Source organism: Pseudoduganella sp., assembly GCF_041914865.1.
Lineage (GTDB): Bacteria > Pseudomonadota > Gammaproteobacteria > Burkholderiales > Burkholderiaceae_D > Rugamonas.
The window spans coordinates 1-96,006 of record NZ_JAYSCO010000014.1; the positions used below are offsets into that span (position 1 = coordinate 1).

General features: G+C 65.2%; 96 protein-coding genes and 1 riboswitch. Of the genes, 51 read left to right on the forward strand and 45 right to left on the reverse strand.

Annotation, left to right across the window (positions count from 1 at the left end; translation table 11 throughout):
• The 9 genes from nuoL to ACE3TQ_RS09035 all read left to right on the forward strand — a co-directional run.
• Positions 1 to 1,512, forward strand: a 1,512-nt coding sequence (gene nuoL, locus ACE3TQ_RS08995; RefSeq protein ID WP_374581761.1) for an NADH-quinone oxidoreductase subunit L, incomplete at its 5' end; no start/stop codon positions are given.
• A 24-nt stretch (positions 1,513 to 1,536) separates the two neighbouring features.
• Positions 1,537 to 3,048, forward strand: coding sequence for an NADH-quinone oxidoreductase subunit M (locus ACE3TQ_RS09000; protein ID WP_374581762.1), 1,512 nt, complete (start codon positions 1,537 to 1,539; stop codon positions 3,046 to 3,048).
• A gap of 22 nt (positions 3,049 to 3,070) precedes the next feature.
• On the forward strand, positions 3,071 to 4,555 hold the full coding sequence (nuoN, locus tag ACE3TQ_RS09005) for an NADH-quinone oxidoreductase subunit NuoN (RefSeq protein WP_374581763.1): 1,485 nt from the start codon (positions 3,071 to 3,073) through the stop codon (positions 4,553 to 4,555).
• An 11-nt stretch (positions 4,556 to 4,566) separates the two neighbouring features.
• Positions 4,567 to 4,869, forward strand: a complete 303-nt coding sequence (locus ACE3TQ_RS09010) for a DUF2818 family protein (RefSeq protein ID WP_374581764.1) — start codon at positions 4,567 to 4,569, stop codon at positions 4,867 to 4,869.
• A 200-nt stretch (positions 4,870 to 5,069) separates the two neighbouring features.
• Positions 5,070 to 5,627 carry an NUDIX domain-containing protein gene (locus ACE3TQ_RS09015; protein WP_374581765.1) on the forward strand — a complete coding sequence of 186 codons (558 nt, stop codon included), beginning with the start codon at positions 5,070 to 5,072 and terminating at the stop codon, positions 5,625 to 5,627.
• Positions 5,628 to 5,631: 4 nt separating this feature from the next.
• The gene (locus ACE3TQ_RS09020; protein ID WP_374581766.1) at positions 5,632 to 6,339 is read left to right on the forward strand and encodes a hypothetical protein; all 708 of its coding nucleotides are present in this window, start codon (positions 5,632 to 5,634) and stop codon (positions 6,337 to 6,339) included.
• Positions 6,336 to 7,019 carry a 2-C-methyl-D-erythritol 4-phosphate cytidylyltransferase gene (ispD, locus tag ACE3TQ_RS09025; RefSeq protein ID WP_374581767.1) on the forward strand — a complete coding sequence of 228 codons (684 nt, stop codon included), beginning with the start codon at positions 6,336 to 6,338 and terminating at the stop codon, positions 7,017 to 7,019. The genes ACE3TQ_RS09020 and ispD overlap by 4 nt, the downstream gene beginning before the upstream one ends.
• A complete protein-coding gene (gene ispF, locus ACE3TQ_RS09030) occupies positions 7,016 to 7,513 on the forward strand; it encodes a 2-C-methyl-D-erythritol 2,4-cyclodiphosphate synthase (RefSeq protein WP_374581768.1) in 498 nt (165 codons plus the stop codon). The genes ispD and ispF overlap by 4 nt, the downstream gene beginning before the upstream one ends.
• Positions 7,514 to 7,516: 3 nt before the next feature.
• Positions 7,517 to 8,482: a cupin-like domain-containing protein gene (locus ACE3TQ_RS09035; RefSeq protein ID WP_374581769.1), complete on the forward strand. Its 966-nt coding sequence runs from the start codon at positions 7,517 to 7,519 to the stop codon at positions 8,480 to 8,482.
• An 18-nt stretch (positions 8,483 to 8,500) separates the two neighbouring features.
• On the opposite strand, the gene ACE3TQ_RS09040 is transcribed toward ACE3TQ_RS09035, so the two are convergent.
• Together ACE3TQ_RS09040 and ACE3TQ_RS09045 are read right to left on the reverse strand one after the other, a co-directional pair.
• On the reverse strand, positions 8,501 to 8,761 hold the full coding sequence (locus ACE3TQ_RS09040; RefSeq protein ID WP_374581870.1) for a hypothetical protein: 261 nt from the start codon (positions 8,759 to 8,761) through the stop codon (positions 8,501 to 8,503).
• Positions 8,697 to 8,969 carry a BrnT family toxin gene (locus tag ACE3TQ_RS09045; RefSeq protein ID WP_374581770.1) on the reverse strand — a complete coding sequence of 91 codons (273 nt, stop codon included), beginning with the start codon at positions 8,967 to 8,969 and terminating at the stop codon, positions 8,697 to 8,699. The genes ACE3TQ_RS09040 and ACE3TQ_RS09045 overlap by 65 nt, the downstream gene beginning before the upstream one ends.
• Positions 8,970 to 9,078: 109 nt before the next feature.
• Here ACE3TQ_RS09045 and ACE3TQ_RS09050 point away from each other — a divergent pair, with 109 nt between their 5' ends.
• From ACE3TQ_RS09050 to ACE3TQ_RS09070, 5 genes are all read left to right on the forward strand, one after another.
• Positions 9,079 to 9,381 (forward strand): hypothetical protein, encoded by a 303-nt coding sequence (locus ACE3TQ_RS09050; protein WP_374581771.1) that lies wholly within the window; start codon positions 9,079 to 9,081, stop codon positions 9,379 to 9,381.
• 9 nt (positions 9,382 to 9,390) lie between these two features.
• Positions 9,391 to 10,272, forward strand: a complete 882-nt coding sequence (locus tag ACE3TQ_RS09055) for a hypothetical protein (RefSeq protein WP_374581772.1) — start codon at positions 9,391 to 9,393, stop codon at positions 10,270 to 10,272.
• Positions 10,273 to 10,286: 14 nt separating this feature from the next.
• Positions 10,287 to 10,697, forward strand: coding sequence for a VOC family protein (locus tag ACE3TQ_RS09060; RefSeq protein WP_374581773.1), 411 nt, complete (start codon positions 10,287 to 10,289; stop codon positions 10,695 to 10,697).
• A gap of 30 nt (positions 10,698 to 10,727) precedes the next feature.
• Entirely contained in the window at positions 10,728 to 11,156 is a 429-nt protein-coding gene (locus ACE3TQ_RS09065) for a hypothetical protein (RefSeq protein ID WP_374581774.1), read from the forward strand.
• A gap of 645 nt (positions 11,157 to 11,801) precedes the next feature.
• The gene (locus ACE3TQ_RS09070) at positions 11,802 to 12,551 is read left to right on the forward strand and encodes a hypothetical protein (RefSeq protein ID WP_374581775.1); all 750 of its coding nucleotides are present in this window, start codon (positions 11,802 to 11,804) and stop codon (positions 12,549 to 12,551) included.
• A 12-nt stretch (positions 12,552 to 12,563) separates the two neighbouring features.
• Here the strand turns inward: ACE3TQ_RS09070 and ACE3TQ_RS09075 are convergent, their stop codons facing one another.
• The 5 genes from ACE3TQ_RS09075 to ACE3TQ_RS09095 all read right to left on the reverse strand — a co-directional run bounded on the left by ACE3TQ_RS09075 (position 12,564) and on the right by ACE3TQ_RS09095 (position 17,256).
• Positions 12,564 to 13,232, reverse strand: coding sequence for a flagellar brake protein (locus tag ACE3TQ_RS09075; protein WP_374581776.1), 669 nt, complete (start codon positions 13,230 to 13,232; stop codon positions 12,564 to 12,566).
• Positions 13,233 to 13,423: 191 nt separating this feature from the next.
• The gene (locus ACE3TQ_RS09080) at positions 13,424 to 14,398 is read right to left on the reverse strand and encodes an FHA domain-containing protein (RefSeq protein WP_374581777.1); all 975 of its coding nucleotides are present in this window, start codon (positions 14,396 to 14,398) and stop codon (positions 13,424 to 13,426) included.
• Positions 14,395 to 15,717, reverse strand: coding sequence for a serine protease (locus ACE3TQ_RS09085; protein WP_374581778.1), 1,323 nt, complete (start codon positions 15,715 to 15,717; stop codon positions 14,395 to 14,397). Before ACE3TQ_RS09085 ends, ACE3TQ_RS09080 begins: the two co-directional genes overlap by 4 nt.
• Before the next feature lie 33 nt (positions 15,718 to 15,750).
• A complete protein-coding gene (ribA, locus tag ACE3TQ_RS09090; RefSeq protein ID WP_374581779.1) occupies positions 15,751 to 16,404 on the reverse strand; it encodes a GTP cyclohydrolase II in 654 nt (217 codons plus the stop codon).
• 156 nt (positions 16,405 to 16,560) lie between these two features.
• Positions 16,561 to 17,256, reverse strand: a complete 696-nt coding sequence (locus tag ACE3TQ_RS09095; RefSeq protein ID WP_374581780.1) for a pirin family protein — start codon at positions 17,254 to 17,256, stop codon at positions 16,561 to 16,563.
• Positions 17,257 to 17,361: 105 nt separating this feature from the next.
• Here ACE3TQ_RS09095 and ACE3TQ_RS09100 point away from each other — a divergent pair, with 105 nt between their 5' ends.
• The 3 genes from ACE3TQ_RS09100 to ACE3TQ_RS09110 all read left to right on the forward strand — a co-directional run bounded on the left by ACE3TQ_RS09100 (position 17,362) and on the right by ACE3TQ_RS09110 (position 21,491).
• Complete coding sequence (locus ACE3TQ_RS09100; protein WP_374581781.1) at positions 17,362 to 18,306, forward strand: LysR substrate-binding domain-containing protein; 945 nt, start codon at positions 17,362 to 17,364, stop codon at positions 18,304 to 18,306.
• A 73-nt stretch (positions 18,307 to 18,379) separates the two neighbouring features.
• A complete protein-coding gene (locus ACE3TQ_RS09105) occupies positions 18,380 to 19,336 on the forward strand; it encodes an EAL and HDOD domain-containing protein (RefSeq protein ID WP_374581782.1) in 957 nt (318 codons plus the stop codon).
• Complete coding sequence (locus ACE3TQ_RS09110) at positions 19,329 to 21,491, forward strand: putative bifunctional diguanylate cyclase/phosphodiesterase (protein WP_374581783.1); 2,163 nt, start codon at positions 19,329 to 19,331, stop codon at positions 21,489 to 21,491. The genes ACE3TQ_RS09105 and ACE3TQ_RS09110 overlap by 8 nt, the downstream gene beginning before the upstream one ends.
• A 119-nt stretch (positions 21,492 to 21,610) precedes the next feature.
• On the opposite strand, the gene ACE3TQ_RS09115 is transcribed toward ACE3TQ_RS09110, so the two are convergent.
• Positions 21,611 to 21,988, reverse strand: coding sequence for a KGG domain-containing protein (locus ACE3TQ_RS09115; RefSeq protein WP_374581784.1), 378 nt, complete (start codon positions 21,986 to 21,988; stop codon positions 21,611 to 21,613).
• 126 nt (positions 21,989 to 22,114) lie between these two features.
• Here ACE3TQ_RS09115 and ACE3TQ_RS09120 point away from each other — a divergent pair, with 126 nt between their 5' ends.
• The 3 genes from ACE3TQ_RS09120 to ACE3TQ_RS09130 are packed head-to-tail and all read left to right on the forward strand — an operon-like array spanning position 22,115 to position 23,318.
• Positions 22,115 to 22,540 (forward strand): DUF1810 domain-containing protein, encoded by a 426-nt coding sequence (locus ACE3TQ_RS09120; RefSeq protein ID WP_374581785.1) that lies wholly within the window; start codon positions 22,115 to 22,117, stop codon positions 22,538 to 22,540.
• Positions 22,537 to 22,917, forward strand: a complete 381-nt coding sequence (locus ACE3TQ_RS09125; protein WP_374581788.1) for a glutaredoxin — start codon at positions 22,537 to 22,539, stop codon at positions 22,915 to 22,917. Before ACE3TQ_RS09120 ends, ACE3TQ_RS09125 begins: the two co-directional genes overlap by 4 nt.
• Positions 22,917 to 23,318, forward strand: a complete 402-nt coding sequence (locus ACE3TQ_RS09130) for a PPC domain-containing DNA-binding protein (RefSeq protein ID WP_374581867.1) — start codon at positions 22,917 to 22,919, stop codon at positions 23,316 to 23,318. Before ACE3TQ_RS09125 ends, ACE3TQ_RS09130 begins: the two co-directional genes overlap by 1 nt.
• Here the strand turns inward: ACE3TQ_RS09130 and ACE3TQ_RS09135 are convergent.
• The 4 genes from ACE3TQ_RS09135 to dgt are packed head-to-tail and all read right to left on the reverse strand — an operon-like array spanning position 23,275 to position 26,952.
• The gene (locus ACE3TQ_RS09135; RefSeq protein ID WP_374581789.1) at positions 23,275 to 24,564 is read right to left on the reverse strand and encodes a dipeptidase; all 1,290 of its coding nucleotides are present in this window, start codon (positions 24,562 to 24,564) and stop codon (positions 23,275 to 23,277) included. The two genes, ACE3TQ_RS09130 and ACE3TQ_RS09135, sit on opposite strands and share 44 nt — an antisense overlap.
• Positions 24,561 to 24,785: a DUF3820 family protein gene (locus ACE3TQ_RS09140; RefSeq protein WP_374581791.1), complete on the reverse strand. Its 225-nt coding sequence runs from the start codon at positions 24,783 to 24,785 to the stop codon at positions 24,561 to 24,563. The genes ACE3TQ_RS09135 and ACE3TQ_RS09140 overlap by 4 nt, the downstream gene beginning before the upstream one ends.
• Before the next feature lie 8 nt (positions 24,786 to 24,793).
• Positions 24,794 to 25,732 (reverse strand): GyrI-like domain-containing protein, encoded by a 939-nt coding sequence (locus ACE3TQ_RS09145; protein WP_374581792.1) that lies wholly within the window; start codon positions 25,730 to 25,732, stop codon positions 24,794 to 24,796.
• Positions 25,729 to 26,952, reverse strand: coding sequence for a dGTP triphosphohydrolase (gene dgt, locus ACE3TQ_RS09150; protein WP_374581793.1), 1,224 nt, complete (start codon positions 26,950 to 26,952; stop codon positions 25,729 to 25,731). The genes ACE3TQ_RS09145 and dgt overlap by 4 nt, the downstream gene beginning before the upstream one ends.
• Before the next feature lie 54 nt (positions 26,953 to 27,006).
• Here dgt and ACE3TQ_RS09155 point away from each other — a divergent pair, with 54 nt between their 5' ends.
• The 5 genes from ACE3TQ_RS09155 to ACE3TQ_RS09175 are packed head-to-tail and all read left to right on the forward strand — an operon-like array spanning position 27,007 to position 36,723.
• Positions 27,007 to 28,476: a sodium:solute symporter gene (locus tag ACE3TQ_RS09155; RefSeq protein WP_374581794.1), complete on the forward strand. Its 1,470-nt coding sequence runs from the start codon at positions 27,007 to 27,009 to the stop codon at positions 28,474 to 28,476.
• A gap of 26 nt (positions 28,477 to 28,502) precedes the next feature.
• Complete coding sequence (gene sppA, locus ACE3TQ_RS09160) at positions 28,503 to 30,377, forward strand: signal peptide peptidase SppA (protein ID WP_374581795.1); 1,875 nt, start codon at positions 28,503 to 28,505, stop codon at positions 30,375 to 30,377.
• Positions 30,378 to 30,433: 56 nt separating this feature from the next.
• Positions 30,434 to 32,989, forward strand: a complete 2,556-nt coding sequence (locus ACE3TQ_RS09165) for a chemotaxis protein CheB (RefSeq protein WP_374581796.1) — start codon at positions 30,434 to 30,436, stop codon at positions 32,987 to 32,989.
• The gene (locus tag ACE3TQ_RS09170) at positions 32,989 to 34,533 is read left to right on the forward strand and encodes a PAS domain S-box protein (protein WP_374581797.1); all 1,545 of its coding nucleotides are present in this window, start codon (positions 32,989 to 32,991) and stop codon (positions 34,531 to 34,533) included. Before ACE3TQ_RS09165 ends, ACE3TQ_RS09170 begins: the two co-directional genes overlap by 1 nt.
• A 57-nt stretch (positions 34,534 to 34,590) precedes the next feature.
• Positions 34,591 to 36,723, forward strand: a complete 2,133-nt coding sequence (locus ACE3TQ_RS09175) for a S46 family peptidase (RefSeq protein ID WP_374581799.1) — start codon at positions 34,591 to 34,593, stop codon at positions 36,721 to 36,723.
• A gap of 276 nt (positions 36,724 to 36,999) precedes the next feature.
• Here the strand turns inward: ACE3TQ_RS09175 and ACE3TQ_RS09180 are convergent, their stop codons facing one another.
• Entirely contained in the window at positions 37,000 to 38,955 is a 1,956-nt protein-coding gene (locus ACE3TQ_RS09180; RefSeq protein WP_374581800.1) for an alpha/beta hydrolase family protein, read from the reverse strand.
• A 118-nt stretch (positions 38,956 to 39,073) separates the two neighbouring features.
• Between ACE3TQ_RS09180 and pnuC the strand changes: the two genes are divergently transcribed.
• Genes pnuC through ACE3TQ_RS09195 form a run of 3 tightly spaced genes read left to right on the forward strand, consistent with a single transcriptional unit; the run spans position 39,074 to position 40,883 of the window.
• Positions 39,074 to 39,688 (forward strand): nicotinamide riboside transporter PnuC, encoded by a 615-nt coding sequence (gene pnuC / locus ACE3TQ_RS09185; protein ID WP_374581801.1) that lies wholly within the window; start codon positions 39,074 to 39,076, stop codon positions 39,686 to 39,688.
• Entirely contained in the window at positions 39,685 to 40,200 is a 516-nt protein-coding gene (locus ACE3TQ_RS09190; protein ID WP_374581802.1) for an AAA family ATPase, read from the forward strand. The genes pnuC and ACE3TQ_RS09190 overlap by 4 nt, the downstream gene beginning before the upstream one ends.
• 5 nt (positions 40,201 to 40,205) lie before the next feature.
• Entirely contained in the window at positions 40,206 to 40,883 is a 678-nt protein-coding gene (locus ACE3TQ_RS09195; RefSeq protein WP_374581803.1) for a hypothetical protein, read from the forward strand.
• A 48-nt stretch (positions 40,884 to 40,931) separates the two neighbouring features.
• Here ACE3TQ_RS09195 and ACE3TQ_RS09200 read toward each other — a convergent pair whose 3' ends face one another.
• Both ACE3TQ_RS09200 and ACE3TQ_RS09205 read right to left on the reverse strand, forming a co-directional pair.
• Positions 40,932 to 43,016: a TonB-dependent siderophore receptor gene (locus tag ACE3TQ_RS09200; protein WP_374581804.1), complete on the reverse strand. Its 2,085-nt coding sequence runs from the start codon at positions 43,014 to 43,016 to the stop codon at positions 40,932 to 40,934.
• Positions 43,017 to 43,078: 62 nt separating this feature from the next.
• Positions 43,079 to 43,177, reverse strand: a riboswitch (TPP riboswitch).
• 7 nt (positions 43,178 to 43,184) lie between these two features.
• Positions 43,185 to 44,348 (reverse strand): iron-containing alcohol dehydrogenase, encoded by a 1,164-nt coding sequence (locus ACE3TQ_RS09205; RefSeq protein WP_374581805.1) that lies wholly within the window; start codon positions 44,346 to 44,348, stop codon positions 43,185 to 43,187.
• 125 nt (positions 44,349 to 44,473) lie between these two features.
• Here ACE3TQ_RS09205 and ACE3TQ_RS09210 point away from each other — a divergent pair, with 125 nt between their 5' ends.
• From ACE3TQ_RS09210 to ACE3TQ_RS09220, 3 genes are read left to right on the forward strand one after another with little or no spacing between them, the layout of a single operon-like run.
• On the forward strand, positions 44,474 to 44,773 hold the full coding sequence (locus ACE3TQ_RS09210) for a ferritin (RefSeq protein ID WP_374581806.1): 300 nt from the start codon (positions 44,474 to 44,476) through the stop codon (positions 44,771 to 44,773).
• Positions 44,774 to 44,813: 40 nt separating this feature from the next.
• On the forward strand, positions 44,814 to 45,272 hold the full coding sequence (locus ACE3TQ_RS09215; protein ID WP_374581807.1) for an immunity 26/phosphotriesterase HocA family protein: 459 nt from the start codon (positions 44,814 to 44,816) through the stop codon (positions 45,270 to 45,272).
• An 8-nt stretch (positions 45,273 to 45,280) separates the two neighbouring features.
• The gene (locus tag ACE3TQ_RS09220) at positions 45,281 to 45,694 is read left to right on the forward strand and encodes a GFA family protein (protein WP_374581808.1); all 414 of its coding nucleotides are present in this window, start codon (positions 45,281 to 45,283) and stop codon (positions 45,692 to 45,694) included.
• 128 nt (positions 45,695 to 45,822) lie between these two features.
• Here the strand turns inward: ACE3TQ_RS09220 and ACE3TQ_RS09225 are convergent, their stop codons facing one another.
• Positions 45,823 to 47,079 (reverse strand): RNA polymerase sigma factor, encoded by a 1,257-nt coding sequence (locus tag ACE3TQ_RS09225; protein WP_374581809.1) that lies wholly within the window; start codon positions 47,077 to 47,079, stop codon positions 45,823 to 45,825.
• A gap of 53 nt (positions 47,080 to 47,132) precedes the next feature.
• Here ACE3TQ_RS09225 and ACE3TQ_RS09230 point away from each other — a divergent pair, with 53 nt between their 5' ends.
• Entirely contained in the window at positions 47,133 to 48,125 is a 993-nt protein-coding gene (locus tag ACE3TQ_RS09230) for a LacI family DNA-binding transcriptional regulator (protein ID WP_374581810.1), read from the forward strand.
• Here ACE3TQ_RS09230 and ACE3TQ_RS09235 read toward each other — a convergent pair.
• From ACE3TQ_RS09235 to ompR, 6 genes are all read right to left on the reverse strand, one after another.
• Positions 48,122 to 48,805 carry a YciI family protein gene (locus ACE3TQ_RS09235; protein WP_374581811.1) on the reverse strand — a complete coding sequence of 228 codons (684 nt, stop codon included), beginning with the start codon at positions 48,803 to 48,805 and terminating at the stop codon, positions 48,122 to 48,124. The genes ACE3TQ_RS09230 and ACE3TQ_RS09235 overlap by 4 nt on opposite strands.
• Positions 48,806 to 48,825: 20 nt before the next feature.
• Positions 48,826 to 49,251 (reverse strand): YciI family protein, encoded by a 426-nt coding sequence (locus tag ACE3TQ_RS09240; RefSeq protein ID WP_374581812.1) that lies wholly within the window; start codon positions 49,249 to 49,251, stop codon positions 48,826 to 48,828.
• 20 nt (positions 49,252 to 49,271) lie between these two features.
• On the reverse strand, positions 49,272 to 49,745 hold the full coding sequence (locus tag ACE3TQ_RS09245) for a VOC family protein (RefSeq protein WP_374581813.1): 474 nt from the start codon (positions 49,743 to 49,745) through the stop codon (positions 49,272 to 49,274).
• A gap of 90 nt (positions 49,746 to 49,835) precedes the next feature.
• The gene (locus tag ACE3TQ_RS09250) at positions 49,836 to 50,804 is read right to left on the reverse strand and encodes a cysteine synthase A (protein WP_374581814.1); all 969 of its coding nucleotides are present in this window, start codon (positions 50,802 to 50,804) and stop codon (positions 49,836 to 49,838) included.
• Positions 50,805 to 50,996: 192 nt separating this feature from the next.
• Positions 50,997 to 52,343 (reverse strand): ATP-binding protein, encoded by a 1,347-nt coding sequence (locus tag ACE3TQ_RS09255; RefSeq protein ID WP_374581815.1) that lies wholly within the window; start codon positions 52,341 to 52,343, stop codon positions 50,997 to 50,999.
• 13 nt (positions 52,344 to 52,356) lie between these two features.
• The gene (gene ompR, locus ACE3TQ_RS09260; protein ID WP_374581816.1) at positions 52,357 to 53,121 is read right to left on the reverse strand and encodes a two-component system response regulator OmpR; all 765 of its coding nucleotides are present in this window, start codon (positions 53,119 to 53,121) and stop codon (positions 52,357 to 52,359) included.
• Between the two features lie 185 nt (positions 53,122 to 53,306).
• Between ompR and ACE3TQ_RS09265 the strand changes: the two genes are divergently transcribed.
• The 3 genes from ACE3TQ_RS09265 (at position 53,307) to ACE3TQ_RS09275 (ending at position 57,584) form a co-directional block, all read left to right on the forward strand.
• Complete coding sequence (locus tag ACE3TQ_RS09265; protein WP_374581817.1) at positions 53,307 to 53,654, forward strand: hypothetical protein; 348 nt, start codon at positions 53,307 to 53,309, stop codon at positions 53,652 to 53,654.
• A 137-nt stretch (positions 53,655 to 53,791) separates the two neighbouring features.
• Positions 53,792 to 55,684, forward strand: a complete 1,893-nt coding sequence (locus ACE3TQ_RS09270) for a flagellar assembly protein A (RefSeq protein WP_374581818.1) — start codon at positions 53,792 to 53,794, stop codon at positions 55,682 to 55,684.
• 37 nt (positions 55,685 to 55,721) lie between these two features.
• Complete coding sequence (locus ACE3TQ_RS09275) at positions 55,722 to 57,584, forward strand: flagellar assembly protein A (RefSeq protein ID WP_374581819.1); 1,863 nt, start codon at positions 55,722 to 55,724, stop codon at positions 57,582 to 57,584.
• A gap of 94 nt (positions 57,585 to 57,678) precedes the next feature.
• On the opposite strand, the gene ACE3TQ_RS09280 is transcribed toward ACE3TQ_RS09275, so the two are convergent.
• Positions 57,679 to 58,713: an HDOD domain-containing protein gene (locus ACE3TQ_RS09280; protein WP_374581821.1), complete on the reverse strand. Its 1,035-nt coding sequence runs from the start codon at positions 58,711 to 58,713 to the stop codon at positions 57,679 to 57,681.
• A gap of 148 nt (positions 58,714 to 58,861) precedes the next feature.
• Here ACE3TQ_RS09280 and ACE3TQ_RS09285 point away from each other — a divergent pair, with 148 nt between their 5' ends.
• The gene (locus ACE3TQ_RS09285; RefSeq protein WP_374581823.1) at positions 58,862 to 59,332 is read left to right on the forward strand and encodes a chemotaxis protein CheW; all 471 of its coding nucleotides are present in this window, start codon (positions 58,862 to 58,864) and stop codon (positions 59,330 to 59,332) included.
• On the opposite strand, the gene ACE3TQ_RS09290 is transcribed toward ACE3TQ_RS09285, so the two are convergent.
• From ACE3TQ_RS09290 to ACE3TQ_RS09305, 4 genes are all read right to left on the reverse strand, one after another.
• Positions 59,302 to 61,275, reverse strand: a complete 1,974-nt coding sequence (locus ACE3TQ_RS09290; protein ID WP_374581824.1) for an ATP-binding cassette domain-containing protein — start codon at positions 61,273 to 61,275, stop codon at positions 59,302 to 59,304. The genes ACE3TQ_RS09285 and ACE3TQ_RS09290 overlap by 31 nt on opposite strands.
• A 116-nt stretch (positions 61,276 to 61,391) precedes the next feature.
• Positions 61,392 to 62,282 carry a 50S ribosomal protein L3 N(5)-glutamine methyltransferase gene (prmB, locus tag ACE3TQ_RS09295; protein ID WP_374581826.1) on the reverse strand — a complete coding sequence of 297 codons (891 nt, stop codon included), beginning with the start codon at positions 62,280 to 62,282 and terminating at the stop codon, positions 61,392 to 61,394.
• A 10-nt stretch (positions 62,283 to 62,292) separates the two neighbouring features.
• Positions 62,293 to 63,426 carry a succinyl-diaminopimelate desuccinylase gene (gene dapE / locus ACE3TQ_RS09300; protein WP_374581827.1) on the reverse strand — a complete coding sequence of 378 codons (1,134 nt, stop codon included), beginning with the start codon at positions 63,424 to 63,426 and terminating at the stop codon, positions 62,293 to 62,295.
• Positions 63,423 to 63,776, reverse strand: a complete 354-nt coding sequence (locus tag ACE3TQ_RS09305) for an ArsC family reductase (protein WP_374581828.1) — start codon at positions 63,774 to 63,776, stop codon at positions 63,423 to 63,425. The genes dapE and ACE3TQ_RS09305 overlap by 4 nt, the downstream gene beginning before the upstream one ends.
• Positions 63,777 to 63,970: 194 nt before the next feature.
• On the opposite strand from ACE3TQ_RS09305, the gene ACE3TQ_RS09310 reads away from it, so the two are divergent.
• Positions 63,971 to 65,101, forward strand: a complete 1,131-nt coding sequence (locus ACE3TQ_RS09310; protein WP_374581829.1) for a M10 family metallopeptidase — start codon at positions 63,971 to 63,973, stop codon at positions 65,099 to 65,101.
• Between the two features lie 6 nt (positions 65,102 to 65,107).
• Here ACE3TQ_RS09310 and ACE3TQ_RS09315 read toward each other — a convergent pair whose 3' ends face one another.
• From ACE3TQ_RS09315 to dapC, 8 genes are all read right to left on the reverse strand, one after another.
• Complete coding sequence (locus ACE3TQ_RS09315) at positions 65,108 to 65,560, reverse strand: acyl-CoA thioesterase (RefSeq protein ID WP_374581830.1); 453 nt, start codon at positions 65,558 to 65,560, stop codon at positions 65,108 to 65,110.
• Complete coding sequence (locus ACE3TQ_RS09320) at positions 65,557 to 66,060, reverse strand: hypothetical protein (protein WP_374581831.1); 504 nt, start codon at positions 66,058 to 66,060, stop codon at positions 65,557 to 65,559. Before ACE3TQ_RS09320 ends, ACE3TQ_RS09315 begins: the two co-directional genes overlap by 4 nt.
• A 5-nt stretch (positions 66,061 to 66,065) precedes the next feature.
• Positions 66,066 to 67,637 (reverse strand): helicase HerA-like C-terminal domain-containing protein, encoded by a 1,572-nt coding sequence (locus ACE3TQ_RS09325; protein WP_374581832.1) that lies wholly within the window; start codon positions 67,635 to 67,637, stop codon positions 66,066 to 66,068.
• 77 nt (positions 67,638 to 67,714) lie between these two features.
• Positions 67,715 to 68,083 carry a hypothetical protein gene (locus tag ACE3TQ_RS09330; protein ID WP_374581833.1) on the reverse strand — a complete coding sequence of 123 codons (369 nt, stop codon included), beginning with the start codon at positions 68,081 to 68,083 and terminating at the stop codon, positions 67,715 to 67,717.
• Entirely contained in the window at positions 68,080 to 68,439 is a 360-nt protein-coding gene (locus ACE3TQ_RS09335) for a hypothetical protein (RefSeq protein WP_374581834.1), read from the reverse strand. The genes ACE3TQ_RS09330 and ACE3TQ_RS09335 overlap by 4 nt, the downstream gene beginning before the upstream one ends.
• Positions 68,440 to 68,505: 66 nt before the next feature.
• Positions 68,506 to 69,645 carry a PilT/PilU family type 4a pilus ATPase gene (locus tag ACE3TQ_RS09340; RefSeq protein ID WP_374581835.1) on the reverse strand — a complete coding sequence of 380 codons (1,140 nt, stop codon included), beginning with the start codon at positions 69,643 to 69,645 and terminating at the stop codon, positions 68,506 to 68,508.
• A gap of 119 nt (positions 69,646 to 69,764) precedes the next feature.
• On the reverse strand, positions 69,765 to 70,586 hold the full coding sequence (dapD, locus tag ACE3TQ_RS09345) for a 2,3,4,5-tetrahydropyridine-2,6-dicarboxylate N-succinyltransferase (RefSeq protein ID WP_374581836.1): 822 nt from the start codon (positions 70,584 to 70,586) through the stop codon (positions 69,765 to 69,767).
• The gene (gene dapC, locus ACE3TQ_RS09350) at positions 70,583 to 71,800 is read right to left on the reverse strand and encodes a succinyldiaminopimelate transaminase (RefSeq protein WP_374581837.1); all 1,218 of its coding nucleotides are present in this window, start codon (positions 71,798 to 71,800) and stop codon (positions 70,583 to 70,585) included. The genes dapD and dapC overlap by 4 nt, the downstream gene beginning before the upstream one ends.
• 91 nt (positions 71,801 to 71,891) lie before the next feature.
• On the opposite strand from dapC, the gene ACE3TQ_RS09355 reads away from it, so the two are divergent.
• The gene (locus ACE3TQ_RS09355; protein WP_374581838.1) at positions 71,892 to 73,712 is read left to right on the forward strand and encodes a DUF4153 domain-containing protein; all 1,821 of its coding nucleotides are present in this window, start codon (positions 71,892 to 71,894) and stop codon (positions 73,710 to 73,712) included.
• Here the strand turns inward: ACE3TQ_RS09355 and ACE3TQ_RS09360 are convergent.
• The 3 genes from ACE3TQ_RS09360 to ACE3TQ_RS09370 are packed head-to-tail and all read right to left on the reverse strand — an operon-like array spanning position 73,709 to position 75,770.
• The gene (locus tag ACE3TQ_RS09360) at positions 73,709 to 74,425 is read right to left on the reverse strand and encodes a Mut7-C RNAse domain-containing protein (protein WP_374581840.1); all 717 of its coding nucleotides are present in this window, start codon (positions 74,423 to 74,425) and stop codon (positions 73,709 to 73,711) included. The genes ACE3TQ_RS09355 and ACE3TQ_RS09360 overlap by 4 nt on opposite strands.
• A gap of 6 nt (positions 74,426 to 74,431) precedes the next feature.
• On the reverse strand, positions 74,432 to 75,358 hold the full coding sequence (locus ACE3TQ_RS09365) for an alpha/beta hydrolase (protein WP_374581841.1): 927 nt from the start codon (positions 75,356 to 75,358) through the stop codon (positions 74,432 to 74,434).
• 22 nt (positions 75,359 to 75,380) lie between these two features.
• On the reverse strand, positions 75,381 to 75,770 hold the full coding sequence (locus ACE3TQ_RS09370; protein ID WP_374581842.1) for a MerR family transcriptional regulator: 390 nt from the start codon (positions 75,768 to 75,770) through the stop codon (positions 75,381 to 75,383).
• 58 nt (positions 75,771 to 75,828) lie between these two features.
• On the opposite strand from ACE3TQ_RS09370, the gene ACE3TQ_RS09375 reads away from it, so the two are divergent.
• Complete coding sequence (locus ACE3TQ_RS09375; protein ID WP_374581843.1) at positions 75,829 to 76,272, forward strand: hypothetical protein; 444 nt, start codon at positions 75,829 to 75,831, stop codon at positions 76,270 to 76,272.
• A complete protein-coding gene (locus ACE3TQ_RS09380) occupies positions 76,235 to 76,624 on the forward strand; it encodes a VOC family protein (protein ID WP_374581844.1) in 390 nt (129 codons plus the stop codon). Before ACE3TQ_RS09375 ends, ACE3TQ_RS09380 begins: the two co-directional genes overlap by 38 nt.
• On the opposite strand, the gene ACE3TQ_RS09385 is transcribed toward ACE3TQ_RS09380, so the two are convergent.
• Positions 76,625 to 77,587: a dipeptidase gene (locus ACE3TQ_RS09385; protein ID WP_374581846.1), complete on the reverse strand. Its 963-nt coding sequence runs from the start codon at positions 77,585 to 77,587 to the stop codon at positions 76,625 to 76,627.
• Positions 77,588 to 77,681: 94 nt separating this feature from the next.
• Here ACE3TQ_RS09385 and ACE3TQ_RS09390 point away from each other — a divergent pair, with 94 nt between their 5' ends.
• Positions 77,682 to 78,941, forward strand: a complete 1,260-nt coding sequence (locus tag ACE3TQ_RS09390; RefSeq protein ID WP_374581847.1) for a DEAD/DEAH box helicase — start codon at positions 77,682 to 77,684, stop codon at positions 78,939 to 78,941.
• A gap of 6 nt (positions 78,942 to 78,947) precedes the next feature.
• On the opposite strand, the gene ACE3TQ_RS09395 is transcribed toward ACE3TQ_RS09390, so the two are convergent.
• The 3 genes from ACE3TQ_RS09395 to ACE3TQ_RS09405 are packed head-to-tail and all read right to left on the reverse strand — an operon-like array spanning position 78,948 to position 81,362.
• Complete coding sequence (locus tag ACE3TQ_RS09395; RefSeq protein ID WP_374581848.1) at positions 78,948 to 79,628, reverse strand: hypothetical protein; 681 nt, start codon at positions 79,626 to 79,628, stop codon at positions 78,948 to 78,950.
• Complete coding sequence (locus ACE3TQ_RS09400) at positions 79,625 to 80,587, reverse strand: MlaD family protein (RefSeq protein WP_374581849.1); 963 nt, start codon at positions 80,585 to 80,587, stop codon at positions 79,625 to 79,627. The genes ACE3TQ_RS09395 and ACE3TQ_RS09400 overlap by 4 nt, the downstream gene beginning before the upstream one ends.
• Before the next feature lie 4 nt (positions 80,588 to 80,591).
• Positions 80,592 to 81,362, reverse strand: a complete 771-nt coding sequence (locus tag ACE3TQ_RS09405; RefSeq protein WP_374581850.1) for an ABC transporter permease — start codon at positions 81,360 to 81,362, stop codon at positions 80,592 to 80,594.
• A gap of 49 nt (positions 81,363 to 81,411) precedes the next feature.
• Here ACE3TQ_RS09405 and ACE3TQ_RS09410 point away from each other — a divergent pair, with 49 nt between their 5' ends.
• Together ACE3TQ_RS09410 and ACE3TQ_RS09415 are read left to right on the forward strand one after the other, a co-directional pair.
• Entirely contained in the window at positions 81,412 to 84,312 is a 2,901-nt protein-coding gene (locus ACE3TQ_RS09410; RefSeq protein ID WP_374581851.1) for an insulinase family protein, read from the forward strand.
• 15 nt (positions 84,313 to 84,327) lie between these two features.
• Positions 84,328 to 85,230, forward strand: a complete 903-nt coding sequence (locus tag ACE3TQ_RS09415) for a sulfurtransferase (protein ID WP_374581852.1) — start codon at positions 84,328 to 84,330, stop codon at positions 85,228 to 85,230.
• Here ACE3TQ_RS09415 and ACE3TQ_RS09420 read toward each other — a convergent pair.
• Together ACE3TQ_RS09420 and ACE3TQ_RS09425 are read right to left on the reverse strand one after the other, a co-directional pair.
• Positions 85,193 to 85,507 carry a cytochrome c5 family protein gene (locus ACE3TQ_RS09420; protein ID WP_374581853.1) on the reverse strand — a complete coding sequence of 105 codons (315 nt, stop codon included), beginning with the start codon at positions 85,505 to 85,507 and terminating at the stop codon, positions 85,193 to 85,195. The genes ACE3TQ_RS09415 and ACE3TQ_RS09420 overlap by 38 nt on opposite strands.
• A gap of 2 nt (positions 85,508 to 85,509) precedes the next feature.
• The gene (locus ACE3TQ_RS09425) at positions 85,510 to 86,166 is read right to left on the reverse strand and encodes a hydrolase (protein WP_374581868.1); all 657 of its coding nucleotides are present in this window, start codon (positions 86,164 to 86,166) and stop codon (positions 85,510 to 85,512) included.
• A 153-nt stretch (positions 86,167 to 86,319) separates the two neighbouring features.
• Here ACE3TQ_RS09425 and ACE3TQ_RS09430 point away from each other — a divergent pair, with 153 nt between their 5' ends.
• Genes ACE3TQ_RS09430 through ACE3TQ_RS09450 form a run of 5 tightly spaced genes read left to right on the forward strand, consistent with a single transcriptional unit; the run spans position 86,320 to position 89,949 of the window.
• Positions 86,320 to 87,207, forward strand: coding sequence for a LysR substrate-binding domain-containing protein (locus ACE3TQ_RS09430; protein ID WP_374581855.1), 888 nt, complete (start codon positions 86,320 to 86,322; stop codon positions 87,205 to 87,207).
• A 12-nt stretch (positions 87,208 to 87,219) separates the two neighbouring features.
• Entirely contained in the window at positions 87,220 to 88,581 is a 1,362-nt protein-coding gene (locus ACE3TQ_RS09435; protein WP_374581857.1) for a cytochrome P450, read from the forward strand.
• Positions 88,582 to 88,619: 38 nt separating this feature from the next.
• Positions 88,620 to 89,147: an SRPBCC family protein gene (locus ACE3TQ_RS09440; protein WP_374581858.1), complete on the forward strand. Its 528-nt coding sequence runs from the start codon at positions 88,620 to 88,622 to the stop codon at positions 89,145 to 89,147.
• Positions 89,144 to 89,482, forward strand: coding sequence for a hypothetical protein (locus ACE3TQ_RS09445; protein WP_374581860.1), 339 nt, complete (start codon positions 89,144 to 89,146; stop codon positions 89,480 to 89,482). The genes ACE3TQ_RS09440 and ACE3TQ_RS09445 overlap by 4 nt, the downstream gene beginning before the upstream one ends.
• 44 nt (positions 89,483 to 89,526) lie before the next feature.
• Positions 89,527 to 89,949 (forward strand): hypothetical protein, encoded by a 423-nt coding sequence (locus ACE3TQ_RS09450; RefSeq protein ID WP_374581861.1) that lies wholly within the window; start codon positions 89,527 to 89,529, stop codon positions 89,947 to 89,949.
• Here the strand turns inward: ACE3TQ_RS09450 and ACE3TQ_RS09455 are convergent.
• On the reverse strand, positions 89,946 to 91,049 hold the full coding sequence (locus tag ACE3TQ_RS09455; protein WP_374581862.1) for an AraC family transcriptional regulator: 1,104 nt from the start codon (positions 91,047 to 91,049) through the stop codon (positions 89,946 to 89,948). The two genes, ACE3TQ_RS09450 and ACE3TQ_RS09455, sit on opposite strands and share 4 nt — an antisense overlap.
• 68 nt (positions 91,050 to 91,117) lie before the next feature.
• On the opposite strand from ACE3TQ_RS09455, the gene ACE3TQ_RS09460 reads away from it, so the two are divergent.
• The 3 genes from ACE3TQ_RS09460 to ACE3TQ_RS09470 are packed head-to-tail and all read left to right on the forward strand — an operon-like array spanning position 91,118 to position 95,975.
• Entirely contained in the window at positions 91,118 to 92,725 is a 1,608-nt protein-coding gene (locus tag ACE3TQ_RS09460; protein WP_374581863.1) for an FAD-binding oxidoreductase, read from the forward strand.
• Positions 92,722 to 94,416, forward strand: coding sequence for a glycerol-3-phosphate dehydrogenase/oxidase (locus ACE3TQ_RS09465; protein WP_374581864.1), 1,695 nt, complete (start codon positions 92,722 to 92,724; stop codon positions 94,414 to 94,416). Before ACE3TQ_RS09460 ends, ACE3TQ_RS09465 begins: the two co-directional genes overlap by 4 nt.
• On the forward strand, positions 94,413 to 95,975 hold the full coding sequence (locus tag ACE3TQ_RS09470; protein ID WP_374581866.1) for an FGGY-family carbohydrate kinase: 1,563 nt from the start codon (positions 94,413 to 94,415) through the stop codon (positions 95,973 to 95,975). Before ACE3TQ_RS09465 ends, ACE3TQ_RS09470 begins: the two co-directional genes overlap by 4 nt.
• Positions 95,976 to 96,006: the final 31 nt, after the last annotated feature.

Genomic DNA, 96,006 nt, shown 5'->3' on the forward strand with positions numbered 1-96,006 from the left:
TTCCTGGTCAACCGTGTGGGCGACTTCGGCTTCATCCTGGGCATCGGCCTGATCCTGGCCTACACCGGCTCCATGGACTACCAGGAAGTGTTCGCCAAGAAGGAAGCGCTGATCAACGGCGTGCTGCCGGGCACCGACTGGGCCATCATCTCCGTGGCCTGTATCTGCCTGTTCATCGGCGCCATGGGCAAGTCGGCGCAGTTCCCGCTGCACGTCTGGCTGCCTGACTCGATGGAAGGCCCGACCCCGATCTCGGCACTGATCCACGCGGCGACCATGGTTACCGCCGGCATCTTCATGGTGACCCGCATGTCGCCGCTGTTCGAAATGTCGGACGCCGCGCTGTCGGTGATCCTGGTGGTCGGCTCGATCACCGCGCTGTTCATGGGCTTCATGGGCATCATCCAGAACGACATCAAGCGCGTGGTGGCTTACTCCACCCTGTCGCAGCTGGGCTACATGACCGTGGCGCTGGGCGCCTCGGCCTACTCGGTGGCCGTGTTCCACCTGATGACCCACGCCTTCTTCAAAGCGCTGCTGTTCCTCGGCGCCGGCGCCGTCATCATGGCGATGCACCACGACCAGGACATCCGCAATATGGGCGGCCTGAAGAAGTACCTGAAAGTGATCTGGATTACCTCGCTGCTGGGCTCCCTGGCGCTGATCGGTACCCCGTTCTTCTCCGGCTTCTACTCGAAAGACATGATCATCGAAGCAGTGCATGCCACCACCATTCCTGGTGCCGGCTTCGCTAACTTCGCTGTGCTGGCAGGCGTGTTCGTGACCGCGTTCTACTCCTTCCGCATGTACTTCATCGTATTCCACGGCCCGGAAAACTTCGGCAAGGAACACCACCACGAGCACGATTCGCACCACGCGGATGAAGGCGAAGAGGACGACCACGGCCACCACGGCCTGGCTCCGGGCGAGAAGCCGCATTCGCCAGGCCTGGTGGTGACCCTGCCGCTGATCCTGCTGGCCATCCCGTCCGTGCTGATCGGCGCGATCGCGATCAAGCCAATGCTGTTCGGCGACTTCTTCAAGGACGTGATCTACGTCGGCGAGAACCATGGCGCGATGGAAGCGCTGCGCCACCACTTCCACGACTGGCTGGGCATGGCGCTGCACTCGGTGCAGACCGCTCCGTTCTGGCTGGCGCTGTCCGGCGTGGCTGCGGCCTACTACTGCTATATGGTCAACCCGAAGGTGCCTGCCGCCTTCTACAAGGCCCTGAAGCCGCTGCACACCCTGCTGGACAACAAGTACTACATGGATAAGTTCAACGAGGCTGTCTTTGCCCGCGGCGCGCGCCTGCTGGGCGAGGGCCTGTGGGCGGCGGGCGACCGCGCCATCATCGACGGCCTGTTCGTGAACGGCTCGGCGAAGGTGGTGGGCTGGTTCTCCAGCATCACCCGCGTGCTGCAGACCGGTTACATCTATCACTACGCCTTCGTGATGATCCTCGGTATCCTGGGCTTCCTGGTGTACTTCCTGCCGTTTTGGCACGCTTAACAGCTGACGCAAAAGAGATAACAAATGCAGTCAACGATTAATACTCTACCTCCTTACCTCAGCCTCTCGATCTGGCTGCCGATCATCTTCGGCCTGATCGTGCTGGCCATCGGCCGCGACACGCGCGCCGGCCTGGTACGCGTGCTGTCGCTGGTCGGCGCCATCGTTTCGCTGGTGCCCACCATCCCGCTGTTCACGCAGTTCGACAAAGCGGCGCACGGCATGCAGTTCGTGGAAAAAGCGCCGTGGATCGAGCGCTTCAACATCTTCTACTCGCTGGGCGTCGACGGCCTGTCGATGTGGTTCATCCCGCTGACGGCCTTCATCACCATCATCGTGGTGATCTCGGCGTGGGAAGTGATCACCGAGCGCGTGGCGCAGTACATGGGCGCGTTCCTGATCCTGTCGGGCCTGATGATCGGCGTGTTCGCCGCCATGGACGGCCTGCTGTTCTACTTCTTCTTTGAAGCGACCCTGATCCCGATGTACATCATCATCGGCGTGTGGGGCGGCCAGAACCGCATTTACGCAGCGTTCAAGTTCTTCCTGTACACCTTCTTCGGCTCGCTGCTGACGCTGGTCGCTATCATCTACCTGTACAACAAGTCCGGTAGCTTCGATATCCTGGCCTGGCACAAGCTGCCGCTGTCGATGACCGAGCAGGGCCTGATCTTCTTCGCCTTCTTCATGGCCTTCGCCGTGAAGGTGCCGATGTTCCCGGTCCACACCTGGCTGCCGGACGTGCACGTGGAAGCGCCGACCGGCGGTTCCGCCGTGCTGGCCGCGATCATGCTGAAGCTGGGCGCCTACGGCTTCCTGCGCTTCTCGCTGCCGATCGCGCCTGACGCGTCGCGCGAGTACGCCTGGATCATCATCGGCCTGTCGCTGACCGCCGTGATCTACATCGGCCTGGTGGCCCTGGTGCAGAAAGACATGAAGAAACTGGTGGCGTATTCGTCCATCGCGCACATGGGCTTCGTGACCCTGGGCTTCTTCATGTTCAACGAGATGGCAGTGCAGGGCGGTATCGTGCAGATGGTGTCGCACGGCTTCATCTCCGGCGCCATGTTCCTGTGCATCGGCGTGCTGTACGACCGCATGCACTCGCGCCAGATCGCCGACTACGGTGGCGTCGTGAACAAGATGCCTAAGTTTGCCGCACTGTTCATCCTGTTCTCCATGGCTAACTGCGGCCTGCCAGCCACCTCCGGCTTCGTGGGCGAGTTCATGGTGATCCTGGGCGCCGTGCAGTTCAACTTCGTGACCGGTATCGCGGCGGCGACCGCCCTGATCTTCGGCGCGGCTTACTCCCTGTGGATGGCCAAGCGCGTGATCTTCGGCGCCGTCACCAACCCGCACGTGGAAGAACTGACCGACGTTAACAACCGCGAGTTCCTGATGCTGGGCATCCTGGCAATCGCCGTGCTGTACATGGGCCTGTACCCGGCTCCGTTCACCGACGTGATGCAAGTCTCCGTGGCCGACCTGCTGGCGCATGTCGCCCAGAGCAAGCTGCCAGCCGTTGTGGCCCCTTGATAGCAGATAGGACCAAGTTTTCATGAATACCTCTAACCTGATCCCGCTCTACGCAGAAGTCTTTCTGCTGATCGCCGCTTCGGCGATCCTGCTGATCGACATGTTCCTGGACCAGAGCAAACGTGCGATCACTTACACGCTGACGCTGGCGGCCCTGGTGGGCGCGGCCTTCTTCAGCTTCGCCGACTACAGCGCCGGCAGCACGGTGTACGCGTTCTCGAACATGTTCATCAACGACCCGATGGGCAACCTGCTCAAGCTGTTCTCCTACCTGACCATGGGCATGACCCTGGTGTATGCGCGCCAGTATTCGACTGACCGCGGCATGCTGGGCGGTAACCTGGGCGGCGAGTTCTACGTCCTGGCGCTGTTCTCCATGCTGGGCCAGATGGTGATGATCTCGGCCAACAACTTCCTGACCATCTACCTGGGCCTGGAACTGATGTCGCTGTCGCTGTACGCCCTGGTGGCCCTGCGCCGCGACGACGCGAAAGCGACCGAAGCTGCGATGAAGTACTTCATCCTGGGCGCGCTGGCATCGGGCTTCCTGCTGTACGGTATGTCCATGCTGTACGGCGCCACCGGCTCGCTGGAAATCGGCGAAATCGCCAAGAAGATCGGCTCCGGCACCGTTGACCGTTCGATCCTGACCTTCGGCCTGGTGTTCGTGGTGGCCGGCCTGGCCTTCAAGCTGGGCGCCGTGCCGTTCCACATGTGGGTACCGGACGTCTACCAGGGTTCGCCAACCGGCGTGACCCTGCTGCTGGGCGGCGCACCGAAGCTGGCGACCTTCGCCATCTGCGTGCGCCTGCTGGTGGAAGGCATGCTGCCGCTGGCGTTCGACTGGCAGAACATGCTGATGATCCTGGCCGTGCTGTCGCTGGCCATCGGCAACCTGACCGCGATCGCGCAGACCAACCTGAAGCGCATGCTGGCTTACTCCACCATCGCGCAGATGGGATTCGTGCTGCTTGGCCTGCTGGCCGGCGTGGTGGGCCAGTCGCAAGCCAATGGCAATGCCGCCTACTCGGCTGCCATGTACTACTCGATCACCTACGTGCTGACCACCGTCGGTACCTTCGGCCTGATCATGGTCCTGGCGCGCCAGGGCTTCGAGGCGGAAGAGATCAACGACTTCAAAGGCCTGTCCAAGCGCAGCCCGCTGTACGCCGCGCTGATGTCGGTGCTGCTGTTCTCGCTGGCCGGCGTGCCGCCGATGATGGGCTTCGCCGCCAAGTTCGCGGTGCTGCAAGCCGTGCTGCAAACCGGCGCCGTGTGGCTGACCGTGTTCGCCGTGATGTTCTCGCTGGTGGGCGCGTTCTACTACATCCGCATCGTGAAGGTCATGTGGTTCGACGAGCCGACCGACACCGCACCGCTGGCAGTCAACACCGACAAGGGCATTGTCCTGGCGCTGAACGGCCTGGCCGTTGTGGCATTGGGCATGATGCCGGACTCGCTGCTGCACGCCTGCTACCAGGCGATCGAAAAGACCCTGGCTTCCTGATCGCCTGATCGATGGACGTCAACGCATCATCCTGGCTGGTCATCCTGCTTGCAGTGGTGGCCGCCAACCTGCCTTTCCTGAACGAGAAGGTATTTGCCCTGGTTCCGCTGAAAGCCGCCAAGAAGCCATTCCTGGTGCGCATCGCGGAACTGGCGGTGCTGTATGTCGTCGTTGGCGGCATCGGCGTCGCCCTCGAATCCCGCATCGGCACCGCGTTTCCACAGAACTGGGAGTTCTACTGGGTCGCGGCGTTCGCCTTCCTGGTGTTTGCATTCCCTGGCTTCGTGGTACGCTACCTGCGTAAACACCACTAAAACCCGGTAGGGCGGGGTCTGACCCGCAGGGACTAGGCGTCCCCGTCATACCCCCAACGGTTTCGCAGCCGGTGGTCTTGGGTTGTGCGCTGTTGACCTTCTCAAAAAGTCAAAAGCCTTCACCCAACACCCCCGGCTCCGACCGGCCTGGGGTCTGACCCTTGGGTCAGACCCCGCCTTACCGGGTTTAAAAAAGAGACATGGACAAACACCTAAAAGAAACCCGAATAGACGGCGAACTCGCCTACGACGGCGGCTTCCTGAAAGTCCACCGCGACACGGTAGCCCTGCCGGACGGCAAGCACACCAAGCGCGAATACATCAAGCACCCCGGCGCCGTGGTCATCATCCCCGTGCTGGACGACGGCAAAGTCCTGCTGGAGCGCCAATACCGCTACCCCAACGACCGCGTGTTCATTGAACTCCCGGCCGGCAAGATCGACCCCGGTGAAGACCCGCTGGCCTGTGCCATCCGCGAGCTGGAAGAAGAAACCGGCTACACCGGCACCGACTGGCAATTCGTCGCCACCATCCACAACGCCATTGCCTACTCGGACGAGCACCTGGACATCTACCTGGCGCGCGGCCTGAGCGCCGGTGAAGTCAAGCTGGACGACGGCGAATTCATCGAAACCTTCACCGCCACGGTCGACGAAATGCTGGACTGGGTGCGCCATGGCCAGATCACCGACGTGAAAACCGTGATCGGCGCCTTCTGGCTCGACAAGCTGCGCGCCGGCGACTGGAAGCTGGACTGAGGCCATGAACGGCTTGCGTCTCCTGTTGCTGGTCCTCGCCATCGGCGCGGGCCAGGCGCAGGCAGCGCAGGCCAAGCGCACGCCGTTCCAGATCCGCTGCGAAGACACGATCAGCAAGACGGTCTCGGTGCTGTCGGCGCGGCAGAACGGCTATACGGTGAACACCCAGCTGTCGTACAAGCAGCTGTCGGCCATGAAAACCGACAAGATGCCGTCCAACGGTTTCGTGCTGGGCCTGACCCGCACCGAGTCGCGCGTGCAGATCGGCCTCGATGGCCCTATGCTGAGCGACCCGGCAAGCGGCTACGAATGCGTGGCGCCGCAGATCCGGGTGCAGCTGACCTATGCGCCGGTGCGCATCTATGTCGGCAACGAGTTCCCGCCCGGCAGCTGCGGCTACGCGGAAATCCTGTCGCATGAGCTGCGCCACATGAACGCCTATATGGACCACCTGCCCAAGGTCGAAGCCGTGGTGCGCGCGGCCCTGGCGCGGCGTTTCGAAGCCAAGCCGCTGTATGCCCCGGCCGGCACCGCGCGTTCGGCGCTGGCGCATGAAATCGACAGCGGCTGGATGCCGTATATCAAGGCCGAAATGGCCAAGGTGGAGCTGCAGCAGACGGCGATCGACTCGCCGGCCGAATACGCGCGGCTGAGCAAAGCCTGCAACGGCGAGATACAGAATATTTTAAGGAAGTCACGTAGCAAAAAATGAAGCGCTATTTCGCACTTATCCCAGCCGCCGGCGTCGGCGCGCGCATGGCGGCGGCCAGCCCCAAGCAGTACCTGCCGCTGAACGGCGTCCCCATGCTGCAGCACACGCTGGAGGCCTTCCGCCGCAGTGAGCTGATCGCCCACACCTACGTTGTGGTCAGCGCCGGCGACGGCTATATCGATTCGGTGACGCCGGAGCGCGGCGTGACCGTGCTGCGCTGCGGCGGCGCCACGCGCATGGACTCCATCCTGAACGGCTTGCGCGCCATGCGCGCAGACGTTGGCGACGACGATATGGTGCTGGTGCACGACGCCGCGCGCCCGGGCCTGACGCCGGCCCTGGTCGCGAAGCTGATTGCGGCGGTGGGCGAGCACGAAGGCGGCGGCCTGCTTGCGCTGCCGGTGGTGGACACGGTAAAGTCCACGCGCTCCGGCGCGGTGCAAACCACCCCGCGCGACGGCCTGTGGCTGGCGCAGACGCCGCAGATGTTTTCCTACGCGCTGCTGCTGCGCGCACTGGCGCTGGCGCCGGACCCGAACGCGATCACCGATGACGCCAGCGCGGTCGAGATGCTGGGCTTCTCGCCCAAACTGGTGGAAGGCCATCCGCGCAACCTGAAGGTGACGCTGCCGACCGATATCGCCATCGCAGAAATGTATTTAGGACAGGATTCAAAATGACGCAACTCCCATTCCGTATCGGCCAGGGCTACGACTCGCACCGCCTGGTGGAAGGCCGCAAGCTGATCCTCGGCGGGGTCGAGATCGCGCACGAGCGCGGCCTGCTGGGGCACTCGGATGCCGATGCGCTGCTGCATGCGATCACCGACGCCATCCTCGGCGCGGCGGCGCTGGGCGATATCGGCAAGCATTTCCCCGATACCGCTGAAGAATTCCGCGGCGCCGACTCGCGCGTGCTGCTGCGCGAAGCGGCCAAGCGCGTGCGCGCCACCGGCTACGATATCGGCAACGTCGACTGCACCATCATCGCCCAGCGGCCGAAGATGGCGCCGCACATCGCCAGCATGGCCGCCAACATCGCGGCCGACCTGGGCGTGCCGGTCGGCCACGTGAACGTGAAAGCCAAGACCAACGAGAAGCTCGGCTACCTGGGGCGCGAAGAAGGCATCAATGCCGAAGCCGTAGCGCTGCTGGTGCTGCGCCAGGGGGCGTAAGCCATGGCACTTCATCCGGCACCGGACGAGTTGCGGCACGCCGCCGGGTCTGAGGCCACCTCCGCAGCCACCGTTCCGGGAGCTGGCAAGCCTGGCGCGTCGCGCTTGCCGCCGCTGGAGGCCTCGCGCCTTGTGCCACCCGGTGGCGCCGAGGCGCTGGCTGCGAAGGCGGAGGCGCGTGCCCGGCGTGATGCCCAGGTGCGCGGCGTGGCCTCGATGGAGGAAATGCGCGCCGCGATCCGCGCCGCCAGCCGTACGCTGCCGGCGATCGATGCGGTGCCGCGCGTGCGCCCCATGAGCGCGACGGCCTTCCGTGCCCGTGCCAAGGAAGGTTTGCCGTTCCTGGTGCCCGGCGCCGTCGCGCGCTGGCCGATCTGCGCACTGCAGCCCGATGTGCTGCGTGAACGCTTCGGCGACGTCCACGTGCGCGCCCGCGTGGGCGACTACATCGGCACCGCCTTCGCGCCCGACCGCGCCATGCAGGACATGAGCATGCGCGAGTATCTCGACCTGGCGGCCGACACCGAAGGCTTGCCGCCATACCTGGGCAACCTGGAGTTGCGTGAGCTGAACAGCCTGTGCCACTGGCCGACGTACTTCGAGAAAATGGGGCCGCCGCGCTTCTGGATCGGGCCGGCCGGCACGGTGACGCCGCTGCACAGCGACTTTGACGACAACATCTTCGCGCAAGTGTGGGGCCGCAAACGCATCTTCCTCGCGCCGCCGCACCACGACGAGTTCCTGTACACGCGCGAAGCCAACCCGGTGCTGTTTGGCAGCCCCTTCGACCCGGAAGCGCCCGACTACGAACGCTACCCGCTGGCGCGGAAGGCTACTTTGCTGGAAGTGCTGGTCGAGCCGGGCGACATGCTGTACATCCCCGCCGGCTGGTACCACCAGGTACGCGCGCTGACTTTCTCGCTATCTTCCAACCGTTGGGCGCGCGGTTTGCCGTATGTGCTTTCGTGACAAAATACTTCTGATGTGTCACTTGGTTTTTCGGGGGCGGTTGATATACGCCAGTAATTGACGCTTGAATTCTTCAATCTCCGCAGCGGTTGCTGGCCGGCCTCGATATTTAACGATGCCACCGCCCCATTCACCAGGGAGAATTTCTGGATTGTCTTCGTCAAAGACAATGTCCTCGTCATCCATTGCGTGAACTCGCTCCCAATCTGTCATGTCACTGTAGCGATCGGAGGAATTCGCTGGCTTCTCGCCGGGTAGCTTTTCGAAGGGATATGACATGAATGTGTTCCTCGTCTCCTGTGTGAATGACTACGACAACCTCGCCATGAAGTAGTCCGACCGTCCTGAACCTACGCTCAGGATAAGAAAATCGTCGATCCTCGGTGGTATCCTCGTTTCCTTTGAAAACCTCCTCGACCCTCCCGAAGTCAAAGCCGTGTTTTCTCATATTGTTGACGCGTTTTTGCTCATTCCATGTGAATTTCATACTCAGTGTATGCCTTTCAAAAATGAGGTCAAGCAAGCGGGACGGGGGAGACTTATTGTCGGGTGTACCGTCCACACACGTGTTGAGGTGGATCAGGTAACATGCTGGGATGACAAGAGATCTGTTTGAGTACCGCGAGGTGGCGGTGGAGTCGCTGGAGGAGGGCGGGCGTGTGGTGGTGCGGCCGGTGAATGGGCAGGCGTTCAGCTCGGAGATGCGGGTCGAGTGCTCGCGGCAGCTGCGCGATACCAGCGTTTATCCGCTCGGCACCAGCTTCCTGGTGCTGGCCAAGATGACCGACCGCCTCGGCGGCGAGCCTTACCTGTATGTCTTCCACGGCGATCCGGTACAGGTGCTGGAGCCGGCGCAGCTGGACAAATTCCTGAACGACCGCCGCCGCTTGCGGATCTAGGAGAACGCATTGAAACTGGCCGCCTCCGTCGCATTGCTGTCGCTGCCTATGCTGGCCAGCGCGCAAACCGCCGACCCGCAGCCGGAAGAGCTGCTGCAACTGGCCTTCCCCAAATGGTCGGACGAGGAGGGCGGCCGCGTGGTCACGATCCCGACTAGCGCCGTGACGCGCGGCTGGGACACGCGGCAGGGCAAGCAGCGCAAGGTCTCCATCGTGCCGCGCCAGGTGGTGCGCGTGGCGCCAGACCGCTTGCTGCTGCTGGCTGCCATGACGCCCACCGGCGACGCAGGCGATCCACAGGTTTCGCACGGCACGCCGGTCGGCCTTGCCGCCTACACCTTCAAACCTGGCAAGGACGGCTGGAGCGTGACACGCCGCCAGGAACCGTTCGACCTGCAGGGCTTTGAGGGCCAGGCGCAGATGGACGTGGTGCCGCTGGCATCCGCCTCGCAGGCGCTGCATGTGCGCTGGGGAAGCTGCTGGCAAGGTCATTGCGTGGAAGTGTTCGCGCTGTACGCACTGGGCGCGGATGGCGTGCAAGCGCAGCCGCTTGTCCTGCAGAAAATCAAAGGCAGCAACGTCTATTCGCGTCCCGACTGCGTGGAGCGCCTGCGCGGCCTGCTGCCCGGCCTGACGACGCCGGACGGCGCGGACGAGCAGGTGCCGCCCGGGAGATGCTACGCCATTGAAGGACGCTGGGAGATCGCCCCCGCCACAGGCGGCGCCACTGCCACGCCGGGCGCGCTGACGCTGCGCTTCACCGGCGCCATGAGCAGCGCGAGCAAGCAGGCCAACGCACCCGCGCAACGCGTGGAGCAAACGATGAAATACGAATTCCGTGGCGGGCGTTACGTGCCCGTCTCCGGCAGCAACCCCGTTCCAGACGCATAAACCAGGAGACTACGTTGATCAAGATCCGCGAAATTGACCATATCGTATTGCGCGTCGTCGATGCCGACCGCATGATCCGCTTCTACACTGAAGTGCTGGGCTGCAGCATCGAACGGCGGCAGGACGAGATCGGCCTGATCCAGCTGCGCGCCGGCAGCTCGCTGGTGGACCTGGTGCCGGTCGATAAGAAGCTGGGCAAAATGGGCGGCGCGGCGCCGGGCAAGGAAGGCCGCAATGTCGACCACTTCTGCTTCCGCGTCGAGCCGTTCGACGAAGCCGCCATCCGCGCCCACCTGAGCGCGCACGACGTGGCCAACGGCCCGTCCGAATCGCGCTACGGCGCCGAAGGTGAGGGCCCCTCCATCTACGTCAACGACCCGGAAGGCAACACTGTCGAACTGCGCGGTGCGCCGTTTTCGTCCTGAGCCTCGTTGGGCGCAGAGAAAGTCCAGAACATGTCCGAACTAGAAAAACAAGTCCGTGAGAAGGCGAACCTGGCCGTCGCTCAATTTCAAGATCGCGCTGGCGACCGATTGAATTTTTCTGCCGAAAGCCTTTTGATGGTAGAAGAAATGCTCGACGAGGCGTCGCAATATATCGACCAAATGCCGCCGTCCGACATTTCAGCTCTAGTCCAATTGTTTGGATCATATTTGCTTGAGGTTGCTCGAACGGCGCATGGTGGCGAGTTCCTTTGGCATCAGGAACATGAACAGCCGGTTCTGGTTGTTGGCGAACCCAATCGGCATATTGCTATCATGGCGTTTCAAAAAATTCGAGGGCGCCTGAACGGCGACAAGGAGGACAATATTCCGTTCTTCTACCAAGGTTTTAACGAACGAGTTCAGTCTGCATTGCCGGGGACCCGCGCACTCTATGTGTAATCCAGATAATTGCTCAACCATTTTCTCCTTCGGACAGCTTATCGCTGCCGCAGAGCGGCGACGTGAGCCGAGATGACTCCGATCGTTGATACAGGGCTAGCTTCTCTTGCCATGCGCCTCCGCCAAGTGACTGAGCAAACGCCAGTCGTTTGCGCTGATTTGCTCCTGCCACTTTCGTACGAAATGCGGCTCCGATACGTTGAACGGTTTGAGTCTTCTCCTAGCTATCTGCTGCTTTGTGACCCTATAGAAGTTGATCCGAGGTTTGAGGCCATCATTGCGGCAGTCGAGGCCGAAGCAAAGGAATTGTTGGAATCCGGAGGGTTGGGCGATGGGCGACGTGGACGTGCAGGACGAATGTGGGGCTGGATGCAGCGTGAGCTTTTGAGCCGTCATGGTATCGCTTGGAAGACACCTATAGAAATGACTCCAGGAGTGGTACTGGATTGATAATGGCGTCGCTGAACGCAAATCGTTCGAATTTAACTGAGTTGTGTGAGATATCCCTTGAATAGACCATCAGCATCTCTTTTATTTGCGGCCATGTTGTCCGTATCGTTGCCGGGCATCGCTTGTATTAATTCGGTTGGAACCAATTATCGTGGGCAGACGATCCATCCGCTAAGCCATACGGGGCAGGATCTGGTGCGCTACCTGACCAAGGCTGAGGACAATAAAGCGCTGGTTGAGTGGACCAATCACGTTGTTGCATCTGTACGGAAAGAGCCGTCTTTCGCGAACCTGATTGACCTGTCTGCAGTCCTGGTCCGGCATGGGCGGTTCACGGAGGCGGTCAAGCTCCTTCAATTCGTCGAACGAAAATACCCGGGCCGGTACGAAACCGCTTCCAATATTGGCACGGCATATGAGCTGATCGGACGGAATGAAGATGCCTTGAAATGGATCGTTGAAGGCGTCCAGCGAAATCCCGACAGCCACGTCGGCACCGAATGGCTGCACGTATTGATCCTGAAAGCGAAATTGGGCCAGCTCGCAGCGCCTCCCAAGGGGCAATCGTTCGTGAAACTCGATTTTGGAAACGATGCCATGCCCAGGCGGCCGGCGCGGCTACCCACGGGAAACCGCGGGGAACAGCTTTCCCTGTACGCGTTGGCCACCGCGCTTCGTTATCAATCCGTGGAACGGGCTCAATTTGTCGCGGCGCCCGACCCGATCGTAGCAGGCATGCTCCTTGACTGGGCAAACCTTGAGCTGCTGGCCGGGTCGGTCGAGTCGGCGGACGTGCTGTACGACGCAGCCTTGCGCTACGGGAGCAAAGAGAACAAGGTCATCGCTGCCCGCAAGGCGCTCGTGGCGCAGATCCTCAAGCAGGCAAAGAAGAATCCCGTGTTCCGGGACGGTCAGTGCGAGCTTTGCGAGCCGCCTCAAACGTGAGCGTCGCCCACGCTATTTCGCGCTTTGCAGGATTTGCTCCACAATGCTTTTGATCTCTCTCTCCAGGTCGGCCGGCAGGTTGATGAACTTGCAGCCGACGTGCACTTGCTCGCCCATCAGGAAGGAACGGTAGGCGCAAGTGAAGCGCACTTCAAGGTCGGCGACGTAGACATTATCTTCGCCTAACTCCAGTTGTACTTCGAGCAGCTTGCGGCCTTTGAGCAAGCCCTTGACGTCGGTCTTGGCCCCGCGCAGACCAATGCCGCCCAGCGACAGGTCGTACACCGCGACCTCGTGCGGGATCCCGTTCAAGACAAAGGTGGCCGAGAAATTAGCGCCCAGCGGTGCTTCGACCCGCTCGTGCGCGCGCCGGTTCAGGACTGTGCAGGTTTCCGGGAAGTCCATCGGGATTAGGTGCGGCTGGCCGGGCAGGGTGTTCCACTCCGGCTTCCCGAGGCGGAACTGCATCTTGGCGTTGCGCAGCACCATGACGAAGGTGATCTTCCCCGGCGGCAGGGCCGCGCCTTCGTTCAACTCCATCACGAAGTGCGGCTGCTCCGGGTCGACCGACAGGATGCGCCCAAGTATGGGCTCACGGCTGCCGCTGGCATACATCGAAATGGCGTCGCCATGTTCAGCGAGCAGGGTCAAGGCATCGCCGATTTCGTCTTCCCCCGTCATTTCGTACGACCCGGCAGCGGCCAGGAACGGGGCTATCGCATCTTGCGGCCGGGGTGGTCCCTTGCGAGTGTGGACGCCCGTTGGCTCATTGAGCAGCATATAGCTAACCATGAAGGATAGGTCTGTATACCCATCATAGTCCATAAATTGCCATATGGCAAAACACTTTATAGATTACAAATTAATCTACCTTAATCTTCGTCCTCGTCATCCTTTTTGAGTTTGGACGATTTGCGCGCCTCGTCGGCGGCTGCCTTCAGTTTGGCGGCTTCGCCCATGAAGTCGTCCACGCTGTGGTCCTGGCTCTGGCGCACTTCCGGCGGCAGGATCAGGGACATGTAGAGCTCATCGCGCAGGCGGCCGGCATTCTCGTAATTGCGCATCAGGATCAGGCCCGAGCCGAGCGCCAGGAAGATCGCGCAGGAGGAGATGAAGGCGCGCGGCTTGTGCGGTTTGATGGTGCGCAGGTGGTTGTAGATCATGATCACCATGATCAGCATGACCACGTGGTTGCCGTAGCGCGTGAACACTTCCGCCGACCAGGCATAGGCCAGCACGCCGCTGATGGTTTTCCAGGCGCCGATGGCCACCAGGCCGGTGCCGAGGATGAACAGGTGGCGCCCCAGGCGCGCGTGGCCGCCGAACAGGCGGTTGGCCAGGGCCCAGACGCCGCTCCACACCAGGCCGACGCCGATGCCGGAGGCGATCACCAGCAGGTAGCGGATGGCCTGGAAGCTGCCGGTATCGGCCAGCGCTTCGGTCACGCCGACGAACATGGCGATCAGCGCCAGGCCGGCCAGCGCCGGCACGCCGCCTTCCCAGGCGTGCATGGTGGTGTCGGTGACTTCCGGTTCGACCGGGAAGGCGGCGTCGCGGATGCGCAGGCGCGTGTGGCCGAGGCGGACCACGGTGGTGCCGTTGATCGGCGCCGTGCTTTGGCGCTTGCCGTGCACCACGATGCCGTTCTGGCTGCCCAGGTCGCGCATCACCAGGCCGCCGTCTTCCGCCAGTTCCACCACGGCGTGGGTGGCGGCGGTGTGGGCGTCGTCCAGGATGAAGTCGTTGTTGTAGCCGCGTCCGATGGTGATCGGCAGCGCATTCACGCGGTGGCGGTGCAGCACATCGCCATTGCGCGCCAGCGTTTCAATGAAAAACGGGCCGTTCATTTCTTGCCTCCGCGCCCCAGTGCTTCAAGGAAGGCGCGCGAGGCACGCATGCCGTTTTCGTAGGAGACGCCGCGGGCATCGAGGCGGCTTTGCAGGTTCATCTTGCCGTCGTCGGTACTGGAGGTCAGCAAGGCGAAGTCGTACAGGCCGTCGAATTTGCGGTAGGCGCGCACGCACATCACGGCGCGCATCGGCAGGCTGGAGTTCTTGACGAATTGTTCGGTGCAGATCGGGCCGGTCAGGCGCTTGTCCTTGTGGCTGCCGAAGGCTTCGTTGCGGAACGAAGCGCTGGACAGCACGGCAAAGCGCACTTCATCCAGGCCGGTGCTCTTCATGTACTGGTGCTGGATCTGCACCTGGCCCGTCTGCAGCGAGCTGGAGACGAACAGCGAGGATTCCATGGCGCAGTTGGTCAGCTCCACCGAGAACGAGTCGCGGTCGGTGGAGCGCCCCCAGCAGCGCATCTGTTCCGATTCGCGTACCGGCACCGAGTAGGGGCCCATGCCTTTGGCGGTGAGCGGCTTGGCCAGCAGCTGGTCGACCATGGCCTTCTGGTGCGCCAGCAACTGCTGGGCCACGATGGCGGTGAAGTCTTTCGGCGGCTTGGCATCCGGCGCTACCTTCTTCAGCAGCTCCTGGGCGTACCTGGCGGGCACCAGGAAGGACACCAGCTCGCCGTCCAGCCGTTTGGAGACGTTGACGCCGGCCACTTCGCCGTCGACGGTCACGCTCGGGCCGCCGCTCATGCCGGCGTTGATCGGGCCGGTGAACATCAGCTGCTCGTAGAAGCTGCGCGCAATCACGCCGTTGTAGGCGCCTTCGGAAATGGCGAAGCCCAGGTCGAGCGGGTTGCCGAGCGAGTAGAGGTACTGGCCCTGGGTCAGCTTGACCGGCTTGTCGCCGAGTTTGAAATAGCCGGTGCCATAGCGGTTCACGCGCACCACGGCCAGGTCGTGCAGCACGTCCACCGCCAGCAGCTCGATGCTGCCGCGCTGGCCTTCGGTATCGACCCATTCGCCGGTATAGGTGTCGGGGTCGAGCGCGAATTGCGAGACCACGTGGTAGTTGGTCAGCACCAGGTTGGAGGTACCGACCAGGAAGCCGGAACCGACCGAGGATTGGGTGCGGCCGCTTTTCAGCAGCGAACGCACCTGCAGCAGGTCGGCCTTGGCGGCGGAGTAGAGTTTCTGTGCGGTGCTGGAGGGTGTGGGCAGGGCCACAGGTTCCGTTGCGGCGGCGGGGGCGGGCGCTTGCTGCGCATTGGCTGCCACGCAGCCCCAGGTCAAAGTCAGTAGTAAAGCCAGTTTAGTGAATTTCATCTAATCCTTCGACGCGGGGCTGGGGACGGGGGATTACAGTTCGCCGTCTTCGGCGGCTGGCGGGTTCACCGGGGTCATCATGTGCCCCAGTTTGAGCGCCTTGGTGTTCAGGTAGTGCTGGTTGAAGGCGTTGCGGTTGACCAGCAGCGGTACGCGCTCGGCCACTTCCACACCGAGCGAACCCATGGCCGCGATTTTGCGCGGGTTGTTGGTCATCAGCTTCAGGCTTTTCACGCCGAACTGCTTCAGCATCGGTTCCACCAGGGCGTAGTTGCGCTGGTCGGGCTTGAAGCCCAGTTGTTCATTGGCTTGCACCGTGTCGGCGCCTTGCTCCTGCAGGCGGTAGGCGCGCATCTTGTTGATCAGGCCAATGCCGCGCCCTTCCTGGCGCAGGTACAGCAGCACGCCGCGGCCTTCCTGGGCGATGCGTTTCAGCGCGCCTTCCAGCTGGGCGCCGCAGTCGCAGCGCTGGGAGAACAGCACGTCGCCGGTCAGGCACTCGGAGTGCACGCGCGCCAGCACGGGCTGGCCGTCGCCGATGTCGCCCAGCACCATGGCCAGGTGCTCCTTGCCGGTGGCGTGTTCGACGAAGGCATGCAGCGTGAACTGGGCCCACGGGGTCGGCAGGGCGCACGACGTGACGTAGTCCAGTTCTTCTTTTACCGGTTGTTCTGCTACGGGCTGCATGTTGCTCTTTCAATCTTTGTGTTGTGTAACCCTGCAATCATAACCGAAACCCCGGCAAGGCGGGGTCAGACCCAAGGGTCAGACCCCAAACGGTCTCCCAGCCGGTGGTAGCGCAGACGGGGTCAGACCCTTGGGTCTGACCCTGGTTCACCGGGTTTAAGGCAAATCAAACAGCAAAACCTCAACATTATCCGCTCCGGAAAGAACAACCTTCTCCTCCCCGGTAATCTTGGCAGCATCGCCACCTTTCAAAGCGACGCCGTTCACCGTCAGCGAACCGCGGATAATATGGACATAAGCCTGGCGGCCAGCAGCCAGGGTATGCTCCAGCCCACCCTCATTCAGGATCGAGGCGTAGATGTAAGCATCCTGGTGCACCAGCACCGAACCCTCGCGCCCATCCGGCGACGCCACCAGGCGCAGCACGCCCGTTTTGCTCTCCGGCGTGAAGTGCTTTTCCTCGTAGCCCGGCTCAATACCGCCCTGCGACGGCTGGATCCAGATCTGCAGGAAATGCACGCCCTCGCGCTGCGAGTGGTTGTACTCGCTGTGCCGCACGCCGGTGCCGGCCGTCATACGCTGCACGTCGCCATAGTGCAGTACCGAGCCGTTGCCCATGCTGTCCTTGTGTTCCAGCGCCCCACTCAGCACATAGGAAATGATCTCCATATCACGGTGGCCGTGGGTGCCGAAACCCTGGCCGGGCGCGACCTTGTCCTCATTGATCACCAGCAGCGGGCCGAAACCGACGTGTTTCGGGTCGTAGTAATGGCCGAAAGAGAAGCTGTGGCGCGAATCCAGCCAGCCAAAGTTAGCAACGCCGCGTTCTTCAGATTTACGTACTTGCAACATATTTATCTCCTTGTGCGATAATTTCGATCAGATGTTTCACAGTATATGGCTGGTTCTTCGTGCAAAAAAGCGAATAATTTGCCTTCCTATGATCGAAAATTTCGAATGCTCAGATTAAGCCTGGAAGCCCTGCAGATCGTCGACGCCATTGACCGTGGCGGCTCGTTTGCCGCGGCGGCGCGAGAATTGTTCCGCGTGCCCTCGACCATTTCTTACACGGTGGGCAAGCTGGAGGAGGAGCTGGGGGTGCAGGTCTTCGAGCGCATCGGCCCGCGTGTGGAACTGACGGCGGCCGGGCGCGAGTTGCTGAAGGAGGGGCGCTACCTGCTGAAGGCGGCGGGCGACCTGGAGCAGCGCGTGCGGCGCGTGGCGTCCGGCTGGGAGACCGAACTGGCGGTCGGCCTCGATTCCATGTTCAGCGCCCAGGTGCTGGCGGAAGACGTCAGCGCCTTCTACGGCGTGACCCAGCAGACCCGCCTGCGCCTGGTGCAGGAGGCGCTCGGCGGCAGCTGGGAAGCGCTGCTGGAGCGGCGGGTGGACCTGGTGGTGGGCGCGCCGGGCGACGGCCCGGCCGGCGGCGGTTATGTCTCGCAGGCGATCGGGCAGCTGAAATGGGTGTTCGCGGTAGCCCCCAGCCATCCGCTGGCGCAGGCGCAAGGGCCGCTGGGCCGCAACGACCTGCAGCATCACCGCGCCATCGTGGTGGCCGATTCGTCTCGCCTGCTGGCGCCGCGCACGGTGGGCCTGGTGCTGGGGCAGGACGCGCTGGTGGTGCCGACCATGCAGGCCAAGTTCGACTACCAGCTGGCGGGCATGGGCTTCGGCTTCCTGCCCGAACGCTGCGCGCGGCAGGCGATTGCCGCCGGGCTGCTGGTGGAGAAGGAAGTGGAGGAGCCCAAGCCGGAGGAAACCTTTTACCTGGCCTGGCGTAGCGGCGAGTCCGGCGCGGCCCTGCGCTGGTGGCAGGAACGCATGGCGCAACAAGGCTTGTTTGATCGTCTATGCCGGCACCTGCCAACTGTTGCGTATGATCAAGGAATGAGCAGATGAGGTGGCTTTCATGTTGACGTGAGCCAACTGTTTAGGAGTACCATAAGATTTGTCCCCTACAGGTTTCCCGCGTATGACTAGTCTAGCAACTCCTGTATTCCTGAAGCTGCTCGCCGACCGCCAGGGCAAGCCGGGCGGCTTCCTGTTCTGCGGCAGCGGCGAGCCGGCCTTGCCCGATGAACTGCGCGAGCTGGCGGGCAAACTGCCGTGCTTCTACCGCGAACCGCTGGCGCCGGCGCTCGCGGCGCAGCTGGACGCCGCGGGCTTCAAGCCGATGCCGTCCGGCGCACTGCAACGCAATGACAGCGACTTCGAGACGGTGCAGCCGCCGACAGTGGACTGGATCGAGGGCGACTGGCCGCTGCAGGCGCCGCCCCGTTCCAGCGGCGCGCAAGCCGCCTCGCGCGCCATGGCTTTGCAGCTGGTGCAGCTGGTCAGCAATGACGCCGACACGCACGAAATCGAAGAAATCCTGCGCCGCGACCCCACCTTGTCCTACCATTTGCTCAAGCTGGTGAATTCGCTCGGCATGGGCACCGGGCGCAAGGTCACCAGCTTCAGCCAGGCCATCCTGATCCTGGGCCGCCAGCAGTTGCGGCGCTGGCTGAACCTGATGCTGTTTGCCGCCCGCAGCGACGACGTGCGCTCGCCCATGCTGCTGGCACGCGTCTCCGTGCGCGCCCGCACCATGGAATTGCTGGCGCATGAGACGGGGCAGGGCAAGCAGGTGCAGGAGCAGGCCTTCATGGTCGGCATGTTCTCGCTGCTCGGCGTGCTGTTCGGCGTGCCGCTGGGGGAATTGCTGGCGCCCTTGAACCTGGGCGACGCGGCGCAGCAGGCCTTGTTGTCCAAGTCCGGTGTGCTGGGCGAACTGCTGGCCATTGTGGAAGCGGCCGAGCATTGCGATATGGTGGCCGTGGCCAAAGGCCTGGAGGCGCTGCCGCTGCCGGCGCTCGACTTCAACCGCCTGGTGGCGGAAGCCAACCTGTGGATGCTGAACGTGACCGGCGACGTAGGGAACCATGGATAACGAGCGGATAGCACGCTGCCTTGCCTTGAGCCAGCTGGCGCGCAGCCAGCAAGGGCAGGGCGAGGCGCAGGCTGCCACGCTGGCCGAGCTGGAGGCGGCCCTGCAGGCGCTGCAGCCGGTGGCCGTCATCGCGCCCGCCGGCGCGGAACTGATGCTCGATACCGCCGGCTACCTGACCGCCTGGAATGAAGGCGCCGAGCGCCTGTTTGGCTACCGCGCCGGCGAAGCGCTGGGCCAGCACGTGCTGTTCCTTTATGCGGAAGACGACGAGGATGGCGACATTGCCGAAATGGTGGATGCCGACCATGCCGTGGCCGACGTGCGGCGCCGTAAAAAGTCGGGCGAAGTGATCCGCGTGCGGCTCAACATCGCGCTGCTGCGCGACGGCGCCGGGCAGCCGAGCGGCATGCGCGTGTCGATCGCGCCCATGGTGGAAGGCCTGAGCGCGCGCGAGAAAACCAAGCTGCACGCCCGCATCATCGAAGACAGCGACCAGGGCGTGCTGATCACCGATGCGCAGGAGCGCATCGTCTCCATCAACGGCGCCTTCACGCGCATCACCGGCTATACCGCGGCGGAGGCGCTGGGCAGGACGCCGGACATGCTGCGTTCCGGCGTGCCGGGCGCCGACTTCCCGGCGCGCGTGAGCGCCGCCATGAAGGGCGCCGGGCCGTGGCGCGGCGAGATCCTGGGGCGGCGCAAGAACGGCGAACTGTTCCCGCAGGCCGTCACCGTGAGCGCCGTGCGCGACGAGGGCGGCGCCATCAGCCACACCTTCTCACTGTTCTCCGACATCAGCGTGCATAAGGATGCCGAGGCGCGCATGCAGCGCCTGGCCAATTACGACACGCTGACCGGCCTGCCCAACCTCGGCCTGCTGTCGCAGCTGCTGGGACAGGCCATGACCGAAGCGCGCCGCAAGCAGGAGCATGGCGCGCTGCTGGTCATTGAGGTAAACCGCCTGAACGCCATCAACGACACGCTGGGGCACGAGGTGGGCAATTCGGTGCTGGTGGAAGTGGGCCGCATCTTCCGCCTGGTGCTGCGCGACGAAGACATCCTCGCGCGCCTGGACGGCGGCAAGTTCGCCGCCGCGCTGCCGCAGATCGAAAAGCGCGAGCACGCCGCCATCGTCGCGCAGAAGCTGATGGCGGCCCTCGACGCACCGCTGCAGATCGGCACGCACAGCCTGCAGCTGAGCGCCCACGTCGGCGTGGCCGTGTATCCGGAAGACGCGCAGGACGCGGCGGAGCTGGTGCGCGGCGCCGAGGCCGCCATGTCGCGCGTGGCGCCGGGCCAGGTGCCGGCGCTGCTGTTCTACAGCGAAGAGATGAACCAGCGCGCCAAGGAGCACTTGCGCATCGAAAGCGAATTGCGGCAGGCGCTGGCCAACAAGGAATTGCTGCTGTACTACCAGCCCAAGGTCAGCCTGCGCAGCGGCCGCATCGTCGGCGCCGAAGCGCTGCTGCGCTGGCGCCACCCGGTGCGCGGGCTGGTGTCGCCGGGCGTGTTCATTCCGGTGGCGGAAGAGACGGGGCTCATTTTCGAGCTGGGCAACTGGGTGCTGGAAGAATCCTGTCGCCAGATCGCCGCCTGGCGCGACGCCAACCTGATGATGCCGCCGATTGCCGTCAACCTGTCGGCGCGCCAGTTCGACAGCCACCTGCCGGAGCGCGTGGCCGACGTAATGGCGCGGCACCAGGTGCACCCCGAACAGCTGATGCTGGAGATAACCGAAAGCCTGCTGGTGCGTGGCGCCGAGAACGTGATCGCCATCATGAACCAGCTGGTGGCGATGGGCCTGACGCTGGCGCTGGACGATTTCGGCACCGGCTATTCCAGCCTGGCCTATCTGAAGAAATTCCCGATCAGCACCCTGAAGATCGACCGCGCCTTCGTGGTCGGCCTGCCGTTTGAAGAGAACGACTGCGCCATCGCGCGCGCCATCGTCACCATGGCCAAGCAGCTGCGGCAGGAAATCGTGGCCGAGGGTGTGGAAACCATCGAGCAGATGAGTTTCCTGCGCGAGCTCGGCTGCGACCAGCTGCAAGGCTACCTGTTCAGCCAGCCGGTCGCCGCCGCCGATTTCGAACGCATGCTACGCGAAGGCAAACGCCTCGCCGTCACCGGACGGCAAGCCACGCTCGCCCTCTAAATGTCCACTTTGGGGTCAGGAAGAAAGGTGGACATTCTTGGAGGAATGTCCACCTTTCTTCCTGACCCCAAAGTGGACATTCCTGGGGGAATGCCCACCTTGGGTATTACGGCAGGCGCTTAGCGCTTGTCGTCGTTTTTGTGGCTTTGACGGCCGGCTTCGGCGTGCTGTTCAGGCGTGCCGCCGCGGGTGCCGCCACCACTGCCACCGCTGCTGCCGCCACCACCGCTTTGGCGGCTGCTGCCGGAGTCCGAACCGGACTGGCGGTTGCCGTCATTCTTGTGGCTCATGCTGCCGGCTTTGCGGGCTTCTTCCGAGGTGAACTCGTGCGCGTTGCCGGAAGCGTGGGCGGCTTTGCCGCCTTCGCTGGCGATCTCACGCTGGCGTTCCGGATCCATCGACGCGAATCCGCGGTTGCTGGTGTCGCCACTTTGCTTGTTGCCGCCTTGGCCGCCCGACTGTTTGGAACCGCCCTTGTCTTGATTGCTGGATGCCATGATGATCTCCCATTAGGTTCGAAGGAGTCGTCATGGTAGGCGGCGTACAGGGGCCTATTAATCAGAACACGCGACTAGACTTTGTAGGACAATGGCTCATTGAAAAGGAACACTTTGGGAGGGGCCATGTACCAGCTGGAGCGCTTTGTCGCTGCCCAGGAGGGCATATACCAACAGGTGGTCAACGAACTGTCGGCTGGACGCAAGCATACGCATTGGATGTGGTTCATCTTCCCGCAATTGGCCGGGCTGGGCCACAGCGCCATGGCGCAGCGCTACGCGCTCGGCGGGCTGGACGAGGCGCGCGCCTACCTGGCGCATCCGCTGCTCGGCGCACGGCTGCGCGAGTGCTGCGCGCTGGTGCTGGCTGTCCAGGGGGCCACTGTCCATGGTATCTTCGGGTCGCCGGACAATATGAAGTTCCATTCGTCGCTGACGCTGTTTTCCCAGGCCGCGCCGGATGAGGCGCTGTTCCAGTCCTGCCTCGACAAATACTTTGGCGCTGCGCCCGACCAGGCCACGCTGGACCTACTGCACAAGGAGAAAAAATGACCCGCACCATCCTCGACGACGCCCACCTGCATCCGGCCATCCGCGAGCGCGTGGCGAAGAACCATGCCGATATCGTGGCGGAGGTGCAGGCGGCTATCGCGGCCAATCGCGTGGTGGTGGTGGGCATGCGCCAGAACCCGTTCCCGAAGAAGGCGCGCCGCATGCTGGACGCGCAGGGCACGCAGTACGCTTACCTGGAGTACGGCAGCTATTTCAGCCAGTGGCGCCGCCGCACGGCGCTGAAAATGTGGAGCGGCTGGCCGACCTTGCCGATGATCTTCATCGACGGTGTCCTGATCGGCGGTGCGCAGGACCTGGAGCGCCTGATCGAGAAGGGCGAGTTCACCACCCTGGTGGCGCCGCGCCTGCAGGGATGATGGAGGCGCTGCCTTTGCGCCTGAACCCGGGCGATGATGTGCGGGCGGCGGTGGAGCAGGCGCTGCGCGACTCGGGCGCGGCGGCGGGCTACCTGCTGCAGGGGATCGGCAGCCTGTCGGTGGCGCAGATCCGCTATGCGGGGCTGGCGCAGCCGACCGAGCTGCTGGGCGACCTGGAGATCCTGAGCGTGGCCGGTTCGGTCTCGCCCGACGGCGCGCATCTGCACATGATGCTGTCCGACGCGCGCGGGCGGGTGTTCGGCGGCCATGTGGGGCGCGGCTGCATTGTGCGCACCACGGCGGAACTGCTGCTGGCGCTGTTGCCCGCGCATGTGTTCACGCGCGAGCACGATCCGCTTACGGGCTTTGCGGAGCTGGCGATCCGACGCGCGCCAGGCTAGGTTTGCGCTCCTTCTGCAGCCGGGCTGCCACTTGCTCGGCGCGGGCGAAGGCGCGCACCAGGTTGCCGCCGGCCAGCTTGGCCAGGTCTTTGTCGCTCCAGCCGCGCCGCACCAGTTCGGCGAACAGGGCAGGGTAGGTGGAGACGTCTTCCAGCCCTTCCGGATTGACGGCGCCGTAGTAGTCGCCGGCGATGCCGACGTGGTCGTAGCCGGCCGTGCGGGCGACGTGCTCGATATGGTCGGCCACCTGGGCCAGCGTGGCCTTTGGTGCCGCGCCGGCCTTGGCGATGTAGGCGGCTTCGCGTTCCTTGAATTCGGGCGTGCCCGGCTCGGCGCCTTGCAGCGCCGCCATCAGGCCTTTGCGCCAGGCGGCCACCTGCGGCGAGATGAAGGCCGGCACGAAGGTGACCATCACCACGCCGCCGTTGGCCTGCATGCGCTTCAGCACATCGTCCGGCACGTTGCGCGGGTGGTCGTTCAGGGCGCGGGCGCTGGAGTGGGAAAAGATGACCGGGGCGGCGCTGGTGTCGAGCGCCTGGTGCATCACTTCCGGACTGACGTGGCTCAGGTCGACCAGCATGCCGAGGCGGTTCATTTCACGCACCACTTCCTTGCCGAACGGGGTCAGGCCGCCGTGACGGCGTTCGCCCATGGCGGCATCGACCCAGTCCAAGGTGCTGTTGTGGGTCAGCGTCATATATCGCGCGCCCAGCTCGTAGTAGGCGCGCAGGGCGCCCAGGCTGTTCTCGATGACGTGGCCGCCTTCCATGCCGAGGAAGCTGGCGATCTTGCCCTGGCGTTTGGCCTGCGCGATGTCGCTGCTGCGGGTGGCCAGCACCAGGCGCTCGGGGTATTTGGCGATCATGCGGCGCGCCAGGTCGATCTGCTCCAGCTGGGCCACGGCCCAGCCGCCTTTCAGTTCGCCGGGCACATAGACGCTCCAGAACTGGGCGGAGAGCTTGCCTTGCTTCAGGCGCGCCAGGTCGGTTTCGTGCGGGGTGCGCTGGCGCAGGTCGTAGTGCTCCAGGTCCATCGGGTGGGCGGCGTCTTCGCGGATGGTCCAGGGCAGGTCGTTGTGGCCGTCGACCAGGGGGACTTTGTCCAGCAGGGCGTTGGCGTGGCGCAGGGCGGCATCCGCAACCGTGCCGGGGGCGGCGGAGGCGGCCCTGGCGCCGGGCGGCAGGGCAAAGGCGAGGGCGGCGGCCAGGACGGCGAGTGCAGGGGCGGGGGCGCTGCGGTACTTCATCGGATTCCTTTCGGCGCGCGCAGCGGGTCGAGCAGGCTGCGCAGGTTGTTGTGGTCTATCTCGTACATCAACGCCAGCAGCGCGCCCAGCTCCCCTTTCGGGAAGCCTTCGCGCGCCATCCAGCCCAGGTAATGACCTGGCAAGTCGGCCAGCTTGCGGCCTTTGTACTTCCCGTAGGGCATATCGCGCGCCACCAGCATTGCCAGGTATTCAGGGTTCATCTTGGTCTTTACAGGGCTCGTACCGGGATGCAGATGTCGCAGCTGAAGGTGCCGTCGTTCTGCGTGGCCAGGCCTTCGTAGCGTTCAAAGCACGGGCGCTCGTCGCATTGCAGGCCGCTGGATGGCAGCCATTCCTTCATCAGCCGGTTCCACACCGGGCCGATATCGCGCGGCGAGCCGGTATAGCGGGTGACTGCGTAGCGGCCGCCCGGCAGGTGGGCGACGCTGAACTGGCCGCCCGGCTCGAAACCGTCCGGAATCTCGACGCAGGCGTCGTAGCGGCATTTGTCGGCTGGCGTCACGCTCGGGTCGTCGTGGCCGATGCCATAGCAGGTGGCGCCGCCCAGGCAGTGGCCGAGCAGCCAGGGCATCATGGTGCGGCCCCAGAATTCGCCGATGGCCGGGCCGTACGGGCCGATGTGGCGGCGGTAGGCTACGCGGGCTGGGGGCAGGTCGATTACTTTCACGTCCATGGTGTTTTCTCCATATGGGTTGTTGGAGTCGCCATGGTCGCCGTTCGCGCCGGCGCCGGCCTGACCGTGCTTGCGGTTCGCCTGATCAAAATTGCTATGTTGCGCGCGCAGCCCCGCCAGGAAGGCGGCGGTGCGTTCGGGGGTGCTGGCGCGCCATTCGCTCGGGGTGCTGCCGAAGCGGGCTTTGAAGGCGCGCGCGAAGGCTTCGCCGGAGCCGAAACCGGTGGACAGCGCGACTTCCAGCACGGTGCCGCCGGCCGCCAGTTTGCCGGCCGCCACTTCCAGCCGGCGCCGCCGTACATAGTCGCCGATGGTCTCGCCCATCCAGCCGGCGAAGATGCGGTGGAAGTGGTAGCGCGAGAAATTGGCGATGTCGGCCAGCGCGGGCAGGTCGAGCTGCGCGTCCAGGTTGCGGTCGATGTGGTCGAGCACGCGGTTCATGCGGCGCTCGTATTCGTTGCGCGAATCGTTCATGCGACGGGATAAATGCGGTCAAGGCTGCCGGGGCCGAAGTACTTTTCGTACTCCTTGGCGGCGTAGGAATCCATCATGCCGGAGATGTAGTCGACCACCAGCCGTTCGCGCGAGTCCTTCAGGCTGCGGATGGCCGGCGGCAGCAGGATGCCGCCCTTGTTGTAGTTCTTATCGGTCAGCACTTCGAACAGGCCGCGGATGATCTTCTCGCCGCGCTTTTCGTACAGCTGCACGTCCTTCTTGCGCAGGATGGCGCGCCACAGCAGGCTTTTCAGGCCGCGCGCCAGCAGGCCCTTGCTGCGGTAGCCCAGCTCCGGGCCGTGCTGGCCCTCGATGACGGCGATGTCGCGGCACAGTTCATGCACGATCTGCGAGGTCAGTTCCTTGCGCAGTACGATCGAGTATTCCTCCGAGCTTTCCTGCATATCGCAGTCCAGCGCCACCGCGTGCGCGTGGTTGGCGATGGCGGAGAACTGCTCGTAGGCGCCGGAGAAGTCCTTGCTGATCTTGAACTCGTGGACGATCTCGCCCCAGGTGATGATGCCGAAGCTGAGCGCATCTTCCACGTCGTGCGCAGCGTAGGCGATTTCGTCGGCCAGGTCCATGATCTGGGCGTCGATGCTCTTGCGCAGCGTGACGCCGTGCGCCGCCAGCTGGCCGCTCAGGAATTCGTAATCGTCGTCGTACAGGAACTTTTTCGGATTGTCGCTGCGGCGCTGGAAGTACTTGGTGATGCCGAGCAGGGAGCGCACGGTCAGGTTCAGGCCGGCGTAGGCGTGGTGCTTTTTCTCCAGCGTGCGCAGGGTGCGGAAAGCCTGCGCATTGCCCTCGAAGCCGCCGGCATCGGCCGCCAGTTCATCCAGGATCTTCTCGCCGTAGTGGCCAAAGGGCGGATTGCCGATATCGTGCGCCAGCGCGCAGGTCTCGGACACCACGCTGCGCTCCAGCCCCAGGTCGGCGGCGATGGAACGGGCAATCTGCGCCACTTCCAGGCTGTGCGTCAGGCGGTTGCGGTTGAAGCGGTTGGCATCCACGCCAAGCAGCTGCATCTTGCCCTGCAGGCGGCGGAAAGAGGAGGAGTACAGCACGCGCGCATAATCGCGCATGCATTCTTCGCGGCCCTCGCTGCGGCCGTCGGCCTGGGCGTGGACGCGGTACTCCAGCGGCAGCACCTGCGCCTCCTGGGCGCGGGCGAATTCAATGGTGGTTTGATCGTACATGCGGTGATTCTACGGTATATTGCAGGCCAAATTGTTTCACAGCTGGATAATAAAATGTCACCTGTTTCACTTTTCCTCGTGGTGCTGGCCTATTTTGGCCTGCTGCTTGGCGTGGCCTGGGCCACCTCGCGCAACGCCAACAACGACAGCTTCTTCATCGGGAACAAGAGTTCGAACTGGATGCTGGTGGCCTTTGGCATGGTCGGCACCACGCTGAGCGGCGTGACCTTCATCAGCGTGCCCGGCGCGGTGGGGCGCGACGGCTTTGGCTACCTGCAGATCATGCTCGGCTACACGCTCGGCTATATCGCGGTGGCCTTCGTGCTGCTGCCGCTGTACTACCGGCTCAAGCTGACCTCCATCTACCACTACCTGGACGTGCGCCTGGGGCGCCGCTCCTACCAGAGCGGGGCCGCCTTCTTCATCCTGTCGCGCACGCTGGGCGCCACCGCGCGCCTGTACCTGGTGGTGAACATCCTGCAGGCCACCATCCTGGACAGCCTGGGCGTGCCGTTCTGGGCCACCAACCTGGTCATCCTCGTCATGATCCTGCTGTATACCTACGAGGGCGGGGTCAAGACCATCGTCTGGACCGACACCCTGCAAACCACCGGCATGCTGTTTGGCCTGGTGGCCTGCGTCGTGTTCCTGCTCAACCAGATGGGGCTGGGCCTGGTCGAAAGCGTGGAGCAGATGCGTTCCAGCGGCCTGGCGCGCGTCTTCACCATGGACGTCGACAGCCCGGCCTATTTCTGGAAGCAGGTGGTGGCGGGCGCCTTCATCACCATCGCCATGACCGGCATGGACCAGGAGATGATGCAGAAGAATATCTCGGTCCGCACGCTGGCCGACTCGCAGAAGAACATGCTGGCGCTGACCGCCATCCTGTTCGTGGTGCTGTCGCTGTTCCTGCTGCTGGGCGGACTGCTGCACCTGTATGCGCCGCAAGTGGGCGTGACGGCGGCCGGCGACAAGATCTTCCCGGCCGTGGTCATGGGCCATATGCCGGCCATGCTGCAGCTGGTGTTCATCATCGCCCTGATCAGCGCCTTGTTCCCGAGCGCGGACGGCGCCATCACGGCCCTGACGTCCTCCTTCTGCATCGACATCCTCGGCCTGAAGCGGCGCGCCGACCTGGGCGAGGGGGCCCAGCTGCGCATCCGCCACCGCGTGCACCTGTCCTTCTGCGCGCTGTTCCTGCTGCTGGTGATGGTGTTCAAATGGATCGATAGCGCCAGCATGATCGGCGTGATCCTGAAGCTGGCCGGCTATACCTACGGCCCGCTGCTCGGCCTGTTCGCTTTCGGCCTGCTGAGCAAGCGCGCCGTCAACGACCGGCTGGTGCCGTGGGTGGCGCTGGCCGGCCCGCTGCTGTGCGCACTGGTCGACTACAACCAGCAGCTGCTGTTCGGCAGCTACCGCATGGGGCTGGAGCTGCTGGTGCTGAACGGCGCCCTGGTCATGGCTGGGCTGTACCTGATTTCTTCCCCGGCCAGGGCGAATGTCGCTTATAGTGTGGAGTAGTTACTTTTTTAGCATTAGGAGTAGAGATGTCCCGCTCTGTTTTCTCGTATATCCGCAGTGGCTTTGCCTGGTTCTGGCGCGCCGTGGATAACAGCCGCCGCGCCACCATGAACTTCCTGTTCCTGCTGGTGGTGGTGCTGCTACTGGCCGCCATCTTCGGCGGCGGCGCCAAACCGCTCGGCAGCAAGACCATGCTGGTGCTGAACCTGGAAGGCGTCCTGGTCGAACAATCGCACGGCAGCAGCCGCGACGCGCTGATGGCCGGCCTGGCCGGCGGCGAAGTACGCAAATCGGTGCAGCTGCGCGACGTGCTGAACGTGCTCGATACCGCCGCCAAAGACCCGCAGATCGCCGGCGCTGTCCTGATCCTCGACGAAATGCAGGGCGGCGGCCAGGCCATGCTGCGCGAGATCGGCGCCGCCGTGGACCGCTTCAAGGCCAGCGGCAAGAAAGTTGTGGCCTGGGGTTCCAGCTACAACCAGCGCCAGTACCAGGTGGCCATGCACGCCGACGAGGTCTACCTGCACCCGATGGGCGCGGTGTTCCTGGAAGGCTTCGGCAAATACCGCAACTACTACCGCGATGCGCTGGACAAGGTGGGCGTGACCGTCAACCTGATGAAGGTCGGCACCTACAAGAGCTTCGCCGAACCGTTCATCGCCAACGGCCCGTCGCAGGCGGCGGCCGAAGCGGACGCCTTCCTCAACAACGACCTGTGGGCGCGCTACACCGCCCAGGTGGAGCAATCGCGCAAGCTGCCGGAAGGCGGGTTGATGAAGACCATCGACAACCTGCCGGCCCTGGTGGCGGAGGCCAAGGGCAACCTGGCCAAGGTGGCGCTGGACGCCAAACTGGTGGACGGCCTGAAGACCAAGGACGAACTGCGCGCGCTGGTGACCAAGATGGGCGTGCACGACCCGGCCGCCAAATCGTTCCGCCAGGTGGGCTACCACGACTACCTGGCGCGCACCTATCCCAAGCTGACCGGCGACGCCATCGGCGTGGTGATGGCGGTGGGCGAGATCAGCGACGGCGACGCGCCGGCCGGCCAGATCGGCGGCGCCTCCACCGCGCGCCTGGTGCGCATGGCGCGCGAGGACAGCTCGATCAAGGCCGTGGTGCTGCGCGTGGATTCGCCCGGCGGCAGCGCTTTCGGTTCGGAACTGATCCGGCGCGAGCTGGAACTGACGCGCGCCGCCGGCAAGCCGGTGGTGGTCTCGATGGGGAATGTGGCCGCATCCGGCGGCTACTGGATTTCCATGGCGTCCGACGAGGTGATCGCCGACCCGGCCACCATCACCGGCTCGATCGGCGTGTTCGCGCTGTTCCCGACCGTGGAGAAAGTGATCGACAAGCTGGGCATCCACACCGCCGGCCAGACCACCACCTGGCTGGGCGACGCCGGCAACCCGCTGCGCCCGATGGACCCGCGCTTCGGCCAGCTGATCCAGGGCGCCATCGGCCACACCTACGACGAATTCACCACCAAGGCCGCCAAGGCGCGCAACACCACGCCGGACAAGATCGACGCCGTGGGCCAGGGCCGCGTGTGGACCGGCGCCCAGGCGCAGGAACGCGGCCTGGTCGACACCCTGGGCGGCTACAAGGATGCGCTGAAGGCGGCCGCGCGCCGCGCCAAGCTGACCGGCGAGCCGCGCGTGGTCTACATCGAGCGCGAAGTGTCGCGTTTCGACAAAGTGCTGGAGTTCTTCGGCGCCTCCGCCGCCAAGGCCGTGGCCAAGGCCTACGGCGAACAGGCGCGCGTGCAGCTGCTGCCGGCGGGCGTGCCGGCCGGCGTGGCGCAGGAAGTGGTGCAGGACCTGGGCTGGCTGAACGACATGACCGCGCAGCGCAAGCCGTTCATGGCGCTCACGCACTGCCTGTGCACATCGCCTGACTAAGCGCTTGTTGTAATTGTCGGTTTGCCATTTCACGATGGCGCTGGCATGATGGCGGGATGACTAACCCCTTAGTTTCCCCCGAATCCGACCCGGGCGAGTTGCCACGCCAGCGCCAGGCGGTGCAGATCGTCGGCATGGGCGCCTCGGCCGGAGGCCTGGACGCCATCTCCGAATTCCTGGCCTCCATGCCATCCCGCAGCGGGATGGCATTCATCGTCCTGCAGCACCAGGATCCGTCGCGGCGCGGCCTGCTGCCCGAGCTCCTGCGCCGCATCACCAGCATGGAAGTGTGCGAGATCGCCGAGTCGATCGAAGTGCGTCCGGACCATGTCTACGTGGCGCCGCCCAGCTTTGACCTGGCTTTCTCGGGCTCCAAGCTGATGGCGGTGGAAGCGGCCGACCTGCATGCCCGCTACCCGATCGATTCCTTCTTCCGCACCCTGGCGGCCGAAAAAGGGCAGGCCGCCGCCGGCGTGGTCTTCTCCGGCATGGGCACCGACGGCACCGCCGGCCTGCGCGCGATCCAGGAAGCGGGCGGCGTGACGCTGGCCCAGGAACCCAATTCCGCCAAGTTCGACTCCATGCCGCGCAGCGCGATTGCGGCCGGCGTGGCCGACTTCGTGGCGGCGCCGGGCGCCATGCCGATGTGGTTGTGCCAGGTGCGCTCGGTGCCGCACGGCGGCGCGCACGGCGCGGCGCGCGCGCGGCGCCAGGCCCTGCGCGAGCTGATGTCGCTGCTGCAGCGCCATACCGGCAACAACTTCACCGAATACAAGATGAGCACCGTGCTGCGCCGCATAGAGCGCCGCATGAAGCTGCACCAGCATGAGTCGATGGAGGAATACGTCGCCTACCTGCGCGACAACCCGGGCGAGGTGCAGCTGCTGTTCCGCGAAATGCTGATCGGCGTGACCAGCTTCTTTCGCGACCCGACGGTGTGGGAGCACCTGCGCAATGAAACCATCCCGGCGCTGCTGGCCGCCAACCCGGAAGGCGCCGCCTTCAAAGCCTGGGTGCCGGCCTGCTCGACCGGCGAGGAGGCCTATACCCTGGCCATGGTGTTCGACGAAGCCGTGCAGCGCGCCGGCGAAGCCGGCAAGTATTCGCTGCAGATCTTCGCCACCGACCTGCACGGCGACGCCATCGACAAGGCGCGCCAGGGCCAGTTCGGCCGCGGCGTGGAAGACGCGATGTCGCACGAGCGGCTGCAGCGCTACTTCATCGCCGACGGGGCTTCCTACCGCATCCGCAAGGAACTGCGCAATATGATCATCTTCGCGCAGCAGAACATCATCTCCGATCCGCCCTTTACCAAGCTCGACATTCTTAGCTGCCGCAATCTGCTAATCTATTTCAACCCCAAGCTGCAGGAACAGCTGATACCGTTGTTCCACTACGCCTTGAAACCGGAAGGCTTGCTGGTGCTGGGCAGCGCCGATACCCCGGGCAGCTACAATGAATTGTTTACGCCAGTGCCGGGCTGCGGCCGCATCTACCGCCGCCTGGACGCCAGCACGCAACGCGTGGCGAACTACTTCCCGACCAAGATCGCCAAGGCCGCGCAACCGAGTTCCATCGAAGTGACTACCATGACCATGAATGGCAATATCCAGACTCAAATAGAACACCTGCTGCTCAAGAGCCACACGCCGGCAGCCGTCATGATCAATTCGGATGGCGACATCCTGTACATCCACGGCCGCACCGGCACCTTCCTGGAGCCGGCCGCCGGCCGCGCCAACTGGAATATCCACGCCATGGCGCGCGACGGCCTGCGCTACGAGCTGGCCGACCTGATCGAGCGCGCCAGCCGCGGCGAAGGCATGGAAACCGTGCGCGAACTGCTGTTCAAGGACGGCGCCCAATCGCTGCTGGTGGACATGACGGCCGAAGTGGTGCGCGACGACGCCCATTCCGGCCACAGCCTGCTGGTCACGTTCCAGGCGTCGCCGGTGCCGCCGCGCAAGCGCGGCAGCCGCAGCGACACCCGGCCGCAGGAGCTGGAGCAGCAGCTGGCCATGGCGCGCCTGGAGCTGCAGGCGGTGCGCGAAGAAATGCAGACCTCGCGCGAGGAGCTGAAAGCGGCCAACGAAGAACTGCAATCGACCAACGAGGAACTGCAGTCGACCAACGAGGAACTCACCACCTCCAAGGAGGAAATGCAGTCGCTGAACGAAGAGCTGTACACTGTCAACGCCGAACTGCAATCGAAGGTGGACGACCTGTCGCTGGTCAACAGCGACATGAAGAACCTGCTGAACAGCACCGACATCGCCGTGATCTTCCTGGACAGCCAGATGAACATCCGGCGCTACACCAACCAGGCCACCCAGCTCTACAAGCTGATCGCCACCGACCTGAATCGTCCGCTGAGCGATATCGCCAACGACCTGGTGTACCCGGATATGGAGCACGATGCCAAGGAAGTGCTGCGCAGCCTGGTGTTCTGCGAACGCCAGATCCCGACCCGCGACGGGCGCTGGTTCATGGTGCGCATCATGCCTTACCGCACCGTAAACAACGTGATCGACGGATTGGTGCTAACCTTCGTCAATGTCACCGAACTCAAACTGCTGGAAGCACGCCTGACGCCCGAAGGAGGCACCGCCTGATGACCCGAACCGACGCCCTGCGCCAATGGCACGAGCTGCAAGTCAGCCAGCTGGAACTGGAGGTGCAGAGTGCCGCCCTGGCCGAACTTGGGCGTCAGAAGCGGGAGGCCGAGCAAGGGTTGCTGCGCTACGCCGGCCTGTTCGACCAGGCCCCGGTCTGCTACCTGGCGCTGGCGCGCGACGGCTGCATCGCCGGCGCCAACCGCGCCGCGGCGGCGCTGTTCGGCATGCCGCTCGACCAGTTGCCGGGGCAGCCGGTCGAGCGTTTCCTGGCGCCGGCCAGCCAGGCCGCCTTGCGCGCGCTGCTGGCCCGCCTGCGCGCCGACGGCAGCAGCAGCGCCATCGAAGCGCAGCTGTTCGAAGACCTGGGAGGCGGCCGCGTACGCATCGAAGCCAACCTGGACCAGGCCGGCGACGCCATCCGCATGGTGCTGAGCGACCTGCGCACGCGCGAGCAGCACGAGGCCGCCCTGCGGCGCGCCTTCGCCGTGCTGGACACCCTGGGCGAAGGCGTGGCCGTGGCCGATGCCGACGGCGTGATCGTGGCCGTCAATCCCGCCTTCACCGCCATCAGCGGCTACACCGAAGCGCAAGCCATTGGCCGCGACCTGGCCGATATCTGCGGCGCCGAAGCGGCGCAGATGATACTGGAAGAAGCCAGCTGGCAGGGCGAACTGGCCGGGCGCAGGCCCGACGGCGCCGAATTCCAGGCCGGCCTGTCGCTGCGCAGCCTGTCCGGCGCCGACGGCGGCGTGGCCGGCGTGGTGGCGGTGCTGACCGATATCAGCCGCCGCAAGCAGGCCGAAAGCGCCCTGCAGGACCTGCACCGCAACCTGGAATCGCGCGTGGTGCAGCGCACCGCCGAACTGCTGCACACCAACGGCCAGCTGCGCCAGCTGTCGGCCCATATGGCCTCGGTCAAGGAAGAAGAGCGCAAACGCATCGCGCGCGAAATCCACGACGAACTGGGGCAAAACCTGCTGGCGCTGAAGCTCGACATCGTACAGCTCAATGAACGCATGGGCGGCCGCCAGGGCCGCTTCGCGCGCCGCGTCTCCGCCGCGCTGGCCAACATCGACGCCACCCTGCGCAGTGTGCGCGGCATCATGAACGAACTGCGCCCCTCCGTGCTGGACCTGGGCCTGGCCGCCGCGCTGGAATGGCTGGTCAACGACTTCCGCCACCGCAGCAACCTGCACTACGAACTGGCGCTGCCCGGCGACGCCGAAATGGCCGCCATCGACAGCGAAACCAGCCTGGTGCTGTTCCGCATCGTGCAGGAAGCCCTGGTCAACGCGCTGCGCCACTCGCGCGCCACGCAGGTGACCGTGCGGCTGGAAGCGGGCGAGGGCGGCGTGCAGCTGGAAGTGGAAGACAACGGCATCGGCATCGCCCCCTCCTGCCGCGAACGTCCCGGCTCCTTCGGCCTGATCGGCATGCAGGAGCGCGCCGACGCCCTGCACGGCAGTTTCACCCTGGGCGAGTACGAGCCGGGCGCCGGCTGCCGCATCATCGTGCGCCTGCCGTTGCTAATCAATCAATAGCCCTGCGGCCCCGGAACGCATATACTGCCGGTGCTTTTACACCATCAGGGGACTGCCTTGCTCAAAAAACTCGCACTTTCGGCTGCCATGGCAGCCGCTTTCGTTCCTGCCATGGCCGACGAGGGCCAATGGCAACCGCACCAGCTGCCGCAACTGAAGGCGGAACTGAAGCGCATCGGCATCACCATCCCGGCGGAACGCCTGGCCGACCTGTCCAAGCACCCGATGAGCGCCATCGTCTCCCTGGACGGCTGCTCGGCATCGTTCGTCTCCCCTGAAGGCCTGGTGGTCACCAACCACCACTGCGCGTACGGCGCCATCCAGCGCAACTCCACCGCCGAAAAGAACTACATCGCCAACGGCTTCCTGGCCAAGACCCGCGCCGAAGAACTGCCGGGCGGCCCGACCACCCGCGTCTACGTGACCGACAAGCTGGAAAACGTCACCGCCCGCGTCAACAACGGCCTGGAAAAGCTGTCCGGCAAAGCACGCCACGAAGAAGCCAAGAAGCGCATCAAAGCCCTGGTCGCCGAATGCGAAAGCGACAAGATCTACCGCTGTTCCGTGCCCGCCTTCCACCGCGGCGCCGAGTACTACCGCATCCGCCAGATGATGATCAAGGACGTGCGCCTGGTGTACGCGCCCGCCGAATCGATCGGCAACTACGGCGGCGACATCGACAACTACGAATGGCCGCGCCACACCGGCGACTACGCCTTCCTGCGCGCCTACGTCGGCAAAGACGGCCGCCCAGCCGACCCGTCGCCGGACAACGTCCCGTACAAATCCAAAGACTTCCTGGTGGTTTCCGCCGAAGGCCTGAAGAACGGCGACCCGATCCTGCTAGCCGGCTACCCGGGCCGCACCAGCCGCTACAAGCTGCCGGCGGAAATCCGCTTCGCGCGCGACGTCAACTACCCAGCCATGGTGGCCGACTACCAGGCCGACCTGGACGCCATCGCCGCCGCCACCAAAGGCAACGACAACCACGTCGTCCGCTACGCCAGCGTGGTCAAGTCGATCAACAACCGCATGAAGAAAACCCAGGGCCTGCTGGACGGCTTCGCCCGCAAAGACCTGGCCGCCATCAAAGACGCCCAGGACGCCGAATTCCGCGCCTGGTACGGCAAGCAAGCCGACGCCTCGCGCCAGCTGCTGCCCGAACTGGACGCCGCCATCGCCGCCGACATGGCGCAGACCAACGAAGACTTCTTCTACGGCATGGCCACCAACAGCGACCTGCTGAAGAGCGCCCGCACCCTGTACCGCCTGGCCCTGGAAAAACAGAAGCCCGACGCCGAACGCGAAACCGGCTACCAGGAACGCGACATCGCCAACATCAAAGCCCGCCTGAGCCGCCTCGAGCAATCGCTGGTGCCGGCGGTCGACCAGGCGCGCTACGTCTCCGGCCTGCAGCGCTACGCCAAAGCATCCGGCAAAGCGCGCAGCCTCGACCCGCTGCTGCCAGCGGTCGCCGACGTGCCAGCCATGTACCAGCAAACCAAGCTCGCCGATACCGCCAGCCGCCTGGCCTGGATGGACAAATCGCCAGCCGAGTTCCAGCAATCCGACGACCCCTTCATCAAGCTCGCCGTGCGCATGCACGACGTAGCGATGGCGCTGGAAGACCAGCGCAAAGAAGTTGACGGCACCCTGGAAAAGATCATCCCGCAATACATGGGCGCCGTGATCGCCTGGAAGAAATCGCAAGGCAAGCCGGTCTACCCGGACGCCAACTCCACGCTGCGCGTCACCTACGGCACCGTTTCCGCCTACTCCCCGAAAGACGGCGTAACCAAAGGCCCGTTCACGACGGTAGAAGGCATCGTCGAAAAGCACACCGGCAAAGACCCGTTCGACGCACCGAAAGCGCTGCTGGAAGCGGTGAAAGCCAAGCGTTACGGCCAGTTCAAGGACCCGGTACTGGGCACGGTCCCGGTCAACTTCCTGTCCTCCGCCGACACCACCGGCGGCAACTCCGGCTCCGCCATCGTCAACAAGCGCGGCGAGCTGATTGGATTAAATTTCGACTCCACGTACGAATCGATCACCAAAGACTGGTACTTCGACCGCGACATCACCCGCGCCATCCACCTCGACGCCCGTTACATGCTGTGGGTGATGAAAGAAGTCGACCACGCCGACAACCTGCTGCAGGAAATGAAGATCAAATATCCGAAGCAGAAATAAACGAAACGCCACCACCACCATGCCGCCCCGCCACCGCCGGGCGGCATTTTTCTTGGCAAAAATTCGGGGTCAGGTCTGACATTCGGACACCCACAGCGCACTTTTGATTTTCCTCAATACGTCCTCGGAAGATTTCAGTGCGGCTTTCGCATGCTCGCGTTGACGCTGAGCTAAATCTCAACATCAATTAGCCGCGCGGTGCCTTGATTTTCCTCAAAGGTGTGCACTTGCTGTCCGATTGTCAGACCTGACCCCGAATTTTGGCCACGAATTTCATCAGGGCTTGCCTATGTGGCGGTTCAGGAAGGCTTCCAGCTTTTCGTAGACTGCGGTGGCGTTCTCGGTGTCGTAGAAGCCGTGGCCTTCGTAGTCGATGTACATCCATTCCGGCGCTTTGCCGGCTGCGGTCAGGGCGTCGCGCATGCGGAAGGCGTGTTCCTTTGAGACGATGTGGTCCTTGCCGCCGTGGATCAGGAATACGGGGGCTTTGATCTTTGCCACCTGTGCGACCGGGGAGAAGCGTTCGAGTTCCTCCTTGTCTTCGCCGATGAATTTCTTGTACCAGTTGGCGGTGCGGCGTGAGGTGGTGGATTTGTCTTCTTTGTAGATGTAGGGCAGGTCGTACACGCCTGCGTAGCCGATCGCGCATTTGAACAGGTTTGGTTCGCGCGCTGCCAGCATGAGTGCTGCGTAGCCGCCGAAGCTGGCGCCAAACACGCAGGCGCGGTTGCCGTCTACTTCGCCTTGCGTGGAGACCCATTTCACGCCGTCCACCAGGTCGTCCATGATCTTGCCGCCCCATTGGCGGTAGCCGGATGTTTCGAATGCTTTGCCGCGTCCGCCAGATCCGCGGAAATTCACCTGCAGCACTGCATAGCCCCGGCTTGCGAGGAATTGCGCGTCGCTATCGAAGAACCATTCGTCGTACGGGCCATGGGGGCCGCCGTGCGGAATCAGTACGAGCGGCACTTTCTGCTGGGGGGCGTGCTTTGGCATGGTCAGGTAGCCATGCAATTGCAGGCCATCGCGCGCTTTGAAACTGATCGGGCGCCTTTCGGCCATCAGCGCGGGTTCGATGCCTTCCATGGATACCAGCAGCAAGTCGGCCTTGTTGCTGGCACGGTCGTAGAGGTAGTACACGCCGGGATCGCGATCGCTGGAGACGGAGAAGATCAGCTTGCTGCCGTCAGTGGTGAAGTCGACAAAATTCACGATACTGCCGGGGAATTGTTCGCTTAGCGATTTGTGCAGGAGCGCTTCCGGGGATTTGTCATCGAAGTAGCTTACCTGGGGCTTGCCAATGGTGCTCATGACGGCGATCGGCTGGCCGCGCAGTACGCCGGACATCAGCGCCAGGCTGCCATTCGGGTCGTGCGCTAACACGCGTCGTTCGCCGGTTGCCAGGTTTTCCTTCACGACGGAGGCTGGCTGGCCGTTCTTTGCATGCCAGGCGGTGAACTCTGAATTGTCGGCGGAAATGCGGATCGGCCGCAGGTAATCGCCGATCTTTTCCTGCTCGACTTCGTTCCATTTGCTGCCGTCGTCGCTGCGCAGGAGGAAGAAGCTGGTGTCGTCGCGTACTCCGTAGGCAAAGCGCGGGCTGCCATCAGGCTGTGAGACGAAGCTGAGGTCTTTGTACGGAAGGCTGGCGCGCTCCTTGCGGGATGAATTCTTGACCGTATCGATATCGATCAGGATCGTGCGTTCGGTCCTCCATGGGTGGCTGGTCAGAAGAATGTGGTTGTTCTGGGGCCAGGGCGTGCCGCTGACATAGCCGAACGCCTGGTCGTCGTGGTGGGCGTGCGAGTAGCGGAACATGTCATAGCCAAACACGTACTGCTGCTTGCTGCCGTCAAACTCCATGGCCATTACTTCGCCGGTCGACTGGGGCGCTTCGCGGCTGCCTACCAGCAGGGCTTTGCCGACCGCCAGCCGGGTATTGCTTACCCAATCGTAGTAGGAAGGCACTTCGAAACCATCCATGCGCACTGTGCTCTCCAGCTTCATGTCCGGCAGGCTGAAGACGTTAATCGTCGGTACCAGCCGTTTTCCGATCGGCATGCGGATCGTCACGGCCAGGTGTTTGCCGTCGGGCGACATGTTCGGGTTGTAGAACTGGTCGCGTGCGGCGAACGTGGCGGCGGGGATCTGGGCGGGGGTGGTCGGAACAGGGGTGTTCTGCGCGAAGCAGGGCAGGGCGGCCAAACATGCGGCCAGGGTCAGGTAGCGCATCGGAAGTCCTTGGATGGTGTTGCCATACATGCTAGCATGCGTGACAAGATTGTCAAAGTGCAACATTTGGTGAGTATTTATCAGCCATGCCATAATGTTGGGCTACCCTCCGGAACTTATGAACGAATCCCTTTCCCTGTTTGGCCTGCTGGCCGTCACTCCGCTTGAGTTGATCTCTTTTGTGCTGTCGGTTACCACGGTCTGGCTGAATATCCGCCAGAACCATTGGGCCTGGCTGTTTGCCATCCTGTCTTCCGCTACCTATGGGGTGGTGTTCTTCGGCGCCAAGCTGTATGGGGATATGGCCTTGCAGGGGGTGTTCATTACCGTTTCGTTCTGGGGCTGGTACCAGTGGCTGCGGGGGAATCACGGTAGTGCGCTGGGCGTTTCCAGCCTTTCCATGCGTGGCCGCGTGCTGGCGGGTGTGGCTTGGGCGGTGGGCTTCGTCGTCCTGGCGTGGTTCCTGCGCACGTTTACCGACACCGATGTGCCGCATGCGGATGCCTTCCTGACCGCCGGTAGCCTGGTGGGCCAGGCGCTTTTGTCGCGCAAGAAGATCGAGAACTGGCATGTGTGGATCATCGTGGATGTGCTCTACGTTGCGCTGTATGTGCATAAGGGCTTGATGCTGACGGCGGTCCTGTACGGTATGTTCGTGGCCATGGCGTTTGCCGGGCTGCGCGCCTGGCAGGGCAGCAGCGCTGCGCCGGACGAGGCGGTGGTCTGGAAATGAAGCATCCTTATCGCGTCGCCATCCTGGGCGCGGCGTCGTCCGGCAAGACGACGCTGGCGCAGGCGCTGGCGCAGCGTTATGGTGCGGCCTGGGTGCCGGAGTACCTGCGTGAGTTTTGCGATGTGCGGCAGGATGTGCCGGTGGCGACGGACCAGTTCCATATCGCTTCCACCCAGGTGGCGCGCGAGGAGGCGTTGGCTGCGCTGGGTGGGCGTTTTCTCTTTTGCGATACCACGCCGTTGATGACGGCGGTCTACTCGATCCATTATTTCGGCGGTATCGATGCGCAGCTGGAATGCCTGGCTGCGTCGCGTCAATACGACATTACCCTGGTCTGCAAGCCTGAATTTGCGTGGGTGCCTGACGGGCTTCATCACGAGGAGGAGGATGTCAGCGGTATCATCGATTCCATCCTGCTCAGTGAGCTGGCGCGGCGCGGCGTGCCTTATACGCGCATCGGCGGCAGCCTGGATGAGCGCTTGCGGCAAGTGGGTCAACTCCTGGGGGATTGAGTGCAATGAAAAGATGGCTCGTGCTGGCTGGCCTGCTGCCTCTGGTGGCGTCTGCGGAGACGGGCTATTACCTGGTCTCGGTCTATGACGTGGAGGGCCAGGCTTCCATCGACTACAAATACTGGAATGCGCATTACAAAAACTCGCGCAACGTGGCCAGCCCGGAGATCGGCGTCGGCTACGGGGTGACTTCGCGCTGGTACACGGAGCTGACGGCGCAGTGGGTCCAGTTTGATGGGCGGCAGACGCGCCATACGGGTGTCGAGTGGCAGAACGATTTTCTGCTGACCCAGGGACAGTTCGATGTGGACGTGGCGCTGCATACGCTGGTGGAGCGTGCGCGGCGGCGCGATAAGGGCTATGTCGTGGAGATTGGGCCGGTGCTGCAGACGCAGGTCTGGCGCACGCAGTTGAACCTGAACCTGTTCTGGCAGCGGGAGTTCGATAACGGCTTGCGCAACGCGACGGAACTGGCTTACCAGTGGCAGGTGAAGCAGCGTTGGAAGCCTTGGCTTGCGCCGGGCCTGCAGGGTTTCGGGGAGCGGCGGGCGCACTCGCATCGGGCGGGGCCGGCCATTTTCGGGGAGATAGGGCGCGTCAAGTATGAGGCGGCTTATCTCTTTGGCCGGAATTCGGGACGGGCGGCGAACTCGTTCACGATGCGGGTGCAGTATCTCTTTTAAATCCGGAAGGGCGGGTCAGACCCTTGGGTCTGACCCAGGTTTACCGGGTTAGAAGTCCACCTGCGCCGACAGCTGGAACGTGCGCGGGGCGCCCGGGAACAGGTAGCCGCCCAGGTCCGGGGTCACGTCGCGCCAGTAGAACTTGTCGAACGCGTTCTTCACCTGCGCGCGGACGATCACCGATGCGCCGCCCAGGCGGTAGGCGTAGGAGCCGCCCAGGTTCACCACGTGGTACGACGGCACCATGACCTTGTTCTCCTGGTCGAAGGCTTTCTTGCCGGCGTGCTGCCAGTTGGCGGTCAGCTTCAGGCCAGGCACGGCGCTCACCACATAATCGGCCCACACGGTGGATTTGAAGTTCGGCACATTGGTCACGCGCTTGCCGTCGTAAATCGCCAGGCCGGTGCCTTCCTGCTCGGTGTCGATGGCGGCCATCGAGGCGCCCAGCAGCAGTTCGCGCGACAGTTTGCCTTGCGCGGTCAGTTCCAGGCCGCGGTGGCGGTCCTGGCCCTGGCGTACGAAGGTGTTGGCCGGGTTGGTGAATTCCAGGCCCTGCTCGATCTGGTACGCGGCGGCGGACAGCGACATGCCGTTGATTTCGGTCTTGGCGCCGACTTCCACTTGCTTCGATTTGCCCGGCGCCAGTGCGGTACGCTGGTTGGTGGTTTCGATCGGTGCTACGCCGCCATGCTGCAGGCCTTGCGCGTAGGAGGCGTAGTAGGACAGCTTGGCCGATGGGCTGAATACCAGCGCTACGTTCGGCAGCCAGAAGTTGTCGCTGGTCGGTGCGGCCTTGGCCTGGGTGCGGCGTACGGAAACGTAGCGCGCGCCGGTATGCAGTGCAAGCTGGTCGGTCAGGCCGATGATGTCTTGCAGGTAGGCGGCGCGCTCGTTGTCGGCGCGGCGCTCGGAAACAGGGCCCAGAACGCCGTTCGACATCGGCACCACGACCGGCTTGAAGATGTTGCTTACGCCCGCGTAGTCGTACACGTAATCGCCCCAGCGCTCGTGGTTGGAGAAGACGGACAGGCCGGCGGTCAGCTCGTGCTTGACGCTGCCGGTGGCGAACTTGCCTTGCAGGTGGGCTTTGGCCGATGCCGGCTTTTTCTCTTCGCCCAGGCTGCGGTAGTCGTACACGTCGTAGTCGCCGTTGCTGCAGTAGCCTGGCCACAGTTCTTCGCTGGAGCAGCCGTATGGGAAGGCGGTGTAGTCGTCGCGCTTGAAGCGGTGCTGGTTGGCGCTCAGGGTGGCTTTCCACTCCGGCGAGAGCTGGTATTGGAAGGCGATGCCGATGTTGCTGGTTTCGGTCATCACAGGCTTGGCCCATGGCTGGTCGTTCAGGAAGATGTCGGCGTCGACCACCGGCAGGCGGGTGCCGCCGATCAGCTGGAAGCCTGGCGCGGTCTTTTGCGATTTCTTCTGGTAGTCGGCATCCACGGTCAGCAGCGCCTGCGGGCTGATGCGCCAGTCGAAGGCGGCGGAGACGAAGCTGCGGCGGCCGTCGGCGCCCTTGACGATGGAGCGCAGGCGTTCGCCGGCGGCGTTGATGCGGTAGCCGAAGCGGCGGTCTTCGAAGCGGCCGCCCAGGTCCACGGTGCCCAGCACGGTGCCGCGTTCGGATACTTCAAACAGCACGGAACGCAGGTTGGATTCGGTCGGGCGCTTGGTCACGTAGTTGATGATGCCGCCCGGGGCGGCAACGCCCATCTGCAGGCCGGCCAGGCCGCGCAGCACTTCGATGCTTTCCTTGTTCTCCAGCGGGATCTGGGTGTCGCCGGAGATGGCGTGGCCGTCCTTGCGGTAGGAGCTGGCGTTATCCAGTTTGAAGCCGCGGATAGAGAATTGCTCGGCGTAGCCGACGGCGTTGTAGGCGTCGCCGATGCTGGCGTCGAATTTCACGGCATCGGTGGTGTTGCGGATGTTCAGGTCCTGCAGCTGTTCGCGCGTCAGTACGCTGACGGAGGCTGGCGTTTGCAGCAATGCCTGTTCGCCGAAGCCGGCGACGGAGGCGCGGTCGGCCACGATGCGGTTGGCGGTGATGACCACTTCGGTCAGTTTCTGGTCCTGCGCGGAGGCGGCAGGGGCGAAGGCGGAGGCGATGGCCAGTGCGGCCATGGTGAGGCGGATTGTCATTGTGTGCTCTTGCTGTACGTTTGCGCCAGCGGGAGAGCACGCGAAAGCCCGTCTCCACGGGCCTTCATCCATCTGCGCTTTCCTTCGCTGGCATTATCCAGATCAGGTTCGGAGGGTATTTCTCACCCCGCGCACATGCGCGAGGACCCCTAGCGAGGCGGTATTGTACTACAGGCTCAGTTGCAGGGCGCGCCGCACGTCGGCCGGCGTGATGTCGCGCCGTTCGCCCAGGCCGGTGATGCCGGCGCTTTCCAGCGCGGCGACGGTGGCGTCGATGGCTTCCGCGCCCAGGCCGTAGCCGGACAGGCGGGTCGGTACGCCCATTTGTTCGAAGAAGGCGCGCGTGCTGGCGATGGCGGCGTCGATGCGTTCATCCTCGCTGCCCTGGCTGGCGTCCAGGCCCCATACGCGTTCGGCGTATTGCAGCAGCTTGCCGCGCTTGGCGTCGCGCCGCACCTGCAGGATGCCGGGCAGCACAATCGCCAGCGTCTGCGCGTGGTCCAGGCCAAACAGGGCGGTCAGCTCGTGGCCGACGCCGTGGGTGGACCAGTCCTGCGGCACGCCGACGCCGATCAGGCCATTCAGGGCCATGGTGGCGGTCCACATGATGTTGGCGCGCACTTCGACGTCGTCGGGACGGGCCAGCACTTGCGGGCCCAGTTCGAGCAGGGTTTGCAGCAGGCCTTCGGCGAAGCGGTCCTGCACTGGCGCTTTGGCCGGATAGGTCAGGTACTGCTCGGTGGTGTGGACGAAGGCGTCCACGATGCCGTTGCCGACCTGGCGCAGCGGCAGGGTCAGGGTCTTGGCCGGGTCCAGCACGGAGAAGCGCGGGTAGACGTGGGGGCTCATGAAGGCGCGCTTTTCCTGCGTGGCGGCGCGGCTGATCACGCTGGCGCTGTTCATCTCGGAGCCGGTGGCGGGCAGGGTCAGCACGGCGCCGAAGGGCAGGGCGGCTTTCACGACCTTGCCACCGATTTTCAGGATGTCCCACGCATCGCCTTCGTACACGGCGGCGGCGGCGACGAATTTGGTGCCGTCCACCACCGAGCCGCCGCCGACGGCCAGCAGGAAGTCGATCTTTTCGCGCTGCACCAGCTCAACCGCCTGCATCAGCGTTTCGTAGCGCGGGTTCGGTTCGATGCCGCTGAACTCCAGCACGGTGTGGCTGGACAGTGCGTTGCGCACCTCGTCGTAGGTGCCGTTGTTCTTGATGCTGCCGCCGCCGTAGAGCATGAGCACGCGGGCGTTAGCAGGAATATATTTCGCCAGGGCGGCGATCTGGCCCGTGCCGAAAATGACGCGGGTTGGGTTGTGGAATTCGAAGTTTTGCATAGTGGCGGGCATTATCGCGCAAATCGCGCGCAGCCGTGCGACACGCGGCAAAACCCCTTGCTACACTTGAGAAATCCGCGCCGCAGGCTGACAATGCGTGTATCCGTACGCCTAAGGAGATTGTGATGACACAGGAACACGTGGTCGAGCCGCGCGATTACCTCAACGCCCAGGTGCTCGATATGCACCGGGCCTTGACGTCGCTGGGCGAAAAAATTGAGGCGCTGGACCTGCATAACCAGCGCATCGAAACCTGCACCGACCCTGAGCTGAAGCTGGTTATGGCCAGCCACCGCGATTCTACGCGCAAGCAGATTGCCATGCTGCTGGAGTGGGTGCGCCGGCGCGATCCGAAGCTGGATAAGGAAATGAAGGAAGCGCTGTTCAAGGCGGGGCCGATCGCGGCCCAGTATCACTACGAATAAGAAAATGGGGTACGTCCCCATTTTTTCGGAAAGGGAGTTGATGAAGTTTCAGCCGTACCGGGAAGGCAGCTGGTTTGCCATCCCGCTCAGGAATGGCGGGTATGCCACCGGTTTGGTGGCGCGCCTGTCGCCGCAAGGGAAGGTCATGCTGGCCTACCTGTTCGGGCCGACCCATTGGACCTTGCCGACCCTGGCCGAGGTGCAGGGGCTGGTGGCGGGCGATGCGTTGAAGGTGATCCGTACCGGCGATATGGCGCTGGCCAACGGGCGCTGGCCGGTGATCGGCAATACGCTGGGCTTCCAGCGCGAGGATTGGCCGGTGCCGATGTTCATCCGCCGTGCCGATGCGCTGAAACGGGCCTGGCAGGCAACGTACGGCGACGATCCGGCCAAGCCGGAGCGCGAGGTGTCCGTTCCGTATGATACGGAGGGGTTGGAGAGCGATTCGCTGTTTGGCTACGGCTCGGCGGAACTGCTCATGACCAAGCTGCTGGAGTAGGAGGGCTTATGCACACGGGCGGCTGTTTTTGCGGTGCTGTGCGGTACGAAGCGGAGCTGCCGGTGCTGAATAGCACCTTGTGCCATTGTTCGATGTGCCGCCGCCTGTGCGGGGCGCCCAGCGTGGCGTGGTTCAGCGTGCCGCGCGGGCAGTTCCGCTATGTGCGGGGGCGGCCGTCGGTTTTTCATTCGAGTCCGGGGGTGACGCGTGAGTTTTGCGGCGCTTGCGGTACGCAGCTGACGTTCGCGGACGAGCGTTCGCCGCAGGAGCTGGATATTACGACCTGCAGCCTGGATGATGCGGATGCCATGCCGCCGCAGGACCATACTTTTTCCGCCAGCCGTTTGCATTGGGAGACGGTGGCGGACGATTTGCCGCGCTATCTGCGGACGCGTGCCGATGGGGCGCTGGAGAGCGCTTGAAACCCGGAGAACCAGGGTCTGACCCAAGGGTCAGACCCTTGACGGTTTTGCGGTTGCGGGCTACCCGCACCGCCAGCGTCCGCCCGGACAGGGTCTGACCCTTGGGTCAGACCCCGGTTTGCCGGGTTTCAGCAAGCCGCAGCCCGCGCCAGCAGCAGCTCGCGCTCCCGCTCATTCTGCGTCAGCGCCGCCGCGCGTTCGAATTCAGCGCGCGCCTCCTCCATCCGCTCCAGCTTGAACAGGAAATCCCCGCGCACGCTGGGCAGCAAGTGATACTGCTTCAGCGCCGGCTCATCCAGCAGCTGGTCCACCAGCTCCAGCCCCACCGCCGGCCCGTAGGCCATGGCCAGCGCCACCGCCCGGTTCAGCTCCACCACCGGTGACGGTGCCCGCGTCGCCAGCGCCAGGTACAGGTCCGCAATCATCTGCCAGTCCGTATCCTGCGCCCGCCGCGCGCGCGCGTGGCAGGCCGCGATGGCCGCCTGCAGCACATACGGCCCCGGCACCCGGCCCAGCGCCTGCGCCCGTTCCAGCGCCGCCAGGCCGCGCCGGATCAGCATCTGGTCCCAGCGCGAGCGGTCCTGCTCCAGCAGCAGCACCGGTTTGCCTTCCGCATCCGTACGCGCACGGGCACGGGAAGACTGGATCTCCATCAGCGCCACCAGCCCATGCACCTCCGGCTCGCCCGGCGCCAGTTCGGCCAGGATGCGCCCCAGGCGCAGCGCCTCGTTGCACAAGTCGGGCCGCATCCAGTCGCTGCCCGCGCTGGCGGCATAGCCTTCGTTATAAACGAGGTAAATCACTTGCAGCACGGCCGATAAACGTTCTTCCAGCTCGGCGCCGCGCGGCACCTCGAACGGCACCTTGGCGTCGCCCAGCGTGCGCTTGGCGCGCACGATGCGCTGCGCGATGGTCGGTTCGGCGGCCAGGAAGGCGCGCGCGATTTCGTCGGTGGTCAGGCCGCCCAGCAGGCGCAGGGTCAGCGCCACGCGCGCTTCCATGGTCAGCACCGGGTGGCAGGAGATGAAGATCAGGCGCAGCAGGTCGTCGCCGATATTGTCGTCGAGTTCGCGCTCCAGGTCGGGCGCCGCATCCTGCAGCAGGCCTTCGATCTCGTAGGTGAGCTCTGGCTCCTTTTCCTGCGCCAGCTTCTGGTGGCGCAGGTAGTCCAGCGCCTTGTTCTTACCGGCTTGCATCAGCCAGGCCGCAGGGCGGTCCGGCGTGCCGTTTACGGGCCAGGTTTCCAGTGCGCTGACCAGGGCTTCCTGCGCCATCTCTTCCGCCAGGGCGACATCGCGCAGCATGCGGGTCAGCACGGCGATGATCTTGGCTTCTTCAATGCGCCAGACGGCGACAATGGCGCGGTGGATGCTGTTGTCGTTCATGCACACACTTTAGCATGATAAACTTGAAAACTTTTCCATCGAAGATGCAGCTAATGAAGAAAAGCGTAGCGACAATTCGTGACGTGGCCGCCGCAGCCGGTGTGTCCACAGCCACGGTTTCAAAATTCGTCAATGGCACGCAGCGTTTTTCGCCCGCCGTGGAAGCCCGCATCTCCAGCGTGATCGAGGAAATGGGCTACCGCTCCAACCCGATGGCGCAGTCCATGATCACAGGCCGCACCAAGGCCATCGGCCTGTCTGTACTGGACATTACGAATCCCCATTTCACCAGCGTGGTGAAGGGCGCCAACCGCGTGGCGCAGCAGCATGGCTACACGGTGCTGCTGGTCGATACCGAGGAAACGCCGGGCCGCGAGCGCCAGCTGCTGGAGGCGCTGAGCCGCCGGGTGGACGGCATGATCGTCTATTCGCGCACGCCGGAGGAGGAGATGGACTGGCTGCTGGCGCTGGACCGGCCCGCCGTGTATTTCGGCCGCCCGGATTACCTGAAAGTGCCGGCGGTATCGAGCGACGACCAACTGGGCGCCTTCATGGTGACGCGCCACCTGCTGACGCAGGGCCACAAGCGCGTGGCCTACCTGAGTTTCGCCGCGTCGCGCCGCGACATCGAGCGCATGGCCGGCGTGCGCGAGGCGCTCGCTGCGCAGGGCCTGGAGCTGACGGTCTTTGAAGCCGACGCGCCGACGGCGGCCGCCGGCGAGAAGGCGTGTTCGGCGATCCTGCTGGGACGCCAGCCGCCCGATGCGCTGGTGTGCTTCAACGACCTGACTGCGCTCGGCTTCCTGAAAGCGGCCCAGGTGCTGGGCTTCCGCGTGCCGGAGGATATTTCGGTGGTCGGCTTCGACAATATCCAGTTCGGCAGCTTTGCCACGCCGGCGCTGACCAGCGTGGACCTGCAGAGCGAACGCATGGGCGCGGCCGCCATGCAAAAGCTCCTGGCCTGCATCGAAAGCCAGGAGGTTGAGCCGCTGACGGTGATCGACGCGCAGCTGGTGCTGCGCGCCTCCACCACGGCCCGGGTTTAAAGCGCCACCTTGCGCAGTTCCACTTCCATATCGCCCGGATTGGGGTAGGGGTAGGACTTGACCCAGGAGATGACGTCGTCGCGTGAGGCGGCGTCCACCGCCCAGTAGCCCGCGATCAGTTCTTTGACCTCGGCGAAAGGCCCGTCGGTGATGAAGGGCTTGCCGCCGCTGAACTTGACGCGCGCGCCGCGCGCGGTCGATTTAAGGCCTTCACCAGACAGGGCGACGCCGGCCGCCACCCCGGCGCGGTTGGCGCGGTTCATGATGTCGATGACGGTTGCCGGCGGTTCGAAATCCTGCTCCGCCACCTCATCGGAGCGCAGCAGGATGGCCCAGGCGGTGTGCTTGGGCGTGGCACCGGTGTCGAAACCGACGCAGCCGCCGGGGCAACCGGCCTCGCGCACTTCGACCACGGCGTTGCCTTCGGCGTCGGCGCTGGGCCAGCGCGCGGCCAGCTCGCTGGCTGCCCGGCGGTTGTCGGCGTCGATGAAGGTGAAGCCGGCCACGCTCACGTCGTCGAACGGGCCTTCCTCATACAGCCACTGGCCGTTACGGCGGCGCATGCGCAGGCCGCCGTCGGCGCTGGAACGCAGCCACTTGGCACCCGGCACGGCCTGCACCAGTTCAGCGGACGGAAAGCTGTCCAGTTCCGACCCGGCGTCGGATTTGCGAATTACCATGTACTGCATTCCATCCTCCCTTAGGCGTTGGCAGCCAGTTTGCCGGCTACGCGCATTTCTTGCTCGCGCAGTTCCGGGGTCAGTTCGGCGCCGAAATCCTCCATTTCAAAGACGCGGCGGATTTCGATGTCGGAATCGCTTTCCATCGGGTTCGGGCAGCGCTTGACCCACTCGATGGCTTCGTCCAGCGACTTGACCTGGATCAGCCAGAAGCCGGCGATCAGCTCTTTGGTCTCCGCGAACGGGCCGTCGATCACGGTGCGCTTGTTGCCCGAGAAGTGGACGCGGGCGCCGCGCGAGCTGGGGTGCAGGCCTTCGCCGGCCAGCAGCACGCCGGCGTTCACCAGTTCTTCATTGAACTTGCCCATGGCTTCCAGCAGCTCGGTGCTTGGCATTTTGCCGGCTTCCGATTCCGGGGTGGCTTTGATGATGAGCATGAATCGCATAACGGTGTCTCCTCAGGGGGTTATTGTTTGCCGCATTCCGGCATGGTTTTCTGCATTTCTTCCTGCATCTGCTCCGGCGTCAGGTCGCGCTTGTGCGTGGCGATCGACCAGTTGTGGCCGAACGGATCAACCAGCACGCCGTAACGATCGCCCCAGAACATGTCGGCCGGCGGCATCCTGGCGGTGGCACCGGCGTCCACTGCCCGTTTGTAGACGGCGTCAACGTCTTCCACGTACAGGTGCAGGGTGACGGGCGAACCTTTCAGGTGCTTGGGCCCGAAGGTGCCCATGTCCGGGAATTCGTCGACCAGCATGATATGCGAATCGCCGATTTTGATCTGGGCGTGCATGATTTTGCCGCCAGGGCCCGGCATGCGGGCGCCTTCCACGGCGTTGAAGGCTTTCTTATAGAAAGCAATGGCATCGGCAGCGCCGTCGCACACCAGGTGCGGGGTGACGCTATGCATGTCTTCGGGAATGGCTTTGACAGTCATGGTGTATCTCCGTTGTTGTTGAGAAGTTTGGACACCGTTTTGCGGCCTCCATATTCCCACGACGAACGGCGATGCGCCAGATCGACACGATTACAAAAGATTTTTTTGCGCCAGCCATTCCTGGTTGAACAGCCGCGTTGCGTAGGTGGCGCCGCGGTCGCACAGCAGGGTGACGATGGTGTGGCCGGGGCCCATCTGGCGCGCCAGGGCTTCGGCCGCCGCCACGTTGATGCCGCTGGAGCCGCCCACGTACAGGCCTTCCTCGCGCAGCAGGCGGTGCACCATCTGCACGCAGGTGCGGTCGTCGATGCGGATGGCGTCGTCGATCGGCGTGCCGTGCAGGTTGGCGGTGACGCGGCTGTTGCCGATGCCCTCGGAAATCGAGCTGCCTTCGATTTTCAGTTCGCCGCGCTTGACCCAGTTGTAGAGCGCGCTGCCGTGCGGGTCGGCCAGGATGATGCGGATGGCGGGATTTTGTTCCTTCAGGTAACGCGCGACCCCGGCCAGGGTGCCGCCGGTGCCGGTGGCGCAGGTGAAGGCGTCGATGCGGCCCGCCGTGTCGTGCCAGATTTCGGGGCCGGTGGTGGCGTAGTGGGTCTGGCGGTTGGCCAGGTTGTCGAATTGCTGGGCCCAGATGGCGTCGGGCAATTCCTGCGCCAGGCGGGCGGCGACTTTCTGGTAGTTGTTGTCGTCGGCATAGGGCACGGCCGGTACCAGGCGCAGCTCGGCGCCCAGCGTGCGCAGGATGGCGAACTTCTCTTCCGATTGCGTTTCGGGGATGACGATCACGCACTTGTAGCCGCGTGCGGCGCACAGGTGGGCCAGGCCGATGCCGGTGTTGCCGGCCGTGCCTTCGACTACGGTGCCGCCGGGTTTCAGGCGGCCGCTGAGTTCGGCTTCCTGCAGGATAGCGAGGGCGGCGCGGTCTTTTACCGAGCCGCCGGGATTCATGAACTCGGCTTTGGCCAATATTTCACAGCCGGTCTCGGCCGAAAGGCGGGCGAGACGGATCAGGGGCGTGTTGCCGATGGCGCCGGCGAAACCGTTTTTGGTGCGCATGGGTTTACTGTAGTCCAAAACCCGGTAAAGCGGGGTCTGACCCACAGGGTCAGACCCCCAACGGTTTTGCGGTTCCTGGTGTAAGGGGGCGCGGTGTTGACCTTCTGCGAAGATCAAAGACGCCCAACCCCAGCCGATAGCCGCCGAACAGACGGGGTCTGACCCTGCGGGTCAGACCCCGGTTTACCGGGTTTAAAGCGCGCGCAAAGTAATAGTGAACTTCAACCCGCCGCCCTCGCGATTGGCCACCTCCAGCTGCGCATCATGCCGCGACAGCACCCGGTCCACGATCGCCAGCCCGAGGCCCGCACCGTTGGCCTGGCCGCGCGCCGTATCCAGCCGCGTAAATGGTTTCAGCAGCTGTGCAATCTGGGTATCCGGCACGCCCACGCCATGGTCCTGCACCTCGACCACCACGCGCTTGGCCGTATGCATGCCGCGCACGGTGCATTTGATATCGATCTCCGCCACATCCTTGCCCGGCGTCTTGCCGTAGCGCCGCGCATTCTCGACCAGGTTGGCGATCACGCGTTTCAGGTCGGTGGCATTACCGAGCACCTGCGCCTGCTCCGGCAGCTCAGCCGTAATACGCACATCGGCCTGCCGTCCCACCTCATGCGCGCACTCGGCCAGCAGGGCCGCCATGTCCACATTGATAAAGGACGAAGCCTCGGTCGGTTTCGCGTAATCGAGGAACTGCGCAATGATGGCATCCATCTGCGCAATATCGGACTGCATGCCTTCGCGCGCTTCGTTGGACAGGTTGGCCATCTCCACTTCCAGCTGCATGCGCGCCAGCGGCGTGCGCAAGTCGTGCGAAATGCCGGCCAGGATCACGGCGCGGTCGGATTCGACCTGCTGCAAATCGTCCACCATCTGGTTGAAGCTGCGGTTGGCCTGGCGCACTTCGAGTGGGCCGACCTCGGGCAGCGGCTCCGGATGGCGGCCCTGCGCCACTTCGCGCGCGGCGGCGGTCAGGCGTTTCAGCGGCAGGTTGATCAGGCCGGAAATCAATGCGGCACCCAGCAGTGACACCACCGAGACCACGCCGGCCCAGCCCAGCCATTCGACCGACTCCTGCAGGCGCTCGCGCTCCAGCATCAGCCAGTAGCGGTCGTCGGCAATCTTGAAGCTGACCCAGTAGCCCGGCACGCCGTTCACCTCGGACGAAAAACGGGTGTCGGCGCCCAGCTTGGCGCGCACCTGGGCCTGGATGTCGTTCATCAGGGCGCCGCCCGGTGGCGGTTCGACCTGGTCTTCATCCTCCATGGTGAAGACGCGGATGCCTTCGTTGGACACCAGCTCGAACAGCAGTTCGCGCCGCAGATCGGGCGCGGAGTGGGTGAGGGCGGTGCGGGTGATGGTGACGATGGACACCACCTGGGCCGCAGTCTGCTGCGCCAGCGGCTCGCGCTGGACGTAGTTGATCATGCCGTACCAGGCCGACATGGACAGCGTGGTCAGCACGCTCAGCAATAAAAAGGTGCGCCAGAACAGGCCGCTGGATAGCGACCCCAGGCGCGGCAGGCGGAGTTTCATTGCAGCGGCAGGATCAGCGCGGCTGGCCCTCTGGGATGAAGACGTAGCCCAGGCCCCACACGGTCTGGATGTACAGCGGGCTGGACGGGTCCGGCTCGATCAGCTTGCGCAGGCGCGAAATCTGCACGTCCAGGCTGCGGTCGAACACTTCGTACTCGCGGCCGCGCGCCAGTTCCATCAGCTTCTCGCGCGACAGCGGCTGGCGCGCATGGCGCGCAAACACTTTCAGCACCGAGAATTCGCCGGTGGTCAGGGGCACGGTTTCGCCGTTTTTCTTCAGCGTGCGCGTGCCCAGGTCGAGCACGAACTGGCCAAATTCGAAGGTTTGCGGATGCTCCGACGGCGCGCCCGGGATTTCGTCGGGCTGCTTGCGGCGTAGCACGGCGCCGATACGGGCCACCAGCTCGCGCGGGTTGAACGGCTTGGGCAGGTAGTCGTCGGCGCCCATTTCCAGGCCCACGATGCGGTCCACGTCCTCGCCCTTGGCCGTCAGCATGATGATCGGGGTCTGGTCGCCGGCGCCGCGCAGGCGGCGGCAGATCGACAGGCCGTCTTCGCCGGGCAGCATCAGGTCCAGCACCAGCAGGTCGTAGCGCTCGCGCAGCCACAGCTTGTTCATGGCGGTGGCGTTTTCGGCGGTGACGACGTTAAACCCTTGCTCGGTCAGGTAGCGGCGCAACAGGTCGCGCAGGCGGACGTCGTCGTCCACCACCATGATCTTGGCCTGGTGGCCGGTCTGGCCGCCGGTGGCGGCTGTAGGGGGAGTGGTGGTATTCATAGGCTTTGTTGATCTTGTTGAATTGTCAGATGCATGTCGCTATGGTAACGTCATAATCGTTGCCGGGGCCACCCCGGAGAAAACTCATTACAAATTCTTACAAACTTTACCCCGACGCTCTTACTATAGGAAGTCGGAGCGCATACACTGCGGGCATGGATACGGCAAGTACGACGAGGACGGCAATGAAATTCGGTGCGAAATCAGGTTTGGGCAAAGCGGCGACAGCGCTCTGTGCTGGCCTGTGCTGCACCCTGATGGCCAGCGCCCAGGCGCAGTCGGACCAGCAGAATAGCCCGCAACCGCGCAAGGAAGGCCGCCGCGATTTCCGCGACAGCCGCTGGGGCGACGCGCGCGATCCCCGTTCCTTCGAAGCGCGCGCCGAAGAACAGCGCCGCATGATGGAAGAAAACAATAACAGCGCCGAAGCGTCGCGCCGCATGGGCCGCATGACGGCCGACGAGCGCCGCGACCTGCGCCGCCAGATTAACGAAGCGGGCCAACAAGTCTATTCCCTGCCGCCCAAGCGCTGAGAATGTGACATTTACGTAACGCCACGTAAGCAATTGGCCTTTTAATCCTCCGATTTTTGATGTTTTGCGTGTAATATTGATTGCCCGCAAGACATCGCGCCCCGGCGCGCCCAAAAATAGGGCACTGGAGGAGAGCTTTGTCCCAAACCGCACAACAGCAGGATCATCCCGGCACATTGCCGGAAGGCGTGGTCGCCCGGCCCGATGGGGTCTTCCTCGACCTGCGCCGGCTTGCGCCTGAGCTGGTGGGGGCGGTCGACAGCCTGTTCCGCAGCGGCTACCTGCTGCGCGGGCTCGATTATCCTGTGCTGGCGCGCGCACTGTACGGCGTGGGCCCGGAGCTGGCCCCGAATGCCGAATTGCTGGCGCGCCTGGCCGACAAGCTGGAACCGTTCCCGGCCCAGCGCAAGCCGCTCTACCGCAACGTCAAGGTGCGCGACGGCGAAGCCGAATACTTCTTTGAACCGATTTACCTGCCGGCCGAGGAGCTGCCGGACGGCACCCTGCTGCCGGAGCGGCCGGCCCAGCTCGACTTTGACGAGTTCGTGGCCGATATGTGGCTGAAAAACGTGCGTTTCGGCATCGACGTGGCCGCCGTGCGCGCCGCGCTGGCGGCGCCCAAAGGCGAGCGGGTCACCGCGGCGCGCGACCTGGAGCCGACCCCGGCGCAGGATGCGCAAGTGGTGGAAGTGGCGTCCGAGCTGCACCGCAGCGACGCCCCGCGCCAGCGCGCCGACGGCACGGTCGACCTGACCAGCTTCCAGAACCGTTTCCCGCAGATCAAGCAGGGCATGCGCATGCTGCAGAAGCTGCCCGGCAAGCCGGGCGAGCCGGGCCGCACCATCGGCGGCCAGCCGATGCCGGCGCTGCAGCCGGCCGACGTCGATTTGCAGCGCTTCGCCGGCGAGGGCACCCTGATCACGCGCGATGCTGAGGGCGAGTTCCTGGTGGCGGCGCGCGAGGGCTTCCTCAATGTCGATCCGAAAAGCGGCAAGGTGGCGCTGAGCGACAAGATCATCAGCCGCGACGGCGTATCGGGCCGCACCACCGGCAACCTGGAATTGATGGGCGCGTTCGAGGAATTCGGCGATGTGCAGGAACTGCGCGACGTGAACGGCAGCGACATCACCGTGCACGGCGACGTGTTCGGCAATATCCACTCCAGCGGCGGCACCATTGTGCTGGGCCGCAACCTGGTGGGCGGCAAGGCCATCAATGCCAAGGGCGATATCCGGGTCGACGGCGTGGCCTCCGGCGCCACCATCCAGACCGCCAGCGGCACCATCACCATCAAGGGCCGCGCCGAAAGCTGCGTGATCAGCGCCCCCAAGGTGGTGATCGCCGAGGCCTCCAACTGCGAAATCTTTGCCGACGAAGTGGAAGTCGAGCTGGCCATCGGCTGCGCGGTGGCCGGCCGCAGCGTCAAGGTGGAAAGCGCCGGTCCGCGCAAGAACAGCGAAATGTTCGTCTACGTGGTGGTAAAGGATGTGGCCGGCCATAATGCCGAGCTGGAGGCGCTGCAGAAGCAGACCGCCGGGCAGGAAGCCGATATCGCGCTGTGGCGCGCCGAACACGACCGCCTGAATGCCCTGGCGGAAGTGCGCAGCTACCTGACCCTGGCGGAAAAGCTGCGCAAAGGCGAGATCCAGCTGACCCCGGCGCAAGTGCCGAACCTGAAAAAAGTGGCCGCCGCGGTGGCGCCGCAGATCAAGATGATCGGCCAGCTGCTGCAGTCGATCCGCAATACCGAAGAGGCGATGGCCGGCGCGCGCGCCCGGCGCGACGAGCTGGAAGCGCTGAAGCGCGACGCGGCGGCCCGCTCCTCGGTGCGGGTGATGATGGTCGACGGCGAAGTGCTGGTGCGCACCTTGCCGCTGGGCGAAGCCACGGCGGCCAACTTCATGGCGCAGCCCAAGGATTACAAGGCCATGCTGCGCGGCCCACGGCTGGACAGCCTGACCATTTTCAGCGGTTCGAGCGGGACGGTGTCCTGGCACGGCGCCGCGCCGGTTGAGGCGGTCCCGGGCTAGCCGTACAATGGGCCAGGATAATCTCCCGGGAGATCACGTGCCTGCAGATGCTGCTGCGGCCACCACGGTGGCCGGCGATCTGCCATCGGCCCTGGTGCAGCGCGCCGATGGCGTCTATTTCAAGGCGGAAGTCGCTCCCGCCTTGCTGCAGGCTGCCGCCAACCAGGTGTTCCTTTCCGGCGCTTACTTCCGCGGCATTGATTACGGCGTCTTCATCCGCGCCCTGTATGGCGCCGGTCCCGAGCTGCCGGAAGGCATGAAAAGCCAGCCGCTGTGGCGCTTTGCCGATGAAATCGTGCCATTCCCCGGCGTCCGCCGCGAGCTCTACAAATCGGTGCGCATCGTGGGCGGCGAGGCGGAGTACTATTTCGAGCCGGTCTTCATCGAGATCGAAGGCAGCGCACCCGTTCCGGCCCAGCTGGATTTCGGCGAGTTCGTGGCCGACATGTGGACCAAGGGCATACGCTTCGGCATCGACGCCCCCGTGGTGCGCGAGACCATCGCCAGCGGCCGGGTGGCGCGCGTGATCGTGGCGCGCAAGCTGCCGCCGGTGCCGGGGCGCGACGCGGCGATCGTCGAAGTATCGGAAAGCATCCACCGCTCCAATGCGCCGCGCCTGCTGGCAAATGGCCGCTTCGACCTGCACACCTTCCAGAACCGCTTCCCGCAGGTGAAAGCCCAGGTGCGCCTGCTGCGCAAGGAGCCGGCGGTGCCGGGCACGCGCGGCTTTGAGCTATCCGGCATCGTGCTCGATCCGCCCGCGCCGCGCGACCTGGAGCTGACCAGCGTCGCCGGCGAAGGCACGCTGGTACTGCATATCAACGACGCCGATTACCTGGTGTCGTCGGTGGAAGGCTTCATCAACGTCGACAGCAAGAGCAAGCGCATCTCCATCGGCCCCAAGATCGTCAGCCGCGAAGGCGTCTCGGTGCGCACCACCGGCAACCTGCAGCTGGACGGCGACTACGAGGAATTCGGCGAAGTGCAGGAACAGCGCGTGGTCGAGGGCGGCAACATCACCGTGCACGGCGACGTGTTCGGCAAAATCAGCTCGCGCGGCGGCACCATCGCCTTGCAGAAAAACCTGATGGGGGGCAGCGCCACCAATGCCGAGGGCAATATCCGCGTCGCCGGCGTCGCCAGCGGCGCCGTGCTGCATGCGAAGAAGGGCGATGTCGTGCTGGGCAAGGCGCAGAACTGCGTCATCACCGCCACCCGCGTCATCATCACCGAAGCCCTCAACTGCGAAATTATGGCCGACGAAGTGCTGATCAAGCTGGCCGCCGGCTGCGCCATCGCCGCACGCCGCATCGAGATCGACGCCGCCGGCCCGCGCAAGCAAGCCGAGATGCAGCTGCACGTGATGGTGCCCGACACCACCAAGTACGACGAAAAGCTGGCCGAATGCGCCGCCCGCGCCGCGCGCCACGAACAGCAGGCCGCGCGCTGCAAGGAGCAGATGGACGGCATCATGGCCGAGCAGGAGCTGCGCAACTACATGCAGCTGGCCAGCAAAGTGCGCAAGCAGGAAGTGACGCTGAACCAGGAGCAGCTGGTGCTGTTCCAGAAGATGGCGCTGAAGGCCGGCCCCTCACTGAAGATGGTGGCGCGGCTGCAGGTAGAAATGAAAGAAGCCCAGGCCGCGCAGCAGAAAGAGCAGGAACTGGGCGAGCACGTCTACAAGCAGAAGCTGATGGTGGTTGGCGGTTCGCGCTGCACGGTGCGCCAGGTTTTCGGCGACACCACGGTGCGCAAGATGATCTTCAACCCCGACCTCGGCCCCGCCTATTGGCTGCCGCCGAAAGAAGTCAAAGCCCGCCTGCGCAGCGCCCTCGGCAGCGAGCAGCCCCTGTTCGCCGCCGCCAGCGGCGAGTTCGACTGGAGCGCCAGCGCCGCCTGAAAAAATGGGGAGGTAAAAAAAATGGGGACGTACCCCATTTTTCGCGTAGCGAAAAATAGGGTACGTCCCCATTTTTTTTACCTCCCCATTTTTTTCAGGCTAATGCCGCGTAGCAAGGCATGGCGCCTAGCGGCAGCCCGTGAAACAGGTTGTTTTCGGAGTCGTTCAGCTTGCCATGCGCGGCCAGCAGGCGGATTTTGGAGAGGTAGTCTCCCAATGCCAGCACGCGCGCCATCGGCGACAGGGCGCCGCCTTTGCGGACTTCGCCTTGCTCGCGGATCGCTTGCGTGATCGCGGGCGGGAAGCGCCAGGCTTCTGAAATGCCGGCGGAGATGGCGCGCGCTTCCTGCATCAGGCGGGCGCGGAACATGGCGGAACCGAGCTCGCCGGGCGTGTTGCTGGCGCTGTCCATCACACGCAGGGCGGTCAGCAGGCCGGCGTTCAGTACCAGCCCGGCGAGGAAGGCTTCGAATGGGTCGACGCCGAATTCCGGCGCCAGCATGCGGCAGGCAACGGCGCTCTTTTCCGATTGGTCCCAGATGCGTGGCGCCATCAGCTTGGTGTGGTAGCCGGAATTGAGGTCGATGATGGGGCGGAAGGCGACCGTGGTGATCAGCTGGCGCAGGCCTTCCTGGCCGATCACGATCACCGCGTGTTCGACGCTGTTGATGGTGGTGGCTTCGCCGCTGTTCTGGATGGCGGCGTTGGCCAGGCGCAGCACGGAGCCGACCAGGACCAGGTCGTTCGAGATCTTGCGCGCGATGTCTGCGCCGGCGAAGTTTTCGCTGCGCAGGCTTTGCAGCAGCTGCGGGATCACGCCCGGCATGCGGCGCAGCATGTCGGCGGCGTTGTGGCCGGACTTGGCGGCCATGATCAGTTCATGCAGCACGCGGCCTTCGGGCGCCGTGGTATCGAGCGCGTCGCCGGCGGGCAGGGCGAACAGCCAGCGCTGGAAGGCGGAGTTGACCAGGTCCTTCTGCTCGAAATCGGGGCCGCCTTCGAGGGCGGGCGACAGGATGGGGGCGGGCGGCGCTGCGGGTTCCCGGGCTGCGGGCTGCGGTGGACTGGGCGCGTCCGGCGGCGGGACGCTGTCAGGTTTGGCGAGCAGTCGCTTCAGCCATTGATACATGGGGTGTTTTCCCTGGCAATTGTTATGAAAGCATTGTAGCCCACGCGGCAACCTTTGAGGATGCTCAAACTGCTTGCTGTTGCGTAACGGTACGATGGAATAGCGTATCGGCGTTACTGCCGGAGTTAGCCGGAATCAGAGGAGCATTATGGAAGCCGACCTGCGACAGTACCTGACCTTCCGCCTGGGCGGCCTGGAATATGCGCTGGATTACCGCCGCGTGCAGGAGTTGCGCCCGTTGAGCGCGCTCGAACGGGTGGCATCCGGCGGCGAGATTGTGGAGGGCGTGGCGTTGTCGCGCGGCGTGATCATGCCTATCGTGGACATGCGGGTGGCGTTCGGCCCACGTCCGCCGGCGCACGACCCGCGCACGGACGTGATCATCCTGCAGCTTTCAACCTGCATCATGGGCATGGTGACGGACGGCGTGACCGACCTGATCACGCTGCCGGCATCCGCCATCCACCCCCTGCCGCATGTGGGCGAGGAGGTGGATTACCTGCTGGGCATGGGCCAGCTGGGCGAGCGGCGCCTGATTGTGCTCGATATCGACCGCCTGATGGCGGTGCGCACTGCGATGCGTCCGCGTCAGGCGGCCAGCGCTTCCAGCTGCTCCTGAAGCTCCAGCCACTCGCCTTCCAGCTGCTCCAGCTCTTTCGTGCATTCGACCTGGTCGGCCAGCAGGGTTTTCAGCTTGGGCTTGTTGTCCGCTTCGTAGATGGCGGGATCGGCCAGGGCGGCGTCGATCGTGGCTTTCTGTTCGCTGCGCTGGGCCATGGCGGCTTCCACCTTCTTCAGGCGGTTTTCGAGCGGCTTGCGCTGGGCCGACAGGCGCTGGCGCTGCTCCGCTTCCAGGCGCTTCTGCTCCTTGCGGTCGGCGGCGGACATTGGCGCTTCGTCGGCAGCCGCCGCGGCGCTTGCGCCGGCGGCGCTGGCGGGTACCGGCGCGGCGGCGGCAGGCTTGGCCAGCTTGGTCTGCAGCAGCCAGTCCTTGTATTCATCCAGGTCGCCATCGAATGGGCGCAGGCGGCCGTTCTCGACGATGATGAACTCCTCGGTGGTGGCGCGCAGCAGGTGGCGGTCGTGGGACACCACCAGCAGCGTGCCCTCGAACTGCGCCAGGGCGTCGGTCAGCGCTTCGCGCGTTTCCAGGTCCAGGTGGTTGGTCGGTTCGTCCAGCAGCAGCAGGTTGGGGCGCTGCCACACGATCAGGGCCAGCGCCAGGCGCGCCTTCTCGCCGCCGGAGAACGGGGCGATCTTGCTGGTCACCATATCGCCCGGGAAGTTGAAGCTGCCCAGGAAGTTGCGCAGCTCCTGCTCGCGCACGGTCGGCGCCATTTTCTGCAGGTGCCACAGCGGCGATTCGTCGTGGCGCAGCATCTCCACCTGGTGCTGGGCGAAGTAGCCGATCACCAGGCCTTTGCCGGTGGTGGCGGTGCCGGTCAGCGGGTCGATGTCGCCGGCGATGGTCTTGATCAGCGTCGACTTGCCGGCGCCGTTCACGCCCAGCAGGCCGATACGCTGGCCCTGCACCAGCGAGAAGGTCACGCCGCGCACGATGGTCTTGTCGCCTTGCTCGGTGTGGTAGCCGCAGTTGACGTCTTCCATCACCAGCAGCGGGTTGGGGGCGCTGACCGGGTCGCGGAATTCGAAGCTGAATTCGGCGGCAGCGCGCAGCGGGGCCAGTTCTTCCATCTTGGCCAGCTGTTTCATGCGCGACTGCGCCTGGCGCGCCTTGGTGGCCTTGGCCTTGAAGCGGTCGATGAACGATTGCAGGTGGGCGCGGGCGCGCTGCTGCTTCTCGATGGCGGAGGCCTGCAGCACCAGCTGCGCGGCGCGCTGGCGCTCGAAGCTGGAGTAGTTGCCGGAGTAGCGCTTCAGCTTGCGCTCGTCGATGTGCACGATCACGTTCACGATCTCGTCGAGGAAATCGCGGTCGTGGGAAATGATGATCAGGGTGCCGGGGTAGCGCTTCAGCCAGTCTTCCAGCCAGATGATCGCGTCCAGGTCCAGGTGGTTGGTCGGTTCGTCCAGCAGCAGCAGGTCGGAAGGGCACATCAGGGCCTGCGCCAGGTTCAGGCGCATACGCCAGCCGCCGGAGAAGCTGGCCACCGGCTGCTGCATCTGGTCGAGCGAGAAACCAAGGCCCAGCAGTAGCTGTTCGGCGCGCGACTGCACGGTGTAGGCGTCGGCGTCGGCCAGGGCGCTGTGGATGTGGGCGATCGCGATGCCGTGCTCCTGCGAATCGGGCAGGGCTTCCAGGCGCGCCAGCTCGTCCTGCAGCTGGCGCAGGTTGACGTCGCCGTCGATGGCGTAGTCGATGGCGGTGCGCGGCAGGGCAGGGGTTTCCTGTGCCACGTAGGCCATGCGCCAGCTCTTAGGGAAGTCGATGTCGCCCAGGTCCGGGTGCAGCTCGTTGCGCAGCATGGCGAACAGGCTGGATTTGCCGGCGCCATTGGCGCCGATCAGGCCGATCTTGTCGCCTGGGTTCAGGGTCAGGTCGGCGTTTTCCAGCAGCGGCTTCAGGCCGCGCATCAGGCTGACGTTGGTGAGGCGGATCATTTTATTGTCGTTTCGTTTTGACCCGGTAAACCAGGGTCAGACCCAAGGGTCAGACCCCGTGTTTGCCGTGGCACAGGTTGGGTCAGACCCTTGGGTCTGACCCAGGTTTCCCGGGTTTAGATTTTCAGTTGGTCAGCAGTGAGCAGGAACACCATATCATCGCCCTGGCTGGTGGTCAGCCAGGTCAGGCCCAGGTGGCCGAAGGCCGCTTCCGCAAACTCCTTCTCGTTACCGATCTCCACGATCAGCAGGCCGTCATCGGTCAAGCGCTCAGCCGCGCCCTCGATGATCTTGCGCACCAGGTCCATGCCGTCGGCGCCGCCGTCCAGCGCGATCTGCGGCTCATGCAGGTATTCCTGCGGCAGCTTGGCCATCGACGACGAATTCACGTACGGCGGGTTGGTGATGATCAGGTCGTACTTCTTGCCCGCCGGGACATTGGCGTACAGGTCCGACTGGATCAGGTTCACGCGCTCATTCAGCTTGTACGTGTCGACGTTCTTGCGCGCCACTTCCAGCGCGTCGCCGGAAATATCGACTGCATCGACTTCCGCCTCCGGGAAGGCGTCGGCCATCATGATCGCCAGGCAGCCGGAACCGGTGCACAGTTCCAGGATGTTGGACACGCCCTCCGGCTCGTTCACCCACGGCGCGAAGTAGTTCGGGATCAGTTCCGCGATGAAGGAGCGCGGCACGATGGTGCGCTCGTCCACGTAGAAGTTGTAGGTGCCCAGCCAGGCCTCATTGGTAATGTAGGCGGCCGGCACGCGCTCGTTGGCGCGGCGGTCGATCACAGCCAGCACTTCGGCCACTTCCTCCGGCTGCAGGCGCGCGTCCATGAACGGCTCCAGGCGGTCCAGCGGCAGGGCCAGGGTGTGCAGGGTCAGGTAGGCCGCTTCGTCGTAAGCCTCGGCGCTGCCATGGCCGAAGAACAGCTTGGCCTTGTTGAAACGGGTGACGGCGTGGCGGATCAGGTCGCGCGGGGTCGTGTACAGGGTGGTATCCATAGTGTTCTTCTCAGGCCAGGAGGTTTTCCAGGGTGCGGCGGTAAATGTTCTTCAGCGGATCGATGAAACGCACTTCGATGTGCTCGTCGATCTTGTGGATGCTGGCATTCGGGGGGCCAAATTCTATCACCTGGGGGCAGATCTGGGCGATGAAGCGCCCGTCGGAGGTGCCGCCGGTGGTGGACAGTTCGGTCTCGACGCCGGTTTCTTCCTTGATGGCGCGGCACAGCGCATCGGACAGCGTGCCGCGCGGGGTCAGGAAGGGCTGGCCGGACAGGGTCCAGTCGATGTGGTAGTCCAGGCCGTGCTTGTCGAGGATGGCGTGCACGCGCTCGCGCAGACCTTCGTGCGTGGAGGCGGTCGAGAAGCGGAAATTGAAGTCGATATGCAGCTCGCCCGGGATCACGTTGTTGGCGCCGGTGCCGGCCTTGATGTTCGACATTTGCCAGGAGGTCGGCAGGTAGTACTCATTGCCGTGGTCCCACACTTCCGCGACCAGGTCGGCCAGCGCCCGCGCGGCCAGGTGGATCGGGTTCTTCGCCAGCTGCGGGTAGGCGATATGGCCCTGCACGCCCTTGATGGTCAGGATGCCGGACAGCGAACCGCGGCGGCCATTCTTGATCATGTCGCCCAGGGTCTGGTCCGAGGTCGGTTCGCCGACGATGCAGTAGTCGATGGTTTCGCCGCGCTCGCGCAGCTTCTCCACCACCTTCACCGTGCCGTCCACCGCCGGGCCTTCCTCGTCGGAGGTGATGAGGAAGGCGATCGAACCCTTATGGTCCGGATGCGCGGCCAGGAATTCCTCGCACGCCACCACCATGGCGGCGATCGAGGTTTTCATATCGGCCGCGCCACGGCCATACAGCTTGCCGTCGCGGTGGGTCGGGTAGAAGGGCTCGGACGACCATTTTTCCAGCGGGCCGGTCGGCACCACGTCGGTATGGCCGGCAAACACCAGCACCGGGTTCTCGGTGCCCTTGCGCGCCCACAGGTTGGTCACTTCGCCGGAGATGATGGTCTCGCAGCGGAAGCCAAGCGGCTCGAGCCAGGACTTCAGGTGGTCCTGGCAGCCTTTATCGTCCGGCGTGACGGACTCGCGCCCGAGCAGCTTCTCGGTCAGGTCGAGGGTACGGGAAGCGCTCATGCTGCGAAGATTTCCTGGTACATGGCAGCGTTGAAGCCGACGTGCGCTTGCGGGCCGGCGCCGACCAGCACCGGGCGCTTGATCACGGACGGGTTTTCCAGCATCAGGGCCACGGCGGCATCGGCGCTGGTGACGGCGGCTTTGCGCTCGTCGGGCAGGGCGCGCCAGGTGGTGCCTTTTTTATTGACCAGCACTTCCCAATCCAGGGTTTTCAGCCAGGTGCGCACGGTGGCTTCGTCCAGGCCCTGTTTCTTGAAGTCGTGGAAGGTGAAGTCGTGCTGCTGGTCCGCCAGCCACACGCGGGCTTTCTTGACGGTGTCGCAGTTGGGGATGCCGTAGAGAGTAATCATTCAGTAAATATTGTTGTGCGGGGGAGGCCTGGCGGCCGAAGGACGACATTATATCCCGCAGCGGCGGTGCTTTCCTGGCAATTGCCATTTCAACCCGGAGTGCACACTGACCTTCGCACAGTTGAATTTCTGTTGACGCATGGAAACAATCGCGGAATACTGGGCTTTCGTTCTACAAGCTTCGTGAGTGAGCCATGGCAACCGTTACCCAAGTCCGCAGCACCACGCCGTCCGGCCTGAATTACATCGACTCCCTGCTGGGCAACCTGCCCAACTGGAATTACCAGACTTCCGGCGGCAACACCCTGTACTACACCTTCTCCGTTACCAGCGGCGTGGAGACGGGCAACAGCGCGATCCTGAGCGCGCCCAAGGCGTTCTCGGTGGCGCAGCAGGCGGCAACGCGCGAAGCCATGGCCTATGCCGCCAAGCTGACCGGCATTAACTTCGTGGAAACCAGCAATGGCAGCGCGGCGCAGGTGCACTTCGCCAACGCCAATATCAGCGGCAGCAACACCACCGGCCTGGCCAGCTCGAAATACAGCTACTCCTATATGAGCGATGGCACCGTGACCAAGTTCGCGGCGCAGTCCTATGTCTACCTGGACAACGCGGAATGGGCCAGCAAGAACGCCAACCTGGCCAAGGGCACCCAGGGTTACGAGACGCTGCTGCATGAAATCGGCCACATGCTGGGCCTGAAGCACTCCTTCGAGGGCACGACCAAGCTGCCGACGGCGCAGGACAATACCAACTTCACGCTGATGTCCTACACCCATGCCGGCGGCTTCCACTCCACCTTCAGCGAGTTCGATGTGGCCGCACTGAAATGGCTGTACGGCGGCGACGGCCTGGCCGGCGCACTGGGCGTGAATTCGACCACGGGCGGCCGCTACTTCGCCGGAACCAGCGCGGCCAACACCCTGACCGGGACTGCCGCCAACGACAAGCTGGAAGGCGGCCTTGGCAACGACGTGCTGAATGGCGGCGCCGGCACCGATATCGCGGTCTTCAACGGCGCCAGCACGGCCTTCAGCGTGGTGCGCACCGGCACCAGCAGCTGGCAGGTATCGGGCCTGGAAGGTGTGGATTTGCTGAGCAATATCGAGGTGCTGCAGTTCACGGACCGCAGCATCGCGCTGACCGCCAATGCAACGCTGGCCACTGCCACCAGCGCGGCCACCGCCACCACCGCGAACGCGGCCGGCACCACGGCATCGGGTACGATCCTCTCCAAGATGGTTGAATCGATGCCGGACGACCTGGTGCAACTGGTCGGCCAGCGCAGCCACCTGATGCACGACATGGACCATGCACTGATTTAAGCGCTTTCAGCCCCGGCTGAAGGCGGGCAGGTAAATCTCCGCAAACTCGGGCGGCAGGCGTTTCGGCCGCCCGCTCGACAGTTCAATACACACCAGGTCCCAGCGCGCGCGCAGCACCGTCGCGTTGTCGCGCTGGCGCACCAGCTGGAAGCAGCGCTGCATCGACAACGCGCTATCCCCCGGCAGCAGCCACGTCCCCAGCAACAGCTCCTCACCCGCATTGGTCGCGTAGATGTAATCGAATTCGCTGCGGCGGATCGCCATGCCGCGATCGAGGCGCTTGTAGTCGGCCAGCGTCAGCCCAAGCGCATTTGAATGCGCCCAGCCGGCTTCCTCGCACCAGCGCACATAGACGGCGTTGTTGGTGTGGTCCAGGCCGTCGATATCGGCTGCCTGCGGCGCAACCGGCAGGATGAAGGGCTGCGGGCGGTCCCAGGTGACGCCGGGGAGGGCGCTCATGCGGCTTTCCGGGAGCGCATGGCGAAGGCGATGCAGATGCGCGGCAAGTGGTAGAACAGTGCGCCGGCGGCGGCGAAGACGCAGGCCGCGATTATCGGCAGGATCGGGCCGAACACGAAACACATGCCGGCGACAAAACCCAGCACGCATTCGGCGCGATAGATGGGGTAGGCCAGCGCGATCAGCGGCAGCGCCATCACCATATATCCCGGCACTTCGGGCCAACTGCTGCGGAAGAAGGCCGACAGCACAACGCCGAACAGCAGGGCCAGCGCAAAGCCGGCCAGCAGCGTGCGCGGTGCGGCGCCGCGGCGGCGCTCCATGCGGCCACCCAGGAACCAGGCCAGGGCGGGCAGTGTCAGCAGGCCCCACCAGTTGGAGACGGCGGGCAGGTCGTCGCGCGCCAGCAGGTGGTGGCTGACTACGCCGCCGTTGAAATACTCCCAGGTGATCGTTGCCGCAATCAGCAGCGCGGCGCCAGCCGCCAGCACAGTGCGCATGGAGATCAACGCTTTTTCAGGATGGAACCGAGCACGCCGCGGATGATTTCGCGGCCGACCTGGGAACCGATGCTGCGGGCGGCGGACTTCACCATCGCCTGCACGGCGGTATCGCGTTTGCTGCTGCCGCCGAACAGGCCGCCCAGCACGTCGCCGAAGAGGGAGCCGCCGCTGTCGGCGGGGGCTTCGGCCGGCGCCGGAGCGCGGCCGGCCGGGGCGCGGCCGCTCGGCGCCGGGTCGTAGCTGTCGTCGCCGGCGCCGGCGCGGGCGCCGCCGGAGCGGCCGCCGCCATTGCCGCTGGCGACGCGGCCGGTCAGCTTTTCGTAGGCCGATTCGCGGTCGACCGCTTGTTCGTACACGCCTGCCACCACCGAAGTGCTGCGCGCGGCCTGGCGCTCGGCGGGCGAGATCGGGCCCAGTTGCGAGGCGGGCGGCAGCACGAAGGCGCGCTGCACGATCTGCGGCGTGCCTTTTTCATCGAGGAAGGACACCAGCGCCTCGCCCACGCCCAGCTCCGTAATCACCTGCGCCACGTCGATGGCGGGATTGGGGCGGAAGGTTTCGGCGGCGGACTTCACGGCCTTCTGGTCGCGCGGGGTGTAGGCGCGCAGCGCGTGCTGCACGCGGTTGCCCAGCTGGCCCAGCACGGTTTCTGGGATGTCGAGCGGGTTCTGGGTGATGAAGAACACGCCCACGCCTTTGGAGCGGATCAGGCGTACCACTTGCTCGATCTTCTGCAGCAGGGCTTTCGGCGCCTCGGCAAACAGCAGGTGGGCTTCGTCGAAGAAGAACACGAGTTTCGGCTTATCCAGGTCGCCCACTTCCGGCAGGTTTTCGAACAGCTCGGAAAGCATCCATAGCAGGAACACGGCGTAGATGCGCGGCGCGTTCATCAGCTTGTCGGCGGCCAGGATATTGACCACGCCTTTGCCTGCCGCGTCGGTCTGCAGCAGGTCGTCGATATTGAGCATCGGCTCGCCGAAGAACTGTTCGCCGCCTTGCTCCTCAATGGCCAGCAGGCCGCGCTGGATGGCGCCGATGCTGGCGGCGCTGACGTTGCCGTAGCTGGTCTTGTAGTCGGCCGCGTTGTCGCCCACATGCTGCAGCATGGCGCGCAGGTCTTTGGTGTCGAGCAGCAGCAGGCCGTTGTCATCGGCGATCTTGAATACCAGCTGCAGCACGCCTTCCTGCGTATCGTTCAGGTTCAGCATGCGCGCCAGCAGGGTGGGGCCCAGGTCGGAAATGGTGGCGCGCACCGGGTGGCCCTGTTCGCCGAACACGTCCCAGAAGGTGACCGGGCAGCCGGCCCATTGCGGCGCTTCCAGCTTGAGCGCTTCCAGGCGCTTGGCCATTTTCTCGCCCAGCACGCCGGGCTTGGCCATGCCGGACAGGTCGCCCTTGATGTCGGCCATGAAGACCGGCACGCCGATCTCGGACAGGGAATGCGCTATGCGCTGCAGTGTGACCGTCTTGCCGGTGCCGGTGGCGCCGGTGATGCAGCCGTGGCGGTTGACCAGGCTGGAAAGCATGTCGAGGGTTTGGTCGGCGGTTTTGGCGATGGGCAGGGCGGTGCTCATGGGGCAGAATTTCTTGTTGAGATGAAATTCTGATCATACATCATCAAATGCGATGCGTAAGCTACCGTTGGTTTCCATCACGCAAGCTTGGGTACAGCTGGCACCTCGCAGACCTTGGCGATGATGTCGCCAAATTTGCTGAGCCAATACCAAGGCAGAAACGGCGCGCCTACTGTTTTTATGATTTCCCCGCCTGAAAGAATCAATAGTTCGCACATCCTGTCCTCGTGTGGGAAGAGATATTCGTAGATATACACCCGCTTCTCCACGCAAAGCAGGGTCGCCGGCTCGCCATTAAAGGGAAAGGTTGCCTCAAACTGCCGTATCACATTCCAGGGTTCGCTGATTTGCTGAGCATGCTTATCGTTGGCGACTTGTTGCCAATGCAGGGAGCCTTTGTAGGTTCGCTCCAGGATGTCCTCTACAAGGTCCAGATATTTGTTCATATGTCCTCCGAGAAAGAGTCAATGTCTTTCAGGACTTCTTTTATGCCCCTTAGGTCACGTTGCTCGATCTTTTGATGGAGCGCGATCACGAGGCGGCCCCGTTTGGTGAGCTTCGACCAGGGCCGGACTGGAAAGTTCCTGCCCAAGGAATCACAAATGCTGTTGAGTTCGTCCGACGGTGGTGTGGTGGCTGCACAGCCACTGATTGCTGTGGCTAGTTCCTTCAGGCGCTGCTTGCGCCGGAAGCGGATGATGTTGGCTTTGATGCTGCGTACCAGCAGCAGGGAGATGACGGCGACGACCAGCGAGGCGATCGAGGCCCAGGAGGAGATGAGGACGAGTTGGTCAGCCGGCATGGCGCGCTCCGTTCAAGGCCGAAGCCTTGTTGTACTACGGAGCGGCCGCGCCGGCCTTGCGGGAGATCAGGAGTTCAGGGTGAACTCGGTGAAGGAGGTGTCGCCGACGGCTTTCAATTCCTCTTCTTCGGACGGCGGCGGCGCGTCCATGCCATGGTTCAGGAGCCACAGCAGGTTGGTGGCCGAGTCGGCGTTGGCCAGTGCCTCGTCCTTGGTGATGGTGCCTTCCATCACCAGCTTGTACAGCGCCTGTTCGAACGATTGCGAGCCGGGGGAGAGGGATTTCTCCAGCGCTTCCTTGATGGCGCCGATTTCGCCTTTTTCGATCAGGTCGGAGATGTAGCGCGTGTTGACCATGACTTCGACCGCCGGGGTGCGGGTGCCGCCGCCGGCGGAGCGGATCAGGCGCTGCGAGACGATGGCCTTGACGGTGGAGGACAAGTCCTGCAGCAGCGCCGGGCGGTTCTCGATCGGGTAGAAGGAGATGATGCGGTTCAGCGCGTTGTACGAGTTGTTGGCGTGCAGCGTGGCCAGCACCAGGTGGCCCGACTGCGCGTAGGCCATGGCGGAGGCCATGGTTTCGCGGTCGCGGATCTCGCCGATCAGGATGCAGTCCGGCGCCTGGCGCATGGAGTTGCGCAGGGCGGTGTAGAAGTCTTTGGCGTCGCTGCCGATTTCGCGCTGGTTGACGATCGATTTCTTGTTGCGGAACAGGTATTCGATCGGGTCTTCCAGCGTCAGGATGTGGCCCGAGCGCAGTTCGTTGCGGTGGTCCAGCATGGAGGCGATGGTGGTGGACTTGCCGGAGCCGGTGGCGCCAACCAGCAGCACCAGGCCGCGCTTTTCCATGATCAGGTCGGCCAGCACGGGCGGCAGGCCCAGTTCGCCCAGCGGCGGAATGTTGGCCGGGACGAAGCGGAATACGGCGGAGATGCTGCCGCGCTGGCGGAAGGCCGACAGGCGGAAGCGGCCCAGGTTGGGCATGGAGATACCCATGTTCAGCTCATTGGTCGTGTCCAGTTCTTCCAGCTGCTCGGGCGAGCAGACTTCGGCCAGCAGGCCGCGCAGGTTCTCGGGTTCGAGCTTTTGCTGGTTGATGGGGATCAGGATGCCGTTGATCTTCAGGTGCACCGGCGAGCCTACGGCGAAAAACATGTCCGAGGCGTTCTTTTCCTTCATCAGCTGGAACAGGCGGTCCATTGCCATTTTTTGGGTATCTCCTTTTTTAACCCGGTAGGGCGGGTCTGACCCGAGGGTCAGACCCTGTATGACGCGGCGGCCGCGGGCCGGGTCAGACCCTTGGGTCTGACCCGGGTTTACCGGGGTTAAACGCCGCGCAGCAGTTCGTTGATGCCGGTCTTGGCGCGGGTCTGTGCATCGACGCGCTTGACGATCACGGCGCAGTACAGGCTGTACTTGCCGTCGTCCGACGGCAGCGAGCCCGAGACCACCACGGAACCGGACGGCACGCGGCCGTAGTGGATCTCGCCGGTGGTGCGGTCGTAAATCTTGGTCGACTGGCCGATGTACACGCCCATCGAAATCACCGAGTTCTCTTCCACGATCACGCCTTCCACGATCTCGGAGCGGGCGCCGATGAAGCAGTTGTCTTCGATGATGGTCGGGTTGGCCTGCATCGGTTCCAGCACGCCGCCGATGCCGACGCCGCCGGACAGGTGCACGTTCTTGCCGATCTGCGCGCAGGAACCCACGGTGGCCCAGGTGTCGACCATGGCGCCTTCGTCGACGTAGGCGCCGATGTTCACGTAGGAAGGCATCAGCACCACGTTCTTGCCGATGAAGGAGCCGCGGCGCGCCACAGCCGGCGGCACCACGCGGAAGCCGCCCTTGGCGAAATCTTCGGCGCTGTAGTTGGCGAACTTGGTCGGCACCTTGTCGTAGAACTGCATGGTGCCGTCGGACGGCAGCACCACGTTGTTCTCCAGGCGGAAGGACAGCAGCACGGCCTTCTTGATCCACTGGTTGACGACCCAGGCGCCGTTTTCCTTGTGGGCGACGCGCAGGGAACCGTTATCCAGGCCAGCCAGCACCTGGTTGACGGCGTCGCGCACATCGGCGGTGGCGTTGGACGGGTTGATCTCGGCGCGGTTTTCCCACGCGGTGTCGATGATTTGCTGGATGCTCATGATTTAGCTAGTTGTTGGCAGAATTGGACGATACGGCGCGCCGCTTCCAGCCCTTCCTCGGTGCCGGCAACCAGCGCCATGCGGATGCGGTTGCGGCCCGGGTTGGCGCCGTGGGCGTCGCGCGCCAGGTAGCTACCTGGCAGCACGGTGACATTGTACTCGGCGTGCAGGCGGCGGGCGAATTCGGTGTCGGACAGGCCGGTGCGGCTCACATCGGCCCACAGGTAGAAGCCGGCGTCCGGCATTTGCACGTCCAGCACTTCCTGGATAAGGGGCGTGATGGCGGCGAACTTGGCGCGGTATTGCGCGCGGTTTTCCTCGACGTGGGTTTCGTCGTCCCAGGCGGCGACAGAGGCGGCCTGCACATGCGGGCCCATGGCGCTGCCGTGGTAGGTGCGGTACAGCAGGAACTTCTTCAGCACTTGCGCGTCGCCCGCCACGAAGCCGGAGCGCATGCCCGGCACGTTGGAGCGCTTGGACAGGCTGGAAAACACCACCAGGCGCGCGTACGGTTCGCCTTCGCCGGTCAGGCCCAGCATGTGGGCTGCCTGCATGGCGCCCAGCGGCGGCTCGTCGCCGTGGTAGATCTCCGAGTAGCACTCGTCGGCGGCGATGATGAAGTCGTAGCGCTCGGACAGGGCGAACAGGTGCTCCCAGTCGGTCAGCGTCAGCACGGCGCCGGTCGGGTTGCCCGGGGAGCACAGGTAGAGCAGGCGTACGCGCTGCCAGACTTCTTCCGGCACGCTGTCGTAGTCGGGCGCGAAATTGCGTGCCGGGTCGGAATTGACGAAGTACGGCTCGGCGCCGGCCAGGAAAGCCGCGCCTTCGTAAATCTGGTAGAACGGGTTGGGGCACATCACCAGCGCGCCGGTGTCGGGCGCGATTACCGTCTGCGCGAACGAGAACAGCGCCTCGCGCGAACCGTTCACCGGCAGAACCTGGGTGGCGCGGTCCAGCGCCGGCAGGTTGTAGCGGCGCTCCAGCCAGCTGGCGATCGCATGGCGCAGCGCTTCCGAGCCGGCCGTCAGCGGGTAGCTGGCCAGGCCGTCCAGGTTGTCCACCAGCGCCTGGCGGATAAAGGCCGGGGTAGGGTGTTTCGGCTCGCCCATGCCCAGGCTGATCGCCTTGTAGGCCGGGTTGGGGACGCTGCCGGCAAAGAGCTGGCGCAGCTTTTCAAACGGGTAGGACTGCAGCTTGTCTAAGTGTGGATTCATGGCGCTTACGGCTGGTTGAGCTATTGATTATATAGCGACACCGCGCAACAGTGGCGTTGCTGCAAAATTGACAACGAGATATGATCACCGGATGGACGCCACGCCCCCAGAAACAGTGCTGCCGGCCAGTGAGCCGCCGGTGCGCGATGCCGCCGTGACGCGGCGCGTGGGGCAGCTGCGGCTGCTGGTGGGGCTGGTGCAGGGCGCTGTGCTGTATTTCCTCTATCACGGGCAGCAGGCGGGCGCCTGGCCTGCCACCGTGCCCGCCTTGTTCTTCCCCCTGGTGCTGGGCGCGATTGTGCTGCCGGTGCTGCTGATCTCCGGCCTGGGCCACCTGGCGCGGCGCCCGCTGGCGCGCTGGCTGGGCGCCGCCGCCCTGGTGCTGGCGGTGGTCGGCCTGCACGATGCCTGGCGCAGCGCGCTGGACCCGGCGCCGCTGCGACATCCTTCGATCCTGGTGTTGCCGTTCTGCGTCGGCTTCTTCTTTATCGCCCACAGCCTGGTGCTGGCCGTGGCCCACGATGGACGGCGCCTGGTGCGTTACGCCACCTGCTTCGACAGCGCCTGGAAGCTGGCCATCCAGTTGCTGTTTTCCGCCATGTTCGTGCTGGCCGTGTGGCTGGTGATGTGGCTGGGCGATTCGCTGTTCGACCTGCTCAAGCTGAATTTTGTGGAGGAGCTGCTGCGCCAGTCGTGGTTTGCGGTGCCGCTGGTGTGCCTGGCCTTCTCCAGCGCCATGCACACCACAGATGTGCGGCCGGCCATTGTGCGCGGCGTGCGCAGCCTGCTGCTGGTGCTGATGGCGTGGATCGTGCCGATTGCCGTGCTGCTGGTGGGCGGCTTCCTGGCGGCGCTGCCGTTCACCGGCCTGCAGGTGCTGTGGCAGACGCGCCACGCCACCGCTGTGCTGCTGGCCGCCTGCGCGGTGCTGGTGGTGCTGGTGAACGCCGCCTACCAGGCCGGCGATGCTGGCAGTGGGCTGGCGCGCAGCGTGCGGCTGGCGGCGCGCGCGGCCTGCCTGCTGTTGCTGCCGCTCGCGCTGCTCGGGGTATATGCGCTCGGCCTGCGGGTCGGCGATTACGGCTGGACCACGGACCGTGTGATCGCCGCCGCCTGCCTGGCGGCAGCCCTGTTCTATGCCGGCGGCTATGCCTGGGCCGCGGTGCGGCGCGGCGTGCCGTGGCTGGACGGCTTGCGCTATGTGAACCTGGCCGCCGCCTTTGTGATGCTGGCGCTGGCGTTGGCCATGTTTACGCCGGTGGCCGATCCGGCGCGCATTGCCGTTGCCGACCAACTGGCGCGGCTGGCGCGTGGCGCTATACCGGCGGCGCAATTCGATTACGGCTTCCTGCGCTTCCACGGCGCGCGCTACGGCATGCAGGCTTTGCAAGGGTTGGCGGCGCAAGGATCCGGCCCGCAGGCGGCCGACGTGCGGCGGCACGCGGCGGCGGCGCTCAAGATGAAGTACGAAGATCCGCTGGGGCGCACGGCGGTGGTCGATGCCGGCGCCAACCTGCGGCCCTGGCCGCAAGGCGCACAGCTGCCGGCCAGCCTGCTGCAGCAGGACTGGCAGGCCCAGGGCGCCGTCCAGGTCCCCGCCTGCCTGCGCCATGCCGGCAGCCGCTGCGATGCCTTCCTGATGGATTTCGACGGCGACGGCAAGGATGAAGTGCTGCTGGTGGGCGAGACGGTGCGCGATGGCGACGGGGTGCTGGAGGAGCGCGATGGCGCCTGGGTGATGGTGGCGCGCACGCCCGTGCATATCCAGCTGGCCGGCTGCAAGGCCTGGCAGGAGCGCCTGCGCGCAGGCGACTACACACTGGTGGCGCCGCGCCTGCGCGACATCGAAGTGGGCGGGCGGCGGCTCGCTTTGACGCCGAGCGAACCGCGCAGTCTTGATTGCGGCCGCTAGCCGGCCTGTATGCCCTGGCTGGCCAGCAGCGCCGCCATGCGCCGCCAGTGCGAGCCGCGCCAGAACACGCCCCGGCACACATCGCAGGTCAGGAATTCGTCGTGCGCCGCCCGCACGGAGGGCGGCAGGCGCCCGGCGATGGCGGCCTTCGCTACCGGCCGCAGCGGCGCATTGCAGGCCAGGCACAGGGTAAACGGGCGGGCGCTGGGCGCCAGGTCGAGGCGCTGGAAGATTTCGGCGAACTGCAGGGCGGGCTTCAGCGCGCGCACATAGCAGCCTTGGGTGATGCCGCGCCGCTTGAGCAGGTCGCGGTCGCGGGTGAGCGCAATGCGGCCTTCGTCGGCCGACAGGGTGGCCACGGTCGGGTCGTCGATATTGTTGTCGTACAGCGTGTCGAAGCCCGCCATGCGCAGCAGGCGCGCGAGGCCGCCCAGGTGGGCGTCGGCGACAAAGCGCGGCGCCTGTGCTGCCGCGCATCCTGCGGGCGGGGGCAGGACTTCGACGCGGTCGCCATCGCGCAGCAGGTGCGCCAGCCCGGCCGGTGCGCCGTTGACCAGCACCGTGCCCACCTCGGTATGCGGCACGCCGAGCGCTTCGATCATATGCTTGGTGGTGGCGGCGCGTGCGCATTGCACCGTGAACGCCACCCCGCGCCGCGCGCGCGGCAGGAAGTCGTGCAGCGCCGGATCGAAGCGGAAGGTGGCGCTGGCCATGGCGCGTTAGCGTTTGCCGAGCAGGAACTGGAGCGGAATGGCAAGCCGTTCCGACCACGCCTTCTCGCTATGGTCCGTGCCTTCGAATACGCGGCTCAGGTAGTGGGCGTCGGTGTAGCCGCGTTCGCGCACGATCTGGTCGACAAAGGCCTGGGCCGGGGCATACAGCGCCTCCAGCTGCTCGGTGCCGCGGTCCAGGTAGAGGCGGCGCGTGGCCGGCGCGGGCAGCTTGTCCTGCAGGTAGTTGAAGGCGGCCAGCGGAATGCTGGCATTGGGCTGGAAGATGCCGACCCAGTGGGTGGACAGGCCGGCCGCGCCGCCGAACACCTGCGGGTATTCATTGAAGGCGTACACCGAGATCAGGCCGCCCATGCTGGAACCCATGATGAAGGTGGCGGCCGCCTCGCTGCGGGTGGCATAGCGACGGTCGATCAGCGGCTTCAACTCCTCCACCAGGAAGCGCAGGTAATTGTCGGCCTGGGGTCGGCCTTCCAGGCGCTCCTTGACCAGCTGCTCGCGCGGCGCGGCCGGCATGCGCTCCAGGAACTTCTGCGGCATGTATTCGGCGGCACGGTATTTGCCGTTGTTCCAGACCGCCACCACGATGGTGGGCGGCACCTTGCCCTCGCGCACCAGGCGGTCCAGCGCCACGTCCACATGCCAGGCCTGCTTGTTCCAGGTGGTGCCGGCGTCGAACAGCATCTGGCCGTCATGCATGTACAGCACCTGGAAGCGCTGGCCGGCCTTGGCCTGCGCGGCGTAGCCGTCGGGTAGCCAGACTTCGACCGGGCGGCTGTCAACGTACGCCGAGCGCAGCTCGATGCGCTCCAGCGTGCCGACGCTGGGCTTGGGCAGGGCGGCGGCGCGCGCCGCGAACGGCAGCAGGGCGATGGCGAGAATGGCGGCGAATCGGCGGAAATAGTTGGATGGCATAAGCGGGCTGCGGTGGTTGAGGTTAAGGTTGGGCCGGCGTCGCGTCCGGCCGCAGCGGGCAGTCGGCCATTGGCGCCTGCAGGCGGAGCGCCAGCGCCGCGCGCAGGGCCTGCAGGCCGTCGATGCGGCGGTCGATTTCGCCCAGTTTGGCTTGCAGCACGGCGCGCAGCGCGGCGGCTGTCGGCTCGCCGGCCACATTGGCCGCCAGCAGCGGCAGGTCGGCCTCGATCTCCTGCAGCGTGAAGCCGAGCGCTTGCGCGGTGCGGATGTAGCGCAGCCACTCCACCGCCTCCGGTGCGTAGTCGCGGTAACCGTTGCCACCGCGCCGCGCCTGCAGCAGGCCGCGCTTCTCGTAATAGCGCAGCGTGTCGCGGCTGATGCCGGTCGCTTCGGCCAGTTCGCCGATTTGCATGCCATCTCCCAAAAAGTGCTTGACCATGGAGTGTACTCCAAGGTTTAAGCTGCGGGGCATGAATACGACAAAACTTGTGCGGGCCAGCGCCGCCTACGACCTGCTGCTGACGGCTCCTTTCGCCACCCCGTGGACCTTCGCCATCGCCCATGGCCATCTCTCCGCGCTCAACCAGGCGCTGGGCGGCGCGTCATTGCCGCTGTTCGGCGCCATGCACATGCTGTTTGCCGGGCTGCTGGGCAGTATCGTGGTGGTGTGGTCCTGGCTGCGCCTGCGCGACCCGCAGCCACAATTCGCCACATACGATGGCGCCGCACGCTTCCTGTTCAGCAGCTGGTTCGCCTGGGTCCTGGCCATGGGGCAGGGCAGCCTGCCGCTGGTCTGGCTCTTTATCGTGCCCGAGTTCGTGTGGGGTGCCGTGCAATGGTATGCTGTCCCTCCTTGGCGCAAAACGGGAGGGTCACATGCAAGCGCAACCTTTGATCGCTGTCAGCAACGTTGAAGCGGCCAGCCGCTGGTACCAGAAAACCCTGGGCCTGAAAAGCGGCCATGGCGGCAGCGAATACGAGCAATTGCTGCACGACGGGCGCATGGTGCTGCAGCTGCACCGCTGGGACGCCCACCATCATCCCCATATCGGCGATCCGGCGCAGCGCCCCTACGGCAATGGCGCCTTGCTCTGGTTCTGGACCGACGATTTCGACGACGCGGTGGAGCGTGCCGCCGCTGCCGGCGCCACCGTGCTGGAAGGACCGAAGGAAAACAGCAATGCCCAGCACCGGGAGCTTTGGCTGCGCGACCCGGAAGGCTATGTGGTGGTGCTGGCCGGGCCTTACGGCGACGTCGGCATGTAGTTACTGCCAGGTGGCGCGCGCCACCCGCAGCATATTGCGGCCCAGGACCTGCTCGATTTCATTGGGCGCCATGCCCAGCTTGCGCAGCTCGAGCGGCAGCGCCTTCCACGCTTCCAGCGGCACGAAGGAGGGCGCGCGGCCGGCGCGGTAGCCGGCCGCTTCCGGCCACCACCAGGATGGATTGAAGTCGCCCGGCGGCGTGTCGTCCAGCTCCTTCTGGCTGATGCACAGGTCCAGGCCGATGCCGACGTGGGCCACGCCCACCAGGTCCGCCACATAGGCCGCATGGCGCGCCACATCGGCCGCCGCCGGCTGCTCGCTGCCAAGGAACCAGGACAGGCCGGAAATGCACACCACGCCGCCGGTCGCGGCGCAGGCCTGGATCTGTTCATCGGTCACGTTGCGCCCGTGCGGCACCAGGGCGAACGGGTTGGCGTGGCTGAATACCACCGGCTTGCGCGAGGCCGCCATGATCTCCAGGCTGCACAGGCGGCCGGTATGCGAGCAGTCGACGATGATGCCGGCGTCATTGACCGCCTCCAGCACGCGCTGGCCGAGCGGCGTCAGGCCGCGCGCGGTGTCGTGGCAGCCGTCGGCCACGCTGTTGTTGCGGTTGTAGGCGAAGTGCATCTGGCGCACGCCCAGCTGCGCATACAGGGCCGCCATCTCGGGCTGGTCCATCAGCGGCATGGAGCCCTCCAGGTCGAAGCCAATGGCCAGCACGCCGTCCGCCGCGGCCTGGACGATGTCGTCGACGTTGGAGACCAGGCGATAGCGGCCCGGATTGGCGGCGATGGTGGCGCGGTAGCCGGCGATCACGGACATGACCTGGGACACGGGATTCATGTCCGCGCCCACGGTGAGCGAGACGTAATTCACGCCGGAGGCATGCAGCTGGCCAAGCGGTGCGAAATCGGCTTGCGGGTGTTGCGGCAGGCAGAGGTGGGCGTCCCAATTAATCATGCTTCTACGGCGGTTGGTGGTTTGATAGCGACGCGTATAGTCGCATGAAACCCGGCGCAAGGTATACTGGCAGCTTGTCCACATGAAGCACGCCATGAATTTCTCCAGCCTGGGCCTCGCGCCCCAACTGCTCAACGCCATTACCGAGACCGGCTACAGCACGCCGACCGCCATCCAGTCCGCCGCCATCCCGCCCGCCCTGCGCGGCGCCGACGTGCTGGGGCAGGCGCAGACCGGCTCCGGCAAGACAGCCGCCTTCGCGCTGCCGCTGCTGCATGGCCTGCTGGCCGCGCGCGGCGCCGGCGGCAACGGCCCGCGCAAGCTGCACGCCCTGGTGCTGGCGCCGACGCGCGAGCTGGCGGCCCAGGTGGGCGAGGTGCTGCGCGGGCTGGCGTCGCACCTGCCGGCGCCGGTCAAGGTTTCGGTGGCCTTCGGCGGCGTCTCGATCAACCCGCAGATGATGGCGCTACGCGGCGGCACCGACATCATGGTGGCCACGCCCGGCCGCCTGCTCGACCTGGTCGAACACAACGCCCTGAAGCTGGACGGTACCTCGATGCTGGTGCTGGACGAGGCCGACAAGCTGCTCGACATGGGCTTCGCCGACGAACTGGCGCGCATCGTCGCGCTGCTGCCGGCGCGGCGCCAGAACCTGTTTTTCTCGGCCACCTTCCCGCCGGCGGTGCAGGCCCTCGCCGGCAAGCTGCTGCACGAGCCGGTGCGGGTCGCCACCGGACACGTGGCCGAGCATGCGCCCGACATCACGCAGCGCGCGATTGAAGTGGACCAGGCGCAGCGCACCTCGCTGCTGCGCATCCTGCTGAAGGAGCAGGGCTGGCGCCAGGTGCTGGTGTTTGTCGCCACCAAATACGCCTCCGAGCACGTGGCCGACAAGCTGCGGCGCGGCGGCGTGGCGGCGGAAGCCTTCCACGGCGACTTCAGCCAGGGCGCCCGCACCTCGGTGCTGACCGACTTCCGCGAAGGCAAACTGAAAGTACTGGTCGCCACCGACGTCGCCGCACGCGGCATCGACATCGCCCAGTTGCCGGTGGTGGTCAACTACGACCTGCCGCGCTCCCCGGCCGACTATACCCACCGCATCGGCCGCACCGGCCGCGCCGGCGCCGCCGGCCTCGCCGTCAGCTTCATCACGCCGGACGCCGAGCAGCATTTCCGCCTGATCGAAAAGCGCCAGAACGTGCGCGTGCCGCGCGAACGCCTGCCCGGTTTCGAACCCACCACCACCGCGCCCGCCTTGCCGGCCGGCGCCCATGACGGCACCGGCGGCATCAAGGGCAAACGCAAGAGCAAGAAAGACAAGCTGCGCGAAGCGGCCGCCAAAGCCGCCGGCTGAGCGGCGTCAGCGCGTGGCGAGGGCGATGCGGCGGCGGATGCGCTCCGCTTCAACCTTGTCGCCGGCTTGTTCCGCGCGCTGCAGCTGGATCTGCATCCATGCCAGCAGGGCGCGGCGCCAGCCCTGGCCGGAGGCGGTGTTGATGGCCGTCGTCAGCAGCTCGGGCGTGGCGCGGTTGGCGCGCAGCAGGGCGCCGGCGGCGACCAGGCGCGATAAGGGATCGGGGATGGCGGCTGCGGCGGCCGCGGCGGCGCGGTCGTCGGTGCTGGCCGCGACCTGGCGCTGCGGTTCCGGCAGCAGGCCGGCGTCGGCAGCGCTGGCATTGCCGGCCAGGTAGCGGGCATAGGCCAGGTCGGCCGGGCTGGCATCGACTTGCAGGGTGGTGAACTCGCCGCAGCCGTCGTAGGCCAGCGCGGCCACCTGCACGGCGCAGCGCAGCAGCTCGACGCGGATGGCTTGCGCGGGCTGGCCGGTGCTGCCGACCTGTTTGCGGGCGATGCCGAATTCATGCTCGGCGACTGAGCTGCGGCCTTCCAGGTAGGCGGAGGTGGCGCGTTCGGTGGCGCTGGCGGCGTTCAGTTGCCAGTCCGGCACGCGCGGGCCGCTGCTGCAGGCGGCGAGTAGCGTGGCCAGCAGCGCGGCCAGCAAGCCGGCCAGCGCGGGGGCGGTAAGGCGCTTGGTCATCATGGCAGGCGGATCTCCGGTTCGTTGCGTTTGAACGGCCATTTGCGGTTCAGTTCATTGATCATCTGCTCGACCTTGCGCAGGTTGGCGTCGACTTCGGCGCGCAGCGCGCCCAGGTCTTCGGTGGCGGCGCGGGTGTTGGCGCCAACCGCTTGCGCCTCCACCAGCACGGCGTCGAGTTTTTTCAGGCTGGTGCGGGCGTCGGCCAGCAGGGCGTTCAGCTGCTGCACCGCGGCCTGGGTGTCGCTGGCGATGCCTTTGTCGCCGAACACGCGCTTGTGGGCGTTGCCGACCAGGCTGTCGGCTTTGAGCACCAGCGAGTTGGCGTTGCGCAGCAGCTCGCGCGCTTTCTGGTCCTCGCCGGCCAGCACGCCGATGGCGCCGCCCGGGCCGTTCAGCTTCTCGGTGACGCCTTGCACGTTGCGCAGGCTGCTGCCCAGGGCGGAATCCTCCGCGGTGAGCGCGGCCAGGTTGTTCAGCAGGTCTTTGGCGGTCTGCAGCAGGCGCGGAATTTCGGCCGCCATGTCGCCCACCAGCAGCGCGCGTTCGGCGCCTTCGGGCAGCGGCGGGTCGGACGGAATGCCGGTGAAGGCGCGCAGCTTGGCGCCGCCGACCAGACTCTTTTCCAGCGTGAAGATGCTGGAGGCGCGCAGCCAGTGCGCGTCCTTCTTCGGCACGTCGACCAGGATGCGCGCCTTGCCGTCCTGCGCCAGTTCGATGCGCTGCACGCGCCCGATCGGGAAGCCGGCGAAGGTGACGTCCATGCCGACGCTGACGCCTTCCGAATCGTCGGCCGTCAGCACCAGGCGCTGCGTGGGTTCGAAGGCGCCGCGCGCATACATCAGGTACATGATGGCGCCCAGCACCAGCGCCACCAGCAGCACCAGCAGGGCCACGGCTTTGGCTTCGGCGTTGTGGATCGGTGCCGGCGAGGCTTCCGGCGTGTTGTTCGTTTCGTCCATATCGTCAGTAATAATTGCCCATCAGGGAAGCGGCTTCCACCACCAGGATCACGGAGAACATGCGTACCATGTCGGCCAGCCCGTGCGCGGCGCCCATGCGCCTGAGAACCGGATTGGCGGCCCCGCTGTAATAGGAGGAGGCGAGCGGGATCACGGCGACCGCCAGGCTGAAAAATACCACTTTCAACACCAGGATCAGGCAGACGGCGGGGTTGAAGATCTGGCCCACCACGCGCGTGTAGCCGGGCAGGGCCCAGGGCGTGAAGCCGTACATCACCAGGTAGGCCAGCACCAGCGTGACGGCGCAGCTGACGGCGGCCAGCATCCACACGGCGAACACGCCGGCGGCGGCGCGCGGGTAGAACTGGGTGCGCAGGGCGGCGCGCGCGTCGGGCGCCTTGCCGGCCAGCCTTTGCTGGGCGAATTCGACGCCGGCCGGCAGCGTGGTGCGCAGGGCCACGAACAGGGCTGCGGTGAGCGGCACCAGCTCCAGCACCAGCACGCGCACCACCATCTCCAGCGCGTAGCGCGACAGGCCGTAGCTGGCGGAGGTGACGACCACGATGCGGATGATGACGAGGCTGATCAGCGCGCACAGCACGCTGAACCAGGCCAGGTTGACGGTGGTGGCAATGACGATCTGTTCGGACAGCATGCGCCGGTTGTCGCGCCGGTAGCTGGAAGGCGCCATGGCGCGCGTGAGCAGCAGGGCGGCAAACTGCAGCAGCCGCCACCAGCTTGCCAGCCATGCGATTGCGGAGCGGTGGGCGTTCATAGGCGCGATACTAGCACTAAGGAAGGGCAATGGTGTATCGTACACTGTTATGAAACTACTAAAACTGCTCCTGGCAGCCACTTTGCTGTGCTGCTCTTTCGTGGCTGGCGCGGCGCCCGAACTCTCCGCTGCTTTGCCGATCGGCCCACAGGTCAAGGTGGGCAAGCTGCCGAATGGCCTGACTTACTATATCCAGCAGAACCGCCGCCCGGAAAAACGGGTGGAGCTGCGCCTGGTGGTGCGCGCCGGTTCGGTGCTGGAGGACGAGGATCAGCTCGGCCTGGCCCACTTCACCGAGCATATGGCCTTCAACGGCTCGACCAATTTCAAGCGCCATGAACTGGTGTCCTGGCTGCAGTCGGTGGGCGTGAAGTTTGGCGCCGACCTGAACGCCTACACCAGCTTCGACGAGACGGTGTACATGCTGCCGCTGCCGCTGGATAAGCCGGAGAACCTGGACAAGGGCTTGCTGGTGCTGGAGGATTGGGCCCAGGGCGTGACGTTCAACGATGCCGATATCGAGAGCGAGCGCGGTATCGTGCTGGAAGAACTGCGCCTGGGCAAGGGCGCGACCGACCGCATGAACAAGGTGCTGCTGCCGAAGATCTTCAACGGTTCGCTGTATGCGCGCCGCCTGCCGATCGGCAAGGCGGAAGTGCTGAAGTCCTTCAAGCCGGAGGCGATCCGCCGTTTCTACAAGGACTGGTACCGGCCGGACCTGATGGCGGTGATCGTGGTCGGCGATATCGATCCGCAGCAGGCCGAGCGCCTGGTGGTCAGCCATTTCTCGAAGCTGGTGAACCCGGCCAACCCGCGTCCGCGCACCTACGCCACCATTCCCGAGCGCACCGAATCGGAGGCGCTGGTGGTGACCGACCGCGAGTCGCCGTCGAATGTGGTGGCGATCCGCTATCCGTTCCTGAAGCGCGAGGAGGCGCGCACCGTGGGCGAGTACCGCAGCAAGATGGTGGAGCAGCTGTCGGCCGCCATGCTGAGCCAGCGCATCGCGGAACTGACGCAGCAGCCTAACCCGCCGTTCCTGCAAGGCTCCAGCACCATGGCCAAGGCGGTGCACGGCTACCGCGCCTTCGTTTCCAGCGCCGTGGTGGGCAAGGCCGGCACCCTGCCGGCGATCCGCGCGGTGGTGGAGGAGGGCGAGCGCGCGCGCCAGCTGGGCTTCAGCGCGGCGGAACTGGAACGCGCCAAGAAGAACATGATGCGCTTCATGGAAAACCTGCACAATGAACGCGACAAGACCGATTCCAGCGTGCATGTGGCCGAGATCCAGCGCCATTTCCTGGATGGCGAAGCGATGCCCGGCATCGACGCGGAATACGGCTATTACCGGGACCTGCTGCCAGGCGTGACGCTGGAGGAAGTCAACGCCCAGGTGCGCAGCGCGATTCCGGTCGGGCAGAAGAAGCTGGTCATTTTCATGGGCAACGACAAGTCGGGCACCGTGGTGCCGCAGGCGCCGCAGATGCTGGCGGCCGTGGAGGCGGCGGAGAAGGCCACCGTGGCGGCGCGCGAGGAGAAAGCCCTGGACAGCAGCCTGATGGCGCAGCCGCCCAAAGGTGGCCGCATCGTCAAGGAAACCAGCGACAAGGTGCTGGGCACCACGGAGCTGCTGCTGTCGAACGGCGTGCGGGTTGTGCTGAAGCCGACCGATTTCAAGAACGACCAGGTGGTGATGACGGCGACCCGCTTTGGCGGTGCGTCCCTGGCCGAGGAGGGCGACATCATCAATGCGCGCTATGCGAGCGGCATCCTGGCGGCCATGGGCGTCAAGGATTATGCACCGTTCGAGCTGCAGAAGATGCTGGCCGGCCGCAGCGTCGGTTCGGCCTATGTGCTGGGCGGTATCAACGAGGGATTCGGCGGCACGTCCACCGGCAGCGACCTGGAGGCCATGCTGCAGCTGGTCTACCTGCAGATGACGGCGCCGCGCCGCGACCAGGCGCTGTTCGACATCTTTATCGACAAGCAGCAGGAGCAGGCGCGCAATGCCCAGGCGCGGCCGGAGGCGGTGCTGAACGACACCATGCGCACCACCCTGTTCGGCAACCACCCGCGCGTGGCGCTGACGCCGCGGCCGGAGGAATTCGACGGCATCCGCCTGGACCGCGTGATGGCGCTGCATAAGGAGCGCATGTCCAGCGCCTACGGCATGACCTTCTTCATCGTGGGCAGCTTCGACCTGGCGCGCTTCAAGCCTTTGCTGGCGACCTACCTGGGCGGCCTGCCGGCGCACCCGATCGCCAACGCCTACAAGGACCGCGGCGTGCGTCCGGTGCGCGGCGTGGTCAAAAAGGAAGTGCGGCGCGGCCGCGAGCAAAAGAGCCAGGTGAATATTGCGTTTACCGGCGACGCGGCTTTCAGCGAGGTCGAGCAGATGCGTCTGCGCGCCCTGGTCGAGATCATGCAGATCAAGATGACGGAGGCGCTGCGCGAGAAGCATGGCCTGGTGTACACCTCCAGCATCCAGGGCGGCCTGGCGCGCCATCCGTATCCCAGCTACACCATCAACCTCGGCCTGCCGACGGCGCCGGAAAATGTCGACAAGGCGATCGAGATCACCTTCGCCGAAGTGCGCAAGCTGCAGCAGAGCGGGCCGGAGGAGGCCGACCTGGCCAAGATCAAGGAGAACTGGAGCAGCAATTACCGCCGCGCCATCCGCGAGAACGGCTGGTGGGCGGGCCAGCTGCAGGCGGCCCACATGTACAACACCGATCCCAAGCGCATCCTGCGCCAGGGCGAACTGATTGCCAGCCTGACCGTGGCGGACGTGCAGGCCGCCGCCAAGCGCTACTTCGACTTCAATAACTACGTGCAGGTGGTGCTGCATCCGGCGGAAAAGCCGGATGCAAAGCCGGAAGCAAAGCCGGAAGTAAAGCCGGAAGCAAAGCCAGAGGCCAAACCGGAAGCTGCTAAACTGCCGGCTGGTAATTAAGTTGAGTTGTAATAAATGCATTTCCGTCCCGACCTGGCGCGCTGGCGCCAGTTGCCATCGCCTGCCTGGCTGGCACGCCTGCTCGACGGCGCGCCTGTGCAGGCAGCACCGGCCGGGACCTGGCGCCTGTTCGAAGTAGGCTGCGACAGCCTGGCCGCCTACCAGGCCGGCCACATTCCCGGCGCCGGCTATATCGACACCAACCGGCTGGAGCGGCAGCCGCTGTGGAACAAGGTCTCCGACGAGGCCTTGCTGGCACTGCTGCTGGAACACGGCATCCGCCACGACACCACCGTCATCCTGTACGGCCGCGGTTCTCTGGCCGCCGCCCGCGCCGCCCATCTGATGCTGTATGCCGGCGTGGCCGACGTGCGCCTGCTCGATGGCGGTCTGGATGCCTGGCTGCGCGCCGGCCATGCGCTGCAGCAGGGCATGCCGGCGCCGGTGCCGCCGGCGGACGCCTTTGGCGCGGCTTTCCCGGCGCGGCCGGACTTCCTGATCGACACCGCCCAGGCGCGCGAACTGCTGCAGCAGGCGGACGGCGCCCTGGTCAGCATCCGTACCTGGCAGGAACATGTGGGCGCCACCTCGGGTTACAGCTACATTGAAGCGCGCGGCGATATTCCAGGCGCCCGCTGGGGCCGCGCCGGCAAGGACGGCGACGTGCACAGCATGAGCGAGTACCAGCATGCGGACGGCACCATGAAACCGCCGGCGGAAATCAGCGCCCTGTGGCGCCAGGCGGGAATCGAGCCCGGCCAGCGCACCGCGTTTTACTGCGGCACCGGCTGGCGGGCTTCGCTGGCGTTTTTCTACGCCTGGTTGATGGAGTGGGAGCGCATCAGCGTGTACGACGGCGGCTGGTGCGAATGGAGCCGGGTCAATCCGCCTGCATCATGTAGCGGATCGCGGCCTTGAGCTGTGCTTCGTCCAGGTCGTCGCGGCCGCCGCGGGCGGGCATGGCGCCCACCCCGTTGGCCGCGTTGCGCACCAGGCCATCCAGGCCGCCGGCGCGCTGCAGGCGCTGCTGCCAATCCTTGCGCGCCCCCAGCTTGGGCGCGCTCACCATCACATTCTCGACGGCGTGGCAGGCGCTGCAGACCGATTCGTAGACCGCGCGGCCCGGTTGCTGCGCCGGGGCCGCGGCGGAAGCCAGCAGCCCGCAGGCTGCCAGCAGGGCGCGGGCCAGGCGCATGATTACTTCTGGCCTTCCTTGGCGTTGAACATCTCCTTGGCATACACGATGCCCAGGCCGTAGCCGCCGCCGTGTTCAGCGGCGATCTTGGTCACCGGCGCGTAGGTCTCGCCACGGGCCCAGTCGCGCTGCAGTTCCAGCATGTACTGCAGCCAGGTCACCGGGCGGGCGCCGGCCTGCACCATGCGCTGCACGGCCATGTCGTGCGCTTCCTTGGTCACGCCGCCTGAAGCGTCGGTCACGATGTATACCTGGTAGCCCTGGTCGATGGCCGACAGCACCGGCTGCACCAGGCACACTTCAGTCCACAGCGCCGCCATTACCACTTTCTTGTGGCCGTTCTTCTGCACCGCGTCGACCACGCGCTGGTCTTCCCAGGTGTTCATGGTGGTGCGGTCGATCGGCGCCTGCTCGGGGAACACGGCCTGCAGTTCAGGGAAGATCGGGCCGCTGAACGATTTGGCGGCGACCGTGGTCAGGATGGTCGGCACCTTGAACACCTTGGCTGCCTTGGCCAGGCCGGTCACATTGTTGCGCAGTTCTGCCACGTCGATGGAGCGGGTGGCGAAGGCCATCTGCGGCTGGTGGTCGATCAGTACCAGGGTGTGGTTCTTCGGCGTCAGCAGCTGCTCGGCCGGCGGGGCGGCGTGGGCGGCCAGGGCGCTGAAGGCGAGGACGGCTGGCAGGGCGGCTTTGATCAGGGATTTGAAGTTCATGCTGTGCTCCTTGGTGGTTGTGGTTGCGATGGGTGTACTTTAATAAACTCGGAATGCGTAATAAACTGTCGTATGTGCAAATGATATTTACGCAAAATGGAACAATATGACTTGATCGACCTGCGCAGTTTTATTGCTGTGGTGGAGAGCGGCAGCTTCGTGCGCGCCGCCGAGCAGCTGGATGTCAGCACCGCCGCCATCAGCCGCCGCATCGCCACGCTCGAGGCGGCGCTGGGCAGCCAGCTGATCACGCGCACCACGCGCCGCAACGACATCACCGATGCCGGCCGCGCCTTTTACGCCGACGCGCAGGCCGTGTTCCAGCTGCTGGATGAAGCCCAGGAGCGCGTGCGCCAGGGCCAGGATTCCGCCAGCGGCACCCTGCGCGTAGCGGCGCCGCTCAGCTTCGGCATCCAGAAGGTGGCGCCGGTGCTGCCGCCGTTCATGCGGCGCCACCCGGACCTGAAGGTGCAGCTGCTGCTGGAGGACCGCACCACCGACCTGCATGCGGAGGCAATCGATGTCGCCCTGCGCATCGGCTTCCTGCGCGACTCCTCGCTGGTGGCCACGCGCATCGGCAGCGTGGGCCGGGTGTTCGCGGCGGCGCCAGGCTACCTGGCGCGCGCCGGGCGGCCCACCACGTTGGCGGAGCTGCGCGGCCACTCGGTGTTAAATTACAGTTTGCTGAGCGTGCGCGAAGAATGGGGCAGGCTGATCGGCGACCCGGGCGAGCAGCTCGACCTGAAGGTGCCGCTGGCGGCCAACAACGCGGAGGCGCTGGCCGAGTGGGCGATCCAGGGCATGGGCATCGTGCTGCTGCCGGAATTCGCGCTGGCCGGTGCCTTGGCCGATGGCCGCCTGGTGCAGCTGCTGGCCGATGCCAGCCCGGAGCCGTACGGCCTGTTTGCGGTGCGGCCTTCGCGCCAGTTCACGCCGGCGCGGCTGCGCCTGTTCATCGAATACTTGCGGGAGTGCGGTTTCTGAAGGAGGTGTCACATGGATCACCTGCCTGGCCCCAGCGGCGTGCCGCTGCTGGGTAATCTCGGAATCAAGAGTCACCGTTTCCACCAGCAGCTGGAAAGCTGGGCGCGCGAATTCGGTCCCATCTATCGCATGCGCCTGGCCGACCGCCGCATCATCGTCACCAGCCGGCGCAGCGATATCGCGCAGATCCTGCACGACCGCCCCGACCAGTGGCGGCGCTCGCAGCGCCTGGCCAGCGTGATCGACGAAGCGTCGGCGGCCGGCGTGTTTTCCGCCGAAGGCGAGGAGTGGCGGCGCCAGCGCAAGCTGGTGATGCATGCGCTGACGCCGGAGGTGATCAACCGCTTCCATCCCACCTTGTCCGCCATGACCGCGCGGCTGCAGCGGCGCTGGCGGGCCCAGGCCGAGGCCGGGCAGCCGCAGCGCCTGCTGCGCGACCTGAAGGCGTTCGCGCTCGACGTCACGATCGGCATGGCCATGGGGCAGGACCAGGACATGCTGGAGCATGAGGACAATCCGCTGCAGCGCGATATCGAATTCCTCTTCACCCAGATCGCGCGCCGGCTGGTGGCGCCGATTCCCTACTGGCGCACGTTCAAGCTGGCGGTGGACCGCGACGCCGACGCCGCCGGCGCGCGCATCCATGCCGCGGTGGACGGCTTTATCGCCGATGCGCGGGCGCGCATGGCGGCCAACCCGGTCCTGTACGACAAACCCGGCAACCTGCTGGAAGCCATGCTGGTGGCGGCCGACATGCCCGGTTCCGGCTTCGACGAGCGGATGGTGCATGCAAACGCCATCAATATGGTGTTTGCCGGGGAGGACACGACCGCCAACACCATCGCCTGGCTGCTGTACCTGCTGGCCCAGGCGCCGCACGCCGCGGCCCGCCTGGCGCAGGAGGCCGATGCCGCGCCGGGCCTGGAGCATATGCCCTACCTGGATGCCTGTGTGCAGGAGGCTATGCGCCTGAAGCCGGTGGCACCCATCCTCGGTTCGCAGGCGGTGCAGGATGTGGCGCTGGACGGGGTGCAGGTGCCGGCCGGGGTGGTGGTCTTCATGCTGCTGCGCCACGCCTTCGCGCTGCAGGTACCGCTCGATGACGGCGCCGAGTTCCGCCCCGAGCGCTGGCTGGAGCCGGCCATGAAGGAGCGGCTGGACGATCCGGGCCGCAAGATGGTGCCATTCGGCGGCGGGCCGCGGTTTTGCCCGGGGCGCTACCTGGCCATGTGCGAGATCCGCATGGTGGTGTCGATGCTGGCGCGCAGCTTCACGATCGAACTGCTGCCGGGCGCGCCGCCGGTCGAAGAGGTATTCAGCTTCACCATGACGCCGAGCGCGCTGCCGCTGCTTTTGCGTCCCCGCGCGCTGTGATAGCCTTGCATGCATACCAACACCGAAAAGAGGGGACTATGCTGAAGAAGATTTCGATGGGTTTGATTTTGCTGGCTGTGGTGGTGCTCGGCCTGGCGTTGACGCAGCCGGACCATTTCACCGTGCAGCGCAGCGCCACCATCAAGGCCCCGCCGGCCCGGGTCATGGGCTACCTGAACGACTTCCACCAGTGGCCGGCCTGGTCGCCGTGGGAGAAGCTGGACCCGAACATGCAGCGCACCTTCGAGGGCGCGGCCAGCGGCAAGGGCGCGGTCTATGCCTGGAATGGTAACGATGAAGTGGGGCAGGGGCGGATGGAAATCATCGACAGCAACGTGCCTTCCAGCCTGGCCATCAAGCTCGATTTCATCAAGCCTTTCGCTTCCTCCAACCAGACCGAATTCATGCTGCAGCCACAGGGCGACGCCACCGTGGTTACCTGGACCATGAAGGGCAAGAGCCTGTTCGTCACCAAGTTGATGAGCGTGTTCATGAGCATGGACAAGATGATCGGCAAGGACTTTGAAAAAGGCCTGGCCCAGTTGAAGGAAGTGGCCGAGAAATGAGCCGGCGGCGCGCCCTGGCAATCCTGTTGCTGCTGGCCGTTGCGCCGGCCGGGGCGCAGATGCCCCTGCGCATCGACGACAAAGTGATCAGGGACGCCGTGCGCGCGACTGTGGCGGAAATGCCCAAAGTGGAGGGGCTGCCGGCGGCGGCCGATTTCAGTGCCAACGGCCCGCTGGAGAAGGGCGCGCGGCAGAAAATCGACCGCGCTTTTGCTGCAGCGGAAGCGCCGGACTGCCTGCATCCGGACGCCACGCGCCATATCACGGTCCGGCTTGGCGGCTTGCTGGGTCTGCCCGGCTGGGCCTATGCCGCCGCAACAGGAAAGTGCAAGTAGGCCAACAGGGATATACTGGCCCTAACCACACGCCGGGAGCTGCCATGAAATCCTCTCTGTTGCTCGCCGCAGCCTTGCTGGCTGCCCACTGTGCGCTGGCTGCTCCCCTCAGGCCCGACCATCCGATTGTCGGCACCTGGCGCTTTGAGCTGCCGGACGGTTCCTGCCACGAGATGTACCGCATCCGCGCCGACGGCACGGCCCTGATCACCAGTGCGGCCGAGGTGGCGGAAACGGAGTTCGTCATCGATGACCAGCCCGATGGCGATGGCTTCTACAGCTCCAACGACAAGATCGTCAAAGACAACGGCAAGAAGGACTGCACCGGCGAGATCACCCAGGTGGGGCATGTGATCCGGGCCTTCATCCTGTTCCATCCGTCGAACAATATGTTCCTCATGTGCCAGCGGCGCGACATGAGCAGCTGCATCGGTCCCTTTGTCCGCGTGCGCGGCACCGAGATCTAGCGTCCTGCGGCGCGCCAGGCGCCGGGATTCATGCCGGACCAGTCGCGGAAGGCGTGGGTGAAAGCGCTTTGTTCCTGGTAGCCGAGCAGGAAGGCAATGTCCACCAGCGACAGGCCGGGCTGGCGCAGGTAGTCGCGCGCGAGGGCGAAGCGCGCGCCATCCAGCACCTGCTGGAAGCTGGTGCCGGCATCGGCCAGCTTGCGCTGCAGGGTGCGCGCCGACAGGCCCAGTTCATCGGCGATGGTCGCCACGCGCACCTGGCCCTGCGCCAGGCGCCGGACGATGGCCGCTTCCACCTGCAGGATGATCGGCGCGGCGCCGCCCGCGCCCTCGTCACGCCCGGTGCTGTCCGGCGCCTTGGTGGCCGCGCCGGGCGCCGCTCCTGGCGCCTGCCCGCGCATGCTCAGCAAACGGTCCGCGTGCTGCTGCAGCACCGGATACAGGCTGACATCGGCATTCGGCACCGGCCACGCCAGCAGTGCGGCATCGAAGCGCGCCACATTGGCGCCGGCATTGAAGCGGGGCAGGGCGCCGAACACGCGCGCGTATTCGGCATGCCCCGCCGGGTCGCCGCCGTCGTGCATCAGCGACAGGTCGGCCGGCGGCAGCGGCGTGCCCGCCAGCCAGTTGCCAAACACGCGGATGCCGGCAAACACGCTGTCGGCCAGGTGGCGGCAATGCGCCGGATAGTTGGAGTGCCAGGTGTAGGCGGCCAGCGGCCCATCCGCCTGCAGCGTCGAGCGGCCCAGGTCATGGGCCAGCTGTTCATAGCGCATGGTCTGTTCGAAGGCCTGGCCGAAATCGCGGCAGCTGAGCAGGATCAAACCGTAGACGGTGTAGGTGCCGAGCTTGACCCGCTCGCCCACGTGCAGGCCGAAATGCGGGTCGCGCGCCAGCCCGGCGCCAGCGTCCAGCAGCTGGACGTAGGTATCGGCCGCCAGCGACTCCGGCAGCGGCTCCAGCGTCCCGCGCGGCAATCCGACCGCCTGCTCCAGTGCCTGCGCCGGCACCCCGCGCGCCGCCGCCGCTTCCAGCAAGGGCTGCAGGTAGGAGCCCGCGACGCGGGGCGGCTTGGCATGATCGAACAAATCGGCTGGCATGAAAACGCAAGACTGGGGGGTATCAATGGGGTAAGCTTTATTGAGCAAAGTATAACAAGGGATTGCGCATGAAACGTTGGAATGGTTGGGGCGAGGAGACATTCGAATATCCGCTGCACGATGATGCGCTGGCTTTCCTGGCCAGCCGCATCGGCGCCGGCACGGCGGTGCAGGATGCCAGTTTCGAGGCCGCCTGCGCCTCGCTGGCGGCTTCGCGCCTGCCAGACCATCCGCTGATCGACCGGCAGCCCGCCACGCGCCTGCGCAATGCGCTCGGCCAAAGCCTGCCGGACTGGCTCAAGCTGCGTTATGGCCGCATCGGCAGCGCGCCGGACGGCGTGGCTTATCCGGAAAGCGCCGGGCAGGTGCGCGAGCTGATCGCCTTCGCCCAGCAGCACGATGTGGCGCTGATCCCGCAGGGTGGCGGCACCAGCGTGGCCGGCCACCTGACGGCGCCGGCCGGGGAGCGCCCGGTGCTGGCGGTGAACATGACGCGCATGGGGCGCCTGCACCACCTGGACAAACAATCGCAGCTGGCCACCTTCGGCGCCGGCGTGCTCGGCCCCGACCTGGAGGCGCAATTGCGCGCCCACGGCTATATGCTGGGCCATTTCCCGCAATCGTTCGAATACTCCACGTTGGGCGGCTGGGTGGTGACGCGATCCTCCGGCCAGCAATCGCTGCGCTACGGCCGCATCGAGCAGATGTTCGCCGGAGGCGTGGTGGAAACGCCGCAGGGGCGGCTCGATATCCCGACGTTCCCGGCCTCCGCCGCCGGGACCGACCTGCGCGAGATCGTGCTCGGTTCGGAAGGCCGCATGGGCATCTTGACGGAGGCCACGGTGCGCGTCAGCCCGCTGCCCGAGCATGAGGCTTTCCACGCCGTGTTCTTCCCGGACTGGGACCACGCGGAGGCGGCGGTGCGGGCGCTGGCGCAGTCGCGCGGCGGCCTGTCGATGCTGCGCCTGTCGAATCCCCTGGAAACGGTGACCATGCTGGCGCTGGCCGGCCATAAGCGCCTGATCGGCTTGCTGGAGGGCTGGCTGCGCTTGCGCGGTTGCGGCGAGGGCAAATGCATGCTGATGATCGGCGTCAGCGGCGCGCGCCGCCAAGCGCGCGTGGCGCTGGCGGCGGCCCTGTCCACCTGCGCCGGCCATGGCGGCGTGCATGTCGGCCGCCGCATGGGCGACAAATGGAAGGAGGGCCGCTTCCGCAACGTCTACCTGCGCAATGCGGCATGGCAGAAAGGCTATGTGATCGATACGGTGGAAACCGCCGTCGACTGGCCGCGTGTCGGGCTGATGATGCGCGCGGTGGAAGCCGCCGCCACCGGCGTGCTGGGCGGCATGGGCGAAAAGGTGCACACCTACACCCACCTGTCGCACCTGTACGCGCAGGGCGCGAGCGTCTACACCACCTTCGTCTACCGCCTGGCGGGGGACTTCGAGACGGACATGGCGCGCTGGCAGGCCCTCAAGCATGCGGTCAGCATGGCGATTGTCGATAACGGCGGAACCATCAGCCACCAGCACGGCGTGGGCAGCGACCATGCGCCTTACCTGGCGGCGGAGAAGGGGCCGGCCGGCATCGCCGCCATGCAGGCGCTGTTCTCGCATTTCGACCCGCAGGGCATCATGAACCCGGGCAAGCTGCTGCCGGGCGGGCAGGGCGCATGACCGCCGCCGCGCACTGGGCTCCCGGCGGGCGCGCCCAGCTTCCGGCCTTGCTGGCGCAGGAGTGGGACCTGCTGGTGGTCGGCGGCGGCATCACCGGCGCCGGCATCCTGCTGGAAGCGTCGCGGCGCGGCCTGCGCGCCTTGCTGGTGGAGCAGCGCGATTTCGCCTGGGGCACGTCGAGCCGCTCGTCCAAGCTGGTGCACGGCGGCTTGCGCTACCTGAAGGAAGGGCAGTTCGCGCTGACCCGCGAGTCGGTGCATGAACGCGACGCCCTGCTGCGCGACGCGCCGGGCCTGGTGGAGCCGCAAAGCTTTGCCTTCGGCGACTACATCGGGCGCAAGCCGGGGCGGCGTGCCTTCCTGCTTGGGCTGGCGATCTATGACCGCATGGCGGGGCAGCGTGCGCGCCACTACTTCGGCGCGCAGGAATTCCTGCACATGGCGCCGCGCATCCGTACCGAAGGCCTGCAGGGAGGCATCTGCTACCAGGACGCCAAGACCGACGACGCGCGCCTGGTGCTGCGCGTGCTGCAGGAGGCGCAGTCGCTGGGCGGCGTGGCGCTGAACTATTGCGCGGTGCAATCGCTGCTGCGCGCCGAAGCCGATGCCGCCCACGCCCCGGCCTTTTCCAACGCGGCGGGAGGCGCAGCCCTTGGCGCGCTGGCCGCCGGCGCAACGGGCGACGAAACTTCCGGCCGCGTATGCGGGGCGCTGGTGCGCTGCGCCGTGACTGGGGCGGACTATGAAGTGCGCGCACGGCTGGTGGTGAACGCCACCGGCGCCTGGGCTGACCGCCTGCACGACAAGCCGGCCGCGCGCCTGCGGCCGCTGCGCGGCAGCCACCTGGTGCTGCCGGCGTGGCGCCTGCCGCTGGCGCAGGCGATCAGCCTGATGCACCCGCGCGATGGCCGTCCCGTATTCGCCTTCCCGTGGGAGGGCGTGAGCATCGTCGGCACGACCGATGTCGACCACCGCACCGACCTGCAGCACGAAGCCGCGATCACGCAGCAGGAAACCGACTACCTGATGGAAGCCCTGCACGACCAGTTCCCCACGCTCGGCCTTGGCGAAGGCGACGTGCTGGCCACCTACGCCGGAGTGCGTCCCGTGATCGACACCGGCAAGGCCGATCCATCGAAGGAAGCGCGCGACCACGTGCTGTGGCAGCAGCCAGGCCTGCTGACCGTCACCGGCGGCAAGCTGACCACCTTCCGCGCCATTGCGCTGGACGTGCTGCGTCACGCCGCGCCCCAGCTGCCGGAGTGGCCGGCCGACCTCGGCCCGCGCCCCATCTTCTCCCCGGCGCCGCCGGCCGGCGCAGCGGCGCGGTTGCTGCAGCATTTGCCGCCGGGCCAGGCGCTGCGCCTGCAAGGCCGCTATGGCGCGCTGGCCGCATCGCTGGCCGCCGCCGCGCAGGACGGCGAGCTGGAAAACATCCCCGGCACGCAGACCCTGTGGGCGCAGCTGCGCTGGGCCGCGCGCCATGAAGCGGTGCAGAAGCTGGAAGACCTGATGCTGCGCCGCAGCCGCCTGGGCATCCAGCTGGCGCAAGGCGCCGCCGCCGTGCTGCCGCGCATCCGCGCCATCTGCCAGCCGGAGCTGGGCTGGGACGACCAGCGCTGGGCTGCCGAAGAAGCGGCATATCTGGCATTATGCCGAGCAAACTACAGCCTGCCGAAAGCACGCGCATGACCCAATACCTCCTCTCCATCGACAATGGCACGCAGAGCGTGCGCGCGCTGCTGTTCGACCTGCAGGGCAACCTCGTGGCCAAGACCCAGGTCCACCTGCAGCCGGCCTACTACTCCGAGCAGCCCGGCTGGGCCGAGCATAAGGCCGAAGGCTATTGGGATGCCGTATGCGCCGCCTGCCAGCGCCTGTGGACAGTCACCGACATCCCGCGCAGCGCGATTGCCGGCGTGGCCGTCACCACCCAGCGCGGGACCGTGGTCAGCGTCGACAGCGACGGCAAGCCGCTGCGCGCCGCCATCACCTGGCTTGACCAGCGCCGCACCGAACAGATCCCGCCCATCAGCACCTTGTGGAAGGCCGCCTTCAAGCTGGCCGGCGTGGAGGGCACCATCGACTACTTCCGGCGCGAAGCGGAGGTCAACTGGATCAAGGCGCACCAGCCCGGCCTGTGGGAGCGCACGCACAAATTCCTGCTGCTGTCCGGCTACCTGAATTTCTGCCTGAGCGGGCGCTATGCCGACTCCACCGGCTCCCAGGTCGCCTATATGCCGTTCGATTACAAGCGCCACGCCTGGGCCGGCGCGCGCGACTGGAAATGGCAGGCCCTGGCCGTGCGCCCGGACCAGCTGCCGGAACTGGTGCCGCCGGGCAGCGTGATCGGCGTCATCAGCGCGGCCGCCGCGCTGGCCACCGGCATACCGGAAGGCGTGCCGCTGGTCGCCGCCGCCGCCGACAAAGCCTGCGAAGTGATCGGCGCCGGCGGCCTGGAGCCGCACATCGGCTGCCTGAGCTACGGCACCACGGCCACCATCAACACCACCACCAGCAAGTACGTCGAGGTCACGCCCTTCATCCCGCCGTATCCGGCCGCCATTCCCGGCGCCTACAGCACCGAAGTGCAGATCTTCCGCGGCTACTGGATGGTCAACTGGTTCAAGGAGCAGTTCGGCCACCTGGAGCAGTCCGCCGCGATAGAGCAGGGCATGGCGCCGGAAGCATTGTTCGACCGCCTGGTCAATGACGTGCCGCCCGGTTCCATGGGCCTGATGCTGCAGCCGTACTGGAGCCCCGGCATCAAGGTGCCCGGACCGGAAGCCAAGGGCGCCATGATCGGCTTTGGCGACGTGCACACGCGCGCCCACATGTACCGCGCCATCCTGGAAGGCCTGGCGTATGCCCTGCGCGAGGGACGGGAACGGATTGAAAAGCGCAGCGGGACCAGGATCACTGAGCTGCGCGTCGCCGGCGGCGGCTCGCAAAGCGACGCCGCGATGCAGCTCACAGCCGACATCTTCGGCCTGCCGGCCGCGCGCGCCCACGTCTACGAAACCAGCGGCCTGGGCGCCGCCATTGCCATTGCGGCAGGGCTGGGCTTGCACAAGGACTTCGCCACGGCCATCAACGCCATGACCCGCCCCGGCCGCGTTTTCCAGCCCGACCCCGCGCACCGCAAAACCTACGACCAGCTATACCACCGCGTCTACCTGAAAATGTACAAGCGCCTGCAGCCGATGTACGCCGAAATCGCCGCCATTACGGGCTATCCGGATACGCTCTGAGCAGGACGGAAAAAATGGGGACGGGAAAAAA

Excerpts from the sequence above, each read along its gene's own strand:
- ACE3TQ_RS09130 (WP_374581867.1), top strand. The coding sequence starts at position 22,917 with ATGGAGGCGCTGCCTTTGCGCCTGAACCCGGGCGATGATGTGCGGGCG.
- ACE3TQ_RS09440 (WP_374581858.1), top strand. The coding sequence starts at position 88,620 with ATGCTGAAGAAGATTTCGATGGGTTTGATTTTGCTGGCTGTGGTGGTG.
- ACE3TQ_RS09200 (WP_374581804.1), bottom strand. The coding sequence starts at position 43,016 with ATGACAATCCGCCTCACCATGGCCGCACTGGCCATCGCCTCCGCCTTC.
- ACE3TQ_RS09380 (WP_374581844.1), top strand. The coding sequence starts at position 76,235 with ATGCAAGCGCAACCTTTGATCGCTGTCAGCAACGTTGAAGCGGCCAGC.
- ACE3TQ_RS09210 (WP_374581806.1), top strand. The coding sequence starts at position 44,474 with ATGACACAGGAACACGTGGTCGAGCCGCGCGATTACCTCAACGCCCAG.
- ACE3TQ_RS09400 (WP_374581849.1), bottom strand. The coding sequence starts at position 80,587 with ATGGACGAAACGAACAACACGCCGGAAGCCTCGCCGGCACCGATCCAC.
- dapE (WP_374581827.1), bottom strand. The coding sequence starts at position 63,426 with ATGAGCGCTTCCCGTACCCTCGACCTGACCGAGAAGCTGCTCGGGCGC.
- dgt (WP_374581793.1), bottom strand. The coding sequence starts at position 26,952 with ATGTACGATCAAACCACCATTGAATTCGCCCGCGCCCAGGAGGCGCAG.
- ACE3TQ_RS09065 (WP_374581774.1), top strand. The coding sequence starts at position 10,728 with ATGTCCGAACTAGAAAAACAAGTCCGTGAGAAGGCGAACCTGGCCGTC.
- ACE3TQ_RS09465 (WP_374581864.1), top strand. The coding sequence starts at position 92,722 with ATGACCGCCGCCGCGCACTGGGCTCCCGGCGGGCGCGCCCAGCTTCCG.
- ACE3TQ_RS09285 (WP_374581823.1), top strand. The coding sequence starts at position 58,862 with ATGGAAGCCGACCTGCGACAGTACCTGACCTTCCGCCTGGGCGGCCTG.
- ACE3TQ_RS09010 (WP_374581764.1), top strand. The coding sequence starts at position 4,567 with ATGGACGTCAACGCATCATCCTGGCTGGTCATCCTGCTTGCAGTGGTG.
- ACE3TQ_RS09375 (WP_374581843.1), top strand. The coding sequence starts at position 75,829 with ATGAATACGACAAAACTTGTGCGGGCCAGCGCCGCCTACGACCTGCTG.
- ACE3TQ_RS09195 (WP_374581803.1), top strand. The coding sequence starts at position 40,206 with ATGAAAAGATGGCTCGTGCTGGCTGGCCTGCTGCCTCTGGTGGCGTCT.
- ACE3TQ_RS09340 (WP_374581835.1), bottom strand. The coding sequence starts at position 69,645 with ATGGCAATGGACCGCCTGTTCCAGCTGATGAAGGAAAAGAACGCCTCG.
- ACE3TQ_RS09415 (WP_374581852.1), top strand. The coding sequence starts at position 84,328 with ATGCATTTCCGTCCCGACCTGGCGCGCTGGCGCCAGTTGCCATCGCCT.
- ACE3TQ_RS09145 (WP_374581792.1), bottom strand. The coding sequence starts at position 25,732 with ATGAACGATTCGCGCAACGAATACGAGCGCCGCATGAACCGCGTGCTC.
- ACE3TQ_RS09205 (WP_374581805.1), bottom strand. The coding sequence starts at position 44,348 with ATGCAAAACTTCGAATTCCACAACCCAACCCGCGTCATTTTCGGCACG.
- ACE3TQ_RS09450 (WP_374581861.1), top strand. The coding sequence starts at position 89,527 with ATGAAATCCTCTCTGTTGCTCGCCGCAGCCTTGCTGGCTGCCCACTGT.
- ACE3TQ_RS09085 (WP_374581778.1), bottom strand. The coding sequence starts at position 15,717 with ATGAAATTCACTAAACTGGCTTTACTACTGACTTTGACCTGGGGCTGC.
- ACE3TQ_RS09360 (WP_374581840.1), bottom strand. The coding sequence starts at position 74,425 with ATGGCCAGCGCCACCTTCCGCTTCGATCCGGCGCTGCACGACTTCCTG.
- ACE3TQ_RS09100 (WP_374581781.1), top strand. The coding sequence starts at position 17,362 with ATGCTCAGATTAAGCCTGGAAGCCCTGCAGATCGTCGACGCCATTGAC.
- ACE3TQ_RS09225 (WP_374581809.1), bottom strand. The coding sequence starts at position 47,079 with ATGAACGACAACAGCATCCACCGCGCCATTGTCGCCGTCTGGCGCATT.
- ACE3TQ_RS09240 (WP_374581812.1), bottom strand. The coding sequence starts at position 49,251 with ATGCGATTCATGCTCATCATCAAAGCCACCCCGGAATCGGAAGCCGGC.
- prmB (WP_374581826.1), bottom strand. The coding sequence starts at position 62,282 with ATGGATACCACCCTGTACACGACCCCGCGCGACCTGATCCGCCACGCC.
- ACE3TQ_RS09420 (WP_374581853.1), bottom strand. The coding sequence starts at position 85,507 with ATGCGCCTGGCCCGCGCCCTGCTGGCAGCCTGCGGGCTGCTGGCTTCC.
- ACE3TQ_RS09235 (WP_374581811.1), bottom strand. The coding sequence starts at position 48,805 with ATGGTAATTCGCAAATCCGACGCCGGGTCGGAACTGGACAGCTTTCCG.
- ACE3TQ_RS09080 (WP_374581777.1), bottom strand. The coding sequence starts at position 14,398 with ATGAACGGCCCGTTTTTCATTGAAACGCTGGCGCGCAATGGCGATGTG.
- ACE3TQ_RS09370 (WP_374581842.1), bottom strand. The coding sequence starts at position 75,770 with ATGCAAATCGGCGAACTGGCCGAAGCGACCGGCATCAGCCGCGACACG.
- ACE3TQ_RS09250 (WP_374581814.1), bottom strand. The coding sequence starts at position 50,804 with ATGCGCACCAAAAACGGTTTCGCCGGCGCCATCGGCAACACGCCCCTG.
- ispD (WP_374581767.1), top strand. The coding sequence starts at position 6,336 with ATGAAGCGCTATTTCGCACTTATCCCAGCCGCCGGCGTCGGCGCGCGC.
- ACE3TQ_RS09435 (WP_374581857.1), top strand. The coding sequence starts at position 87,220 with ATGGATCACCTGCCTGGCCCCAGCGGCGTGCCGCTGCTGGGTAATCTC.
- dapC (WP_374581837.1), bottom strand. The coding sequence starts at position 71,800 with ATGAATCCACACTTAGACAAGCTGCAGTCCTACCCGTTTGAAAAGCTG.
- ACE3TQ_RS09095 (WP_374581780.1), bottom strand. The coding sequence starts at position 17,256 with ATGTTGCAAGTACGTAAATCTGAAGAACGCGGCGTTGCTAACTTTGGC.
- ACE3TQ_RS09470 (WP_374581866.1), top strand. The coding sequence starts at position 94,413 with ATGACCCAATACCTCCTCTCCATCGACAATGGCACGCAGAGCGTGCGC.
- ACE3TQ_RS09310 (WP_374581829.1), top strand. The coding sequence starts at position 63,971 with ATGGCAACCGTTACCCAAGTCCGCAGCACCACGCCGTCCGGCCTGAAT.
- ACE3TQ_RS09255 (WP_374581815.1), bottom strand. The coding sequence starts at position 52,343 with ATGAAACTCCGCCTGCCGCGCCTGGGGTCGCTATCCAGCGGCCTGTTC.
- ACE3TQ_RS09455 (WP_374581862.1), bottom strand. The coding sequence starts at position 91,049 with ATGCCAGCCGATTTGTTCGATCATGCCAAGCCGCCCCGCGTCGCGGGC.
- ACE3TQ_RS09050 (WP_374581771.1), top strand. The coding sequence starts at position 9,079 with ATGACAAGAGATCTGTTTGAGTACCGCGAGGTGGCGGTGGAGTCGCTG.
- ACE3TQ_RS09405 (WP_374581850.1), bottom strand. The coding sequence starts at position 81,362 with ATGAACGCCCACCGCTCCGCAATCGCATGGCTGGCAAGCTGGTGGCGG.
- ACE3TQ_RS09265 (WP_374581817.1), top strand. The coding sequence starts at position 53,307 with ATGAAATTCGGTGCGAAATCAGGTTTGGGCAAAGCGGCGACAGCGCTC.
- ACE3TQ_RS09170 (WP_374581797.1), top strand. The coding sequence starts at position 32,989 with ATGACCCGAACCGACGCCCTGCGCCAATGGCACGAGCTGCAAGTCAGC.
- ACE3TQ_RS09460 (WP_374581863.1), top strand. The coding sequence starts at position 91,118 with ATGAAACGTTGGAATGGTTGGGGCGAGGAGACATTCGAATATCCGCTG.
- ACE3TQ_RS09190 (WP_374581802.1), top strand. The coding sequence starts at position 39,685 with ATGAAGCATCCTTATCGCGTCGCCATCCTGGGCGCGGCGTCGTCCGGC.
- ACE3TQ_RS09355 (WP_374581838.1), top strand. The coding sequence starts at position 71,892 with ATGGACGCCACGCCCCCAGAAACAGTGCTGCCGGCCAGTGAGCCGCCG.
- ACE3TQ_RS09110 (WP_374581783.1), top strand. The coding sequence starts at position 19,329 with ATGGATAACGAGCGGATAGCACGCTGCCTTGCCTTGAGCCAGCTGGCG.
- ACE3TQ_RS09390 (WP_374581847.1), top strand. The coding sequence starts at position 77,682 with ATGAATTTCTCCAGCCTGGGCCTCGCGCCCCAACTGCTCAACGCCATT.
- ompR (WP_374581816.1), bottom strand. The coding sequence starts at position 53,121 with ATGAATACCACCACTCCCCCTACAGCCGCCACCGGCGGCCAGACCGGC.
- ACE3TQ_RS09045 (WP_374581770.1), bottom strand. The coding sequence starts at position 8,969 with ATGAAATTCACATGGAATGAGCAAAAACGCGTCAACAATATGAGAAAA.
- ACE3TQ_RS09125 (WP_374581788.1), top strand. The coding sequence starts at position 22,537 with ATGACCCGCACCATCCTCGACGACGCCCACCTGCATCCGGCCATCCGC.
- nuoN (WP_374581763.1), top strand. The coding sequence starts at position 3,071 with ATGAATACCTCTAACCTGATCCCGCTCTACGCAGAAGTCTTTCTGCTG.
- ispF (WP_374581768.1), top strand. The coding sequence starts at position 7,016 with ATGACGCAACTCCCATTCCGTATCGGCCAGGGCTACGACTCGCACCGC.
- ACE3TQ_RS09245 (WP_374581813.1), bottom strand. The coding sequence starts at position 49,745 with ATGACTGTCAAAGCCATTCCCGAAGACATGCATAGCGTCACCCCGCAC.
- ACE3TQ_RS09040 (WP_374581870.1), bottom strand. The coding sequence starts at position 8,761 with ATGTCATATCCCTTCGAAAAGCTACCCGGCGAGAAGCCAGCGAATTCC.
- ACE3TQ_RS09155 (WP_374581794.1), top strand. The coding sequence starts at position 27,007 with ATGTCACCTGTTTCACTTTTCCTCGTGGTGCTGGCCTATTTTGGCCTG.
- ACE3TQ_RS09230 (WP_374581810.1), top strand. The coding sequence starts at position 47,133 with ATGAAGAAAAGCGTAGCGACAATTCGTGACGTGGCCGCCGCAGCCGGT.
- ACE3TQ_RS09180 (WP_374581800.1), bottom strand. The coding sequence starts at position 38,955 with ATGCGCTACCTGACCCTGGCCGCATGTTTGGCCGCCCTGCCCTGCTTC.
- ACE3TQ_RS09115 (WP_374581784.1), bottom strand. The coding sequence starts at position 21,988 with ATGGCATCCAGCAATCAAGACAAGGGCGGTTCCAAACAGTCGGGCGGC.
- ACE3TQ_RS09020 (WP_374581766.1), top strand. The coding sequence starts at position 5,632 with ATGAACGGCTTGCGTCTCCTGTTGCTGGTCCTCGCCATCGGCGCGGGC.
- ACE3TQ_RS09315 (WP_374581830.1), bottom strand. The coding sequence starts at position 65,560 with ATGAGCGCCCTCCCCGGCGTCACCTGGGACCGCCCGCAGCCCTTCATC.
- ACE3TQ_RS09165 (WP_374581796.1), top strand. The coding sequence starts at position 30,434 with ATGACTAACCCCTTAGTTTCCCCCGAATCCGACCCGGGCGAGTTGCCA.
- pnuC (WP_374581801.1), top strand. The coding sequence starts at position 39,074 with ATGAACGAATCCCTTTCCCTGTTTGGCCTGCTGGCCGTCACTCCGCTT.
- ACE3TQ_RS09000 (WP_374581762.1), top strand. The coding sequence starts at position 1,537 with ATGCAGTCAACGATTAATACTCTACCTCCTTACCTCAGCCTCTCGATC.
- ACE3TQ_RS09105 (WP_374581782.1), top strand. The coding sequence starts at position 18,380 with ATGACTAGTCTAGCAACTCCTGTATTCCTGAAGCTGCTCGCCGACCGC.
- ACE3TQ_RS09395 (WP_374581848.1), bottom strand. The coding sequence starts at position 79,628 with ATGATGACCAAGCGCCTTACCGCCCCCGCGCTGGCCGGCTTGCTGGCC.
- ACE3TQ_RS09290 (WP_374581824.1), bottom strand. The coding sequence starts at position 61,275 with ATGATCCGCCTCACCAACGTCAGCCTGATGCGCGGCCTGAAGCCGCTG.
- ACE3TQ_RS09430 (WP_374581855.1), top strand. The coding sequence starts at position 86,320 with ATGGAACAATATGACTTGATCGACCTGCGCAGTTTTATTGCTGTGGTG.
- ACE3TQ_RS09330 (WP_374581833.1), bottom strand. The coding sequence starts at position 68,083 with ATGAACAAATATCTGGACCTTGTAGAGGACATCCTGGAGCGAACCTAC.
- dapD (WP_374581836.1), bottom strand. The coding sequence starts at position 70,586 with ATGAGCATCCAGCAAATCATCGACACCGCGTGGGAAAACCGCGCCGAG.
- ACE3TQ_RS09120 (WP_374581785.1), top strand. The coding sequence starts at position 22,115 with ATGTACCAGCTGGAGCGCTTTGTCGCTGCCCAGGAGGGCATATACCAA.
- ACE3TQ_RS09445 (WP_374581860.1), top strand. The coding sequence starts at position 89,144 with ATGAGCCGGCGGCGCGCCCTGGCAATCCTGTTGCTGCTGGCCGTTGCG.
- ACE3TQ_RS09280 (WP_374581821.1), bottom strand. The coding sequence starts at position 58,713 with ATGTATCAATGGCTGAAGCGACTGCTCGCCAAACCTGACAGCGTCCCG.
- ACE3TQ_RS09035 (WP_374581769.1), top strand. The coding sequence starts at position 7,517 with ATGGCACTTCATCCGGCACCGGACGAGTTGCGGCACGCCGCCGGGTCT.
- ACE3TQ_RS09135 (WP_374581789.1), bottom strand. The coding sequence starts at position 24,564 with ATGAAGTACCGCAGCGCCCCCGCCCCTGCACTCGCCGTCCTGGCCGCC.
- ACE3TQ_RS09365 (WP_374581841.1), bottom strand. The coding sequence starts at position 75,358 with ATGCCATCCAACTATTTCCGCCGATTCGCCGCCATTCTCGCCATCGCC.
- ACE3TQ_RS09305 (WP_374581828.1), bottom strand. The coding sequence starts at position 63,776 with ATGATTACTCTCTACGGCATCCCCAACTGCGACACCGTCAAGAAAGCC.
- ACE3TQ_RS09320 (WP_374581831.1), bottom strand. The coding sequence starts at position 66,060 with ATGCGCACTGTGCTGGCGGCTGGCGCCGCGCTGCTGATTGCGGCAACG.
- ACE3TQ_RS09075 (WP_374581776.1), bottom strand. The coding sequence starts at position 13,232 with ATGACGGGGGAAGACGAAATCGGCGATGCCTTGACCCTGCTCGCTGAA.
- ribA (WP_374581779.1), bottom strand. The coding sequence starts at position 16,404 with ATGCAGCCCGTAGCAGAACAACCGGTAAAAGAAGAACTGGACTACGTC.
- ACE3TQ_RS09410 (WP_374581851.1), top strand. The coding sequence starts at position 81,412 with ATGAAACTACTAAAACTGCTCCTGGCAGCCACTTTGCTGTGCTGCTCT.
- sppA (WP_374581795.1), top strand. The coding sequence starts at position 28,503 with ATGTCCCGCTCTGTTTTCTCGTATATCCGCAGTGGCTTTGCCTGGTTC.
- ACE3TQ_RS09385 (WP_374581846.1), bottom strand. The coding sequence starts at position 77,587 with ATGATTAATTGGGACGCCCACCTCTGCCTGCCGCAACACCCGCAAGCC.
- ACE3TQ_RS09015 (WP_374581765.1), top strand. The coding sequence starts at position 5,070 with ATGGACAAACACCTAAAAGAAACCCGAATAGACGGCGAACTCGCCTAC.
- ACE3TQ_RS09325 (WP_374581832.1), bottom strand. The coding sequence starts at position 67,637 with ATGAGCACCGCCCTGCCCATCGCCAAAACCGCCGACCAAACCCTCGAC.
- ACE3TQ_RS09335 (WP_374581834.1), bottom strand. The coding sequence starts at position 68,439 with ATGCCGGCTGACCAACTCGTCCTCATCTCCTCCTGGGCCTCGATCGCC.
- ACE3TQ_RS09220 (WP_374581808.1), top strand. The coding sequence starts at position 45,281 with ATGCACACGGGCGGCTGTTTTTGCGGTGCTGTGCGGTACGAAGCGGAG.
- ACE3TQ_RS09140 (WP_374581791.1), bottom strand. The coding sequence starts at position 24,785 with ATGAACCCTGAATACCTGGCAATGCTGGTGGCGCGCGATATGCCCTAC.
- ACE3TQ_RS09215 (WP_374581807.1), top strand. The coding sequence starts at position 44,814 with ATGAAGTTTCAGCCGTACCGGGAAGGCAGCTGGTTTGCCATCCCGCTC.